This window comes from Leptolyngbya boryana PCC 6306 (assembly GCF_000353285.1).
Lineage (GTDB): Bacteria > Cyanobacteriota > Cyanobacteriia > Leptolyngbyales > Leptolyngbyaceae > Leptolyngbya > Leptolyngbya boryana.
Map to the genome: position 1 here is coordinate 5,274,186 of NZ_KB731324.1, position 115,343 is coordinate 5,389,528.

The 115,343-nt window shown below is 46.7% G+C and carries 97 protein-coding genes and 1 tRNA gene (2 of these 98 cut by a window edge); 49 read left to right on the forward strand and 49 right to left on the reverse strand.

Annotated elements, in window-relative coordinates; translation table 11 throughout:
• The 4 genes from LEPBO_RS0126390 to LEPBO_RS0126405 all read right to left on the reverse strand — a co-directional run.
• Window positions 1-2,377, reverse strand: partial view of a methyl-accepting chemotaxis protein gene (locus LEPBO_RS0126390; RefSeq protein WP_017290596.1) — the 5' portion only. 416 nt of this gene lie to the left of the window's left edge; the window shows 2,377 of its 2,793 coding nt (coding positions 1-2,377); the start codon lies at window positions 2,375-2,377; its stop codon lies off the left edge, out of view.
• Between the two features lie 72 nt (window positions 2,378-2,449).
• Window positions 2,450-2,959 (reverse strand): chemotaxis protein CheW, encoded by a 510-nt coding sequence (locus tag LEPBO_RS0126395; protein ID WP_017290597.1) that lies wholly within the window; start codon window positions 2,957-2,959, stop codon window positions 2,450-2,452.
• A gap of 5 nt (window positions 2,960-2,964) precedes the next feature.
• Window positions 2,965-3,342: a response regulator transcription factor gene (locus tag LEPBO_RS0126400; protein WP_017290598.1), complete on the reverse strand. Its 378-nt coding sequence runs from the start codon at window positions 3,340-3,342 to the stop codon at window positions 2,965-2,967.
• 32 nt (window positions 3,343-3,374) lie between these two features.
• Window positions 3,375-4,445 (reverse strand): response regulator, encoded by a 1,071-nt coding sequence (locus tag LEPBO_RS0126405; protein ID WP_017290599.1) that lies wholly within the window; start codon window positions 4,443-4,445, stop codon window positions 3,375-3,377.
• Between the two features lie 928 nt (window positions 4,446-5,373).
• Between LEPBO_RS0126405 and psaK the strand changes: the two genes are divergently transcribed.
• The 4 genes from psaK (at window position 5,374) to LEPBO_RS43030 (ending at window position 11,149) form a co-directional block, all read left to right on the forward strand.
• The gene (gene psaK / locus LEPBO_RS0126410) at window positions 5,374-5,634 is read left to right on the forward strand and encodes a photosystem I reaction center subunit PsaK (RefSeq protein ID WP_026148946.1); all 261 of its coding nucleotides are present in this window, start codon (window positions 5,374-5,376) and stop codon (window positions 5,632-5,634) included.
• Window positions 5,635-5,902: 268 nt separating this feature from the next.
• Entirely contained in the window at window positions 5,903-8,857 is a 2,955-nt protein-coding gene (locus tag LEPBO_RS0126415) for a peptidase domain-containing ABC transporter (RefSeq protein ID WP_017290601.1), read from the forward strand.
• A 363-nt stretch (window positions 8,858-9,220) separates the two neighbouring features.
• A complete protein-coding gene (locus LEPBO_RS0126420; protein WP_017290602.1) occupies window positions 9,221-10,753 on the forward strand; it encodes an HlyD family efflux transporter periplasmic adaptor subunit in 1,533 nt (510 codons plus the stop codon).
• 39 nt (window positions 10,754-10,792) lie between these two features.
• Complete coding sequence (locus LEPBO_RS43030; RefSeq protein WP_017290603.1) at window positions 10,793-11,149, forward strand: HetP family heterocyst commitment protein; 357 nt, start codon at window positions 10,793-10,795, stop codon at window positions 11,147-11,149.
• A 30-nt stretch (window positions 11,150-11,179) separates the two neighbouring features.
• Here LEPBO_RS43030 and LEPBO_RS0126430 read toward each other — a convergent pair whose 3' ends face one another.
• Window positions 11,180-12,268, reverse strand: coding sequence for a Gfo/Idh/MocA family protein (locus LEPBO_RS0126430; RefSeq protein ID WP_026148947.1), 1,089 nt, complete (start codon window positions 12,266-12,268; stop codon window positions 11,180-11,182).
• A 161-nt stretch (window positions 12,269-12,429) separates the two neighbouring features.
• Here LEPBO_RS0126430 and LEPBO_RS0126435 point away from each other — a divergent pair, with 161 nt between their 5' ends.
• Window positions 12,430-13,836 carry an aromatic ring-hydroxylating dioxygenase subunit alpha gene (locus tag LEPBO_RS0126435; protein WP_017290605.1) on the forward strand — a complete coding sequence of 469 codons (1,407 nt, stop codon included), beginning with the start codon at window positions 12,430-12,432 and terminating at the stop codon, window positions 13,834-13,836.
• A 1-nt stretch (window position 13,837) separates the two neighbouring features.
• Here LEPBO_RS0126435 and LEPBO_RS0126440 read toward each other — a convergent pair whose 3' ends face one another.
• The 11 genes from LEPBO_RS0126440 to LEPBO_RS0126490 all read right to left on the reverse strand — a co-directional run bounded on the left by LEPBO_RS0126440 (window position 13,838) and on the right by LEPBO_RS0126490 (window position 25,475).
• Window positions 13,838-14,383, reverse strand: a complete 546-nt coding sequence (locus LEPBO_RS0126440) for a hypothetical protein (protein WP_144056280.1) — start codon at window positions 14,381-14,383, stop codon at window positions 13,838-13,840.
• 171 nt (window positions 14,384-14,554) lie between these two features.
• Window positions 14,555-15,505 (reverse strand): NAD-dependent epimerase/dehydratase family protein, encoded by a 951-nt coding sequence (locus tag LEPBO_RS0126445; RefSeq protein ID WP_017290607.1) that lies wholly within the window; start codon window positions 15,503-15,505, stop codon window positions 14,555-14,557.
• A 72-nt stretch (window positions 15,506-15,577) separates the two neighbouring features.
• Window positions 15,578-16,609, reverse strand: a complete 1,032-nt coding sequence (locus LEPBO_RS0126450; protein WP_017290608.1) for an Npun_R2821/Npun_R2822 family protein — start codon at window positions 16,607-16,609, stop codon at window positions 15,578-15,580.
• A 76-nt stretch (window positions 16,610-16,685) separates the two neighbouring features.
• Entirely contained in the window at window positions 16,686-17,564 is an 879-nt protein-coding gene (locus LEPBO_RS0126455) for an Npun_R2821/Npun_R2822 family protein (protein WP_017290609.1), read from the reverse strand.
• Entirely contained in the window at window positions 17,561-18,508 is a 948-nt protein-coding gene (locus LEPBO_RS0126460) for an Npun_R2821/Npun_R2822 family protein (protein ID WP_017290610.1), read from the reverse strand. Before LEPBO_RS0126460 ends, LEPBO_RS0126455 begins: the two co-directional genes overlap by 4 nt.
• Before the next feature lie 2 nt (window positions 18,509-18,510).
• Window positions 18,511-19,467 carry a glycosyltransferase family 10 domain-containing protein gene (locus tag LEPBO_RS0126465; RefSeq protein ID WP_026148948.1) on the reverse strand — a complete coding sequence of 319 codons (957 nt, stop codon included), beginning with the start codon at window positions 19,465-19,467 and terminating at the stop codon, window positions 18,511-18,513.
• Between the two features lie 11 nt (window positions 19,468-19,478).
• Window positions 19,479-21,281 carry an ABC transporter ATP-binding protein gene (locus tag LEPBO_RS0126470; protein ID WP_017290612.1) on the reverse strand — a complete coding sequence of 601 codons (1,803 nt, stop codon included), beginning with the start codon at window positions 21,279-21,281 and terminating at the stop codon, window positions 19,479-19,481.
• 97 nt (window positions 21,282-21,378) lie between these two features.
• Window positions 21,379-22,734, reverse strand: a complete 1,356-nt coding sequence (locus LEPBO_RS0126475; protein WP_017290613.1) for a glycosyltransferase — start codon at window positions 22,732-22,734, stop codon at window positions 21,379-21,381.
• Between the two features lie 53 nt (window positions 22,735-22,787).
• Entirely contained in the window at window positions 22,788-23,936 is a 1,149-nt protein-coding gene (locus LEPBO_RS0126480; RefSeq protein WP_017290614.1) for a glycosyltransferase, read from the reverse strand.
• A 28-nt stretch (window positions 23,937-23,964) separates the two neighbouring features.
• Window positions 23,965-25,254, reverse strand: a complete 1,290-nt coding sequence (locus tag LEPBO_RS0126485; protein WP_017290615.1) for a glycosyltransferase — start codon at window positions 25,252-25,254, stop codon at window positions 23,965-23,967.
• Window positions 25,251-25,475, reverse strand: a complete 225-nt coding sequence (locus LEPBO_RS0126490; RefSeq protein ID WP_017290616.1) for a hypothetical protein — start codon at window positions 25,473-25,475, stop codon at window positions 25,251-25,253. Before LEPBO_RS0126490 ends, LEPBO_RS0126485 begins: the two co-directional genes overlap by 4 nt.
• Before the next feature lie 219 nt (window positions 25,476-25,694).
• Between LEPBO_RS0126490 and gloB the strand changes: the two genes are divergently transcribed.
• Together gloB and LEPBO_RS0126500 are read left to right on the forward strand one after the other, a co-directional pair.
• Entirely contained in the window at window positions 25,695-26,459 is a 765-nt protein-coding gene (gene gloB, locus LEPBO_RS0126495; protein WP_017290617.1) for a hydroxyacylglutathione hydrolase, read from the forward strand.
• 1 nt (window position 26,460) lies between these two features.
• Window positions 26,461-26,907, forward strand: coding sequence for a protein tyrosine phosphatase family protein (locus LEPBO_RS0126500; protein ID WP_017290618.1), 447 nt, complete (start codon window positions 26,461-26,463; stop codon window positions 26,905-26,907).
• Here LEPBO_RS0126500 and LEPBO_RS40380 read toward each other — a convergent pair.
• On the reverse strand, window positions 26,873-28,891 hold the full coding sequence (locus LEPBO_RS40380; protein WP_017290619.1) for a sensor histidine kinase: 2,019 nt from the start codon (window positions 28,889-28,891) through the stop codon (window positions 26,873-26,875). The two genes, LEPBO_RS0126500 and LEPBO_RS40380, sit on opposite strands and share 35 nt — an antisense overlap.
• 278 nt (window positions 28,892-29,169) lie before the next feature.
• Between LEPBO_RS40380 and rarD the strand changes: the two genes are divergently transcribed.
• The gene (gene rarD, locus LEPBO_RS0126510) at window positions 29,170-30,060 is read left to right on the forward strand and encodes an EamA family transporter RarD (protein ID WP_017290620.1); all 891 of its coding nucleotides are present in this window, start codon (window positions 29,170-29,172) and stop codon (window positions 30,058-30,060) included.
• Here rarD and guaD read toward each other — a convergent pair.
• The 3 genes from guaD to LEPBO_RS0126525 all read right to left on the reverse strand — a co-directional run bounded on the left by guaD (window position 30,028) and on the right by LEPBO_RS0126525 (window position 33,219).
• Window positions 30,028-31,341 carry a guanine deaminase gene (gene guaD, locus LEPBO_RS0126515; protein WP_017290621.1) on the reverse strand — a complete coding sequence of 438 codons (1,314 nt, stop codon included), beginning with the start codon at window positions 31,339-31,341 and terminating at the stop codon, window positions 30,028-30,030. The genes rarD and guaD overlap by 33 nt on opposite strands.
• Window positions 31,342-31,437: 96 nt before the next feature.
• Window positions 31,438-31,518: transfer RNA gene (locus tag LEPBO_RS0126520), tRNA-Leu, on the reverse strand.
• An 87-nt stretch (window positions 31,519-31,605) separates the two neighbouring features.
• Entirely contained in the window at window positions 31,606-33,219 is a 1,614-nt protein-coding gene (locus LEPBO_RS0126525; RefSeq protein WP_017290622.1) for a glycosyltransferase family 39 protein, read from the reverse strand.
• 75 nt (window positions 33,220-33,294) lie between these two features.
• Between LEPBO_RS0126525 and coaE the strand changes: the two genes are divergently transcribed.
• Both coaE and LEPBO_RS0126535 read left to right on the forward strand, forming a co-directional pair.
• Window positions 33,295-33,876 (forward strand): dephospho-CoA kinase, encoded by a 582-nt coding sequence (gene coaE / locus LEPBO_RS0126530; RefSeq protein ID WP_017290623.1) that lies wholly within the window; start codon window positions 33,295-33,297, stop codon window positions 33,874-33,876.
• 59 nt (window positions 33,877-33,935) lie between these two features.
• A complete protein-coding gene (locus LEPBO_RS0126535; protein ID WP_017290624.1) occupies window positions 33,936-34,523 on the forward strand; it encodes a hypothetical protein in 588 nt (195 codons plus the stop codon).
• A gap of 307 nt (window positions 34,524-34,830) precedes the next feature.
• Here LEPBO_RS0126535 and LEPBO_RS0126540 read toward each other — a convergent pair whose 3' ends face one another.
• Window positions 34,831-35,799 carry a protochlorophyllide reductase gene (locus LEPBO_RS0126540; RefSeq protein WP_017290625.1) on the reverse strand — a complete coding sequence of 323 codons (969 nt, stop codon included), beginning with the start codon at window positions 35,797-35,799 and terminating at the stop codon, window positions 34,831-34,833.
• 179 nt (window positions 35,800-35,978) lie between these two features.
• On the opposite strand from LEPBO_RS0126540, the gene LEPBO_RS0126545 reads away from it, so the two are divergent.
• The 4 genes from LEPBO_RS0126545 (at window position 35,979) to LEPBO_RS0126560 (ending at window position 42,058) form a co-directional block, all read left to right on the forward strand.
• Window positions 35,979-37,862 carry a cation:proton antiporter gene (locus tag LEPBO_RS0126545; protein ID WP_017290626.1) on the forward strand — a complete coding sequence of 628 codons (1,884 nt, stop codon included), beginning with the start codon at window positions 35,979-35,981 and terminating at the stop codon, window positions 37,860-37,862.
• Window positions 37,863-37,891: 29 nt separating this feature from the next.
• Complete coding sequence (locus LEPBO_RS0126550; protein WP_017290627.1) at window positions 37,892-39,190, forward strand: glutamate-5-semialdehyde dehydrogenase; 1,299 nt, start codon at window positions 37,892-37,894, stop codon at window positions 39,188-39,190.
• Window positions 39,191-39,271: 81 nt separating this feature from the next.
• Complete coding sequence (locus LEPBO_RS0126555) at window positions 39,272-40,654, forward strand: hypothetical protein (RefSeq protein ID WP_017290628.1); 1,383 nt, start codon at window positions 39,272-39,274, stop codon at window positions 40,652-40,654.
• Between the two features lie 108 nt (window positions 40,655-40,762).
• Entirely contained in the window at window positions 40,763-42,058 is a 1,296-nt protein-coding gene (locus LEPBO_RS0126560) for a hypothetical protein (protein WP_017290629.1), read from the forward strand.
• Between the two features lie 124 nt (window positions 42,059-42,182).
• On the opposite strand, the gene tpiA is transcribed toward LEPBO_RS0126560, so the two are convergent.
• From tpiA to LEPBO_RS0126580, 4 genes are all read right to left on the reverse strand, one after another.
• Window positions 42,183-42,908 (reverse strand): triose-phosphate isomerase, encoded by a 726-nt coding sequence (tpiA, locus tag LEPBO_RS0126565; protein WP_017290630.1) that lies wholly within the window; start codon window positions 42,906-42,908, stop codon window positions 42,183-42,185.
• 189 nt (window positions 42,909-43,097) lie between these two features.
• A complete protein-coding gene (locus LEPBO_RS40385) occupies window positions 43,098-45,365 on the reverse strand; it encodes an FG-GAP-like repeat-containing protein (RefSeq protein ID WP_017290631.1) in 2,268 nt (755 codons plus the stop codon).
• A 184-nt stretch (window positions 45,366-45,549) separates the two neighbouring features.
• Window positions 45,550-46,350 carry an SWIM zinc finger family protein gene (locus LEPBO_RS0126575; protein WP_017290632.1) on the reverse strand — a complete coding sequence of 267 codons (801 nt, stop codon included), beginning with the start codon at window positions 46,348-46,350 and terminating at the stop codon, window positions 45,550-45,552.
• Window positions 46,351-46,353: 3 nt separating this feature from the next.
• Window positions 46,354-49,401, reverse strand: a complete 3,048-nt coding sequence (locus LEPBO_RS0126580) for a DEAD/DEAH box helicase (protein ID WP_017290633.1) — start codon at window positions 49,399-49,401, stop codon at window positions 46,354-46,356.
• A gap of 479 nt (window positions 49,402-49,880) precedes the next feature.
• Between LEPBO_RS0126580 and LEPBO_RS0126585 the strand changes: the two genes are divergently transcribed.
• Window positions 49,881-52,028 carry a polyribonucleotide nucleotidyltransferase gene (locus LEPBO_RS0126585; protein ID WP_017290634.1) on the forward strand — a complete coding sequence of 716 codons (2,148 nt, stop codon included), beginning with the start codon at window positions 49,881-49,883 and terminating at the stop codon, window positions 52,026-52,028.
• Between the two features lie 94 nt (window positions 52,029-52,122).
• Window positions 52,123-53,808: a cation:proton antiporter gene (locus LEPBO_RS0126590; RefSeq protein ID WP_017290635.1), complete on the forward strand. Its 1,686-nt coding sequence runs from the start codon at window positions 52,123-52,125 to the stop codon at window positions 53,806-53,808.
• A gap of 20 nt (window positions 53,809-53,828) precedes the next feature.
• Here LEPBO_RS0126590 and LEPBO_RS0126595 read toward each other — a convergent pair whose 3' ends face one another.
• From LEPBO_RS0126595 to LEPBO_RS0126605, 3 genes are read right to left on the reverse strand one after another with little or no spacing between them, the layout of a single operon-like run.
• Entirely contained in the window at window positions 53,829-54,311 is a 483-nt protein-coding gene (locus LEPBO_RS0126595) for an adenosine-specific kinase (protein WP_017290636.1), read from the reverse strand.
• 36 nt (window positions 54,312-54,347) lie between these two features.
• Window positions 54,348-55,235 (reverse strand): tetratricopeptide repeat protein, encoded by an 888-nt coding sequence (locus tag LEPBO_RS40390; RefSeq protein WP_017290637.1) that lies wholly within the window; start codon window positions 55,233-55,235, stop codon window positions 54,348-54,350.
• Window positions 55,225-55,533, reverse strand: a complete 309-nt coding sequence (locus LEPBO_RS0126605) for a hypothetical protein (RefSeq protein WP_017290638.1) — start codon at window positions 55,531-55,533, stop codon at window positions 55,225-55,227. Before LEPBO_RS0126605 ends, LEPBO_RS40390 begins: the two co-directional genes overlap by 11 nt.
• Before the next feature lie 165 nt (window positions 55,534-55,698).
• Between LEPBO_RS0126605 and LEPBO_RS38395 the strand changes: the two genes are divergently transcribed.
• From LEPBO_RS38395 to LEPBO_RS0126680, 14 genes are all read left to right on the forward strand, one after another.
• Entirely contained in the window at window positions 55,699-56,379 is a 681-nt protein-coding gene (locus tag LEPBO_RS38395) for a hypothetical protein (protein WP_017290639.1), read from the forward strand.
• 144 nt (window positions 56,380-56,523) lie between these two features.
• The gene (locus LEPBO_RS0126615) at window positions 56,524-57,660 is read left to right on the forward strand and encodes a sulfite reductase subunit A (protein WP_017290640.1); all 1,137 of its coding nucleotides are present in this window, start codon (window positions 56,524-56,526) and stop codon (window positions 57,658-57,660) included.
• Window positions 57,657-58,130, forward strand: coding sequence for a cyclic nucleotide-binding domain-containing protein (locus LEPBO_RS0126620; RefSeq protein WP_017290641.1), 474 nt, complete (start codon window positions 57,657-57,659; stop codon window positions 58,128-58,130). Before LEPBO_RS0126615 ends, LEPBO_RS0126620 begins: the two co-directional genes overlap by 4 nt.
• On the forward strand, window positions 58,130-58,960 hold the full coding sequence (locus LEPBO_RS38400; protein WP_017290642.1) for an FAD/NAD(P)-binding protein: 831 nt from the start codon (window positions 58,130-58,132) through the stop codon (window positions 58,958-58,960). The genes LEPBO_RS0126620 and LEPBO_RS38400 overlap by 1 nt, the downstream gene beginning before the upstream one ends.
• A 4-nt stretch (window positions 58,961-58,964) precedes the next feature.
• Window positions 58,965-59,744, forward strand: a complete 780-nt coding sequence (locus LEPBO_RS0126630; RefSeq protein WP_017290643.1) for an NADH-quinone oxidoreductase subunit B family protein — start codon at window positions 58,965-58,967, stop codon at window positions 59,742-59,744.
• Window positions 59,734-61,023, forward strand: a complete 1,290-nt coding sequence (locus tag LEPBO_RS0126635; RefSeq protein ID WP_017290644.1) for a Ni/Fe hydrogenase subunit alpha — start codon at window positions 59,734-59,736, stop codon at window positions 61,021-61,023. Before LEPBO_RS0126630 ends, LEPBO_RS0126635 begins: the two co-directional genes overlap by 11 nt.
• Window positions 61,007-61,489 (forward strand): hydrogenase maturation protease, encoded by a 483-nt coding sequence (locus tag LEPBO_RS0126640; RefSeq protein WP_017290645.1) that lies wholly within the window; start codon window positions 61,007-61,009, stop codon window positions 61,487-61,489. Before LEPBO_RS0126635 ends, LEPBO_RS0126640 begins: the two co-directional genes overlap by 17 nt.
• 10 nt (window positions 61,490-61,499) lie before the next feature.
• Window positions 61,500-61,763 (forward strand): hydrogenase maturation nickel metallochaperone HypA, encoded by a 264-nt coding sequence (locus tag LEPBO_RS0126645; protein ID WP_263970840.1) that lies wholly within the window; start codon window positions 61,500-61,502, stop codon window positions 61,761-61,763.
• A 21-nt stretch (window positions 61,764-61,784) separates the two neighbouring features.
• Window positions 61,785-64,076 (forward strand): carbamoyltransferase HypF, encoded by a 2,292-nt coding sequence (gene hypF, locus LEPBO_RS0126650; RefSeq protein WP_017290647.1) that lies wholly within the window; start codon window positions 61,785-61,787, stop codon window positions 64,074-64,076.
• A gap of 2 nt (window positions 64,077-64,078) precedes the next feature.
• Complete coding sequence (locus LEPBO_RS0126655; RefSeq protein WP_017290648.1) at window positions 64,079-64,324, forward strand: HypC/HybG/HupF family hydrogenase formation chaperone; 246 nt, start codon at window positions 64,079-64,081, stop codon at window positions 64,322-64,324.
• Window positions 64,321-65,412, forward strand: coding sequence for a hydrogenase formation protein HypD (gene hypD / locus LEPBO_RS0126660; protein WP_017290649.1), 1,092 nt, complete (start codon window positions 64,321-64,323; stop codon window positions 65,410-65,412). Before LEPBO_RS0126655 ends, hypD begins: the two co-directional genes overlap by 4 nt.
• On the forward strand, window positions 65,409-65,591 hold the full coding sequence (locus LEPBO_RS0126665) for a hypothetical protein (protein ID WP_017290650.1): 183 nt from the start codon (window positions 65,409-65,411) through the stop codon (window positions 65,589-65,591). Before hypD ends, LEPBO_RS0126665 begins: the two co-directional genes overlap by 4 nt.
• Window positions 65,584-66,630 (forward strand): hydrogenase expression/formation protein HypE, encoded by a 1,047-nt coding sequence (gene hypE / locus LEPBO_RS0126670; RefSeq protein ID WP_026148951.1) that lies wholly within the window; start codon window positions 65,584-65,586, stop codon window positions 66,628-66,630. The genes LEPBO_RS0126665 and hypE overlap by 8 nt, the downstream gene beginning before the upstream one ends.
• A gap of 371 nt (window positions 66,631-67,001) precedes the next feature.
• Complete coding sequence (locus LEPBO_RS0126680; protein WP_017290653.1) at window positions 67,002-67,610, forward strand: pentapeptide repeat-containing protein; 609 nt, start codon at window positions 67,002-67,004, stop codon at window positions 67,608-67,610.
• A 138-nt stretch (window positions 67,611-67,748) separates the two neighbouring features.
• On the opposite strand, the gene LEPBO_RS0126685 is transcribed toward LEPBO_RS0126680, so the two are convergent.
• The gene (locus LEPBO_RS0126685) at window positions 67,749-68,132 is read right to left on the reverse strand and encodes a carboxymuconolactone decarboxylase family protein (RefSeq protein WP_026148953.1); all 384 of its coding nucleotides are present in this window, start codon (window positions 68,130-68,132) and stop codon (window positions 67,749-67,751) included.
• A 164-nt stretch (window positions 68,133-68,296) separates the two neighbouring features.
• On the opposite strand from LEPBO_RS0126685, the gene acsA reads away from it, so the two are divergent.
• The 5 genes from acsA to LEPBO_RS0126710 are packed head-to-tail and all read left to right on the forward strand — an operon-like array spanning window position 68,297 to window position 73,586.
• Window positions 68,297-70,048 (forward strand): acetate--CoA ligase, encoded by a 1,752-nt coding sequence (gene acsA / locus LEPBO_RS0126690; protein WP_017290655.1) that lies wholly within the window; start codon window positions 68,297-68,299, stop codon window positions 70,046-70,048.
• The gene (gene pdhA, locus LEPBO_RS0126695) at window positions 70,048-71,058 is read left to right on the forward strand and encodes a pyruvate dehydrogenase (acetyl-transferring) E1 component subunit alpha (RefSeq protein WP_017290656.1); all 1,011 of its coding nucleotides are present in this window, start codon (window positions 70,048-70,050) and stop codon (window positions 71,056-71,058) included. The genes acsA and pdhA overlap by 1 nt, the downstream gene beginning before the upstream one ends.
• 9 nt (window positions 71,059-71,067) lie before the next feature.
• On the forward strand, window positions 71,068-72,093 hold the full coding sequence (locus LEPBO_RS0126700; RefSeq protein WP_017290657.1) for an alpha-ketoacid dehydrogenase subunit beta: 1,026 nt from the start codon (window positions 71,068-71,070) through the stop codon (window positions 72,091-72,093).
• The gene (locus tag LEPBO_RS0126705; RefSeq protein WP_017290658.1) at window positions 72,086-73,291 is read left to right on the forward strand and encodes a dihydrolipoamide acetyltransferase family protein; all 1,206 of its coding nucleotides are present in this window, start codon (window positions 72,086-72,088) and stop codon (window positions 73,289-73,291) included. Before LEPBO_RS0126700 ends, LEPBO_RS0126705 begins: the two co-directional genes overlap by 8 nt.
• 40 nt (window positions 73,292-73,331) lie before the next feature.
• Window positions 73,332-73,586 carry an acyl carrier protein gene (locus LEPBO_RS0126710; RefSeq protein ID WP_017290659.1) on the forward strand — a complete coding sequence of 85 codons (255 nt, stop codon included), beginning with the start codon at window positions 73,332-73,334 and terminating at the stop codon, window positions 73,584-73,586.
• A 10-nt stretch (window positions 73,587-73,596) separates the two neighbouring features.
• Here the strand turns inward: LEPBO_RS0126710 and LEPBO_RS40395 are convergent, their stop codons facing one another.
• The 6 genes from LEPBO_RS40395 to LEPBO_RS0126740 all read right to left on the reverse strand — a co-directional run bounded on the left by LEPBO_RS40395 (window position 73,597) and on the right by LEPBO_RS0126740 (window position 82,166).
• The gene (locus tag LEPBO_RS40395; RefSeq protein WP_017290660.1) at window positions 73,597-74,214 is read right to left on the reverse strand and encodes a hypothetical protein; all 618 of its coding nucleotides are present in this window, start codon (window positions 74,212-74,214) and stop codon (window positions 73,597-73,599) included.
• A 79-nt stretch (window positions 74,215-74,293) separates the two neighbouring features.
• Window positions 74,294-75,973 carry a pyridoxal-dependent decarboxylase gene (locus tag LEPBO_RS0126720; RefSeq protein ID WP_017290661.1) on the reverse strand — a complete coding sequence of 560 codons (1,680 nt, stop codon included), beginning with the start codon at window positions 75,971-75,973 and terminating at the stop codon, window positions 74,294-74,296.
• A 202-nt stretch (window positions 75,974-76,175) separates the two neighbouring features.
• Entirely contained in the window at window positions 76,176-77,225 is a 1,050-nt protein-coding gene (locus tag LEPBO_RS0126725) for an AI-2E family transporter (RefSeq protein ID WP_017290662.1), read from the reverse strand.
• Between the two features lie 389 nt (window positions 77,226-77,614).
• Window positions 77,615-80,431 carry a cation-translocating P-type ATPase gene (locus LEPBO_RS0126730; RefSeq protein WP_017290663.1) on the reverse strand — a complete coding sequence of 939 codons (2,817 nt, stop codon included), beginning with the start codon at window positions 80,429-80,431 and terminating at the stop codon, window positions 77,615-77,617.
• Window positions 80,432-80,581: 150 nt separating this feature from the next.
• Entirely contained in the window at window positions 80,582-81,040 is a 459-nt protein-coding gene (locus LEPBO_RS0126735; RefSeq protein WP_017290664.1) for an Hsp20/alpha crystallin family protein, read from the reverse strand.
• Window positions 81,041-81,131: 91 nt separating this feature from the next.
• Complete coding sequence (locus LEPBO_RS0126740) at window positions 81,132-82,166, reverse strand: Acg family FMN-binding oxidoreductase (RefSeq protein WP_017290665.1); 1,035 nt, start codon at window positions 82,164-82,166, stop codon at window positions 81,132-81,134.
• Window positions 82,167-82,454: 288 nt separating this feature from the next.
• On the opposite strand from LEPBO_RS0126740, the gene LEPBO_RS0126745 reads away from it, so the two are divergent.
• Both LEPBO_RS0126745 and LEPBO_RS0126750 read left to right on the forward strand, forming a co-directional pair.
• Complete coding sequence (locus LEPBO_RS0126745; protein WP_017290666.1) at window positions 82,455-82,811, forward strand: hypothetical protein; 357 nt, start codon at window positions 82,455-82,457, stop codon at window positions 82,809-82,811.
• A 94-nt stretch (window positions 82,812-82,905) separates the two neighbouring features.
• The gene (locus LEPBO_RS0126750) at window positions 82,906-83,769 is read left to right on the forward strand and encodes a bactofilin family protein (protein ID WP_017290667.1); all 864 of its coding nucleotides are present in this window, start codon (window positions 82,906-82,908) and stop codon (window positions 83,767-83,769) included.
• Window positions 83,770-83,815: 46 nt separating this feature from the next.
• On the opposite strand, the gene LEPBO_RS38410 is transcribed toward LEPBO_RS0126750, so the two are convergent.
• From LEPBO_RS38410 to LEPBO_RS0126775, 6 genes are all read right to left on the reverse strand, one after another.
• Window positions 83,816-84,733 carry a pentapeptide repeat-containing protein gene (locus LEPBO_RS38410; protein ID WP_017290668.1) on the reverse strand — a complete coding sequence of 306 codons (918 nt, stop codon included), beginning with the start codon at window positions 84,731-84,733 and terminating at the stop codon, window positions 83,816-83,818.
• Window positions 84,734-84,777: 44 nt separating this feature from the next.
• Window positions 84,778-85,395 (reverse strand): CBS domain-containing protein, encoded by a 618-nt coding sequence (locus LEPBO_RS0126760; RefSeq protein ID WP_017290669.1) that lies wholly within the window; start codon window positions 85,393-85,395, stop codon window positions 84,778-84,780.
• Between the two features lie 33 nt (window positions 85,396-85,428).
• Window positions 85,429-85,623, reverse strand: coding sequence for a hypothetical protein (locus LEPBO_RS41215; RefSeq protein ID WP_071596189.1), 195 nt, complete (start codon window positions 85,621-85,623; stop codon window positions 85,429-85,431).
• A 233-nt stretch (window positions 85,624-85,856) separates the two neighbouring features.
• Complete coding sequence (locus LEPBO_RS0126765) at window positions 85,857-88,340, reverse strand: response regulator (protein WP_017290670.1); 2,484 nt, start codon at window positions 88,338-88,340, stop codon at window positions 85,857-85,859.
• A 2-nt stretch (window positions 88,341-88,342) separates the two neighbouring features.
• Window positions 88,343-90,949, reverse strand: a complete 2,607-nt coding sequence (locus LEPBO_RS40400; RefSeq protein ID WP_017290671.1) for an ATP-binding protein — start codon at window positions 90,947-90,949, stop codon at window positions 88,343-88,345.
• Window positions 90,934-91,740, reverse strand: coding sequence for an alpha/beta fold hydrolase (locus LEPBO_RS0126775; protein ID WP_017290672.1), 807 nt, complete (start codon window positions 91,738-91,740; stop codon window positions 90,934-90,936). Before LEPBO_RS0126775 ends, LEPBO_RS40400 begins: the two co-directional genes overlap by 16 nt.
• Window positions 91,741-92,197: 457 nt before the next feature.
• On the opposite strand from LEPBO_RS0126775, the gene LEPBO_RS0126780 reads away from it, so the two are divergent.
• The 6 genes from LEPBO_RS0126780 (at window position 92,198) to arsJ (ending at window position 98,550) form a co-directional block, all read left to right on the forward strand.
• Entirely contained in the window at window positions 92,198-93,103 is a 906-nt protein-coding gene (locus tag LEPBO_RS0126780) for an isoaspartyl peptidase/L-asparaginase family protein (RefSeq protein ID WP_017290673.1), read from the forward strand.
• Window positions 93,104-93,123: 20 nt separating this feature from the next.
• Complete coding sequence (locus LEPBO_RS0126785; protein WP_017290674.1) at window positions 93,124-94,395, forward strand: ATP-grasp domain-containing protein; 1,272 nt, start codon at window positions 93,124-93,126, stop codon at window positions 94,393-94,395.
• Window positions 94,396-94,538: 143 nt separating this feature from the next.
• A complete protein-coding gene (locus LEPBO_RS0126790; protein ID WP_017290675.1) occupies window positions 94,539-94,868 on the forward strand; it encodes an ArsR/SmtB family transcription factor in 330 nt (109 codons plus the stop codon).
• A gap of 113 nt (window positions 94,869-94,981) precedes the next feature.
• Window positions 94,982-96,076 (forward strand): PstS family phosphate ABC transporter substrate-binding protein, encoded by a 1,095-nt coding sequence (locus tag LEPBO_RS0126795; protein ID WP_172410451.1) that lies wholly within the window; start codon window positions 94,982-94,984, stop codon window positions 96,074-96,076.
• 182 nt (window positions 96,077-96,258) lie between these two features.
• Window positions 96,259-97,269 carry an ArsJ-associated glyceraldehyde-3-phosphate dehydrogenase gene (locus tag LEPBO_RS0126800; RefSeq protein WP_017290677.1) on the forward strand — a complete coding sequence of 337 codons (1,011 nt, stop codon included), beginning with the start codon at window positions 96,259-96,261 and terminating at the stop codon, window positions 97,267-97,269.
• Between the two features lie 18 nt (window positions 97,270-97,287).
• A complete protein-coding gene (gene arsJ / locus LEPBO_RS0126805; RefSeq protein WP_017290678.1) occupies window positions 97,288-98,550 on the forward strand; it encodes an organoarsenical effux MFS transporter ArsJ in 1,263 nt (420 codons plus the stop codon).
• A gap of 191 nt (window positions 98,551-98,741) precedes the next feature.
• Here arsJ and LEPBO_RS0126815 read toward each other — a convergent pair whose 3' ends face one another.
• Window positions 98,742-99,254 carry a hypothetical protein gene (locus LEPBO_RS0126815; protein WP_017290679.1) on the reverse strand — a complete coding sequence of 171 codons (513 nt, stop codon included), beginning with the start codon at window positions 99,252-99,254 and terminating at the stop codon, window positions 98,742-98,744.
• Window positions 99,255-99,298: 44 nt separating this feature from the next.
• Entirely contained in the window at window positions 99,299-99,739 is a 441-nt protein-coding gene (locus LEPBO_RS0126820) for a hypothetical protein (protein WP_017290680.1), read from the reverse strand.
• A 350-nt stretch (window positions 99,740-100,089) separates the two neighbouring features.
• Between LEPBO_RS0126820 and LEPBO_RS0126825 the strand changes: the two genes are divergently transcribed.
• Window positions 100,090-100,587 (forward strand): helix-turn-helix domain-containing protein, encoded by a 498-nt coding sequence (locus tag LEPBO_RS0126825; protein WP_017290681.1) that lies wholly within the window; start codon window positions 100,090-100,092, stop codon window positions 100,585-100,587.
• A 7-nt stretch (window positions 100,588-100,594) separates the two neighbouring features.
• Here LEPBO_RS0126825 and fahA read toward each other — a convergent pair whose 3' ends face one another.
• Entirely contained in the window at window positions 100,595-101,902 is a 1,308-nt protein-coding gene (gene fahA, locus LEPBO_RS0126830) for a fumarylacetoacetase (RefSeq protein WP_017290682.1), read from the reverse strand.
• Entirely contained in the window at window positions 101,899-102,780 is an 882-nt protein-coding gene (locus LEPBO_RS0126835; RefSeq protein WP_017290683.1) for a hypothetical protein, read from the reverse strand. The genes fahA and LEPBO_RS0126835 overlap by 4 nt, the downstream gene beginning before the upstream one ends.
• Window positions 102,781-103,248: 468 nt before the next feature.
• Between LEPBO_RS0126835 and hppD the strand changes: the two genes are divergently transcribed.
• The 5 genes from hppD to LEPBO_RS0126860 are packed head-to-tail and all read left to right on the forward strand — an operon-like array spanning window position 103,249 to window position 109,538.
• Window positions 103,249-104,340: a 4-hydroxyphenylpyruvate dioxygenase gene (gene hppD / locus LEPBO_RS0126840; protein WP_017290684.1), complete on the forward strand. Its 1,092-nt coding sequence runs from the start codon at window positions 103,249-103,251 to the stop codon at window positions 104,338-104,340.
• A gap of 29 nt (window positions 104,341-104,369) precedes the next feature.
• The gene (locus LEPBO_RS0126845; RefSeq protein ID WP_017290685.1) at window positions 104,370-105,527 is read left to right on the forward strand and encodes a homogentisate 1,2-dioxygenase; all 1,158 of its coding nucleotides are present in this window, start codon (window positions 104,370-104,372) and stop codon (window positions 105,525-105,527) included.
• Window positions 105,528-105,585: 58 nt separating this feature from the next.
• A complete protein-coding gene (locus LEPBO_RS0126850) occupies window positions 105,586-106,497 on the forward strand; it encodes a DUF3865 domain-containing protein (protein ID WP_017290686.1) in 912 nt (303 codons plus the stop codon).
• 12 nt (window positions 106,498-106,509) lie between these two features.
• Entirely contained in the window at window positions 106,510-108,396 is a 1,887-nt protein-coding gene (locus LEPBO_RS0126855) for an AMP-binding protein (protein ID WP_017290687.1), read from the forward strand.
• On the forward strand, window positions 108,375-109,538 hold the full coding sequence (locus LEPBO_RS0126860; RefSeq protein ID WP_017290688.1) for a pyridoxal phosphate-dependent aminotransferase: 1,164 nt from the start codon (window positions 108,375-108,377) through the stop codon (window positions 109,536-109,538). Before LEPBO_RS0126855 ends, LEPBO_RS0126860 begins: the two co-directional genes overlap by 22 nt.
• A gap of 120 nt (window positions 109,539-109,658) precedes the next feature.
• Here the strand turns inward: LEPBO_RS0126860 and LEPBO_RS0126865 are convergent, their stop codons facing one another.
• From LEPBO_RS0126865 to LEPBO_RS0126880, 4 genes are all read right to left on the reverse strand, one after another.
• On the reverse strand, window positions 109,659-110,918 hold the full coding sequence (locus tag LEPBO_RS0126865) for a cysteine desulfurase-like protein (protein ID WP_017290689.1): 1,260 nt from the start codon (window positions 110,916-110,918) through the stop codon (window positions 109,659-109,661).
• Between the two features lie 14 nt (window positions 110,919-110,932).
• Window positions 110,933-111,631, reverse strand: a complete 699-nt coding sequence (locus LEPBO_RS0126870) for a 2OG-Fe dioxygenase family protein (protein WP_017290690.1) — start codon at window positions 111,629-111,631, stop codon at window positions 110,933-110,935.
• Between the two features lie 345 nt (window positions 111,632-111,976).
• Complete coding sequence (locus LEPBO_RS0126875) at window positions 111,977-114,406, reverse strand: acyl-CoA dehydrogenase (RefSeq protein WP_017290691.1); 2,430 nt, start codon at window positions 114,404-114,406, stop codon at window positions 111,977-111,979.
• A gap of 48 nt (window positions 114,407-114,454) precedes the next feature.
• Window positions 114,455-115,343, reverse strand: the 3' portion of a protein-coding gene (locus tag LEPBO_RS0126880) for an acetyl-CoA C-acyltransferase (RefSeq protein WP_017290692.1). The gene runs 293 nt beyond the window's last position; 889 of the gene's 1,182 nt are visible here — the last part of the coding sequence; its start codon lies off the right edge, out of view; its stop codon occupies window positions 114,455-114,457.

Below are 115,343 nucleotides of genomic sequence, written 5' to 3' on the forward strand. Positions count from 1 at the left end.
CTTGCGATCCTTCATCTGCCCGTGCTGCTTCGATTCCAGCATTAATCGCGAGTAAGTTCGTCTGCATCGCAATCTGGTTAATCAACGAAACGACTTTAGAAATCTGCTGCGTCGATTCACCCAGGCGTTTAACTTTCTTCGCCGTTTCTCCGATCGTATCTCGCAGACCCAGAATGTTCTGTACCGTTAGCTCCATCGCGATCCCGCCTGCTTCTGCGGTCGAAGAGGCTTCACGGGCAACCGATGCGGCTTGTTGGGCACTGTTCGAGACGGTTTGAATCGATCGCAGCATATTCTGAACCGAATCGAGCGTGCGGCTGGTTTCATCGGCTTGGCGAGTTGCTTCATCTGAAAGCTGCCGTACCGCTTGTTCATCCGAACTCAGCGAGGCATTCACTTGACTCGCAGCATCTTTTACCTGGGTAACAATCTGCCGCAAACTTTCCACGATCGAATTAAAGAAGTCGGCGACCGTGCCAATTTCTCCAGCCGTAACATCGGCTCGAACCGTCAAATCTCCTTCAACAGCTCCTTCTACATCTGCTAGCAGATTGATCAACTGCATCTGCAAGGCTTCTTTCTGCTGTTGCCGTTCTTCAGACAGTTGCTCTGCTGATTTTCTCGCGTCTTCTGTCTGTTCTAGCAAGCTTGCTTGATCGAGTGCGTAGCCAATCTGAACGGCTAACTGCCCGAAAAAGTCAATTTCTTCGGGTTTCCACGATCGCGGAGCCGAACACTGATGCGCACATAATAATCCAATCAACTCTTGGTTTTGCACGATCGGAGCAACCATATTCGCTTGGACTTCCAATCGTTCTAAAATCTCACAGTGACAATGACTCAGCTTTGCTTGCTTCAGATCTTCCATCGACCAAACGCGCCCTTCTCGATAGCGATCGACTAAAGACGCTTCCATCGGATCGCTGACGACTTTGCCCAATGCTTTGATCCAATTTGAGCCAACTGATTCTGCGGTGATAGTTCCGCTCAGGTAGTCCGGGGCAAATCGATAAACCACGACTCGGTCGGTTTTAAAAGCGGCTCGGATCTCTTCTACACTGGTGGCAAGAATATCATCTACAGATAGAGAGCGACGAATTTTGACGGTGATCTGGTTCAATAACTGCGATCGTTCAGCATTCTCTGTCTGTTGGCTAACCAAACTTTGTAACTGTCCCGCCATCAAGTTGATGTTGCGACCTAAGATGCTGATTTCATCAACTCCTTTAACCGCGAGACGAGTGTTTAATCTTCCATTCCCCAGTTCTAGAACTGCATTAGTTGCTGCCACAATTGGACGAGTTGCTCGACTTGCTAACCAAGCGGCGAGCAATCCAGTCAGGAAAACCGCTACAGCAGTTCCCAATAAAAAGGTGAGCAGTAACTGTCGCTGTGGCGCAAAAGCGATTTCGGTGGGGATACTCAACACCACATCCCACCCTAGATCAGGGAGTCGATCTCGTCCTGTCCAGGGTATGAAGCTGGCTAAGACAGGTTTAGATTCATTGTTGAGTTTCTGGGTAACAACACTGGAGTTGATCTCTCGACGAGATTGCAGTTGCGAAAAAGAGGAATAAATTGATGAAGCAGCTTGTCCGATCTTGGCATCTTGAGAAGACAAGAAGATTTGATTGCTCGCATCAAGAACACTGAAGGTTGCGCCGACTTTGTTGTAGTTTTGCAGTTCTGATGCCAAACTTTTAATCGGCACAACTGCCCGCAAAATTCCAATGCGCTTTCCACTGCCGCTTTCTTGAACTGGAGCAGTAATGTAAATCGTATAGGCAGTATTCGGACTCAGGCGCATCGGACGACTAATCGAAACCCGACTCGACTGAAGTGCGGCTCGGAAGTAATCTTGGTCGTCTTGCCGTGGGATCGGTTCGCGATCGGTCTGAATTAGCGCATTGCCATCGTTATCGAACAGCGTGATACTTTCGTAGTTTCCATTCTCAATAGCTCGCTCAAACAGGATGCGTTTCTCCTCGGTAGAAGTTCCGTCTTGGAGCCCTGGCGTCGTTAACATCGGCAAGCTTGCTAGAATCTGTAAGTCGGCAGTTCGTTCCGACATATAGCTAGCAATCCGTTGGCTGAGCGTAGTTGCCAGGGTCTCTTCCGTATCCACAATCTGGCGCGTAATTGATTGATTCGCAAACGAATACGCGATCGTGCCAATGACGAGAACGGGGAGAGTTCCGATGGTGATCGCGATCAAGGTCGCTTTGTTTTTCAGGCTCAATCGTCTAAATCGGGCAAGTCCTGGGATGGAGAGCGATCTGCGTTTCACAGGGGTTGGAGGCATATCGATCGAGCTTGGCTTTAGAGTGTTGGACTGAGCAAGCTGATCCCGTTGGGCGGCATTTAATTGGTCAACCATAGATTTAGAAGTTTCAAACGGGTAGTAGCGGTAGATGAGAACATGATGCGATCGCCTGATGAAGAGAGTATGTTAATGACTTTGCAAAAGTGGAGCTTGCAGAATTGCTTCTCCGTCTAAGAGAAAAATCACATCTTGAGACTGTAAGATGCAAGCTTTGGAGTAGGGGATCAAGCCTTTGGTCACGTGACTGGGGACGGGCTGTAAGTCGTCAGGCTTTGCCCAAGCAATTCCATCGACTCGGTTGACTGCTGCTGCTACGGCAGTCGAGCCAGTCCGAAGAATCACGAGATCATATTGTTGGGGACTGTAATCGAGTCTGCCGATATCAAGGAGCATTGCGAGATCGAATACCCACAACGCGCGACTGCGACGGTGCATCAGTCCCAAAATTCCGGGCATCAAGTTAGGGATCGGCGTCAAATAGCGCGGCTGAAGCACGAGTACTTCTTGAACATGCCGCATGGGTAAGCCGACCTGGGTTCCTTGCCCCACTTCAAATTTGAGATAGCTTTCGCCCAAATTTTTCGGAGCGATCGCATTTTTTTGCGTTGTTGCTAATGTCAACACTGAGTCATCCACGCGGTTTATCCTCCGACAGATTGAACAGCCCGGATTAACTCTTCACGAGTAAAAGGTTTCGTGATGTAGACATCTGCACCCTGACGCATTCCCCATAAGCGATCAATATCCTGCCCTTTTGAGGTGCAGATAATAATCGGGACTTTCTGCGTTTCTGGATTTTTTTTCAAACTCCGACATAGCTCGAATCCGCTCATTCCCGGCATCACGACATCGGTGACGATCACATTGGGTTTAAGCTCGATCGCTTTGGTGAGTGCGTCTTTTGCGGTGACTGCTCCGACCACACTGTAGCCACCTTCTCGTAAGTAGTGGCTCAAAAGTTCCATCTCCGAGGGGGTATCTTCAACAACTAGAACAGTTCGCATCAATGTTAAGCTCATAACGGTTCACACCAGGTAAAGTAGCGTTTCGTTCACTCAAGGTATCGAAAAACAGTTTTGACTAATTCGGATTGGGTAAAGGGTTTGGTGAGATAGCCAGATGCACCCGCGATTTTAGCTTTAGCGCGATCGATGAATCCGGTATGACCCGTGACCATGATGATCGGGGTGAGCTTAAAGCTTGGGTGGCGACGTAATAAAGAACAAAGTTCATATCCATCGAGATTGGGCATTCCGACATCCAGCAAGATGATGTCCGGTTTGCTCCGAACGATTTGCATTAATGCTTTGACCGGGTCGTTGATCATAATTACCGAGACGCTGGAATCATTTAAGAAAGTACTAATTGCTTGTAATACCGTTGGGCTGTCATCAATGCAGGCAATTTTGTACTGAACTTGAGCGGTTGCCGCGACTGAGCTAGTCGGTGCTGAGCCAGTGGGTACTGCTGTAACCGGAGTCTGAGTCGGTTGAGAGATTGCGGGTTGAGAGGTTGTAAATGAGAGCGGTCGTGCGCTGGGAGCACTTGAGACTGGGCTAGGGAGTGGGATCGATGCATCTGGGCTAGTCGCTTTTGGAATCGCAGGTGAGTGAGATTTCAATTCGGAATGACAGCGTTCGACGATCGGGCGTAAATCTAGCTGACAGAGATTCGGGTAATGTAGAAAGTTGGGTTTAGCAATGACTTCATAAATTCCTTCTGTCACACTGAGAAAAGGTTTGATGACATCGATGGCAAGCAGTTCAATCAGCGCTGCGGCCTGAGATCGATCGATTAATCTCTGTCCAAGCAGCCATTCGATTGCTTGATAGTCTGCGCTGATTGCCGGATAAGTTCCAGCCACCGTTTCAAATTGCCGGAGCTGTCCGCGATCAAATTGGATCAGCGAGGGTACCCGATCGCTGAGTTGATCGAGAACACGATCCAGCCGCTCAAAGGGCTGGATCGAATTGGTTGCAAAGGCGAGCGTTCCCTCATCTAGGTAGAGTAACCAAGAGACGGAACCACTGACAATTTGTAAGCAACCATCGACGCGACGGCTGATCAATTGTGCCAACAACGAGAGCGGTTGTAGGCGTTGAAACGGTCTGTGACTAACCATAACTAACCATAAACATTAAGCAAAGTTTTCAGGAGATGAAGTATTCCTTGAGACAGAGTCAGAAGAAAAAGATCATCCGTAAAATATCAATCAATCGGCGGAAAACCCAGACGCTATCAGTCTTATAGGAAGATATCAGTACTGAGAACAGTCGCGACATCTTAATAGAAACTTGATACTTGTAGAAGCATTTCCTCATATTTGAAGTTCAGTCCTAAATACGAAAAATTCGGAACTATCTAAGAACTAGACAGCCCGCCGCACCTATAGATGAATTTCAAATATGTCCTCAGCAAATACTGATGTTGAATTTGTCGAAGTTGCGATGAGCATTATTCGCTAATTCAAGTATAAATTTTGAGATCGAACCTCCTGAGCTTCGCGTTAAATTGCATTGAGAGAATGACAATTTCAGGGAATCAACGTTTAATGACCTCAGTATTTAAGATCATCATTAGATTACTCGCTACTTTCCCAAATAACAAGTCAGAATTGCGAACATTTTGACTCAGTTGTAGTTTGTAATACTACCTATCTTGGATTTTCTTATTTAGACATATATCGGAAAAAACCTGCGCTGAAAGGCTTTGGCAAATTCGCATAAAAATTCAATTTCCAAATTTGCTGATTTGTATGTGAATTAAAATACATGCTCAGCCAGATTGAATTCGTCAGTCTTGCCAGGGAAAAACCCACTTTTTCGAGATGATATGTGTAATTAATTACTAAATTTCGATGGGCTAAATGGCTCGCGCAAAGAAGTACAAGGAATCCGATGCTTAGTAATTTTTTATACTCAGCATACCGTTAGATTTTGTTGCAAACTGCATAGAATCATGAACTATTGCTGCGATTTGACTTGTTTCGTGAGGCTTTTTGGTAGAAAACCTCTAGATACAAGTTTTGGATCACGAAAGGAGAAACTCAATTGTTAATCTCTACCTTGCTAGCAGTTGCGCCGAGAGCTGTGGATTGGAGTCCGAGCGTTGGGGCTGTGATGATTATTTGCAATATTTTGGCGATCGCGTTTGCGAAATACACGATGAAGAATCCGAGTGCGCCCCCTGAAATGCCTTCATCCAATATGTTTGGTGGCTTTGGACTACCTGCGGTAATTGGTGCGACCTGCTTTGGTCATGTGCTAGGCGCAGGTGCGATCTTAGGATTGTCCAACATTGGCGTTTTGTAATCTCCAAGTGCCTGATTTGTTACTCAAAGATATTTGGCTAGGGAAGAAATTCTCTAGCTTTTTTGGTGTGGAAAGCGAGACTTTTGTACTTCACTGGCGGCTCCCTGCCTTCTATATAAAGTTTATTTACGTTTGTATGGATTCTCGAAAACCAGACTGCAGAAAGGAATAGGAAAGCTCGAACTTCACAGTAGCTAAAATTTATCGTCTCTTTTGCTAGAACGCTGGATCGCTCTCAACAATCCATCCGATTCTCCTAGCCCCCCTTATGAAGAAAAATTCAGAGATTGGACGCGACGCGCCTCCAGTCAACTTGGATAGTGCTTATGAGCTACTGTCCGAGATTCTTATGACCCGATTTTCGGTCGATCCTGCTTTCTCGCGATCGTTTAATTTTCGAGCCTTTCAACTCGGTGATGTGCTGAACGTCTCTCATGTCATGATTCTTTGCCAAGGACGAGTCCGTTTGATTCGGTCGGGTGTACCTGCGGCAGTGTTAGATGTGGGAGACAGTTGGGGATCAGATGGACAATTCTGTGATCCGGTTCTGTCTTATCAAGCGATCGCGGCAAGTGCTGGATTTGTTGCTGAGATCGACAGTATTCCGTCTGAGCTAGAGTCTGACCTTCAGAAGATGGCTCACGATCGACAACGCTTGTTGTTTTTGAAGAGTGAGACGGATCTGCGATCGCATTCTAGCCATGTTCTGAAAAAGCTCCTCCCGCATTTGTGTGAGATCCGCATTGCTGCTGGATCAAGTGTTGCGGATCAATCTGGTCGGTTTTGGTTACGACAGGGGCAAGTTCAAGGCACTCAGCCTCCAACGATTGGGCAAGGGTGGGGCTATCCTCAACCCGTCCCGTCAGATTGGGTGGCTGCAACTGAACTTCAGCTCTATCAAATGAGTGCAAACCATTGGGATACTGTTTTTCAGAGTGAAGCATCACCCGAGGTCAAACCGATCGTTCAGCCTTTGGCGCGAGTTCAACCTGTTGAAGCTCAGCCTGTTCGACCAATTCCGGCTCCTACAAAGCCTGCTGCGATCGAGTTTGCGAAACCTCGGCGATCGCGCATTAGAATTGGTCGCGCTCCGTTTATTCCTCAGCAAAGCAGTTCGGACTGTGGGGCTGCTTGTTTAGCGATGATTGCTCAGTACTGGGGCAAACGATTGAGCATCAATATGTTGCGCAACTTAGCAGGCGTGGGACGATCTGGAGCTTCGCTCAAGGGACTCGCACTCGCGGCAGAAAGTTTAGGATTTCAGGCGCGACCTGTGCGATCAAGCTTTAATCGCATGACCGAACAGTCATTGCCTTGGATTGCTCACTGGCAGGGTGAACATTATATTGTCGTTTACCGCATGAAGCGGAATCGAGTTCTAGTCGCTGATCCAGCACTCGGTCGGCGATCGATAAGTTATGAAGAATTTCAAGCCAGTTGGACGGGCTATGCCCTGCTCTTAAGTCCGACTCAACTGTTGAAAGCGTTACCAAAATCAAAACCTTCATTGGGAAGATTTTTGGGAGCTTTTACGCCTTATCGATCAATTGTCTGGTCGATTCTGCTCGCGTCGGTCTTGCTGCAAATCTTTGGTGTCGTCACACCTCTCTTTACTCAGATCATTCTGGATCAAGTCGTTGTTCACAAAAGCCTACCCACACTGCAAATTTTCATCTTTGGATTGTTGCTGTTTGGCAGTTGGAAAATTGGGTTAACTTGCACCCGCCAGTATTTACTGGATTTTTTCTCGAATCAAGTCGATCTCACCTTGATTAGTGGCTTTATTGCTCATGCGTTGAATTTACCGCTGCAATTCTTTGCGACTCGGCATGTCGGTGATATTGTGACGCGCGTGCAAGAAAATCATAAAATTCAGCTCTTTCTCACCCGGCAGGCAATCACAGCATGGCTGGATGCAGTCATGGCGATCGTGTATGTCGGATTGATGCTGCATTATAACTGGCAGTTGACCCTATTAGTCCTTGGGCTGATTCCACCGATCATCATTATGACCGTGATTGCGAGTCCCTTTCTCCGGCAAATGTCCCGACAGATCTTTCATGAATCTGCCAAGCAAAACTCGTCGCTTGTGGAAATGCTCACAGGCATCTCAACGGTGAAAGCAACCGCGTCAGAACGAGAATTGCGCTGGCAGTGGGAGGATGAACTGACGAGTATGTTTAATGCTCAGTTTCGGGGGCAGAAGCTGGCGAATGCCTTGCAGGGTGCAAGTACATTAATCAATTTATTTGGTAGTACGTTACTACTTTGGTATGGGGCAAGGCTGGTGATTGCAGATCAATTGACCATTGGGCAATTGGTTGCATTCAACATGATGATTGGTAGTGTGATTACTCCCATTTTGTCGTTAGTCGGTCTTTGGGATGAGTTCCAAGAGGTTTTAGTTTCGATCGAGCGATTAGACGATATCTTCAGTGCCCAGCCCGAAGAAAGTCCGGATCAACCTCTGCTCGTGCTTCCACGTATTCGCGGGGAAGTGACATTTGAGAATGTTACTTTTCGCTATCATGCGGATGATAGTCGCAATATTCTGCAAAACATTTCATTTACGGCTCGTGCAGGGGATACGATCGCTTTAGTCGGTCGCAGCGGGTCTGGAAAAACAACCTTGGCGAACTTGCTTCAAGGGTTATATCAACCTACCTCTGGCAGAATTCTCATCGACAACACCGATCTGCATCATGTTTCGCCGCAATCTCTGCGATCGCAGCTTGGAATTGTTCCACAAGAGTGCTTTCTCTTTTCGGGAACGATCCTGGATAACATTACGCTCTATCGCCCTCAATATCGCCTAGAAGATGTGTTAAAAGCTGCAAAACTCGCAGAAGCCCATGCTTTCATTCAGAGCTTACCTCTGGGTTATCAGACAAAAGTGGGAGAGCGAGGCACCATGCTATCGGGTGGACAACGGCAACGAATCGCGATCGCGCGTGCCCTGCTCAATCTGCCTCGAATTTTGATTTTGGATGAAGCCACAAGCTCACTCGATACGGAATCCGAGCGACGATTTCAGAAAAACTTGCAGCAAATTAGCCGCGATCGCACAACGTTCATCATTGCTCACCGACTCTCTACTGTTCGCAACGCAGATTGTATCTTAGTGCTCGATAAAGGCATCATCGCAGAGCAAGGAACTCATGAACAGTTAATCAAACAAGGAGGACTCTACACTCAGCTTGCTCAACAACAACTGGATCTATAACTGCTGTCGCAAATATTACAGGTACTAAGATCACCCGTGCTAGGGGTTGTCATACCGCGTAGAACGATTATGATAGGTATTAGATATAACAAAATGCTCATCAAGTCTTCTAGCAATACTGACGATATCTCTAGCTACACAGGGATTGCACTACCACGCCACTTAGTTCAGTCTTCAGACATCGCATTGATGGTTAAAATCGCTTCAAATCATCCCGGTAGAAACAACCTTTTTACTGAATGGCTTGCTTGTAGATCTAGATTTGGATCTTCCGCAGCCGAAAACAATTAAAGCCCTCATTGCACTGCACTTCATCTGACGACTGGAAATGTTTCATGCAATTTCTAGTGTTAGGTCATTATTATGTCGATACGGATTGATTCACTCTCTCTTGAAGATGCACCGCCGCCTACTCTGTCTTCTAACTTGGAGACCGATGAACTGTCAGAGTTTGCCTACCTCTATGGGGGTACGCTCGCATCCACTCCAGTCATGCCTTCTGCATTTCCCGACCCTCCCGCAAGTTCGGCGGACTCTTCCGACCCCACTCCGCCGGAGAGATGGTCTACTGCGCTGCAAAATGTTCTCGATCGTCCTCCTGCAACTTTTCCCAGTCGCTTAGTCGCGGGTGGTGTCATCTTTTGTGCGGCATGTGTCGGTTGGGCAACAACGAGCCAGATGGAAGAAATTGGACGCGCGCAAGGGCGTTTAGTGCCTCAAGGGGAAGCTTACAAAGTTCACCCTGTCGTTTCTGGCAAAATTGCTCAAGTGTATGTGCAAGAAGGTCAGACGGTGAAAGCTGGACAAACGATCGCTGAACTCGATCATGAGATTGCACTCAATCGAGTGGGAGCCTTACAGCAAGAAGAGCGCAACTATGAAAAAGAGCTGCTGCAAATTGATGCCTTAATTGATAAAACTCGATTAGAAGCACAAACGCGATCGACCATTGCGACGGCTGAGATTCGTGCTCAAGAAGCCACGATCGCTCAAGCTCAAGCAAAATTGCAAGGGCAAGACACCACGATTTTGCAAACTGAAGAACGAGCAACGACCAGTCAAGCTTTACTGGCCCAACTTCAAGCCGATGCTGACAGTCAAAAAGAACGACTCGAACGGCTGAAATTCCTTGTTGATCAAGGGGCACTGGCGCGGGAGCACCTCTATCAAGCAGAGCAACATTTCGGCGATCGCCAACGCAGCATTACTCAGCAAACCGGAGACATTCAGCAGGCTTTGGCGGAGTCGCAGAAAATGCGATCGGATTTGCAGCAAGTTGTGGCAGAGTCTCGACGCTTACGGGCGCAGCTGACTCAGAAATACGCAGAAGGACAAACAGCCCAGATTCAAGCTCAGCAAACGATTCAAAATTTGTTTGTGCAGCGAACGCAGTTAATGGCGAAGAAACAGCAAACTGAGAAGCTGATTCAGCAAGCGAATGCTGAGATGAAGCAACTTAAATTGCAAGCTCCCGTTGACGGAATTGTTTCCGCCTTGAATGTTAGTAAGCCTGGTGAAGTGGTGCAAGCAGGGCAAACGGTCAGTGAGATTGCACCTCAGACTGCGCCTTTAGTTTTAGTCGCAGCTTTACCGACGCGAGAAGCAGGGTTTGTCAAACCGGGAGACAAAGTACAAGTGAAGTTTGATGCTTATCCTTATCAAGACTATGGAATTGTTGGGGGTAAGGTTGTGAAACTGTCGCCTGATATTAAGCAAGATGAGCGATTGGGGGCTGTGTATCGGGTCGAAATTCAGCTCGATCGACACATGATTCAATCAACCCCGCTCAAAGCAGGTCAGACTGCGTCGGCAGAAATTATCGTGCGTAGGCGCACGATCGCGGAAATGCTGCTTGATCCGATTCGCCAATTACAAAAAGGCGGAATTAGTTTGTAGTGCCCGGATTTTTAAGAATTTCTGAGGAGAGATATTACTATGACGTTTCAGCGGGGAAGCGTAGCTCAGTCGCGCAATAAAGTCATGAGTCCTGAACAGTTTAAGCAAGTCGTCGATGCGATTACGGAAGGTCGGTATTCTTGGGCTTGTGTGCTGATTCTACGGTTTGCGGGCTACAATCCTGTTCACTTTATTCCACACCGTACCTACAGTCGATTGCTCAAAGAAAATCGCGTACAAACTCCGAGCCGATTAACTCAAATCAAGGACTTGGCTTATTCAGAAACGGTCGAGCAGCCCGAAGAAGTTCTACATGGCGGGAAGCTGCCAATTTGGTTTGTAAACTCACCACCATGTGAGCAACTCAAAGCTCAGCCCGTTTACTCGATTTGGTAGAACGCGCAGCGACGGTTCCAGAGGTTATGCTCACTTTGGAACCGTTACCCAAGTTCCAGTCTCATTCGATTCATGTGCTAAATCCATCAACAATTGCGAGTAAACTCCTTCTTTCAAAGAGGGTGGTAGAGATTCTTGTCGATCGATGCCTAACACCCACTGATCGACGACACGAATAAACGGTGCAATCCGCCCATCTGTGAATACTTGTTCAAATGCAAACTGCTTAGGAATCTCCAATTCCACTAATTCTTGTCCAAGCGGTGCGCCCCACAGCTTAAATCCATGCACATAATCTTTCTGATTATCGCTACCGAGTACTAGCGTTCCGCGATCGCCATAAACTTCAATCCAATGCCCGCGTCCTTGAGTCGTGACCGAACTAATACAAATCTGACAAGGCGTACCGTCTGTTAGCTCTAATGTGATGTTGCACGTATCATCCGAATCTACAGGCTTTAGGTCGCCTGTACTTGGATCAGGACGGTTTGGAATTGCAGTACTTAACCTTGCCGTTAAGCGATCGACATCGCCAAAGAGCCAAGCAATGTAATCAAAGGTATGAGACGCTAATGCCCCTAATGCCCCACCCCCTTGCTCTTTACGCGCGTACCAATTCCAAGGACGAGAAGCATCAGCGCGGCTTGAGACGAGCCAATCAATCTTAATTAACCGCTTTTGTCCGACATAATTTGAGGCAAGCAAATCTGCAAAATGTTGCCAAGCCGGAACAAAGCGAAACTCGAAATTCATGCTTGTCACCACTCGACGATCGAGCGATCGCTGATATAAATCGTTTGCTTCTTTGACATTTAAAGCAGTCGGCTTTTCAAGCAGTAAATGTTTTCCAGCGTCTAAAACGGACTTTGCTATCTCATAATGCAGGAAAGGTGGAGTGGAAACACTGACTGCATCGACTGTTGGCAGCGATAAAATCTCAGCGATCGACGAACTTGCCTGAGGAATATTGTGAGCTTGAGCGATCGCCTGTGCTTTTTGCAAGTCACGATGATAGACTGCCACGACTTCAGTGCGTGGATGTGCCTGTAATCCGGGAATATGGACTTTCTGCCCAAAGCCCGTTCCGACAACTGCTACACCAATCTTAGAACTCGTCATAGCTATCTCTTTCACTGCAAAAATCTTATTGTATAAGCAGAACAGTCCGATTGTTCCTGCCCCCAGAGTTGTGCAACTCCCGGCAATGGTGGATTTTTTCACAGCGAAATTGAGAGAGATATAATTAAGATATGTAAAGAAGATCTCCAAAAGGCTGTCTCATGCTGACTGATGCACGTACTTCGATCGCAGAAATTCCAGCAGGTGGAACTGACCCCACTCGATTCGACTGGAAAGAAGCATGGTATCCCGTTTATTACATTCAAGACTTGGACAAAACCAAGCCCGCTAAATTCACACTGCTAGGGCAAGATCTAGTGATTTGGTGGGATGCAAATGCTGAAAGCTGGCAAGCCTTTGAAGATCAATGTCCTCACCGTCTTGCCCCACTTTCAGAAGGCAGAATCGCAGAAGATGGCCTGCTCGAATGTCCCTATCATGGATGGGCATTTCAGGGCGATGGCACCTGCGATCGCATTCCCCAACAACCCGAAGGGTCGCTTGCGCATCAGTCTAAACGTGCCTGCGTCGCCTCCTACGCCACGGCTGAGCGTCAAGGCTTACTTTTTGTCTATCCTGGTCAAAACCCGCCCGAACAGGTCAAAATTCCCATCATCGAACCGATGGAAGAAACGCCGGACGGATGGGTCTGTCTGAACACATTTCGAGATTTACCCTACGATGCTTTGACCTTGCTCGAAAATGTTCTCGATTCGAGCCATCTGCCGTTTACGCATCACAAATCGGTTGGCAATCGATCGAATGCGGCTCCGGTTGAACTCGAAGTTTTAGAATCGAGTAAACAAGGCTTTAAGGGATTTTGGCAAGAAGGGCCGCGCAAAGGCACATTAGGCTCACAGCAGACGACTTTTATCGCACCTGCTCTGATGTGGCATGATCTCACCTCAAAGCAATTTGGTCGAACGCTCACCGTCGTTTATGCTACCCCGACCCGAAAAGGAGAATGTCGGGTCTTTGCTCGCTTCCCGTTCAAGTTTGCCTCTAAACTTCCGAGTACTTTCATTCGATTGACACCCCGCTGGTACTCGCATTTAGGTAACAACACTGTGCTAGAAGATGACCAAATCTTTTTGCACTACCAAGAGCGATACCTCGCTGAGAAAGGCGGAAGTGATAACTTTGCAAAAGCTTTTTACTTACCGACTCGTGCTGATACGTTTGTATCTACTTTGCGTCAGTGGGTGAATGCGTTTGAAGCTGATCCGTTTCCCGGCGAACCTTTACCGCCGTTGCAATCGATCGACGAATTGCTCGATCGCTATCATTCTCATACGATTCATTGTTCAAGCTGTCGCACTGCGCTTGCCCGAATTCAGACCATAAAAATTGGAACCACAATCATTGGAGGGTTAGCTTGGGCACTGCTGCAACTGCTCTCAATCGCACTTTCCCCCTCGTCGATCACGATCGCGACACTGGCTGCGATCGTGCCACTGATTGCTGGTTCCATTTGGCTTGTACTGAATCGCTTAGAGCAGAAGTTTTACAAAGGGCAACGCACTCCAGCAAGAAACTTGCCGGAGAAAAAGCGTAAGTCAGCCCTCTGATTTAGACTGCTTGGAAGCGAGAAGGATTGTCTTGAACTTTCTTTAATAGTCCACGACGCTCGGCATGTTTGGTTGTAATTGCAACACTCATCCGAGCTTTTGACATTTCTGCGGGATCGAACGGATCGTAGATTTGATCGATTAAGTCATCGATCGACAATGGTTCTTTCGCAGAACCCAACACTTCCACGATCGCTTGCATGGCCTTCAAGGATTTGAACTCAGATTTTAGAACTGAGGCATCGAAGGATTTGGAGGATTTCCGTCCTTTTGCTTTCTTCGGCTCAGCCGCAACGGGGGCTGCTGCTTTTGCCTTGGATTTTGCGGGAGCTTTCGTCGCTTTAGGACTTGCTGTACTAGCTGCTGGTGCGCTAGGTGCGCTATCACCACTTGCACCCAACAGTTGCTCAATGTATTGCAACGTTTTGTCGAGTTCTGCTTCTGCTTCGGATTGTGCTGCCTGAATGAGAGCCTGGCGTTCGCTTAGTAAACGAGAGCGAGTTTCTTCCAAATTGGATTTCAGGTCTTTAGTTAGAATGGATGACACGATATTTTCCTGAAATAAAGTGATGTAAGTAGATTGTAGTTCCCTCTGCCACTTTTAGATCAACTTAGCTCGAAAATGTTGAAAGAAGCTACTGGGGAGTTCTAGGGAATCTCATTAATTTGAGTGCTAGGAATAGCTAAATAGCTACTAAAACCCTTACAGTGAAAGCATTTATTGATAGAGCGATCGAATCCATTCCCATTCCTGAGTCAGCCCTTCTTGTAAAGAAACTTGCGGTTGATAATTCAAGATTTTTTTTGCTTTTGTCACATCTGCAGAAGTATGTCTGGCATCTCCGATCGCATTTTCGATAAACTCTTTCCGAATTGAGCGACCTAAAATCGTCTCCATTGTTGCAATGACATCCGTTAAAACGACGCGACTGCCTCCTCCAATGTTAAAGACTTCTCCAACTGCTTCTGGGGTTTCTGCCGCCGCTAAATTTGCCGCGATCGCATCATTCACGTTTGTGAAATCTCGGGTTTGCTGACCATCTCCATAAATGACGATCGCTTGATCTTGAAGTGCTGCTTTGAGAAACTTGTGAAATCCCATGTCCGGACGTTGTCTTGCTCCATACACAGTGAAGTAACGAAGCGAGCAAGTAGGAACTCCAAAGTTTCGATAATAAAGTCCACAAAGCTGCTCGGCTGCTAGTTTTGTGATGCCGTAAGGTGAAACAGGCTGGGGGCAAATTGTCTCAGAAGTTGGCAGTGCTTCTGCATTGCCATAGATGGATGAACTCGAAGCATAGATAAATCGCTGAAGGCGCTTTGCAGTTTTAGCTGCTTCAAGTAGAATCTGAGTCGCATTAATATTTTGCTCAGTGTAAGTGCGAAATCCTGATCCCCAGCTTGCTCGCACTCCGGCTTGTGCTGCTTGATGGTAAATCACTTCCACATCTTTCAAGAGGTGATGCCAATCTAGGGACTGAATATCTGCTTCAATCAGCTTAAAATTCGGATGCTGCAAGCTGATGGCGAGATTTTTCCACTTCAGTTCCGGATCGTAGTAGTCATTGAACTGATCGACACCAATGACGCGATCGCCTCGTTCGAGCAAGGCTTCGACAAGATGCGAACCAATAAATCCTGCTGCTCCGGTCACTAAACTTAGGGTCATATCTCCAACCGTTGCCTCACACTGTAAAGGGTTGATCTTACTCGATCGTGGGGATCAGTTGGAATTGACGCTTTAAAGTTGTGTTTTGTTCAACTGCTGCTTGAGTTTACGGAATCGGTAGCTTAGATTCCCCATTTTCTGCTGATAGAAGCGGGTGATATGCGATCGAGCCTGAGTGAATGGATCTGGAGATTTGAAGTGCTGTGGGCGGCTTTCAGGCGCGTTGAGGTAGCGATAATACAAGAAGAGGTCACGGTAAGGAATTTGCGCTTCTTCGCCCTGGCAGAGGCGATTGAAGTGAGCGGTGGCAACGCTCATATAGTGCAAGTACATTAGTCTCTGTCCTTTGTCATAGAGGACGTGATCTTGTTGTTCAAATGAGCTTGACCAGTGAGAACCGGGTGCAGTCCCCGTGGACGCAAAGTTGTAGTAGGAAATTTGACTACGGAGCACCATGTAGTTCATCAAAGATTGATCCGGTCCCCAAAGCGCCATCAAATCTGCTTCTCCAGATTTGAGAGAGTCTAGCAGCGATCGCAGGATTTCATCGGTAAATACGCCTTTCTTAGAGGCGAACCAACCCGCACAGAAAATATTCTTGAGTGTCTCAGGTGTAAATACGTTCAGTAGGTCTGCTTGGGAGCCGTCAAAGATGTATTTCAAATCAGAAGAATACTGATAGTCGTTCGTGACCCAATCATAGTCATCCAGCTTTTGAAAAATAGGAGCGACCGAACCAAGAGCAAGGGTATCCGCATCAAAATAAATAAATTGATCAAATTCACCATCAAAACAGCAGAGTTTGCGGTGCATGGCAAGGCGATAGACGGTCGGTAGTTCGCGTTCGCGCCAGGTTTTCTGTGCCCGATCGTGAGACTGCCAAGCTTCAGTTGCGAACTGTTCCCAACGTTGAATCGAGTCGTGATTTTCAAACAGAGAAACTTGCGGACGGGCTGCAATCAGCGATCGCACTTTGTCTAAGCGATCGTCATACGGCAGAATACAAACTGGCATCGTTGGACTGATATTCGTTTCAATGCTATTGAGCAGTGCAACGAGCTGATCGTAAACGTAGTCATTTGCCAGGATGTAGATTCCGTCCATAAGTCATGCCAGTTTGAGTTGAGATATTGACTCACAAATTGTCAGGAGAGGTATTTTGCCGATCTCGCATCCATGCCTAGCGATTTGCAAAGGGAATGAAACGCGAGAATTTGCGCCAGAGAGCTGTCTCCGGTTCATGTAAATAGCGGTAATGTTCCCACACGTCCCAGTAAGGCGCGCCGGGTCGAATCGAAATTCCTGCCCAATGCAAATACTTCAGCTTTTGAGCGCGATCGTACAAAACGTACTGCCGATTTTCAAAATGCTTTGATCCTGCCCAACTTCCAGGAGCATTCTCTGGTGGTTTAACCAAATTCATTCGTCGATCAAAACACTTCAGTATCAGATAGTTCAGAATCGGCTGATCCGTCACGCCTTGGGAAAAGTCAAAATACTCCCGATGTTGCGCGCAATCTTTCAGAACGTCGTAAAGTTGTTCTTCGCTGATCACTCCCCGGCGCGATCCCCAAAATCCGCTATTAAAGACATCTTGCAGTGCTTCCGGGGTAAAAATTGTGTCTTTGACGATTTCAGAGAAAATATTTCTCAACCCTTCGCTCGAATAGTGATAGTCACAGCAGAAGAAATCGCACTCAGACAAATGATTGAGCGTATCTGCAATCTTGTCGAACACAACAATATCAGTGTCAATATAGAGAAACTCATCTAAGACCCCAAACCAAGTCGCGAGCTTTCTCATTTTGTTGGGCAGTTTGAGAAAATCTCGATCGAAGATCTCACCCACTCGGTTGGTGATTCGTTCTAGCAATGCTAAATCGGGGAATAGCTCGACTTGATGCAATCGATGCAGCGTTTCGAGGACTTGATGATACTCGTCATTAAACGGAATCAAGTACACAGGTACTTCTTGATCAAACAATCGAATACTGTTGAGAAGCGCGATCGCATTCTCGATCACCTTGTCGTTGGCGACAATATAAATTCCTCGTTTCATGCGATCCTCAGCTTTTGTAGAACTTTCTGAACGAATGTTGGACTTTGAACCTGAGTCAAAACCGGACGCTTTTCTGGCTCATGCAAAAAGCGATAGTAGAGAAACAGATCTCGATACGGGAAAGTAACAGCTTCACCCTTCGCAACTTGCTCCATCCGTTGCGGCTTCACTCCGATATAGTGCAAATAGGTCAGTTGTCTACCTCGGTCATATAGAATGTGCTCTCTCTCCTCGAAATGGTTGGAAGTGACAGAACAGCCAGTCGATTCTCCATAAGGTAAAAGTTGAGCTAGATTGCAGGTTTTAATGCCCGATTTCATCACCATGTAATTGATCACAGGTTGCTCACCTGCTCCACCGTAGAGAATTTCTCGATCGCCTGATTGCAATGCCTGGATAAAATCTTCACGCTGTTCTAAGTTAAAAAGTCCTCGCTTACTGGCATAGAAGCCTGAACAGAAGATCTCTTTGTTAATTCGATCGGTTGAAAAGACTTCATGCAGCTTTGGTGACTCAGTGTTGTAAATCTTGCTCGGATCAAGAAATTGGAAGTCATACACCACCCAATCGTGATTCTCTAACAAGGCAAAGATGTGAGCCATTGAACTCATTGCCAAGGTATCTGCATCCATATAAATAAAGCGATCGAATGGAGCATCAAACGCACAAAATCGCCGATGTGCTCCATACAGACGCTCTTTCTGATTGAGCTTGGTGGGATCAATCTGCCGCATAAATTCATCCCACTGCCGAATCGATTTCTGATCGTCATACAGCATGACATTGGGACGATTCTGAATCTCTGTGCGAATGCGATCTAATTGATCATCAAAGGGATAGATACAAACCGGAATATCTCGACCCACATTTACTTCAATACTATTGAGCAAGGCGACTAATTGATCAAAAACGCGATCGTTTGCCAGCGTACAAATTCCATTCATGACTAAGACACCCGCTCCACATACTCAGATAGCCAATTCATCAGATTCAACTTGTGCAAGATGACTTGCCGTGCTTCTGCGATCGCGTCTCTTGCTTCAAACCAGGCATCCGGCGTTGCCGTTACTTCTTGAATGTATTTCATGCCTTTCTCGTCCATGCTGGGTAGACGCAGAAAACTACCTGGAGGCAGTAATTTATCGGCTGCTGAGCCGCCATAGTAAATCGGTAAACACCAAGATAGCAAAGCATCCCATAGCTTCTCAGTGACATACCAATCATTCTCGGCATAATTCTCGATCGACAAATTGTAGTAATACGGAGCCATGCCATACCACTTTCCGCCAATTCTCCCGGTTGTGGTTGCCCACTCGGGTAAATCGCGACCATAGAGATCAAAATCAACCTTGTTCTCTTGCAGCATTTTGAGAAATGCGAGCCGTTTGCGGTGATTCTCAGTTCGACTGATGCCTGAAGTAATCCAGCTACAAGTCCGAATTTTTTCAGGGGGTGGCATCTCATTGAGTTCGCGAAAAGTATTGCCTAAATACCAAATTGCGGGCATGTAATCGGGTATCGGTGCAAAATCGTCTGGGCCTGAAACATAAGCACAATACTGGCTTGCCTTTTCGTAGTTCTCTTTTGTGATGTGAACAATTTCTTCTAACGGCGGTTCACGCAAGAGATAAATCATGCGTTCTTTTGCAACGCCTTTGAATTGAGGGGTAACATCGGGTAAGGGCTGAGGCTTGCGGAACCGAGCGCGCCATGAGGTATCGACTTTACGCCGGGGAAAATCGAACTGATATAACAGTAAAAAATCTGGCGTTTCGGCAGAAGCATCAAGTTGAATGTTGCCCCAATGTCCGAATGGATAAGGAGACTGCTGCCACAACCAATCTGTCGGGCTAGGCTTCAACCCGACATAGCTACTTGCCATTCCTACAATTGTTTTTCCCATCGTCTTATGTCCTAAACGGTCTGAGGTTCTTCTGAAAATTGCATCGAATGAAGCTGAGCATAGAGTCCGCCTTGCTTCAATAGGTCTGCATGAGTGCCGATTTCGACCACATGCCCTTTGTCTAGCACGGCAATCTGATCTGCGGTCTGGATAGTAGACAAGCGATGAGCAATGACTAACGTCGTCCGATCGCGCCTCAATTCATCGATCGCGCCCTGAACTAATCGCTCAGAAACGGTATCCAAGGCAGAAGTCGCTTCATCGAGAATGAGGATTTCGGGATCGCGCAGTAAGGCTCGGGCGATCGCGAGTCTTTGTCGTTGCCCGCCAGATAGCATCACTCCGCGATCGCCGATCAACGTATCAAAGCCCTGGGGCAGTTTCACGATAAATTCGTAAGCATTCGCTCGCTTCGCTGCTGCAATAATTTGCTCATCGCTTGCATCTCGACGGGCATAAGCAAGGTTATTGCGAACTGAATCGTTGAATAAGAACGTATCTTGGCTGACGATGCCCATCGATTGCCGAAGCGTGCAAAGTTCAAAGTCTTTGAGATCGCGATCGTCGAGTAAAATTCTGCCTGCGGTCGGGTCATAAAACCTTGGCAGTAGATCTGCTAGCGTTGACTTACCTGCACCGGATGATCCGACTAATGCGAGGGTCGTGCCTTTTGGGAGCCAGAGATTGACCTGATTTAAAACTTGTCGATCGTGTCCTGGGTAGGTAAACGATAAATTCTCGAAGCGAATCCCTTCTGTCATTGCGGTGTAAGGAATATGACCTTTCGACATGAAGGGCTTGTTATCACGTCGGAGAAATTCATTCACGACCGAGACGCTCGGGGCTAGATTCGCAAAAGCGCCTCGCGCGTTGTTTAACTGCCCGACAAATGGCAACATTCGGAACAAAATTAAGAGATAGGTCAGCAGGATTGCAGAAAGTGCTTCAATCTGACCGCGAAAGAAGAGACGACCTAATAACAAAATCGCAACAATCACCAAGATTCCAATCATTTCATTGACGGGTGGAATCAGGGAAGCGTTCGCTTGAGATCGAAAATCAGCATCTTCGCGGGCGTGGATGAGTTGTTCTAGCTTTTGATACTCTCGGCTTTCGCTGGCGGTTGATTTGACGAGGCGAATTCCAGACAGCATTTCGAGGACTGCAACTGAATAGTCGCGTGATTGGTCAGATAACTGCTGTCCAAACTTCTCAGCACGTTTGACGAAGAAGCTGTTAGACAGTGACGCGATCGCGAGCAAAACGGTCGAAATGATCGTCAGTTGCCAAGAGATCGACAGCAGAATGATCAGAAAAACAAAGATAGTAATTACAGTGGACAGCATTTGTACTGCTGTCCGAATTGCGGTTGCGGTTGCGCCCACTTCGCCGCCTAAGCGATTAATCAAGTCGCCGACTTTCGTTTTGACATAGAATTCTAGATCAACATCTAACAGCAGTCTTAATCCTTCTTTGCGAATGTCGCTTACCAATGCCCTTGATAAATGCCCAGAAGTCAAAGTACTGGCATAACTTGTCACATTTTTGAGCAAGATTGCGACCAGGACACATGCCATCATAGTGAGAAATCTTGCATCTCCGACCAAATGCTCAAAGCTTGCAAAGGCTTGCTGTAACAGGGGAGGTGCGCCTTTGAGATTAATCTCTTGACCCAACAATCCCAAGACCACTGGGATCATCAGCATGGTGCTCACACCATTGAATAAGGCTCCCGAAAATCCCAAGACGATTGTTCCAATTAATGGAAGGGGATGACGCAGGGCAAACTTAAGCAGCAATTGGTTGGGCAACATGGATCGGATTGGGCAAACAACAAATTGAAAGCGTCGATCATCAAGCACGGATGAAGAACTGCTTTTAGTTATCCCGCCAGATCAAGACAGACAACAGCTAAACGAGGGCTTCTTGAGAAACGAGGCTTTGATACATCGTTTGCATTTCGTCGGCAACCTCTTCAAAGGTGCGAACAGGTGCGATTCCCTGGCAAAGTTTTGCAACGATTTCGGGGTGAGTTGCTAGCTCAGAGATCGCATCTCTCCAAGCATTGACATCATTTGCTTTCACAAGCCAGCCATCAACGCCATGTTTGATGAGTTCAGCGATTCCACCCAGATCCGATCCAATGACGGGTGTGCCGACGGCATGAGCTTCTCGAACGACTAAAGGTCCGGTTTCAAACCATTGCGATGGCACTGCCAGTAAATCGAAGTTTGCGATCGCAGGGATGACTTCTTCCCGCTGTAAGAGGGGTTTAATCTGAATGCGATCGTCTTGTTCGGCAATTTCTTTGACGCGATCTAAGATTTTGCTACCCGAGTGAAACTTGCCGTGAAGTGAGCCATGTAACGTCAGGGTCACTGGAATGTCTCGCGGTAGCTTTTGCATAGCTTCTACTAAAATGTGAATGCCTTTTGTTTCATGCCAGCGTCCCAGGAATCCAAGCTTTAAGGGCTGACTCAGAGATTTAGGGGCAAAGTGTTGGTGCGGAATCGGCGAACCTTGAGGACAAAGCACAATCTTCTCAGCCGGAATGCCATTTCTCAGAAGCACATCGTACATCCAGTGACAAACTGCAACGATGCGATCGCACAGGTCTGCCATTTCCAAAACTCTGCGGCGATTTTGAGCGACTAAAGTTGGGGTTGCAAACGTTGTCCCAAGTTGACGAACGCGTGGAGAGGGAAATTGATGCAGAGATTTTTTCATCTGCTGAGCGAGATGCGGGGGCAGATGTCCGAGGGTTTTCGCGATCGTCGCAGGAACTTTGTCAGACATGCCTAAGCAGACTCCGCATTGAGCTTCATCAATTCTGCCGTCGCAAGGTTCGGTTCCGTTTCGCATCATGGTCTGACGTAAGCAAATTGGCTCTGGAATGTGGAGCGTCATCACTGTTTTCATGCCGAGTTGCTTGGCTAAACGCAGATGATGCGAGCCACAGTCGAAACGGTAGGAATGTTGATGAAAAATCGGGGCGGATTGCTGTTTGAGCCAGGTTGCAAAGGCTTCAAAGTGGTCGTGGGGGACAAGTTCTTGCCATTGGTCGAGGGGCGGATTGGTGGGAACAGGATAGCGATGGACTTCAGTTGTATTGTGATGGTAGAAGTGTGATTCATTGCCTTCGCGGGGAGCAGCCACGATCGAGTCAACACCTCGGCTGTGTAAGCAATCGGTGAGCTTAGCAACATAGACTTCGGTTCCGCCATAAGCATCGGGAGGGAAACCACTAACTGCGTGAATAATGTTCATTGTTTGGATTGTGGACGGCGAGTAATCCCCGATGTTGGGGTAAAACGAAGTGATTAAACAATCTGTGACAGTAAATTTTCTACAATCGGAGCCATTGCTTCGACACTGTAATGGGCTAAACACCGCTCTCTGGCTTGATTGCCTCGAACCTGTGCCGCGTCCCAATCTTGGAAAATCTCATTTAACCGCTCAGCAATTTGATCCGGCGATTGGGGATCAACAAGAAAGCCAGTTCCCGCTAAAATTTCTGGGATATCTCCTACCCGAGTTGCCAAAATGGGTTTTGCCATTGACATTCCCTCAGTTAGCTTGATCGGAAATTGAGCTTGCGCGGTCACTGTGTCACGCTGCGGAACGACGACAACATGCGCTGCTGCAACAATCTCAGGCATTTGCCAGAACGGAGCGGGTGGAATTTTAATCACCCAGTTGCCCCAGGTGTCGAGCAGATGCCGATCGTAGTCATCATAAGGACTTCCTCCAACAATGACTAAGCGCAAATCTGGTTGGTTCAATTTTTCTAACGCAACGAGGACATCTTCTAATCCTTTATGCGGACGCGATGCTCCAGGAAACATCAAGACTCGGTACTCTGATAAGCCATATTTCTGCCGACTGGCTTCAGCATCGAAACGGCTTGGATCAAACATGTCAGTATCTTTGCCGTTTGGGAGGTAAGTTCCACCAAAGCGTTTTTGTAGAAAGGTTGTATCGACTGTAATGCTATCAGCCTGCTGAATCATCTGCTCCATCCATTGCAAGTAGAGGAAATGATCTGGCGATCGCAGTGCGCCATCTTTTTTCAGTAAGTCTCGTCCGAATTGTTTGAGTCCAGGTCGATACTGCTTTTCACCAATCCAGCTCAGTTCCCAATCATCGATATCGAGCATGACTGGAATCTGCGATCGCATTTTTTTCAGTAAGCCAACGCCAAAGCTCGTCGGCTTCGGTTTGACGGCATAGATCAGATCGCCATCAATGCGATTTATCAGTTGCGCCGCAGTCTTAAAAAATTGCGGATATTGACCGCCCGGTAAACAGACGATCGGTAAATCAGTCGGCGGTTCGGGATAGATTTTTTCACCAAACAGAAATCCGAGAATTTCAACCTGATGATTGAGCTTTTTGAGAACTTGGGCGAGCAGATACGCACGATCGACCCCCCCTTTTGCAAAATTAGGCGTAAGAATAGAAACTTTCATCGTTAAGACGGAGGCAGCCCAACGAAAGCTAGTGTTCCCGCATCAAGCTTTGATAAAGCTGCATCATCTCTTGGGCGACTGCTTGCCGTGTTTTTACGGGTGAAATGTTTTGTTTGAACTGAGTAATCTTCTCTGGTTGTTCGGCAAAATCCGCGATCGCGCTTGCCCAAGCTTGAGAATCTGTGGCAGGCACAAGCCAACCATCGACTCCATGTTTGACTAACTCTTGAATGCCTCCTAAATCTGATCCGATCACAGGCGTGCCAGCAGCAAATGATTCCAGTACAACCAAAGGTCCGGTTTCTAACCATTGCGAAGGGACAGCCAGCAAATCAAAATTCGCGATCGCTGAACTAATTTCGGTTCGAGCGAGTGGTGGTCTGATTTGAATCCGGGCATCGTGTTGAGCGATCGCCATCACTTTTTCACGATTTGCTGCACCATGCTGATCGGCGTGAGTTGCATGAATGATCAACTCGACGGGAACATTCGGGATCGATTGCAGGGCTTCGACGAGAATTTGCACGCCCTTCGTTTCTTGCCAGCGCCCGAGAAATCCAATCCGAATGGGACGTGTCACCCATGATTTTTGAGGGATCGCATCGACTGAAACTCCGTGGCGACTCAGCACCAATTGAGATGCAGGAACGCCATTGAGGACAAAGGCATCGTAGAGCCATTGGCAAACGACGACAATGCGATCGCTCAATTTCACGACTTGATCAAACTGCTGACGCTGCACTCGCACTTGCGCTGGAGTCGCGATCGTCGTTCCTAATTGGCGCAACCGTATATCCGAAGATTGGCGTAAGCGATCGCGCGCTTGAGTTGCGATCGCACTCGGTAAATAACTCAATCCCTGGGCTGCCCAAGTCGGAACTCGCTTGGAAACTCCTAAACAAGCACTACATTTCGCCGGATCAATTTTGCCATTGCAAGCAGAATTGCCACCTTGCATCATCGTTCCACGTAAGCAGGCTAAATCGGGCATGTGAATCGTAACGACTGTTTTCATTCCCAACTGTTTCGCACTGCGTAAATGGGGAATGCCACAGCCTGCGGTTAGCGTGTGTTGGTGGTAAATTTCACCTTTGTGCTGACTCAGCCAGGTTTGGAAGGCTTTGAGGTCTTGAGCCGGGTAGCGATAGACCTCAGTTTCGTGATATTGCTCGATCGTGGGATCTGAAATGGATCTTGCTGCTGCAACTGAAGAATTCAAACCGAGTGCTCTGAGATCTTGAACAAGACCATCGAGATAGACTTCAACCCCGCCAAACGAATCCGGCGGAAACCAAGCACTGGCTTGAATTACGTTCATGTGGGCGAGAATCCTTCGTCTACAAGTTTGATTTGACCCGTTTGGATGTAATCAAAAATTTGATTAATCTGTCGCCGTTCTTCGGGTGTGAGACGTTGATTGGCAAGGAGGGCAGATGCGAGGTGGAGATGCTCGTATCGGTTGATCGTTTGAAGTTGAAGAATGCGATCGAGGATGCGCTGAATTGGAAGATTAGATCGATTTTGAGTTGCTCTTACCATAGAATCGTCGCTTTGCTGTCTAACTGGGGCACGTCAAACACAAGTCAAAATAAGACAAAAGTACGATGACTTTTATCCTTTTCTACTGTTACGCGTTTTTGCGGGGGACACACAAAGGTCGGATGAGAATTCCATCAAGACTTTGTAAAATCTTGAGAGGCTCTCGTTAGTATTGACGATTTCAGGCTCGGAACAAACACTGTCATTTTCTTTAGCTATATGCAAATTTATCGGATTTCGGCACTTTCTACTAACTATATTTTTCTACTTTACGATGCGATTCAGCAAATCGCGGCGATCGTCGATCCGGGTGAGGCAAAACAGGTTTTGCAAAAGGTTGAAGAATTAGGCGCAGAAGTGGTTGCCATTTTCAATACGCATCATCACTGGGATCATGTGGATGGCAATTTAGAGGTGTTAGCGCGATTTCCAAATGCGGTCGTTTATGGGGGTCGGCACGATCGTGGTCGAATTCCAGGACAGCAGGTGGAATTAGATGCAGGGGATCGGGTGAAGTTTGGCGATCGTGAGGCGGAAGTGCTGTTTCTCCCTGGACATACGCATGGGCATATTGCCTATTATTTTGCGCCAGTTGCCGATGAAGGGGGAGAGCTATTTTGTGGGGATGTGCTCTTTTCGGCGGGCTGTGGACGGCTGAAAGAGGGCACGCCTGCTCAGATGCTAGCGTCGTTGAAGCAAATTCGAGTGTTGCCGGATCGGACGCGGGTTTGGTGCGCGCATGAGTATACGTTGAGTAATTTGGAATTTGCGATGACAGTCGATCGAGAAAATTCGGAGTTGCAAGCGCGATTTGCGGAAGTGCGATCGGCTCAAAATCAGGCAACGATTCCGGCAGATTTGGGTTTAGAGAAGCGGATTAATCCATTTTTGAGATGGGATACGCCTGAACTTCAAAAAGCGATGGGACGAAGCGGAGACGTTGAAACCTTCGCGGCACTGCGTCAGAAAAAAGATCATTTTTAATATGGAAGCCATTCAAAATTTCGTACAGATTCGAGAGGGTCTTGCAACGGCTGGACAACCGACGATCGCACAATTTCAAGTCATCAAAGAGGCAGGCTATACCGTTGTGATCAATCTCGCTGTTCCCACTTCAGAAGGTGCGATCGCGCAGGAATGCGAAATTGTTGAAGCTCTGGGAATGCAGTATTTTCACATTCCGGTGATTTGGGATCAGCCGACGATCGCAGATTTTGAGCAATTCTCGAACATAATGCAGCACTCTCAACATGAATCCGTCTTTGTGCATTGTGCAAAAAATATGCGAGTCTCAGCTTTTGTGTATCTATACCGAAAATTGCACGAACACCTGAGTGAAGAGCAGGCAAAAGCGGATTTGCTAAAGATCTGGCACCCGAATGAAACCTGGCAGAAATTTATAGAAGCTGTTCAGAAAGCAGCGGTAACTTAATCGTAAAAGTTGCACCTTTGCCCTCCCCTAAACTGTTCGCTTGAATCACTCCACCATGCAGTTCGATCAAATGTTTCGCGATCGCAAGTCCCAAGCCTAAGCCCCCAAAACTGCGAGTCGAACTGCCGTCTTCTTGTCGGAAATTATCAAATACATAGGGCAGAAAACTGGCAGAAATGCCCCGCCCAGTATCGCTGATGGTCAGTTTCGCCTCGGTTGGAGATGTAGAAAGATGAATTGTCACGTTTCCAGAAGCAGGCGTGAATTTCACTGCATTGGATAACACGTTCCATACGACTTGTTGCAGTCGATCGCTATCGCCACGCACCATCACTGGCTGGGGATCGTGCAAAAAATCTATCGAAATGGCTTTCGACTCTGCTGCTAGATAAACTGTGCTGATTGCTCCTTCCACGACTGCCGCTAAATCGACAGGTGCAGCGCGCAGATTGAGCTTACCTTGCAGAATTCGAGAGACATCGAGTAGCTCGTCAATTAACGTGAGTTGGAGCTTGGCATTGCGCTCGATCGTCTCTAGGGCTTGTGCTGCTTTTGTGGTATCCAATCGCTGTGTTTTGAGCATCTGCGCCCAGCCCAGAATGGGATTCAACGGAGTTCTCAATTCGTGAGAAAGTACGGCTAAGAATTCATCTTTGAGCCGATTGACTCGTTCTAACTCTTCTGTTCGTTGGCGCAGTGAATCTTCTAAGCGTCTGCGCTCTCTTAAGTCCACAATAAATGCGATCGAATCGCGGCGTTTCTCTCCGACCAACACATAGCCAATCAATACAGGAACTCGCTGCCCATCTCGCCGGATGTATTCCTTCTCATAAGGTGTACAAGCTCCTCGCGCCTGTGCCTCCGCGACATGCATTTCATCCAAGGGCAAAAATTCTGGGGGGGTAATGTCGATCCAGTTGATTTGTCCTGCTTCAAGCTCTTGCTGAGTGTAGCCAATAATCCGTAGCAGTTCATCGTTGGCGCGATGAATTCCACCTTCCACATCTCCAAATAAAATGCCAATAATATTGGCATCTGCGAGGCGACTAATGCGGTCTTCTCGATCTTGTAAAGTTTCTAATGCTGTTTTTAACTGTCCTTCTGCATCCCGCCGTTGTCGGTCTTCACGATTGAGAATCTTCGCGGTTTTCCAGATAAATACCGACGAAATCAGAATCAGAATCAACACTAAGCCAGAAATCGCAAACGCTACATCATACCAGCCAAGCTTCCAGCCTTGTAATACGAGCCAACCTAACAATAATGGGAAAATCAGAATGACCAGCAAAATTCTTCGTGCAACGATTCCTCCGACTAGAGGACTGCTAATCGATTTCATCAGTCCTTGATCTGGCGCAATACAAAGCAGCGCGATCGCGACTCCAATAAATGCGATCGCAGTTGGAAACGCCATCGAGGGGGCAGACAGATCAATTTGATATAACAGTCGTACTCCGTAGACATATCCGATTAAGGCTTGGAGTGCAATCGTGCCAATTGCGCAAGCTAACCCTTGAAACCATCTTGCTCGCGATCGTCGAAACTTTAGCGCCAATAACGCGAGTCCAGTTAAAACAAAATTCACTGCAGCATTGATGCCAATTCGCTCCTCTTCCTCGGATGGAGCAAAAAACTGTCCTAGAGCTAAACTTTCATCAAAGGTAGATTGAAGCAGCGCGATTGCACCAATCAGTAGAGGCACGACTGCGGCAATGAATTTGAAATGATCTAAGGCTTTCGATCGCCGCTCGACAGGGGAGATTGTGAGAAGTAAAAATAATCCAGCTGCAACGAAACTGGCAGCAGCACCCGTCCGCATGCTCGTGGTTCCAACTAGCAGAATGTTTCGCAACCAGGAAAGATTGAAAAACCACCCAGCTAGAACGAGACTCCCAATCAACGTGATGACTGTACTCGCATAAATAGATATCGCTCTCCATTTACTAAGCTGAGAATCTGGGACATAAGACAGCAGAGGCGGCATAGGTGAACGCTATAACATAAACGAGCCGACAACTCAGATAGTTTGGGCTGTCAGGTTGGTTAATGAATTGGTAGGACTAAGTTTAGGACTTTTTTGAACTAAATCATGCCTAAAAATTGGTGCGGGTACGGGTGCTTACCTAGAATATAGTAAGCGTGATAAATTGTTCGTCTACCGTAGGGCAGAGTTGCGGGGTCGCTGTCATCCTTCCTGTTGGTGAAGTTGTGTTTAGTTGGGGCTGAAATCTGATCGCTATAATAGCCCTGCTGTTATAGGTTGTGATTTTGCATCAGCCTGCTGAATCGTCAAAGACTGGAATTCTTTATGCAGTTTTAGCGTACTCTGCGTGGGGACTGTTTCCGGTGTATTGGAAGTTTTTGGCGCAAGTGCCTGCGGTGGAATTAGTCTGTCATCGGATTATCTGGTCAGCTTTACTGTTGCTCGGACTGCTTCGGATACAGAAACAACACGCGAATTTTTGGGAACTTTGGCGATCTCCAAAACTTGTGGGGGCATTGTTCGCCACGACTGCCATCATTGCCTGTAACTGGGGTGTCTATATTTATGGGGTCAATACAGGTCGGATTGTGGAAACCAGCTTAGGGTACTACATCAATCCTTTAGTCAGCGTGCTGTTAGGATCTGTGATTTTGAAAGAAAGACTAAATCGAGGGCAGAAACTCGCTGTGTTGATGGCAGCGATCGCGGTTGGAAATTTTGTTTGGCATTTTGGACAAGTACCTTGGATTGCTGTCTTTCTAGCATTGTCATTTGCCACCTATGGCTTGTTTCGCAAACTGATCACTGTATCGCCGATTGTTGGGCTGACGGTCGAAACCTTGCTGGCGATGCCGATCGCTTTAGGGTGGGTTGGATATAGAGCGGTGACGGGGACAGGGTTTTTCGGGATGGATGGGCAGGTGACACTCTTATTAATCGGATGTGGAGTTGTGACTGCATTGCCGTTACTGTGGTTCAACAATGCAGCCAAACGGCTGAGGCTTTCGACGATGGGATTTTTTCAATACCTAGCTCCGAGCCTTCAGCTTGCATTAGGCGTGTTGTTTTATCATGAGCCGTTTACTACGATTCATGGTCTAACTTTTACGCTGATCTGGAGCGCGATCGCGCTTTATTCAGTCTCGTCGGTGAGCAAGCTCGCCGAGTAGATAAGTTGAATGAATGGTGCGATCGTCGCCCATGATGATTAAACTGAACAGTAAATCTGCGAGTTCTTCTAAAGTAGTCGGCATGGTTTCGGGATTGCGAAGGCTCATGATCGGGGTCGATCGCGGATCCATCACGATGAAGTCGGCTTCTTTACCAAGGGCAAAGTTGCCGATTTTGTCATCTAAACTGAGCGCTTTTGCACCTCCCAAGGTTGCTGAGAATAGGGCTTGGAACGGCGAAAGTGTTTGATGGTTGAGTTGAGCAATTTTGTACGCCTCGCACGCCGTTTTCAGCATCGAAAAGCTGGTGCCGCCGCCAACATCAGTTGCTAATCCAAGTTTCACCTGTTGAACGATCGAGCGTTCAATGTCGAACAAGCCACTGCCTAAGAAAGTATTTGATGTCGGACAAAATGCGATCGCAGAGTTTGCCTCTGCTAATCGTTCAAGTTCTAGATCGCTGAGATGAATACAGTGCGCGAATATCGATCGTTCTCGGACTAAACCGAACTGATCATATACATCCAAATAGTTTTGACAGTCTGGAAACAGTTCTTTCACCCAGGCGATCTCAGCCAAGTTCTCAGAAAGATGGGTGTGCAAATAAACATCAGGAAACTCTGCTAAGAGTTTGCCCGCATAGGTCAGTTGCTCAGGGGTGGAAGTGGGAGCAAAGCGAGGTGTGACTGCATAGAGGACGCGATTGTGGTGATGCCAGCGCTCAATCAGTCTTTTACTGTCTTCGTACGAGGATTGGGCGGTATCTTTGAGAAAATCCGGCACATTGCGATCCATCATGACTTTGCCGATGATCATCCGCATATTTCGGCGATCGCATTCTTCAAACAATGCTTCAGCCGATTCTGGAAATACTGCGGCGAGTACTAAAGCCGTAGTTGTCCCATTGCGGAGCAGTTCATTCACAAACACGGGGGCAATGGAGTCGGCATGGGTTTTCTGCTTGAATCGCCGTTCTGTGGGGAAAGTATATTTCTCTAGCCATTCCAACAGTTGTTTTCCGTAAGCTGCAATCATTTCCGTCTGCGGGAAATGGATATGAATATCAATGAAGCCAGGTAGGATGAGATGATTGGGATGCGATTGGATAGCAATGTCTGCATATTGGGCTTTTAATTGAGCATAGTCTCCCAGGTCTTTGATTTTGCCGTTTTCTACAACCAACAAGGCATCTCGAATATAGCGAACAGATTCGGATTCAGACGTATAGAAAGGGTCGGCAACGAAATCTAAGCAGGCACTACGAAAAGCTTTGACAGTCATTTAGAAAGGACTCTTAACATGCACCCTCTATTCTAGTGACTGATCAATTTTAAAAAGCAAAAAGGGAGACATCATGTCTCCCTTTTTCTTTAGGCATGCGGATGGCGAGACTCGAACTCGCAAGGCAATGCCACACGCACCTCAAGCGTGCGCGTATACCAATTCCGCCACATCCGCCTAAGCCTTATTTAGAATAGCAGAGAAGTGGGAATTTCGTAACAAGAATTTCGGAAAAAATTTTGAGCGGAGTCGAAAATCAAACGCTCAATTCCGGCATTCATATCCCGAATACGGTAGTCCGATGCGATATTGCCAGTCCGAATTTAACGCGCAAGTTCGATTCTGAAGCGCTAATGTTGTCGGAAAATCCCGTTTTCTCAATCCAGGCACGATCGCCCAAATCTCTTTGACATCCGCCGACAAACTTGCCAATCTGCTCCAAACTGCGCTGTCTCCTTGAGTTTTCGATAAAAACGCAAATTGAGAAGGCTGACAATTTTTGGGAGATTGTTGCTCAGTTGATTGAACCGCCAGAGCAAATCCTAAGCCGACCGCAATATCCTGAAAATCGTTATAAGCCATGACGATCGCTCGACAGTCTGGATCCGTCACGATATTTTGCGCTACTCGATCGGGAGTATAGGGCTTGAGAAAAACTAAGTTCGAGATTACGAATATACAACTGAGTGCGCCAACTCCATAGAGCATCCATTGCGAGCCTGCGCGCTGTTTCCAAAAACTCGCCCCAATTAATGCACAGACTGCCGGATAGTAAATAAAGTTGTATCGCGGCACTTGTGTAATATCTTTGCCGAGCACATAGACGATCGCTAAAAATTCCAGCAGCACTCCCCCGACAAAACTGATCAAGACCAGCGTTTCCCCATGTGTATCCGGATCTTTCCAGAGACACTTCAATCCGCGAATCATCCACCAAATGAGCCATCCTGCGAACAGCAGCATCGATACACTCGACAGCACAATGATCCAAGTCGGTTGAAACTCGACCGGAAATGCGACTACCATCACCAACCAGCCTGCCGCAAACTGATACAAAGGTGCTAAAAAACTCCACCAAGCAGTCTGAGACGTGGCTAACCAATCTGTTTCAGGACGAGTCATATGACTGATAAAAGTAGGCAGCCACGGCAACCCAATGGCAAAAATGCCAAATCCGGCGGCAACAATCGCGCCCCAACTCCGCCACCAAAACTTGGTCGCAGGTCTTAAGCGCATTTGCAGCACGATTAAGGCAAAAAACTGAGCGGCGATCGCGAGCACTAAAAAATAATGCACATAGAATCCAATGCCATTTACGAGAATCCACCCGATCCAAATCTTCGGATCGTGTCGCTGCTGGACTAAATTTTGTTGAATCCGAATCAAGCCCATCAATCCCGCGATTACAAACAGCATCGGAACTGTATAGTGGCGAGCTTCCTGGGAGAGATAGACCGCAAAAGGCGAAACTGCCATTGTCATGGCGGCGGCAATGCCTGCTGAAGTCGAGAAGGCGAAGCGATTGAGCCAATACACCCCGAAGAGGGCTGCAACGCCTGCAACAGCGCTCAGCGATCGCAATTTCCAGATCCAATTGCCGGGAGCAAATTGCACCCACTGATGCATCCAGCAAAAAAATAGCGGCGGGTGTACTGATTGTGTCGAAACGGTTTGAGCAATATTCGCGCAAGTGGTTGGCTTCAGTTGAAACAACTGATCTAAAACAGATAGATTAAAAAACTGCTCTAAAGGAACTTCACCATAATTCCGTCCAAAGCTGAAAATTGCGGTAATGACTTCATCCATCCACAACGGTTTGAGGTCGAGGTTCCAAAATCGCAAAACCCCACCGATCAGCAGAACCGCAATCAAACTCATCCAGTGCTTCAAGAGAAAAAGATCGAAACTCCAGCCTGAAGATTACACTAAAACCGGGACTCTGGAGAAAGGCAGATGCGGGTGATTGGAATTACAGGCGGAATCGCCATGGGCAAGACAACCGTTTCAAACTATCTTGCAACGACCTATCATTTTCCGATCGTCGATGCTGATCTAGTTGCACGCGAGGCAGTTGCAGTCGGCTCGCCGATTTTGTCACAAATTGTCGATCGCTATGGATCAAAGCTGATTCGACTCGATGGCACGCTCGATCGATCTCGCTTAGGAGCAATTATTTTTGCAGATCCAATCGAACGAGCGTGGCTAGAGCAGCAAATTCATCCCTATGTTCGTAAAGTTTTTGAAACAGAACGTGACCGTGCGACTGTGCCAACTGTGTTTGTGATTCCGCTGTTATTTGAAGCGCAAATGACAGATTTAGTCACGGAGATTTGGGTGATTACTTGTTCTGAGCAGCAGCAAATTCAGCGATTAATGCAGCGAGAGAAATTAAGTTTAGAGCAAGCCAAGGCGCGAATTCAGAGCCAAATGCCGATTCAAGAAAAGTGCGATCGTGCCACGGTGGTTTTAGAGAATTCCACTAGCTTAGAGGCATTATTAAAACAAGTGGATCAAGCCGTCGATCGACTCAGTTGACAAGGGGCTATCGTTGCCAGATAGACTGATCAAGGCACAATCCTCAGACAAAATTTATTATGGCAGCTACATTAAAACAAATAGCAGGTTATCTCGATGCTAAAGGCTGGAAATACCGAATTGATGAAGAGGGCAGTCGAATTTTGACTGGGGTATTCGGCTCAAATTTAGAAGATTTTTTAATTGTGATTCAACTCGATGAAGATGGCGAATTCTTTGAAATGTTTGCGCCACGAGTTTTAGCAGGCGTTCAGAATCATCCGCATAAGACTGCGATTTTACAAACCATGTTAGCGATTTCTTGGGAAACGAAGATGTTGCAGTGGGAGTATGATCCATCCGATGGTGAAATCCGCGCGATCATTGAGTTTCCGTTAGAAGATGCTCTGCTGACAGAACGACAGTTCAACCGCTGTTTGCTGAGCTTAGTCGAATTGGTTGATGAGTTAGCACTGCCACGCTTGAAAACAGTCATGGAAACGGGTGAAGATCCAGGCGATCTCGAAGAAGGGGAACGCCTCTTGCTGGCATTGCAAGAAGAGTCGCCAGGATTGCTGACGGTGCTAGAACGAGCAATGGAAGCGAGAAAGCGTCGAGGACGGAGATTGCCTTCTGAGGAGAAGGATGATGATGAATCGTTGGCTTAATTGTTGAGGGGGCTGAGTTGTAGTGCTGCTAGTGAATTCCCACTCTGATTACTCAGTAGATCGGCGCAATTCGCTTGAAGATAGTTGCTTCGTTGCTCACCCGCCCTGAACTGGAAGTTCGGGCTAACCGTGCCAAGTGGGTTGAAACCCACTGAAGAAGCCGTTTTCATTGGCTGTTAGTCCCAGAGCGGACTTCGCACAGTTAGCCCCGAATTCATTCCGGGGCGGGTGAGCAACGAAGCGAACGGACTCATCTACTGATTCGCGGGGACGAGTGCGAATCGATATCACCATTCAGCACCTTCATTTAAGCGAGTCCAACGAGCTTCTCGCTCAACTCCCACATGCGTTTTGCTTTTGCGTCATCAGTTACTTTTTCAGACAACTCTTGCACGAAAGATTCGCGTCCTTCTTTCTGCCGATTTCCCCAACTCCAATGCACGCCTGACTGCTTGAACTCAGGATCAGCGACCACTTGAGCAGTTCGCTCCCCTGCTAGCTCTTGCGACACATAGCCTCCCGTAATGTTCTTTTGGAACCAGGGGAAGACTTTTTGGAAGACGGGTAAACTATTGCGGAACAAGGGTGTATCTGCGACGCAGCCTGGATAGAGTGTGTTGAAAACAATGCCAGTCGAATCGTGATAGCGACGATGTAGCTCTCGGCTAGTAATCATGTTGCACAGCTTACTATCCTTGTAAGCTTTTCCTGCCTTAAAGGGTTTGCCATCAATCATCGCGATCGGGGCTTTGAATCCAGCTTCTAATCCTGACAAATCGCCCAAATCTGCTGGAGCCGGAATTGGAATCTTGCCGCCTAATTCTTTCGAGTTCGCCGTCACTGTTCCTAAGATGATCAACCGGGGATCATTATGAGTTGAATGCTTCAGATCTTCGAGAAGCAAATTGCACAAGAGAAAATGCCCGAAGTGATTGGTCGCAACGCTCAGTTCATAACCTTCAGGGCTGCGCATCGGCTCTTTGAGTAACGGCATGTAGACGGCTGCGTTACACACGAGAGCATCCAGAGATTTGCCGCTTTCTCGAAACTGGGTGACAAATTTGCGAACGCTGTCTAATGACCCCAGATCAATATGCATCAGAGTATAGCTATCAGGCGACATGCCGAGAGACTTGGCAGCGCTGTCTGCCTTCTCTAAATTTCGACAAGCCATCACCACATGCCAACCTCTTTTCACCAAAGCTTTTGCTGCGTACAAGCCGACACCAGAGGACGCGCCAGTAATTACAACCGTGGGTTTTTGATCCTGTGCCATTTTCTTAAATCTTCGTGAATCGTTGACTGTCTTCATGTTCCCACATGAGCGATCGCAGATTTCCCTTTCAGCTATTACAGAATGTTGAGTAACAAAATATTGCGAATAATCACGGTCTTGGCTGCATTATTAAAGAGTGAAGCCTGTTATTCTGTCTTCTTGCCCCTTGTTCTGCGTTTATGGATGCCACGCTCGCAACAACCTTACAAATTGTCATCACAGTGATGGCAGGAATTGGAGCGCAGGTCGTTGCGGAATGGGTGCAGATTCCGGCGATCGTCTTTTTGCTCTTGTTTGGGGTGATTTTAGGATCGAGCGTGCTGAATTGGTTGCATCCGGATCAGTTGGGGACTGGGCTAGAAGTTCTGATTGCGCTTTTGGTGGCAGTGATCTTGTTTGAAGGCGGATTTAATCTGCAATTGAGAGAACTGGGTCGAGTGTCCGGCAGTTTGCGGAATTTGGTGACGATCGGGACGCTGATCACAATATTGGGCGGAGGATTAGCCGCGCATTGGTTGAGTGAATTTCCTTGGTCGATCGCGTTTCTATATGCTGCGTTAGTCGTGGTCACAGGCCCCGTTGTGATTAACTCGCTGCTGCGGCATGTAAAAGTCGATCGACAAGTTGCGACGATTTTAGAAGGGGAAGGGGTGCTGATTGACCCCATCGGTGCAATTTTGGCAGTGGTTGTGTTGAATGTGGTTTTGAATGGTCAGTCGAATCCGTTCAACATTGCCGGAGATTTGATCCTCCGCTTAGGCATTGGGGGTGGAATTGGAGCCATTGGAGCTTGGCTCATGGGCGTTTTGCTCCGGCGGGCGACGTTTCTCTCTGAAGACTTGAAAACCTTAGTGGTTCTGGCTGGATTGTGGGGCTTGTTTGGGCTAGCACAGACGATTCGCAGTGAAGCAGGATTGATGGCAACGGTGGTTGCGGGCATCGTGCTGAGAGCGTTTGCGCTGCCAGAGGAACGATTGTTGAAACGGTTTAAAGGACAGCTAACGACTTTAGCGGTTTCGGTACTGTTTATTTTATTGTCGGCAGATTTGTCGATCGCTGGAATTCTGGCTCTGGGTTGGGGTGGATTATTCACAGTGTTCGCTTTAATGTTCGTAGTTCGTCCGATTAGTGTTTTCGCTTGTACTTGGAAAAGTGATCTCAATTGGCGACAAAAAATCTTTCTCAGTTGGATTGCTCCCCGGGGAATTATTGCGGCTTCTGTTGCGTCGATTTTTGCGATTCTTCTGACGCAACGAGGTATTAACGGGGGTGATTCGATTAAGGCACTCGTCTTTTTGACGATTATATTAACAGTCGTATTGCAATCCGTGAGTGCTCAGATGCTTGCGAATCTGTTGAAGATTACCGCAGAAGATACGACTGGCGCGGTGATTGTGGGATGTAGTCCTTTGAGTTTGTTGATTGCAAGATTGTTTCGCGATCGCGGAGAATCGATCGCGCTGATCGACACTGATCCAGACTCTTATCCTACCGATGCGAATTTGACAGTTTTTATTCGCAGTGCTTTAGATACGGATGTTTTAGAAGAAGCGGGCTTAGCTTCAGTGGGAACTTTTCTGGCAATGACAAATAATAGTGAGGTGAATCTGGTCTTAGCTCAAAGAGCGATCGAGGAATTTGCACCGCCGCGTGTGTTGTCGGTATTTCCGGCGGATGCGACGGCTTCGATCAAGATTCAGGGAGCATTTACGGCACAGTTTAATTTGAAAACTTGGAATCAGTTTCTCGCGGATAATGCCGTGAAGTTAGGAGAGACGGAGTTTGGCGAGAATTTTGAAGCACAACAGGCATATCTGCGATCGCTGATCGACTCTGAAACGGTGCTGCCAGTTTTACTCGAACGGGACAATAGTTTACAAGTTTGTCCTGCCGAGATGACTTGGCAAGTGGGCGATCGATTAATTTATCTCTTGCATGATCCCAAACCGAAGTTACTCAAAGTTCTCGGTGGTTCAAATCAAACGAAATTGACGTTAGAAAAACTATCAGAGATCGAGGAGATTCCGGTGCTTGAAGCCAGCGTTGACGAATCTTCGGTATGATTGATGGGTTGCATTCGTCTTGTTGAACTATGACTGCCTCGACTGGAATTTCGCTTACAACTTTGGCGCAGCAAACTCAAGCCGCAGCCCGTCAGCTTGCGGTGCAACCGACCGAACGGCGCAATGATGCGATCGCCAAAATTGCTGATGCGTTAGAAAGTCATGCTGCTGAAATTCTCGCAGCGAATGCAGCAGATTGCGAAGCGGCAAAATCAGATGGAATTGCATCAGCTTTGTATGCCCGATTGAAGTTAGACGAAGCGAAACTGAAAGCTGCGATCGTAGGCGTTCGAGATGTCGGAAAGCTTGCCGATCCGATTGGAGCGGTTCAGATTCATCGCGAATTAGATGAAGGCTTGATTCTGAAGCGAATTAGTTGCCCCTTGGGTGTTTTAGGCGTGATTTTTGAAGCCCGACCCGATGCGGTGATGCAGATTTCTAGCCTTGCGATTAAGTCGGGCAATGGTGTGATTCTTAAAGGTGGGAAAGAGGCAATTCGATCGTGTGAAGCATTAGTCAAAGCAATTCAAGAAGGACTATCACAAGCAGGAATCGATCCATCTGTGGTACAACTTTTGACTACACGAGAAGAAACGCTGGAGCTATTAAAGCTTGATCAGTATGTGGATTTGATCATTCCTCGCGGCTCGAATTCGTTTGTGAAGTTTGTTCAAGACAATACGCGAATTCCAGTGCTCGGTCATGCTGATGGAATTTGCCATTTGTACGTCGATCGAGCAGCGGATATTCCCAAAGCGATTCAAATTGCAGTTGATTCTAAAACGCAATATCCGGCAGCTTGTAATGCGATCGAGACGTTACTGGTGGATCAAGCGATTGCTTCAGAATTTCTCCTTGAAGCGGCTCCGGCATTTCAAGCTAAGAATGTTGAACTGCGGGGAGATGAACGCACGCGCGACATTCTCAACATTGCAGCAGCAACCGAAGCAGATTGGTCAACCGAGTACAGTGATTTGATTCTGGCGATCAAAATTGTGGATTCGACAGAAGATGCGATCGCTCATATCAACACTTACGGCTCGAAACATACCGAAGCGATCGCAACCGAAGATGCAAAAACGGCGCAGTATTTTCTCGATCGGGTCGATGCAGCAGGTGTATATCACAACTGTTCGACTCGATTTGCCGATGGGTTCCGCTATGGATTTGGTGCAGAGGTTGGGATTAGTACCCAGAAGATGCCGCCGCGAGGTCCAGTTGGGTTAGAAGGGCTAGTGACTTACAAGTATCAGCTAGTTGGAAATGGTCAAATCGCAGCAACTTACTCAGGCGCAAACGCGAAACCCTTTACACATCGAGACTTGTAGGAAGTACCCAGACGGGCACTGTCGATCGCTTGGCTCCTGGAAGACGATAGATTCGTTCCCTAAACAACAGGAGTTCCAAAGATGGCGATTGACGAAACCAAAATGGTGCAGTCGATTTATGACACGCTGTTTAATGCCTATACTAAAACCCCTCCAGGTGGACTACCCGCTGGCAGTCAGGCGGATAAAGTTTTTATCACGATGGTTCCGGGTGGAGAGCCGATCAATGTTGCTCAGTATGCAAATCCGGTTAGTCCGCTGAATCCACAAGGCATTCCTGCCGCTGCTGAAAACTTTTCTCGATTGGTCGATCGTGTGCCGCTAGTCAATGGCACGTTTGTAGACACAGGCAAGAAAGTTTCTGAAGTCTACAAACAAGTGGTTGAAGGTGCAAGTGTGACTCCGCAACCTGTCGATCCAGCACTCAAAGCAGCTTACGATGCAGCATTTGATCTGCTCAATGACAAAGGACAAGACTTCAACGATTTGGGACAACCGATCGAAGTCGATGTTGATTCGATGCTTTATGTAAACTACAAGCGCAAGCAAAATGCTTACATTGATGCAGTCGCTTCTTTTGTCGCAGAGTCTTCTAAGTATGACATGACGAAACCTGCGGATCAGCGAGCTTGGGCAATGTTGGGACCGTCGTTGCAACGTCGCTTGGTCACAGCTTGGAATGATTTCCAAACGGCTCAGGCGAAACGCGTAGAAGACGCGCTTGCAACAATGGCACAGTCTGCCACAAATCAGGTCGGTCGTGTGTTCAAAGATGCTCAAGAAAAACTGGTACTGCTCGAAAAAGGCAGCGCTCGTGATCAAGCTGAAAAGTACTTTGCAAGCTATGCTTTCCCGGCAAATTGGTACTCGTCGAGTGCTGCTCAAGGCTGGTCTTCTCTGAGTTTTACCTCTTCGCGCTATCAGTTAAATGAAAGCTCTAGCTTCAAGAAATTTGGCGGTGGAGCGAAGTTCAATTTGGGCTTGTGGAGTGTGGGCGGCGGAGCTTCGCATAGTGAAACTCGTCGGCATATGGATAGTCAAACTGATGATCTGTCGGTGAGCTTCCGGTATGCGCGGATTAATATCGATCGTCCTTGGATGAATCCGATGATCTTCGATCTGCCCGGTTGGAAGTATGGGGTCATGGGTAAAGGAAGCATTGCTTCGGGTAATCCGGCGACCGCAGATGGCAGAATTATGCCGTTGTTGCCGACGGGTTTTATTGTCGTGCGCGATTTGAAGATTAGCGCGACTTGGAGTAGTGCTGAGAAAGACTACATTAGTAAATCGACCAAAGGTGGCGGTAGCTTTGGTTGGGGTCCATTCTCGGTGGGTGGATCATATGAATCGAATTCGACGAATTTCCGCTTCCAGTCTGAATTTGATGGACGGACTTTATCGGCTCCCGGACTGCAATTGATGGCATTCATTAACGCAGTACTCCCGATGTCTCCGAAGGAATAGGTTACGCATCGAGTCGGGCAGTACTTGGAAAACCTCCTCTTTGATCAGAGGAATCGTTGAAAGTGCTGCCTGATGATCTGTTGATTCATCGACTGTGGAGAGATTGTGATGCCGATCGATCAAATTGCCCTCATTCAAACTGTTTACGATACGATTTTTTCAACTTTAGTTCAGCCTCCGCGACCCGGCGCACCCAATGCGCGATCGCAAGAAATGCTCTTAACTTTGGAATGGCCCGGTCAACAACTCGATGCCAGCCAGTACCAAAATCCCTGGACTCCTCAAAATCCCAATGGTTCGACTTTAGCGACTGAGATGTTCTCAGCGTTGATTGATGCGATTCCGCTGGTCGATGCAACTTATGTCGATTCGGGCGTAACCGTTGAGGAAATGTACGAGTTTGCTTTAGCCGCGAATGCGATTCCATTGCCGCCGGATGCCAGTGGTCAAGTGCCCCCCAATCCGGTGAATGTTACGTTGCAAAATGCTCGACAATTGTTTGAGCATACCAAGATGGCAAGTGTAATTCAGCCTGTTTTGTCATATCGTCCGTCCTATGCGACTCCTGGGAATTGGTGTGATGAAGCAGCCATGCAAACTTGGACGCAGATCAATGTCAACTCAAATCAGACGAAAAAGATCGCAGATTCGCCTTTTGTGCGCGTCGGAGGCGCAAAACGGATCAAAGACGGGATTTGGAAATTACCTAAAGGTGGCATAAAGCCAGGTGGAACGATTGAAACTCCGCCGATTAAAACATTACCAATCGATCCGGAAATTCTCCGTCGTACTCGAATCAATCCTCGTCTCGATCGTGTAGTTGCTCGTCCATTGAATACGGCGACGCTTGCAACGCCAGCAGTGACGGCAAAACAAGCGCTGCAAATGCAACATATCTCACCGAATCCAATGTTAGTCAGTCGGATTCGACCTGATATTTTAGAGAAAATCAAGCTGCGTCCGTTAGAAGATCGAGCGATCGATACCGAAACGAAAGACTTGAATATCTCATTCCGATGCTGTCGCGTCAATTTCTCGCGTCCCTGGTTGCTGAAATCGTTACTCGAAATCACAGGCTGGACGTTGCCAGGACAAGCGCCCGGAAGCTTATCTTCTGGAAAGTTAGAAGAAAATTTTGGCTCGTTTCCGCTGTTGCCGATCGGGTTTATTGCAGTGCGTGATCTAAAGATCAGTGCGAATTGGAGCAAAGTCGATCGAGAATTTGCAACGCAGGTCGCTTCTGGAAAACAAGCGATCGGGTTTGGCCCATTCTCGCTGAGTGGTAACTATGCCGAATCTGGCAGAACTTACACTTCAAGCTTTGATGGCGTCACGATTTCTTCGCCGGGTCTACAAATTCTGGGCTGGATCAATCTGGTGATTCCGTTCGCGCCGCCAGCATAGGGAAATTGGTTGACTGTGCTGTTTTTATAGCGAATCAAGAGTGGGGAGTAGGGAACTACAAAAGGCATCACACCCTACTCCCCACTCCCCACTTTACAAATGATTTAGGACTGTTACATCTAAATTAGACGTAATTCACAATCCGTGCAAACCCTTTCGGATCAAGACTTGCACCACCGACTAAAGCCCCATCAATCTCAGGCTGTGCCATGATTTCATCAACATTCTCAGGCTTCACTGAACCGCCGTATTGAATCGTGACATTTGGATTGGTCAACTTACTGCGGATTAATCCAATGACGCGATTGGCTTCGATCGCGTCACAAGTATCTCCAGTCCCAATCGCCCAAATTGGCTCATAGGCAATCACCAGATTCTCCTGGTCAACGCCGACTAAGCCGAGTTCTAATTGTTTGAAAATGACGGCTTCGGTTTCGCCTGCATCCCGTTGCTGCTTACTTTCGCCCACGCAGAGAATCGGTTTTAATCCGGCTTTCTGTGCGGCTTTCAGTCGTAGGTTCACGGTTTCATCGGTTTCGCCAAAAAATTGCCGTCTTTCGCTGTGCCCGATCACGACATAGCGCACACTCAATTCTTGCAACATCGCAGCCGAAATCTCGCCTGTAAAAGCCCCAGACTCTGCCCAATGAACGTTTTGCGCCCCAACTTGAATCCGACCGCCGTGCAAGTTTTTCGACAACACTGCTAAATCAGTAAACGGCACACACAGTAAAACTTCTCGATCGTCTGGTGTCTCGTCTAGCTGAGGCTTAAACTCCTGCAAAAACTCCAAGGTTTCTGCTTGAGTCTTAAACATTTTCCAGTTGCCAGCAATGATAACTTTTCGCACGGTTTTTCAGAAATAAACAGATTAAATTGCACTCTCCAGTCTACGGCTTTGGGGGGACAGTTCGATTTCGGATTTTAGATTTTGGGGAGAGAGTGGGGAATGGGGAGAGAGTGGGGAGTAAGAATTATCGCTGGTTTTCCTCTATCTCTCTATTCCCCTACTTCCTACTCCCCACTCCCCACCTCTTATTTAGAGCGCGATCGCATTCGGACGAATCTGCGCCCGCCAGTCTAGAGGCTCCGTAGTGAAGAGGAACTGCTGGCTCGTCGGAGTCTTGCCATCCATCAGCCAGATTGCCGTTTCACCTGTGATATTGTTGCGCCAGATCAGATCCGCTTTTCCGTCGCCGCTGGTATCTCTGGCTCCATTCACTGCCCAGGCCTGATTCGCGATTTGAGTGATAAAGCCTGCATCAGCGAGGGATGTTCCATTGAGGAGCCAGATCGCATTCTCGCCTGTTTGGATATTGCGCCAGACTAAATCTGCTTTGCCATCGCCGCTGGTGTCACAGACATCTGCAATTCGCCAGCCTGGAGTCGTGGTTTGCAGAATGAATTGCTGGCTGGTTGGGGTAATGCCATTCATCAGCCAAATCGCATTTTCTCCGGTGACATCATTGCGCCAGATCAAATCTGCTTTGCCATCGCCGCTGGTATCTCGGGCTGCGACAATTCGCCAGTCTTGGTTCGGGATTAGCGTAATAAAGCCTGCAGACGCGATCGCATTACCATTCATCAGCCAGATGGCATTCTCTCCGGTGCGGGTATTTCGCCAGACGAGATCGGCTTTGCCGTCATAGTTAAAGTCTGCGACATCGGCGACTTGCCACCCTGCTTCAACGGTTATCAGTGAAGTCGCGCTTATCCGATTGAAGCCATCCATCAGCCAGACTTCGGTTTCTCCGGTTGCCGAATTCACCCAGAAAATGTCTGCTGTGCCGTCATTGTTGAAATCGCGCGAAGCGGCGACTTGCCAGTTTTGACTCGCTAGGGTCGGGATCAAGCTGGTTGACTCGATACTTGTTCCATCCATCAGCCAGATCGCATTTTCTCCGGTTGAGGTGTTGCGCCAGAGAAGATCTGTTTTCCCGTCTGCGTCAAAGTCACGCGTTGAGACAATGCGCCAGTTTGCTCCGGTGATCGCTGTAAAGGCTGCCTCGGTGACTTGTGTACCGTTCAGGAGCCAGATTGCGGTTTGATTAGTATTAGAATTTTGCCATGCTAAATCGACGCTGTTATCGCCGTTGAAGTCGGGCAAGGCACAGTCGTTGTCGCTCATGCGGGTCAGTTTCACATTCAGCGGCAAATTCTGTGGGCTGAGCGCTGCATTTACGGGTGGATTCAAATTGATCTGGAGATTCTTATCCAAAACTGTTGGAGAATTGCTCAGTCCGGTGAGAGTGACGCTCCCGGTCGTTTGCCCCGCCGCGATCGTAATGAAGTTATTTGACAGTTGATAGTCAATTCCTTGGATGGCATCGCCTGAGATGAGTAAGGGAATCGTCACAGTTTGAGTCGAAGCAACATCTAAGGTCGCCGTAATATTAAAGCTGCCACTTGGCTTGATCACCCGCGTCCCGCCATCAAAATCGACGAGTGGAATGTACGGCCCATCAAATGTATTAATTGCCAGATTGTTGACTTCGTGGAAATTGAATTGATTGCCTGTGGACGCTGCAAAACCAAATTTAAACGTGCTAGGTAAAGCCCCATTGCGATCGCTTTGGGTAATGTTGAAGTCACTGATTAGTTTTTCATCGACTTCTAAGGTGCCATTGCCATTGACATCGAAGGAGACAGAGAGGTTGCCGTTGGGGTTGAGATCGATGCCGACTCGGCGACGGGCGGTACTGCGAACAGACGTGTTGACATCGATTCTGTTTCCTCCCGGCAGTTTTGCGTTGGTGAGGAATTGATAGTTGAGGGATTCTTTGCCGCGAACAGCGATCGTTTGTGAAGAGAATCCTGTACCGCCTGCTCCATAGCCAGTGTTGGAGAAGTTACCGAATTCATCAAAGCCAATCCCCAAATAGCCGCCTTCGAGTCCTGCTACGGTTGGAGATTGGGTTGAATCAGAGGAGTATCCTAAGCTACCTCCGACTGCTCCACCCCTCGTTGGGTTCGCCGCTCCATCAATGAGAAAAAAGCTAATGCCGTCTGCACCATTTCCGCCATAGGCGTAGAGATCAAATTGTACAGACAGTCCGCTGGCTGAGTTAATCGGTTGGTCGTAGATGACGAATGAGCCTTGATTTTGTGTGTTATTGGTCAGCCGCAGTACGCCATTTCCAGGGGTGTCTGTTCCTCCTCCGGGTAAGCCGCCTGCTGAGGCAGAAGCGTTACTACGAGCGGTCAAGATAGGCGGAAGTGCCCCGTCTCGACTGGTTCCAAAGAGCCAGTTCAATTGGCTGACATCTGCGTTTGCGAAAGATTCGGTTAAGATGCTTTGTCCCGGCATGATTCACCCAACAATTTTTGTGTCCATTGATTTGATTACTTAACCATTCTTGGGCACTGTTCTCTAGCGGGTTCGTGAGCTTATGAGTAATTTTTTATACCGAAATGCTCAGTACAGAGTTTCCTGTACCGCTTCTCTACGCTCGTGAACACAGTCTAAAACTGATTTTGATTTCTAAAAGAATTTACGGAGAACCTGCGGTCATCGCAGTCTGCACGGCTGCAATGCTGACGGTTTGATAGATCGATTTCAGGGTTTCCATTGCGGCTTGATTTGCGGGTGGCTCGATGGGGAGAAGTCCGAGTACATCCAGCACAGTTTCGCTGCTAGGAGGCGGGGTAATGACGATGAGAGATGATTCCAGTTGTTCGTCGTAGTTCCAAAGTCGATCGCGATCGAGCGGGGTTGTAGGACGGACTGCCGCAATTTCAGTCTGAGGTTCGTCACTGCCAGAACTGCGAATTTTTCGCAAGGCACTGATGATTTCTTCTTTGCTGCGTCCGCGCAGTTGGAAGAGAACGAATGGATCTTCGCTAAAGCGATCGCCAAGTAAATAGTAAACGGCTCCGATATGTTTACAAGGATTTGCAGGATCGGGGCACGAACAACGGCTGTGAATATCGAATTTATTGAATGGAAAAAGGCTTAAGCCATTCGCAGTAAAGACATCTTGAATGTTTTGGGGCATTTCGCCAGCAAGCAGTTTTGCCGAGAAGATGGCGCGTTCTGCCATCGATTCGATGATGTAGCTCCATTGTTCGTCGGTAAAGCGATCGAGCGAAAACGAGACTTCATACGGTTCGGGTGCAGTTCCTTGAACCATCGCTTTTACTTTCGCGCCAACGAAGTCAAGGCTTAACACATTGCCTTGTCGGGCATAGTTGCGGGCGCGAGCTAATCGCTGAGTGAATCCGATACGCTCTAGAACTTCGATCCACTGTTCTGTCCACCATTCTCGATTGGGAGGTGAATAACTATCTGTCATGGTTTATTCCTCAATTACCGCAGTTCGATCGAGTAAGAGTAAGTCTCTGAGTTGATCGGTGTTTAACTCAGTCAGCCAGTTTTCACCTGTGCCGACAACTTGTTCGGCTAAGGCTTTTTTGGATTCGATCATGTCGTGAATTCGTTCTTCTAAGGTTCCGGTACAAACGAATTTGTGAACCTGAACATTGCGAGTCTGACCAATGCGGAAGACACGATCGGTCGCTTGATTTTCAACGGCGGGATTCCACCAGCGATCGTAGTGAAACACATGATTCGCTCGCGTCAAATTCAAGCCAACGCCGCCTGCTTTGAGCGACAGAATGAAGATTCTTGGTGCTTGGGGATCGTTTTGAAAGCGATCAATCATCGCTTCGCGCTGTTTCTTGGGTGTACTGCCGTATAGGAAGAGTGTTTCTCGTCCCAATTGTTTTTCGAGATGCGGTTTGAGCAGTTTGCCCCATTCGGCGAATTGCGTGAAAATTAATGCGCGATCGCCTTCTGAAACTGCTTCTTCGAGCATTTCTTCGAGACGTTGTAGCTTTGCGGATCGATTAGATTCAGCTTGCTCTTCTTTGTTGAACAAAGCGGGATGATTGCAAATTTGTTTGAGCTTCGTGAGCAGTGCAAGAATAATTCCTTTGCGTTGAATTCCGTCTGCCGCTTCAATTTCCGCGAGTGATTGATCAACGGTTGCTTGGTATAAGGCAGCTTGTTCGGCAGAAAGTCCGCAGTAGACAGCCATTTCCTGCTTTTCAGGGAGGTCTTGAATGATAGTTTTATCGGTTTTGAGGCGGCGCAAAATGAAAGGTTGAGTCAGAGATCGCAAAGTTTGCATCGAAGTTGTGTCGCCATACCGCTCGATCGGAATCGCAAACCGTCTTTGGAAGAAGTTTTTTTGTCCCAAATAGCCAGGATTGAGAAAGTCAAGAATTGACCAGAGTTCAGTTAAGCGATTCTCAACAGGGGTTCCAGTAAGCGCAATGCGGAATTCTGCTTCGAGTTCTCGAACGGCTTGAGATTGTTTAGCTTCTGCGTTTTTAATGTTCTGTGCTTCGTCGAGAACAATTCCTTGCCACTCAACAAGCTGAAGGGTTTTGAGATCGCGTTGAACAAGTGTGTAGCTTGTAATGATTAAATTCGCACTTTTAGTAGCTTTGGCAAAAGCTTGATTCTGCGATCGCTTGTCCCCGTGATGCACGATTACTTTTAAGGTCGGGGCAAATTTTTTCACTTCTCGTTCCCAGTTTCCGAGAACAGACGTAGGACAAATCAGCAGGATCGGTTGCTCTAATAGTCTGTTCTGTTTGAGCGTCAGAATGAAGGCAATGAGCTGAATCGTTTTTCCAAGACCCATATCATCTGCCAAACACGCGCCCAGTCCCCATTTTTCTAGAAATTGCAACCAAGCGACACCGCGAGCTTGATAAGGTCGCAACTCGCCTCGGAATTCTTTGGGGGTTTCGATTTCTTCTAGCGTTCCGGTTCCCGTTAAGGTTGTGACTAGCTCTTGCAATGCACCCGATGCTTCAAAACTGACGACTGGCAGTTTCTCGATCGTTTGAGTATCGCCTGTACTAATTCGCAAAGCATCTTCGAGCGAGAGCGTGGTTTGATCTTTTCGAGCCGCAAAGAAAGACTGAGCAGATTTGATATCTGACGATCGCAGTTCGACCCACTCGCCGTTAATCTCGACTAAAGGTGAATTCTGAGCGACTAAGCGATCGAATTCTTTTTTGCTTAGGCTCTGCCCCCCGATCGACAATTCCCACTGAAAATTCAGCAAGCCTTGTAAGCCGAGTTTTCCTTTTTTCTGCTTGGTTGGTGTTGACGCTTTGATGCGTAGACCCAAGCGATTTGCCAGTCCGCCGCGATTCGCCAAGCTCTCCGGGAGAATCACTCCAATCCCACTATCCTGCAAGCGCCAGACCGTATTCATGATGAATTCGTACGCCTGTTTTGGGTCGAGTTGCAGGGCTTGGGGTCGAGCGTCTTGCAGGCTTGGTTCAATCAGCGGATACAGCCGAGAAGCGAGTCCTAACCCCATGAGTAAAGTCTCTTGCGGTCGCTCGATGATGCGTCCTTCATGCTGCAACCGTTCGACAGGATTTCGCCAAATGATCGGAGCACTGACTGTGAACTCCGGATCATCGATCGCTTGGAGCAAGTATTCAATTACCCAACTCTGATACGCTTCAACAGGTGGAATCAGCTTGAGACAAACGCGAAACTGTTCTTGATCTTTTTGTAATGGCGCTTTCCAAATCTCTAGTGCATTCGATAGCGTTGTTGCATCTGTTTCACTGAGCGTTGCAGCTTTTGTTCCTAATCCTTGTATCCAAGTTTGTAAAAGCGATGAGGGTTTGGCGATGCTCACCGATTGACGCACTTGAGCATCGACCATGTGATTCAGAAAATCTCGCAGCAGATCTTGAGGTTCGATCGGCAAATCAATCGCGAGTTCTTCCCCAGACTGATAGAGGCGACACACGGAAGGCATCTGTCGGATAAAATGCCGCGATCGCATCTGATCGGTGGAGCTATCAAGCAGAACTTCCCAATGATGCAAGCCGGGGAGAAACTTCGATCGAGCTAGCAAATCTAAAGCCCATCTCGCGACATGCGACCAAAATCGTAAATCTCCGCCGACAAAAGATTCTTCGCCGAGCGTTCCGAGCGGCACAGAATTGAGCAATTCAAATGCTTGAGCAGGTTCAAGCCACAGTCCTGCGACCTGCCACGGATACAGCACCCACTCAGACACCGGAGCTGCTGAAAGTTGAGGAGCATCTCCTTCAGTCGGCAGTGCTAAACCGCGAACTTGCCAATTTTTTAGGGTCGTTGCTGACTTTCGCCCCCGTTTTGTATCCTCTTCTAAGCTCGGCACTTTTAACGGCAAAGCTTCTAAAAACGTCAGCAACTCAGACTGATTCATCGCATAGGGATGGAGCGGAACGCCTGGAGCATCTTGTTTTGCTTCTAAGCGCCGCCAAGTCTCACCCCATAGAAAAAAACCGCCCTGAGAAACCCAACTACCGTGTAAAACTGCCATGCTGATCTATATGGATAAAAGCAAATAATCCTGAATTGGTGATTTAATCTTCCAAGACATCTCACGTTTGACTTAGAATCCGCTGCAAAATTTAATTTTAGCGATCGCGATTTCTCAATACAGAAAATCAATAAGCTTGATATTTTATTAAGTAGTTTAACAAGCCGTTAACATTGTTGAACTGTTGCGTTTACGCGATTATTCTAGCGCGATCGCACAAGGCAGGTTGCCCTTGATTTCGCTTGACCCTTCTGGCTTTAGATCCGGAGTAAAAGAACAAGAACGCTCATTTTCTCCAAGCTCTAACTTAAAAAAACCTTCACTATAGATCAAATAGCAAATCCTGCCACATTTCTTATTGAGTCGAGCAGAAACCTCCCGAAAATCTCCCGGTATTTGCAAATAAAAAAAGCAGCAAAAGTATATCAGTGTTACGATTGCAAGAACACTAAAAAAGAGAAGAAAGGACAATACACTTCATGCAAGAGTTCGAGAAGTCAATATCCTTTGATGGTAGGGATATTCGACTCAAAGTAGGCTTGTTAGCACCCCAAGCTGGAGGTTCAGTTTTAATCGAATCTGGAGACACGGCAGTCCTCGTTACCGCGACCCGTGCGAATGCCAGAGAAGGAATCGATTTTCTACCTCTGTTGGTTGATTACGAGGAGCGCTTATATGCAGCCGGACGAATTCCCGGTGGCTTCCTCCGACGTGAAGGACGACCCGCTGAAAAAGCAGTTTTGACGAGTCGTTTAATCGATCGCCCCTTGCGCCCCCTATTTCCCTCCTGGTTACGAGACGATATTCAGGTCGTCGCTACCACAATGTCGATGGATGAGCGAGTTCCTCCGGATGTTTTAGCGGTCACAGGTGCGTCGATCGCTGTACTCCTCGCGAAAATTCCATTTAATGGTCCGATGGCTGCGGTGCGAGTTGGATTAGTCGGCGATGATTTCGTGATCAACCCCACTTATAAAGAAGTGGAAACGGGTGATTTGGATCTCGTCGTGGCTGGTTCTCCCGATGGCGTGATCATGGTTGAAGCTGGCGCGAATCAACTGCCAGAAGCCGACATGATCGAAGCGATCGATTTCGGTTACGAAGCGGTGCGCGATCTGATTCAGGCACAGCGCGATTTGCTTAAAGAATTGGGAATTGAACTGGTGCAAGAAGATGCGCCTGTGATTGACCAAACTCTAGAGAATTTTATTCGAGAGCGAGTGACCGCTCCTGTGAAAGAAATTCTCGGGCGGTTCGAGAAAGATAAACCGACTCGCGATGCAGCATTAGATGAAGTGAAGGCTTCGGTGGTGACGGCGATCGCAGAATTAGCCGAAGACGATCCGGTGAAAGTTGCCGCAGCCGCAGATTCTAAAGCGCTGAGCAATACTTTCAAAGATGTGACGAAAACGCTGATGCGTCGTCAAGTCGTCGAAGATAATGTGCGCGTAGACGGTCGGAAATTAGATGAAATTCGTCCGATCTCTTGCCGAGTTGGGGTGTTGCCTCAGCGGGTGCATGGCAGCGGCGTGTTTAATCGTGGATTGACTCAAGTTTTGTCGATCGCGACGTTAGGTAGCCCAGGCGACGAGCAAGAAATGGATGATTTGCATCCAGACAGCGAAAAACGCTACTTGCATCACTATAATTTCCCGCCTTTCTCAGTCGGCGAAACCCGACCGATGCGATCTCCCGGTCGGCGTGAAATTGGTCACGGGGCATTAGCCGAGCGTGCTCTGGTTCCCGTCTTACCTCCGAAAGAGCAATTCCCGTATGTGATTCGGGTCGTCTCAGAAGTGCTGTCTTCTAACGGTTCGACCTCAATGGGTTCGGTTTCGGGTTCAACATTGGCGTTGATGCATGCAGGCGTTCCGATTTCTAAGCCTGTGAGTGGTGCAGCGATGGGCTTGATCAAAGAAGGTGAAGAAATTCGCATTCTGACCGACATCCAGGGAATTGAAGATTTCTTGGGCGATATGGACTTCAAAGTGGCGGGAACCGATACCGGAATCACGGCATTGCAGCTCGACATGAAGATCTCAGGTCTACCGATGGATGTGATTGCTTCAGCCATTCATCAAGCGAAACCCGCTCGATTGCACATTCTCGGCAAAATGCTAGAAGCGATCGACCAACCGCGTCCGGAGTTGTCTCCTTATGCACCTCGCTTGCTGACGATCAAGATTGATTCTGATCAAATCGGCATGATCATTGGACCAGGAGGCAAGACGATTAAAGGCATCACCGAAGAAACGGGAGCCAAAATCGATATTGCTGAAGATGGAACTGTGACGATTAGCGCGATCGAAGGCGAGAAGGCGAAACGGGCGAAAGCGATCATTCAAGGCATGACTCGCAAGCTGAGTGCTGGAGATGTTTACGCTGGAAAAGTCACACGAATTATTCCGATTGGGGCTTTTGTGGAATTCCTGCCGGGTAAGGAAGGAATGATTCACATTTCGCAACTGGCTGATCATCGAGTTGGCAAGGTTGAGGATGAAGTCACGATCGGAGATGAAGTGGTTGTGAAAATTCGGGAGATTGATAACCGAGGACGAGTGAATTTGACTCGCCTAGGAATTCATCCGGATGAAGCAACTGCGGCTCGAGAAGCTGCAGCGAAGTAGAACGCTTTAGTTTAAGCTTCAATCTTTCCTGAAAAGGGAAGCTAGACCTCACATCTAGCTTCCCTTTTGTCATATTGAGGCATCGCATAACTCGATGGGCAGACAACCTGGCGAATTTGGAATTGGTATGATGAGTGCGATTTCATGGATAGGAGGCTCATCAGTGATAGAGTGGTCGATCGCTCAACAAACTTCTTTGGACAGCAATTCAGCTGTTGATACACAGACAGCCGCTACTATCCCCGAAGTAGTCATCATTTTAATTATTCTGCTGCTGATTGCGACCATTGTTGCTTTAGTCACTCAAAGTCTGAGAATCCCTTATGTAACTGGATTAGTTTTAGCAGGGTTGCCAATTACGGAGCTTTGGTCGCGACGGATTGGATTAGATCCTGTCTTGGTTTTAAATCTTTTCCTTCCGATTCTGATTTTTGAAGCGGCAATTAATACCGATATTCGTCGTCTCCGCAGCACTTTTAAACCGATCGCGCTATTAGCAGGACCAGGTTCGATCTTTTCCTCAGCAGTTATTGCAACTCTACTAAAGTTTGGACTGGGACTCGATTGGATTTCTGCCTGTCTGGTTGGCGTGATTTTGGCAAACACGGATACCGTCTCCATGATTGCTGTATTCAAGGAGATCCGCGTTCCTTCTCGATTAACAACAATTGTGGAGGGAGAAACACTCTTCAATGATGCGGCTGCGCTAGTCTCGTTTAATTTACTTCTAGTTGTCTACGCCACAGGCTCGCTTACCGCTGTTCAAGGAATACGAGAAGTGCTCTTAGTTGCAATCGGCGGGGCAATGGTTGGAGCCGTTTTAGGGTATTTATGCCTTCCCATCTTTGTGCGATTGCAAGATCCGTTAAGTAGCCTTTTATTAACAGTTGCGCTGGCATTAGGAACGTTTCAGATTGGGCAATCTCTGGGTGTTTCGGGTGCAGTATCAGTTGTGGTTGCGGGGCTAATTTTTGGCAATTTGGGGCTGTCTCGAAGTTCTTCTGCGTCAGAACGAATTGCGCTCTTGAGCTTTTGGAACTATGCCAGCTTTGGTGTGAATACTTTTATCTTTTTGCTGATTGGGATTGAAATTAATATCGAAACGCTGTGGAAAATTGCGCCTGCGATTCTGTTTGTGATTTTGGCATATCAATTAGGTCGGATTCTCTCTGTCTACTTACTCCTTGCAGGACTGCGTTGGTTCGATCGACCGATTCCACTCGTCTGGCAGCATGTTTTATTTCTGGGCAACATTAAAGGCTCACTCTCGATGGCATTAGCCTTGAGCATTCCGCTGACCGTGACGTATCGAAGTGACATTATTGCTCTGGTATTTGGTGCGGTCTTATTCTCTCTCGTTGGGCAAGGATTAAGCTTGCCCTGGATGGTCAAACGGCTCAAAATTGCCCGTATTTCAGATACATTGCAGCAGGCAAAGCAATTGCAGATGCAGTTAATTGCGTCGAAAGCGGCTCAGGAAGAACTCAGTAGTTTGCTGAGATCGGGGGTACTCCCGAAGGCGATTTATGAAGAGTTATGGGCATCCTACCAAGTCCGGGTCGTGCAATCTGAGCACGTGCTCCGCGACCTGTACAATCAACGTCAATCAACTCGTCGCGAGCCTGAGCACAGTGAGCTAGATGCAATTCGACGACGATTGCTGCTGGCAGAAAAAGGGGCCGTGGCGAATGCACTCCGCAAACAGATTTTGCCTGAAGATCTGGTGCAGACATACATCAAAGAGTTAGATGAGAAACTTCTAACGTTAGAAGATGACTAGCATGGGCGATCGTTGAAGAATTAGCACTTGTATCCAATTTGGCGTAAGAATGCTTGTCGAGTTTGAATGTCTTCATTTGTTTCCACACCTTTCGGTGAGAATCCATCAATGACACCTAAAATTCCGCGACCTTGTTCACTTTCTGCCACAATGACTTCAACAGGATTCGCAGTCGCGCAGTAGATGCTGCACACTTCAGGACATTGTTTGATTGCGTTGAGAAAGTTAATTGGATAAGCATTTTTCATCAGTATGACAAAGCTGTGTCCTGCTGCGATCGCTTGAGCATTTTTCACAGCGACTGCTTCTAAGGTTGGATCATTGCTGGCTTTCCGAATCAAACAGGGTCCTGATGCTTCACAGAAAGCAAGTCCAAACTTGACTTGAGATGAAATCCCGACCAATATTTCATACAAATCTTCAACGGTTTTAATGAAATGAGTTTGACCCAAAATTAAATTGCTGTCTTCAGGAATGTCTAATTGCACTGTTTTCAGTTCCATGTTGAGTTCTCCTGAGCACACTTCTAGCCGATAGATCTAGAACATAACCTTGAGAATCTTGTGAAGAGGCGCTTTAATCGATCGCGATTTGGTGTCATGCCGACTCATTTGAAGTTTTTGTACTCGAGCTAACGCTGCTCGGTAATTTGCTTGATCTCCTCGTGCGTTAAAGAGTTCGGCTGCTTTTTGGAAATCTGCGATCGCATGTTCAGTATCACCTTGGTCAAGGTAAGCTAAGCCTCGATTATCATAAGCCTCGCCAGAAGTTGGATCGATCTGAATTGCCGTTGTATTGTCTGCGATTGAACCTGTCAAATCCCGAATCATTCGACGTGCTTCACCTCGACTAAAGTAAAGTACAGCAAGAGTGTCTCCAGGAACTCCGAGATTCAGGGCTTGAGTGTAGTCTTCGATGGCTGGTTGGTACTTTTTGAGATAATGACGAGCCGCTGCTCGATTAAAGAAGGCTAAAGCTTGATATGGAGATAATGCGATCGCTCGAGTTGCATCTGCTTCTGCACGCTCGAACTCATCGACCATCAAATACAATCCTGCCCGATTGGCATAAAGTCTTGCATTGTTGGGATGAAGCTCGATCGCACGGTCTAAGTCTGAAATCGCGCCTCTAAAATCGCCTCGATTTGCCTTTTCAACCGCTTGCCAGAGCCAATCTTCAACCGTAATTTGAGCAATAGAGATGGCTTGATTTTGCAAGTTTGAAGAGGATGAGTATTGCACTGCTTGAACATCATTTCTGATCGAAAATCCCTCGATCAGAAGTGCGATTGCAACACTAAAGCTCAGCATAACTTTTGAGATGCTGCTCATAACAAAACTTCCTTCAGCATTCGATTGCTGAGTTTTGATGACGTTTGGAAAAAATGTCGTCGATTGCTTTCGACCGCTTACAGGCTCATTTGTCACAGATTAAATCTGCCCAATACAACTGAGCTAAGAGATCTTGAATTTTACTAAACAATGGCAGATTCCCTTGGCGATTGAGTTTGAGTTCATCTTGTACCAGCACGGTTGCAGCATTGACTTTAGGAGCGGCAGGCAATCGAGGTAGATGGGTTTCGGCAATTAAGGCTGTCGATTGTGGTACGACGATCGCTGGATTTTCTTGCGGCTCAGTTGGTTCATCCCACGGATCAGGGATGGAATAGCGATCGATATCTAACAAGCCGAGAGAGGGTCTGTCTGAAGCAATGTTTAATAACATAATTGCCTCCTCTAAATTGTGATTTCTCCTCATTGCAATCGTAAGCAACAAAGTTGAGGAACTTGTGAGATTTGATCAAATTGGCAATCCTCACAAGTTTCTCAAACTCTTCTCTTACTGTGAACGCAGAGGAAATATCCTGCAATTCCTCAGAGGAGGTATGCTATGACATCGCTGAAATCCTCAAGATTGATTGGCGCGAGTCTACTCGGTCTGGTCTCGTTGGGTGGAATAGGTTATGTGATTTGGCATCTTGTCCAACCTCGTCTCTATCCAACCGATGCCAGCCAACTTTTTCCTACAGCTCAATCGACTGTGGAAGCCACGAGAGAGGTTCTAAGCTGTACCATCACAATGGCAGAAATTGATACACCTCACCCGCCGCTTCCCGTCTATTTTGCTGCCAATAATCCGACAAGTCGGATCGTGGGTCACTTAGACAATCATGCGTTTGTCACGGTGGCAACAGAGCAAAATGGATGGTTCTTGATTCAGAATCCTATGCAAGGCTGGATTCCAAAAACACAGACCCAAAATAGCTGTAATGAAAAAGTCGAATTGGTCAAGTTTAGTCCGAAAGGAGGTCGAAGTGCGATCGCCGATCGATTTGTGGGATCAGGAAGCCACCTTTATCGTGTCCCGCTTACTCAAGGATCAACGCTAACGGTCTCGAATACGCGCGGTGTGTTGCCTTTTGTCCTTGATCCAGACGGAGAAATGTTTGGAAATCCGAAAGAGAGTCAGATCAACTGGACAGGTCAAATTCCACGCACTGGAGTTTACACCTTAGAAATGCTCTCGCAGCATAAAGGCTATCGATATGCTTTTACCGTTTCTGTAAACTAAGGCGAAGTTGCTATGCAGTGGAGAGAGTTGGAAACAGTAGATTCTAGGATGAGTTTCGACAATATTGCTGATCTGTACTGGCGATGTACTAGCGTGAACGTTGCCGTAACTGTTCGTCAACTTGCAGTGAGGGGATAACGTATCATGAATGAAATCAATCTTGGCGATCGCGTTGTTATCCAACGACAGAATTTACAAAGCCTCTTTGCTGCGCTTCAGCAATTGGGATATGAGCTAATTGCGCCTACCATTCGGGAAGCAGCAATTGTTTACGATGCAGTGTCTTCTGTTGAGGATTTGCCGATTGGATGGACTGATGAACAATCCGGAGGAACCTATCGCCTCAAGCGACGCGAGGATCAGGCGTTGTTTGGCTATGCCGTGGGCGCGCATTCGTGGAAAAAATATTTGTTTGCACCCCAGGTTCGACTTTGGCAAGCAGAGCGTAAAGGGCAAGAGATAACGATCCGTGCAGACCCGCCAGACACAACAAAGCGCGCTTTTATTGGTGTGCGATCGTGTGATCTTCATGCGATCGCGATTCAGGATCAAGTCTTTCTGCATGGAGAAGCAGTTGATCCGCACTATCAATCCCGTCGCCACGATAATTTTGTGATTGCGGTGAACTGTGGACAGGCAGGGAGAACCTGTTTCTGTGTGTCCATGCAAACGGGACCCGAAGCTACGAGCGGATTTGATTTGGCATTAACGGAGGTACTCAATCCGACGCATTACTTTGTTGTCGAGATTGGTAGTGAAGCGGGGCGAGACATGCTTCAAGCTGTGCCTCATACGATCGCAACGCCAAATGATCAGGAGATTGCTCAACAGATTGTTGCAGAAACGGCGCAACACATGGGACGCACGATGCCAACTGAGGGCATTAAAGAATTGCTCTACGACAATCTAGAACATCCCCGATGGAATGACGTTGCTTCGCGATGTCTCACCTGTGCGAACTGTACGATGGTCTGTCCGACTTGCTTTTGCTCGACAGTCGAAGATACGACTGATTTAACAGGCGATCATGCTGAGCGCTGGCGACAGTGGGATTCCTGTTTCACAATGGATTTTTCTTACCTGCATGGTGGCAGTGTGCGCGTCAGTACAAAATCTCGCTATCGCCAATGGATGACCCACAAATTAGCTTCGTGGATTGATCAATTTGGCACGTCGGGTTGTGTGGGGTGTGGACGATGTATTACTTGGTGCCCCGTTGGGATTGACATTACGGAAGAAGTCAAAGCGATTCGAGACAGTCAGGAGGTCAAACACGAATGATGACGAACTTGGCACCGTTGTTAAAAGAACATGCTTTTTTTGAGGGGTTGAAGCCTGAGTATATTGAACTCTTGGTTGAGTGTGCGTCTAATGTTCGGTTTGAGGCAAATCAACTGATTTTCCGACAAGGGGAAAATGCCGATCGCTTTTATCTGATTCGACAAGGCAAGGTCGCAGTCGAGATTAGCACCCCTGGACAATCTGCGATCGTGATTAAAACCTTGATGGAACATGATGTTATGGGTTGGTCTTGGCTATTTCCGCCTTACCGCTGGCAATTTGATGCTCGGGCGATGGAGCTAACTCGGGCGATCGCACTTGATGGTCGATGCCTGCGAGGGAAATGTGAGTCTGATCCGGTACTCGGTTACGAACTGATGAAACGCTTCTCAGCGATTATGCTCGAAACATTACAAGCGACTCGCCTCCAATTGCTCGATCTCTACAATGTGCCGAGTCGGAGGGCGTAATGATCCTAGAACCGATGCAGCCTCACATCTACCGAGTACGGCAAACGCGGAAAGAAACCCATGACACCTTCACAATGGAGCTAGAACCTGCGCAAGGGAATCAACCGTTTTACTTTGCGCCAGGTCAATTCAACATGCTCTATGCTTTTGGGACTGGAGAATGTGCAATCTCTATTAGTGGGAATCCTACTGAGCCAAACAAACTCTTACACACGACTCGGATCGTGGGTAATGTGACGACTGCATTGAGTAAATTGCGGCCGGGTGATTCGATGGGCATTCGAGGTCCATTTGGCAAGGGATGGGATTTGCAAGCCGCAGAAGGCAATGATGTGGTGTTTGTTGCTGGAGGGATTGGATTAGCTCCCTTACGTCCTGCGATCGCTTACGTGTTGGCGAATCGAGCTAAGTATGGCAAAGTCGTGATTTTGATTGGAACACGCACGCCCCAAGATATTCTATTTCGGCATGATTTGAAGCAGTGGCGATCGCGTCTTGATTTAGAAGTTTTTGTCACGGTCGATCGGGCTGAACCGGGTTGGCAAGGCAATGTAGGAGTCGTAACTGCTTTGATTCGACGTGCGCCTTTTGATCGACTGAACACAGTTGCAATGATTTGCGGCCCCGAAATTATGATGCAGTTTACCGTGATGGAATTGCTCAAACGAGGGGTGAGTCCAGAGAGCATCTACATCACGATGGAACGCAATATGAAATGCGCGATCGGGTTCTGCGGACATTGCCAGCTAGGGCCGACCTTCATCTGTAAAAATGGCCCCGTATTTCGCTATGACCACATCAAATTCTGGTTTGACCAGCGGGAGTTTTAGAGTAATGAAACAGCTACATAAGCCGAAACTTGCTGTTTGGAAATTTGCGTCCTGTGATGGGTGTCAATTGAGCTTGCTCGATTGCGAAGATGAATTGCTAACTGTGGCAGGAGAGATTGAGATTGCCAATTTTATGGAAGCTTCTAGTGCAGTTGTCAAAGGTCCTTATGATTTGTCGCTAGTTGAAGGTTCGATCACCACTCCTCACGATGCAGAGCGAATTCATCAAGTCAGGCGGGCTTCAAAACGACTTGTGACAATTGGTGCTTGTGCAACTTCTGGGGGCATTCAAGCGCTCCGAAATTTCAAAGATGTCAAAGCCTTTACTTCGATTGTTTACGCTAAGCCAGAGTACATTGAAACTCTGAATAAATCGACTGCGATCGCAGATCATGTGTTCGTTGATTTTGAACTTCGAGGCTGTCCGATTAACAAGCATCAATTGCTAGAAGTGATAAGTGCTTTTTTGAGCGATCGTAAACCTGTCATTCCTACTTACAGCGTGTGTATCGAATGCAAGCGTCGCGGAAATGTCTGTGTGATGGTTGCCCACGGAACGCCTTGTATGGGGCCTGTGACGCAGGCGGGATGTAATGCGCTTTGTCCGGCGTACAATCGAGGGTGCTATGGCTGTTACGGTCCGATGGAAAGCCCGAATACGGCTGCATTGAGCCAATGGTGGAAGCAGTTAGGAGTGGACGAAACAGATCTGGTTCGGGCATATCGCACGTTTAATGCCTATGCAGAAGCCTTTCGCAAAGAGAGTGAGCGTCATGAGCAGTAAAACGATCAAAGTCGATTATCTCGCTCGCGTAGAAGGTGAGGGTGCGATGTATGTGAAGATCCGCGATCGTAAAGTGCAAGATGTGCAGCTTAAAATCTTTGAACCTCCTCGATTTTTTGAAGCATTTTTACGCGGACGGCAATACAGCGAAGCTCCTGATATCACGGCTCGAATTTGTGGCATTTGTCCGATCGCGTACATGATGAGTTCGATTCATGCAATGGAAAATATCTTGGGCATTGACGTCGAAGGTGGATTGCGCGCACTCCGGCGATTGATTTACTGCGGCGAATGGATCGAAAGTCATAGTTTGCATATTTTCATGCTGCACGCGCCGGATTTTCTGGGTTACGAGAGTGCCATTCACATGGCAAAGGACTATCCGGAGCTTGTGCAGCGGGGCTTAAGACTGAAGAAAATTGGCAATCGAATTCTAGCTTTGATTGGTGGGCGAGAAATTCATCCGATTAACATTCGAGTAGGTGGATTTTATAAGCTACCGACTCGGCAGGAACTACGATCGCTGATTGATGATTTGCAATGGGCGTGTGATACAGCAGAAGAAACTGCACGATGGGCAGCAACCTTATCCTTTCCTGAGTTTGAGCAAGACTATGAATTCGTTGCGCTTCATCATCCGAATGAATATCCAATGAATCAAGGACGAATCATTTCTAACAAAGGATTAGATATTTCAAATGATCAGTTTTATGAATACATTGAAGAACAGCATAAGCCTCATTCCACTGCTTTACATGCCATCATCAAAGAGCGTGGAGATTATCTCGTAGGTCCGATCGCACGATTTAATCTCAATTGTGACCAACTCACCCCCCGCGCTCAAGCGATCGCGCGTGAAGTCGGGCTGCTTCCTATCTGTCGCAATCCATTTCAAAGTATTGTGGTTCGCAGTATTGAAGTACTATTTGCTGTGGAAGAAGCCTTGCGGTTAATTGAAACGTATGAAATGCCCGATCGAGCAGTAGTTGATTACAAGATTCAAGCAGGAGTTGGGCATGGCTGTACAGAAGCGCCCCGCGGAATTCTCTATCATCGCTACAAGATTGATGAAAAAGGCGATATTCTTGATGCCAAGATTGCACCACCGACTTCGCAAAATCAAGGCAGGATTGAACATGATCTGTGGCAATTTGTAGAGCAACAGATCGATTTAGCAGATGATCAATTACGATCGCAGTGTGAACAGCTGATCCGAAACTACGATCCTTGTATTTCCTGTTCAACGCATTTCTTGAAGTTAGATGTCGATCGAGCCTAACCCAATGCAAAATACGATGCTGATTGGTGTGGGAAATGAATTTCGACACGATGATGCGGTCGGATTAATGATTCTAAGAAAACTTCGCAATCAGCTTCCAGAAACGATTTCAACGATTGAAGCATCGGGCGAGGGAACAACATTAATCGAGTTGTGGCAAACCAGCGATACCGTTTATCTATTTGATGCTGTGTCTTCGGGTTCTGAAATTGCTACGATTCATCGCATTGATGTTCATACTCAATCGATTCCATCGCAATTTTTCCACTATTCCTCTCATGCGTTTGGAGTAGCAGAAGCGGTTGAACTTGCTCGATCGTTGAATCAACTTCCAAACAAACTCATTCTCTATGGGGTAGAAGGAAGTAACTTTGCAATTGGGATCGGACTGTCAGAAGCAGTCGAGCAAGCTATAGAAACTGCGATTCAACAAGTGTTATCAGAATTGGAGATCAACCATGCATGAGGCAAGTTTGATGAGCCATTTAATTCAAACGATTGAAGCGATCGCTCAAGAACAAAACGCGACGAAAATACTTGCTGTTAAAGTTCGATTGGGTGCTTTGTCTCATTTCTCACCTGAACATTTCACCTATCATTTTGTGATTGCCTCGCGACATACACTGATGGAAGGCGCACGATTGGAAATCGAAACCTCAGATGATTTGACTGATCCGATCGCACAAGACGTTGTTTTAGAAAGCTTAGATATGGAAATCAACGAAGCATTGCAAAGCTAATTCCTCATAGTTTTCTCAAAAATGAACGATAAAAATGATTTAGAACGATTGCGAATTCAGATTCGAGGTGCAGTTCAAGGGGTTGGATTTCGCCCATTTGTCTATCGTCTTGCTACAAATTTAGGCATGGTTGGATGGATTAAAAACTCAGCAGAGGGAGTCTGGATCGAAATAGAAGGAACGCGATCGCAGCTTGACCTTTTTCTGCTCAAACTAGAACAAGAAAAGCCTGTCCATAGCCTGATTCAACAATTACAAGCCTCTTCGCTCGTTCCACTGGATGAATCTGATTTTGAAATCTATCCGAGTGTGAGTGGAGAAAAAACGACGATTGTTCTTCCTGACCTTGCTACTTGCTCAGACTGTATCCGAGAACTCTTTGATCCGAACAATCCTCGCTATCGCTACCCATTCATTAACTGCACTCATTGTGGTCCGCGCTTTAGTATTATCAATGCTTTGCCCTACGATCGACCCAACACCAGCATGAATGCGTTTCAGATGTGCGATCGCTGTCGAACCGAATACGAAAATCCGCTCGATCGTCGATTTCATGCTCAACCCATTGCTTGTCCAGAATGTGGTCCTCGGTTGGAATGGTGGGATCATCACGGCAAACGACTAGCATCCGATGAAGCGGCGCTACAAGCAGCAATCCAAGCGATTCAGAACGGACAAATCATTGCAGTCAAAGGGTTAGGTGGATTTCATTTCATGGTGGATGCTCGGAATTCAGATGCGATCTCGACTCTACGACAGCGAAAACATCGACCTGATAAACCCTGTGCAGTCATGTATCCTTCGCTAGCAGCAGTTCAAAAAGACTGTGAGCTTTCTGACTTAGAAGCTCAACTACTCACTGCTTCAGAAGCCCCAATCGTTCTACTTCGTCGTAAAGCAAATATTAGCGTTCTTGAAAGGGTTGCACCGAATAATGCTTACCTTGGTGTTTTACTTCCATACACGCCGCTGCATCATTTGTTACTATCCGCGTTAAATTTTCCAATTGTTGCAACGAGTGGCAACTTATCGAATGAGCCGATTTGTATAGATGAGCGGGAAGCGATTCAGCGTTTATCAGGAATTGCAGATGCGTTTCTAGTTCACAATCGTCCCATTGTTCGTGCTGTTGATGATTCGATTGTGCGAGTGATTGCCGATCGCGAAATGATTCTGCGTCGATCGCGGGGGTATGCTCCGTTACCTATTGCGCTCTCCAAGCCTGTGCCAACCTGTTTAGCGGTTGGAGGACATCTTAAAAATACGATCGCACTGACAATTGATTCCAATCTCTTTGTCAGTCAACATATCGGAGATTTGGAAAATCAAGCTACCCTAAAAGCCTTCAAGCAAGCGATCGACACCTTTGAGCAACTTTATGAGGTTCATCCTGATCTCATTGCTTGTGATGACCATCCTGACTATCTTTCAACTCAGTACGCTCAGCACCGAAGCTCGAAATTTCCATCCAGTCAAATCTTTCCGGTTCAACATCATCATGCTCACATTGCTGCCTGTATGGCTGAGAACGGACTAGAGGAAACGGTGTTGGGCGTGGCGTGGGATGGCACAGGCTATGGACTCGATGGGACAATCTGGGGTGGAGAATTTTTCTTAGCGAATCTGACCGATTTTCAACGGGTAGGACACTTCAAACCTTTTAGACTACCGGGAGGTGAGAAAGCAATTCGAGAACCTCGCAGAGCCGCGATCGCAGTACTTTACGAACTGTGGGGAGAAGCCGCATTCGATCGAACAGATTTAACCCCTGTTCAAGCATTCAATGCCCAGGAGCGCGACATTCTACAAGCCATGCTCCAGAAGGAACTCAACACACCTTGGACTTCGAGCGCAGGACGGCTCTTTGATGCAATCTCAGCTTTACTTAACTTAGTGCAAATTTCAACGTTTGAAGGACAAGCAGCAATGGCGTTGGAATTCGCGTTAGAGCATATCTCAACGGATGAATTTTATCCGTCTGTCATTCATCAGGGCATTTTCGATTGGTCTACGATGGTTGAGGAAATCATTGCAGACATCGAACAAAAAACATCAGGTGCAATGGTTTCTGCAAAGTTTCATAACACAATGGTCGAAGTCATTCTTCAGTTTGCGCGACAATGGAAGCAAAAGCGCGTTGTCTTGTCTGGAGGATGTTTTCAAAATCGGTACTTCAGCGATCGCACGATTGCCCGTCTCCAAGCAGAAGGCTTCCAACCTTACTGGCATCGGCATATTCCACCCAACGATGGCGGCATTGCTGTTGGACAAGCAATCATTGCTGCATCCCAACTATTAAAGCGTGGCGGTTAAGTATGTGTTTAGCGATTCCAGGAAAAATTCTCAGCATTGAGGGTGATGATCCATTGTTGCGAACGGGTCGAGTTAGCTTTGGTGGAATTGTGAAAGAAGTAAACTTAGCCTTTGTGCCAGATGTCCAGATTGGAGACTATGTGATTGTTCATGCGGGTATTGCGATTAATCAACTCGATACTGCGGTTGCAACCCAATTTTTTGAACACTTAAATCAACTGCGTGACACTCCAGCAGAATTGCCATGAAATATATTGACGAATATCGAACCGCTGAGCTTGCTCAACGCTACACTCAAGCTATAGATCGCATCACGACGCGACCGTGGACAATCATGGAAATCTGCGGCGGACAAACTCACACCATTGTTAAATTTGGCATTGATCAACTGCTACCTCGATCGATCACGCTGATTCATGGTCCAGGATGTCCCGTTTGTGTCACATCTGCTGAATTAATTGATCAAGCTTGTGCGATCGCGGCACTTTCTGATGTCATTTTCTGCTCGTTTGGTGACATGCTCCGAGTTCCAGGGAGTCAATACGATTTACTCACGGTGAAAGCTTTGGGAGGAGATGTGCGAATGGTTTATTCGCCGCTGGATGCACTCAACCTTGCTCAAGCGAATCCCGATCGACAAGTTGTATTTTTTGCGGTTGGCTTTGAAACGACGGCTCCAGCAACCGCGATCGCAGTTCATCAAGCTAAGCAACAAAACATTCAGAATTTTTCACTGCTAGTCGCTCATGTCTTAGTTCCTCCCGCGCTCGAATTACTGCTCTCCTCGCCAGAACACAATATTGATGGACTGTTAGCCGCAGGGCATGTTTGTACAGTGATGGGGTACAAAGACTATGAGCCGATCGCTCAAAAGTATCATATTCCGATTGTCGTGACTGGATTCGAGCCTGCTGACATTTTGCAGGGTGTTTATCTCTGTGTTCAGCAATTAGAGGCAGGACAAACAAGGGTCGAAAATCAGTATGCTCGTGCAGTTCAGCGATCAGGTAATCAAATTGCACAACAACTGATGCGAGACGTGTTTACTGTCGTTCCTCGTGACTGGAGAGGAATTGGTACGATCGCTCAAAGCGGCTTAGGACTCCGAAATCAATATGCCGAATTTGATGCAAGTCTTCGATTTCAAGTCTCAGCACAGACATCTCAGTCAGAACAATCTGACTGTATCAGTGGTCTGATTTTGCAAGGAATTCGGAAACCGCAGGAATGTGCTGCCTTTGGAACACGCTGTACACCTGAACATCCTTTGGGCGCACCTATGGTTTCTTCCGAAGGAGCGTGTGCAGCTTACTATTACGCAAGGAGAATGCTATGAAAAATCACACTGAACTGAAGCAAATTGCCAGTCAAATTCTGTCTGGAATGCTGGCAAATCCGCATATTTATGCCACGGTTAGCGATGAAGAAGGGCGCGGACAACAAGAGCAAATTTTGATTCTTACTGCGATCGAGATGGCAGAAAAATTAATCGAAAAGGTAGAAGATCGTGAGTAGTCCTAATTCTCGATCGTGTCCTATGCCGATGCAAAAGTTTTCTCAAATTCTGCTCGCGCATGGCGGAGGAGGACAACTTACGCATCAATTAATTGAGCAATTGTTTATTCCGACCTTTGAAAATACTGCACTGTCTTGTCGCCATGATGGTGCAGTCTTAGATGTCCATCATGCTCAAATCGCATTTACAACAGATTCTTATGTCGTTCAGCCGCTCTGTTTTCCGGGTGGCAATATCGGGACATTAGCAGTCAATGGAACCGTCAATGACGTAGCAATGTGTGGCGCACGTCCGCTTTATCTGAGTGCTGGATTTATCTTAGAAGAAGGCTTCTCCATGCCTCTATTGCAAGACATCGTAGACTCAATGCAGCAAGCTGCTCAGACTGCCAAGGTTCAAATCGTGACCGGAGACACAAAAGTTGTCGATCGAGGTCGCGGGGATGGATTATTCATCAATACAGCCGGAATTGGAATCATTGAACATGCTTGCAAGATTGCGCCACAACAAATTCAAGTAGGGGATGTGGTCATCATCAATGGCGATATCGGTCGGCATGGCATAGCGATTATGGCAATGCGAGAAGGATTGAGATTCGAGAGTGCGATCGAGAGTGACTGTGCCGCTTTAATCGATCCAGTGTTCGCTTTACTTGATGCAGAAATTTCTGTGCATTGTTTGCGAGATTTAACCCGAGGAGGATTAGCTAGTGCCTTAATTGAGCTTTCTGAAGGAGCAGCCATGCAGATTCAACTCGATGAAGCTGCAATTCCTATCCGCGACGAAGTGCAAGGCGCATGTGAAATTTTAGGCTTAGATCCGCTATATGTGGCAAACGAAGGACGCTTTGTCGCTTTTGTTGCGCCCCAAGATGCTGAGCGCGCGATCGCGCTGCTAGAACAACATTCTCCTCATAATCCTCGGATTGTGGGGCATGTTATTCAATCAAATTCTTCCGCTGTGATTTTGAAAAACAAACTCGGAGTAGAACGCATGATCACACGACTGAGTGGAGAGCAGTTACCTAGAATTTGCTAAGTAGGGAGGTGAAATGAATTGGAAGATTGTCGCTCTAGTTGGCGTCCCGCCCTGAACTGGAAGTTCGGGCTAACTGTGCGAAGTGGGTTGAAACCCACTGAAGAGGGCGTTTTCATAGGCTGTTAGTCCCAGAGCGGACTTCGCACTGTTAGCCCCGAATTCATTCCGGGGCGGGTGAGTAACGTAGCGAGAGAACTTGCTGAGCTGATATTGAATTACGCCCATTTACTTAATGGATTTCAAAGAGAGAATTCAGCAGTCTGTCTTTGTCCCTTCACAACTTTCTCAAACTTATCCTCTACTCTCAAATCAGAACGGTCTTCTCTCTTTAGAACATTGTGAAGCCATTTATAAACTGTAGGAACAATATCATGACCCTTGGTGAATCTTCTTACATGATTTCACGCTCGATCACAGTTCAGGAACTCCTCGATCGCTATGCGGCAGGAGAACGTAATTTCAGTGATGTTGTTCTAGAACAGGCTGATCTCAGTGGTTTGTCTTTGGGTGGCATCAATTTGGGACGATCGCACCTGAAAGGCGCAAAATTAACTGATACCTCTTTGAGTGGAGCTAATTTGAATGAAGTCGATTTGAGTGGAGCCAATCTCGATCGTGCTAATTTATTTGGCGCATTTCTGAGTGGTGCTAATTTGAATAACGCAACGCTCAAAGCGACCAACTTGACCGATGCGGATTTAAGTGGAGCATCCTTAGTGGAAGCTGATTTGAGTGATGCGCTGTTACATGGAATTTGCCTTGCTGAGGCAAATTTACAGAGTGCCAAATTGACGGGAAGTAAAATGTGTGGGGCAAGGCTCTGGAAAGCAGATTTGCGAGGTGCAAATTTGTATGGTGCAGATTTGTGTGATGCGAATTTGTGTGAAGCAAATCTACAGGACGCAAACTTGAATGCAACTGATACGAGTGAAGCTTCACTGACCAGAACAGTCATGCCCCAGGGCGAAATTCATGAATAGCTATGTTGAAGAGTCCATCTGAAGCGGAGATTTTTAGGGAGCGTTCCACGACAAATTTGATGGGGAGATAGGGGGATAGAGTGAAGGGCTGAAATCGTAAATCATAGTTACCGCTCCCTGTCTCCCCACTCCGTGAAATTAATGGGTTTGACTACTAGGCTCTTTTTGTAATTCTTCAACAGCTTCCATCACATGAGTTGCATACATCAATGAGGGACCTCCACCCATAAAGACTGCAACTCCTAACATTTCCAGAATTTCTTCTTTTGTCGCTCCTGCTTGAAGCGTCGAATGAGTATGAAAAGCAATACAGTCATCGCAGTGAATTGCTACGGAAATGGCTAAGGCAATCAATTCTTTGGTTTTAGAATCCAGAGCACCAGCAGTGGAGGAAGCTTTACTGAGCGCATAGAAATTCTTCATCACATCCGGGATAGCTGTGGATAGTTTGCCTGTATAGCTCCGGATGTGTTTCATCTGGTCGGTGCAAGAATGCTTGGCGTTCGGGTTGTTTGTGTTCATGACAATTTTCCTAACGATCCAGTCTTTCTCCTTTCATCGTAAGAAGGAACCGAAGATAAAATCTAATCTCCTCAAAGAATTTAACGATCTCATCCTCACAAGTTCCTCATCATTGCCCAGTAACCTGACACTATCGTTCCTCATCATGCACGTGAGGTGAAACAATGGGCTGGAGTCCAATCGAGAAATCATTCAAAAATTGGCGAGTCAAACCTAATTTACAAAACTATGAAGAAACGCGCCGTATATTTTCTTGGGCAGAAATCGACGCTGAACTCAAAGCAACCATTGAGGGATTGAATATTGCCGATATTGCAGTCGATCGTCATGCCAAAAGCGATCGAGCCGATCACATTGCCCTGCGCTTTCTAAGAAAGAACTGGGATGTTCAAGATTTTACTTATCGCGATCTCGCTCTACAAACCAATCAATTCGCGAATGTTCTCAAAACTCTAGGAGTTGGGAAAGGCGATCGCGTCTTTGCTCTCACAGGACGGATTCCATCTCTCTATATTGCTGCTCTTGGTACATTGAAAAATGGCAGTGTGATTTGTCCACTTTTCTCTGCTTTTGGTCCAGAACCGATTTATCAACGCATGAACCGAGGAGATGCCAAAGTCTTAGTGACAACTACCGCACTCTACCAACAGAAAGTCGTGGCATTGCGCGATCGATTGCCGAAATTACAGCACATTCTTTTAGCAGATAGTGCAGATCATTTAGAAGACGGAATTTGGTCGCTGCCCAAACTGATGCAAGCGGCTACTTCTGAGTTTGAGATCGTAAGCACTCAACCAGAAGATATGGCATTGCTGCACTTCACGAGTGGCACAACTGGAATGCCCAAGGGGGCGATTCATGTTCACAAAGCCGTTTATGCTCATTACATGACGGCAAAATATGTGCTCGATTTGCATCCTGATGATATTTTTTGGTGTACGGCTGATCCAGGTTGGGTGACTGGAACGTCCTACGGGATCATTGCACCGCTGACTCATGGCGTGACGAGTATCATTGATGAAGCAGAGTTTGATGCCGATCGCTGGTATCGCATTCTCGAAACTCAAAAAGTAACCGTCTGGTACACCGCTCCGACGGCGATTCGGCGATTGATGCGCCTCGATATTGACCCGAAAGCCGAATATGATTTGAGCCATCTGCGACTCGTGCATAGTGTGGGAGAACCGCTGAATCCCGAAGCAGTCGTTTGGGGTCAGGAGAAGCTAGGCTTACCGATTCACGATAACTGGTGGCAAACCGAAACAGGTGGCATCATGATTGCTAACTATGCCACGATGCAGATTCGTCCAGGTTCGATGGGTCGTCCTATTCCTGGGGTAGAAGCCGCGATCGTTCGACGGCATGAAGACGGCACGATCGAACAAATTGACCAACCGGGCATTGATGGAGACTTAGCTCTAAAACCCGATTTTCCTTCGATCTTTCGCGGCTATCTGCATGATGAAGAACGCTACCGCAAATGTTTTGTTGGAGATTGGTACATCACAGGCGACTTAGCCATGCGCGATCGCGATGGCTACTTCTGGTTTATGGGACGCGAAGACGACATCATCAAAACTTCGGGACACATGGTTAGTCCCTTTGAGGTCGAAAGTGCATTGATGGAGCATCCAGCGGTAGCGGAAGCGGGCGTGATTGGTAAACCTAATCCGATGATTGGTGAGCTAGTCAAAGCCTTTGTTGCCCTCAAACCAGGGCGAGAACCTAGTGAAGCGCTCAAACTAGAACTTTTGGGATTTGCTCGACAAAAACTAGGAGCCGCTGTAGCTCCAAAAGAATTGGAATTTCAAGAATCATTGCCCAAAACTCGAAGCGGTAAGATTATGCGGCGATTGCTGAAAGCGCGTGAATTAGGGTTACCCGAAGGCGATCTATCGACATTGGAGACGAACTGATGAAGAAGAAACATGCAACGATACAATCTCCTACTGCTGTTGATTCCAATCAAGCACATTTGCACGATCTTCTTTATCAAATGCTGCGGATTCGTCGCTTTGAAGATAAGTGTGCAGAACTCTACAGCGCCATGAAAATTCGCGGTTTTTTGCATCTGTACAACGGCGAAGAAGCCGTTGCGGTGGGAGTTATGCAAGTCTTAAAACCTGATGATGCGATCGTGGCAACCTATCGCGAACATGGTCAAGCCCTAGCACGCGGAATTCCCATGAATACAGTGATGGCAGAGATGTTTGGTAAGCAAGAGGGCTGTTGTCGGGGGCGTGGAGGATCGATGCATTTATTTGATAAAGAGCATGGCTTCTATGGAGGTAACGCGATCGTAGGTGGTGGTTTACCCTTAGCGGTTGGGCTGGCTTTAGCCGATAAGAAATTGGGCAGAAAACGGCTCACCTGCTGTTTTTTTGGCGACGGTGCTGTTGCTGAAGGAGAGTTTCACGAATCTATGAATTTAGCGTCTCTCTGGCAAGTCCCGATATTGTTCGTTTGTGAGAATAATCAGTATGCAATGGGAACGGCTCTGAAGTATTCTCACTCAGTCACAAATCTGGTTCAGAAAGCAGAAAGCTATGGCATCGGTCATGCAGTTGTGGATGGCATGGATGTTCTAGCAGTAGAGCAAGCTGCTCAAAAAGCAGTGGTTGAAGTCCGGGAAAACGGAAAGCCCTTCTTTCTAGAATGTGTCACCTATCGTTTCCGAGCGCACTCGATGTTTGACCCAGAACTCTACCGAGATAAAGCCGAAGTCGAAGAATGGAAACAACGCTGTCCCATCTCAACACTCACGCAACAGTTAAAAGCACAAGGACAGATCACAGATGCTGATGTGGAAAGGATAGAACAATCGATCCGTCAAGAGATCAAAGATGCGATCGCATTTGCGGAAGCGGGAACTTGGGAACCTGTGGAAGAATTAAATCGCTTTGTCTACTCAGAGCCAAACGCCTAGGGGGACACTATGAACTATGGAATTGACACCCATACAGACAATCCACCGCTGATGATTCAGACAACCTATCGAGAAGCACTGCGAGACGCAATCCGAGAGGCAATTCTGAAAGACGATCGCGTGTTCCTGATGGGCGAAGATGTCGGACAGTATGGCGGTGCTTTTGGGGTGACGAAAGGACTGTTGAAAGAATTGGGTGCCGACAAGATCATGGACACGCCGCTGTGTGAGTCTGGGTTTACCGGAGCCGGAATTGGCGCAGCACTGAACGGAATGCGCCCGATCGTAGAAGTGATGACGGTTAACTTTAGCTTGTTGGCTGCCGATCAAATTCTCAATACAGCAGCAACCTATCTGCATATGTCCGGCGGTTTGTTCAATGTTCCGCTCGTGATTCGCATGGGAACCGGAGGAGGCAAACAACTAGCAGCACAACACTCTCATAGTTTAGAAGGATGGTATGCTCACATTCCTGGAATTAAAGTTCTGACTCCAGCAGTGCTTGAAGATGCCCGTGGAATGCTTTGGACAGCACTGGAAGATCCCGATCCCGTCCTGATTTTTGAGAATACGTTGCTCTACAACATGGAAGGGGAACTTCCAGCAAATGCGGGAGCAGTAGATATCGATCGTGCCTGTATTCGTCGAATTGGGCATGACGTAACGCTCATTAGCTACAGTGCCAGTTTATTCAAAGCACTCGAAGCCGCAGAAACCCTAGCTCAAGAAGGAATCGAAGCAGAAGTGATTGATTTACGGGTTCTGCGTCTACTTGATGAGGCTACGTTTCTCACCTCGATCGCGAAAACGCATCGAGCCGTGATTATTGATGAAGGTTGGCGCAGTGGCAGCATTTCTGCGGAGATTAGCGCTCGCATTATGGAAAAAGCATTCTATGACTTAGATGCCCCTGTAGAACGGATTTGCTCAGCCGAAGTTCCCGTGCCCTATGCCAATCATTTAGAACAAGCTGCTTTGCCTCAATCTGCCACGATCGTCAATACAGTCCGGAGGATGGTGACTCGACATGGCTGAATTTCGTATGCCCAGTTTAGGGGCGGATATGAGAACCGGAACCTTAGTCGCCTGGAGAGCCAAACCCGGCGATCATCTCAAGTACGGTGACATTATTGCAGATGTGGAAACCGATAAAGGCATCATGGAAATTGAGGTCTTTGAAAACTGTACTGTTGAGGAACTACTGCTGGAACCGGATACTAAAGTGCCCGTGGGAACGCCAATGGCGAGATTGAAATTAGAAAACGGTGCGGAAAAAGAAGCGATCGCGGTCACCGATCGTGAACAACCTAGCCCACCTCCTACAATCGAAGCTCCGACGATTCCAGTACCCACTCTTGCTAAAGAGGAACGATTGCGCGTTTCGCCGCTAGCTCGCAAGGTAGCGACTGAACTGGGTGTGGACTTAACTCAGGTGAAAGGAACTGGAGCCGATGGTGCGATTCATCAAATTGATGTAGAAGAAGCTGCAAAAGCTCTGAAACCAACACCGAAGCCAGAAGAAAAAGTTATCCCTCCATCGCCTGAAGCGAAACCGACTACAACTGATTTTCAGGCAGGAATGCGACGTGCGATCGCGGCTGCCATGTCCCGCTCTAATCGCGAGATTCCTCACTACTATCTCGAAACTCGGATCGATATGAGCCATGCACTGAAATGGCTTGAAGCAGAGAATCAGAAGCGATCGATAAAAGAGCGTATCTTACCTGTCGTTCTGCTGATCAAAGCAGTCGCTAAAGCATTAACTGACGTTCCAGAATTGAATGGATATTGGATTGAAGATCAGCTTAAAGTCCAAGAAGCAATTCATATCGGCTTTGCGATTTCCCTACGGCAAGGAGGGCTAGTTACGCCTGCGATTCATCATGCGGATCTGAAAAGCCTCGATGAATTGATGGCGACCATGCGCGACTTGATTGAGCGTACGCGAGGAGGACATCTCCGTAGCTCAGAACTGTCTGATGCAACGATGACACTAACAAGCTTGGGAGATATCGGTGTCGAAAAAGTCTACGGGGTGATCTATCCACCCCAAGTTGCTTTGGTCGGTTTCGGCAAAATCTCTGAACAGCCTTGGGCAGAACAAGGAATGCTCGATGTTCGTCCGGTACTAGTTGCAACGCTAGCAGGGGATCATCGCGCAACGGATGGCATGATTGGTGCAAGATTCTTGCAAGCGGTCAACACACATCTTCAATCAGTAGAGAAATGGTAAAGAATACAGATTCATCAATGATTTTATAAAGGGTGAAACAATGGCAATCACTGAAACTCAAATTCAAGAAACAATGTTCAAACTCTTGCAAAAGATTGCTCCTGGGTCTTCTCCAGAAACTCTAGGCAAGGATGATGATGTTCGAGAAACGCTCGGAATTGATTCTTATGATTTTCTCAATTTCATGATTGGGCTAAATGAGGAATTTGGTGTGGAGACTCCAGAAACCGACTATGGAAAACTCATCACGCTTAACGATATCGTTCAGTATATTTCTACTCACGCTCAACAGTAAATCGTCTTCATTAGATGAGTCCTGACTTAAAGAGTTGAAATGATTCAAACCAAGAAAAATGAAGATGACCGATACTGAGAAAATCAACCACAATGTGCATGGCAATAATGGAAATTACTGCACGATAGCGCCATAGCAACCATACCCAAATTGCTGACATCAACGCCGAAATAAAAACTGGTGCAATGAAAAGATCATGCTTGGGTAGTACCTGAATCCAAAATAGAGAATGAATCAAGCCAGAATATAAAACATTGCTGGCATAGCCACACATAAAGATGCAAATCGGTGCATTTTGAAACTTCTGGCGTCCAATGTAGCAGCCAACCAAGAACCAAAAGATAAACATGAATTGCTCAAGAATACCGTTCAACACGGAAAATACAGCGAGGTCTACGAAATGATAATGACCTGTGTCCCGCTTTACGGTGAATAAAACATAAGTTCCCGATGCTAAGAGCGTCACAATCCACCCCAAAAGCAAGGTGAGGTGATACCCTTTTTTCTCCTGCCCAGAAGCTGAATGCGGACTCAGTAACCCATTTGCACGATCTCGTCTAGCAATCACTAAAGCGGTCGCGATCGCACAAAATAGCCAGTAAATCCAGATACCAGTTTTAATTGCCAAAAAGGTTTCCTCTCACTGTTTTACGCTCTTTTCAAAGTACTGTCTGAAGCATAAAGGCGAACGTTTCCCATTAGCTCTGTTAATGGAAACCGCGTCCCAAATGCGGGAAGTGGGCGAGGTGCTTTGGATGACGAGTGGGAGCAATTTCTGGCGGCTTTGCTACAGTGGGTTGAGATGGAAAAGCACCCGGTTGCCTGAGATCTGTAATCAGTTGGTCAATGAGCTGAGTCGTGACATGCGCCATGATGAAAATGTGATTGTAGGCTCGCTTTTGCCCATTCACAAATAGCGTTTCACTAGATAGCGAGTACTTGAAAATAATATTGGGATTCGCTTGCTTAAACCGAATCGTCAGCGAGAGTGGTGTCCGTTCCACCCACAAAGATTCACCCAAGTGCTGCTCTAGCTCCTTGAGCTTTTGAACAGCATATTCCGCCATCTTTTCGGTATACAGGGCTTTTTCTATCTCGCCTTCATAGGAGGTTTTCGCCAAGTAGTCCCATAAAATCATCGCCGATAAACCATTGCGTGACCCGGCAAAGGTGGTATCAGGAGAACCGATATACTCTGGATTATCCGGTGGACGCAACTGATATTTTGTTTTCGTCATATAGATGCCGCAGGGACAAGGTGCCCCGATCCACTTATGTCCACTCATTGCGATCGAATGCACAAATGGTAATCGGAAATCAAAATTCGGTCCGCGTTGAGCAATTTTTTCAGCATTGTATGCCATCTCCACAAAGGGCATATATGCTGCTCCTAAAGCACCATCTACATGAAACCAGTATCCAGTGCGAAGATCAAATTGATTCGGATCGCTCGGGTCGTAGTAAACTTTGCGTTCATGCAGTCCATAGCGCTGAAAGATCGGCATCAGTGCTTTTCCTGCTGCTTCTACATCGTCATAAGCGCCTTTGAAAGTGGTGCCATAGTTGAAACAGATTAAGATGGGATACCCCTTGGCTGCAAAAAACTCGACGAGCTTTACTAGCGAGGGAATATCGATCGAGCCTGGTCCTGTACTGCCTTGCGTGGATGGTACTTCTTTCGACCACGGCTGACCCGGTGCTAGAGGGTTCTCGTTGGGATAGTAGTGCTGCCCTATTTGATAAAATGTATGAAGTCCGAGGACAATGCCCGCTTTGATAATCGAGTAGTGAGTATCTTCGGAGTAAAACACAACAGGGGTATAAGCATGAGGCTGTCCATCTAGCGGCAATGCCTGTTTGTAAATGAGGCGGCGAAGTAGAGATCGAGGATGTCCCCCAAAACTGGCGACCCTCGCTTCTTCTTCAGCCGTGTGTTCTTCTAGGAGGAGCTTGCCTGCTAAATAATCGCGTGCATTCCATAACCCATAGAGATTGCCTTCAGTGCATCCCATGCTGACTACATATCCCCAGTAAGACTCTCCATCGGCGGGATTATGAGGTAAGCGAGCATTCCACACCCGAGCATAGTAATCGAGTACAGCCCGCTCCATCCATTTACTATGAATCGTAAGATTCCCATCGATAAAGGGATCGCCCACGTTATTGACGTGATAGTTTAGATAGGGCTTGAGATCATCTTCGTAATCCAACTGCTGATTGACTTGGTATCCGAGGAAATTCGCCTTCTGGATAGATAAGTATTCGTGTAATTGAGCGAGTGCTTGAGCACGTTGTTCCTCGGTTAAACCTGTTGAGGATAGTTGAAAATCTTCGATCGTAATATTCCTAAGCGATGGATAGGCTGAAGATGAGTGATGGATAGGCATCGACGCGTTTGAGTGACTATCCTGATTCCTAAAATGATTCGCATCACGATTCATAACGCTTCCTCCTGACCATCACTCTTTCAATTATCGATCTATAGGCGTTGTGATGGTATTGAATTTATCTTTATTTACTTTTTGATCTATTTTGGTGCAACTGGTACAGAGTTTTTTGAGCCTTTTCGGACAATAAAAGAATGCGTGTCTACTCTCCTTGTGCTTCTTCAAGATTGAATAGACTAACAATCACACCCGCGATCGGGACTGCTAAAAAGAGACCTAGTAGTCCTGAAATCTTCGTTCCAACCAAGAGCGCAAAAAATACAACCACTGGACTGAGATGAATGGTGCTTTGCATGACACGCGGAGAAAGAAGATTATCTTGTAACTGTTGTAAAACCAAACAAATGAGTAGTACCTTGAACGCGATGAGCCAGTTACTTTGTACAAAAATAATTAAACAGACAAGAGACACGCCGAGCGTTGCACCAATGCCAGGAATTAAGTCAAACACCCCGATCGTGACCGCAAGCAAAAACGGAAATGGAATTTGAAACAGCGCAAAAACGAGAAACGTAGCAATGCTCAGCAAAAATGAGATGAGCAACTGCCCGCGAAGAAATCCGAAAAAGTTTGTTTGGACTGCGATCGACACACGGTTGCGGTGTTGGGCAGGGACTAACTTGAGTACGAGTCGCCATAGCTTTGCACCATCGATCAGCATGAAAAATGCAACAACTAAGATAATGATAAACGTGACATAATTCTGGAAGAGAACGGGCAGAGAACTAACGATCCAGTTCAAGCTCACGACAAACACATCGCGAATTTGGGCTTCGATCACGTCAAGGTTGAACGGAATGTTGCGCGCTGCCAATGTACTTTGCAACTGGTCAAATGGATTGTTTGAAGTATTTAAAGTCTGAAGAAGTAGCGTTGCTAATTGCTGGACTTGATTGGTCAAGGTTAGCCCGATCGTAACGACTGCAGCAATAATCGTGATCAGGCTTAGTGCAATGACTAACCCTAATGCAAGTCTGCGTCCGACAAAGCGCTGTAAAAATTGCAGTGGATAGTTGAGCAAGAGCGCTAGAATCCCTGAAAGCGCGAACACAAAGATCACGTACTCAAAATATTGAAAGATAGCAACTAATGCCCAACCGGAGGCAAAGAAGAGCAGAAAACGCACTAATGTATTCGTACTGATCTGGCTCCAACGCGATCGATGTTTTTTGGGATCTGGCGCTTGATTCATGATGACTACTCTCTAAGCTAAATGTGCTATTGCATAGCAGCATGTGCGACTGTCAGTAGACTGGCAATCCACCTCATCATCCTGATTACAATTTCCCAGTTCCTCGTTAGAATTTGCATTGCTGTTTCAGAGCTTCTAACTGGCATATTCGTCTTTTTTCCTGCGAAATGAAACTCCGTTTTTTGAGTGAATCTGTCTAAAGAGACATTCGCATTTTGCAAGCAAAATCGCTTCCGCCAAAAGGTAAGTCTTTCTGCCGCAGATTAGGATAGAAGAGTCCAAAGATTGCAAGCGTTTCTCACGCTTGAGTCAACGATTTTAGAGCGGTCTGATTTGATCTTTCTGAAAAAACCAATTTTTTATACAGTGTCAAAAGATTAGACATTAACTCATTCGCGAGTCACCTGTTTGCGGCATTCATCTGCAAGCAGAACAATCGGAGGACAGACCAGTAGTGCTAGCCATTGCATCGGTTGTAACGAGATCGTGGAAAAGATTGATTGCAGTGGGGCGAGATAGATAATCGACAGAATTAACATCCATTCAGTTGCAATTCCCAACCAGATCAAGCGATTGCTAAAAAAGCCTAAGCGAAAAATTGAAACTCGTTCGGATCGACAAGCAAACACGTTTCCGACTTGAGCAGCAACGATCGCAGCTAAAGTCATCGTCATCGCTTGGTTATAGACGGTCATGGTTCTTGCATCCGCAGAATGAGACAAGATACTCGGAGTCAAGGCTTGTAAGTCGCTAAAGTTATAACCCTGGCTAAACCAAACGAAAAAGAACCCTGCCATACCGAGAATTCCCTCAATTGGACCCAAAAAGCAATATGCTCGCATCAGCAATTTTTTATCAAGCAGGCGCTTTGATTTGCGACGGGGGCGTTGCTGCATTGTGCCGACTTCTGGTGCTTCTGCTCCTAACGCCAGCGCCGGAACCATATCAGTTCCTAGATCAATTGCAAGAATTTGCAGAATCACTAGCGCGGGCGGAATCTTAAACAACACCATGAACAGAAATGGGAAAAACTCAGGCACGTTGGAGACCAAGATATACGTCATGAACTTGCGAATATTCTGATAAACCGCGCGACCTTGTTCGATCGCGCTGACGATCGTGGCAAAGTTATCATCGATCAGCACAATATCTGCGGCTTCGCGTGCTACATCTGTTCCACTCATTCCCATTGCGATGCCAATATTGGCAGCCCGTAAAGCAGGCGCGTCATTCACACCATCTCCTGTGACTGCCACAATATGACCCAGAGCTTTATACGCTTCTACTAAGCGCAATTTCTGTTCCGGCATGACTCTTGCAAAGATTAAGCCGTTTTGACGTGCCAGAATTTGCCGCAGTTGCGTATTGGATAAATGACTGAGTTGCTCTCCTGTAACCACTCGTGCCTGCTGCTTGACGAGTCCGATATGTTTCGCGATCGCTTCTGCGGTCAATCCATAATCCCCGGTAATCATCGTGACGTGAATGCCTGCCTCATGACATTGTGCAATTGCTTTTGCCACTTCAGGACGTGGTGGATCTATCATTGCAACTAATCCGAGAAACGTTAAATTCTGCTCCAACACTTCATCAGATTGCTGAATGAGATCCGAATCAACCGATTTTGTGGCAATTCCTAAAACGCGGTAGCCTTGTTTTGCGAACTCATCATTTGCTTTTGTAATCTCAAGACGATCTGCTTCAGTCATCGATTTTGTCTGTCCCTGCTGAAGGATCAATCGACTATGAGCTAAAACATCGAGGGGTGCACCTTTTGTAAATACCAGGAATGTAGTTTGAGAGAATGTAGTTTGAGAGTGTGCATCCGGCATGAATAATGAATGCGCGGATGAGTTGCCTGAAACGACAACACTCATCATACGTCGATGTGAATCAAAGGGGACTTCTCGAACTCGGGGAGCGAGGTGCTGGAGTTCATCGATCGACAATTTATTTTTAAGTGCGGCAACCAGTAAAGCAACTTCTGTGGGATCACCGATTGCTTGCCATAGACTTGACCCTGCTTGATGATTAAGTCGTGCGTTGCAACATAGAGCACTTGCGGTGAGCAGTCGATTCACGTGTGGAATTTGAGTATCATCGGTGATTTGAACTTGACCCGTCGGATCATATCCGGTTCCCGTGACTTCTAATGCGACTCCCGGAATCCAGAGTTGGCGTACCGTCATTTCATTTTTTGTCAGAGTGCCTGTTTTATCGGTGCAAATGGTTGTCGTGGCACTTAAGGTTTCTACTGCCGAGAGTCGTCGCACGAGAGCATTCTGTCTTGCCATGCGTCGAACCCCGATCGCGAGTGCTAAACTCACGGTTGGCAACAATCCTTCTGGGATAAATGCAACAATAATCCCGATCGCAAAGATGAAACTCTCTTTCACATCCATACCCACAAGCAAGGTTGTCAAAGCAAAGAGTAAAACTCCCATGCCAACTGCAATTGCAGTAATCACATGCACGACTCGGGTAATTTCAACTTCGAGCGTACTGGCATCACGTTGGATATTTGCAGTTAAGTGTGCGACTTGTCCAAATTCTGTATGTGTGGCAGTTGCATAGACGACAGCTTTAGCACGTCCAGAGGCAACGGTCGATCCTGCAAAGACGAGATTCGGCGCATCTGAGGGATGTAGTTTCTCATTCATGACTGCATCGCTCGATCGCGGAACAGGCATCGATTCTCCAGTCAGGACTGAAACATCCACAGAAAGAGACTGGCTCGAAACCAGTCTTGCATCCGCAGAAATGCGATCGCCTTCTTCGAGTTCGATCACATCGCCTGGAACTAATTCTTGAGCGGGAAGGGTTTGTAAGCGGCCGTTACGATAGGCTTTGACCTGCATGGGCAGCACATTCTTGAGCGCAGATAAAGCTTGCTCCGCTTGAAACTCCTGCCAGAAGCTAAAGATCGCATTAATCCAAATGACTGCCCAGATTGCCCAACCGAGTTGGGGTGTGCCTGAAACAAAAGCGAGAGTGCCTGCCGCCCACAACAGTAACGCCATGAAGTGAGTCAGTTGGTCGGCAAAGCGTAACCACAGCGATCGTTGAGCAGGCTCAGGTAATTCGTTGTAACCATAGTGCACTAATCGCTCGGCAGCTTCTTGATCGGAAAGCCCTTCTGCGGTTGTGTTGGCATGTTCATAAACTGTCTCAGGAGCTAATGTCCAAATTGGTAGGTGTAAGTTCATGGCTCACAATTCTTCAGAAGCACTACAAAAGAAAACGCTGAAATGATAGAGAGAGACAACCATTTCAGCGCGATTATAATGTGAGAAAACAGCTTCCTACAGTTTTGCAATCAAACGAGTCAAACTGTTTCAAATGACTACGGTTTGGTTTCATGCTTGTTGGGTCAAATCTACTTTCATCACTTTAGGTTTTGCTGCTTCTGCTTTCGGAAGCGTTAAGGTTAGAACACCATCTTTGAAGTTTGATTTGACTTGATCATGCTTCACCGTTGATGGAAGAGGCACGGTGCGAGCAAATTGCCCATAGTTGAATTCAGAACGGTAGTAACCTTTTTCTTCAGTTTTCGTTTCTTGTTGATGCTCGCCTTTGAGCATGACTGCTTCTGGACTAACTTGCACATCGAGATCTTTCGCTTCAATTCCAGGAATTGCGGCTTTGAGAACAATCTCGGTATCCGTTTCTTGAAGTTCGATCGCGGGCATCCACTTCATTTCACCATTCACCGCCGGGATCGGAAAATCGCGGTCTGCTAACCCTTCAAACAACCGATCCATTTGCCGATGAAGAAGATCCAATTCTCGCATTGGTTGCCAACGAATAAGCGGCATAATCTTCCCTCCTTTGTAGATTTAGATTGGAGAGAGCCTTTTGTTAGCTCTAGACTGAAAGTAGAACAAGAATTTGAGGATCTTGTGAAGATCAAAATTGAACTTCGTGACTACTGCGACGTGGGGTTGGCTGAGTGCTGGTACAATAGCCTAGCCATAGTAGAACTTGAGGGTATCCCTCACGGTTCAGGCTACTTTGAAGTTGAGACCGCACTTCTGGCATCTGAATCGGGGCATTGAAAAATGAGGCAACAATGCCCAAACTTTGGGCACGCAGTAGAATTTTCTGAAGGGCTTGTCCTACATTTAGCCAATCGATTGGTGTGTCGCCATGGGTTCCTAAGACTGCGATCGCAGAGGCACTCTGTAAAAGTTGCTCATTCTGTTTAGCAATCTGATTGCCTAAATTAAAATAGCGAGTCAGCCAAGAAAGCACAACTGTTAAGAAATCAAATCTTGGCGGCACACCTAAAGCATAAGCAGGAAGACCATCATGTCGTGGATTAGATCCAGAGTGCATCCAAGCTGAGAGTTCTTTGCGAATTTCTGGATCTGCCATCTGTAAGCGATCAGCAAGATTGACTAAATTCAGAAGATGGGATTTTGCTTTCTGCCCTTGAACAAGATGCAACCATGCGCCTTCTTCAACTGCGATCACTTGCAACCATTGCAAAACGGTTGTAGGAATGTCCCAGGCCTCAAAGGGTCGTCGGGTCGTATGGCGTTGGGAAATTGCTTCAAACAAAGACTTCTCTTCAGCCGTTTCCTGGTTCCAACTTCCTAAACGAATCTGCGCGAGTAGATTGGGTTGATCTGAATTGGGTAACATCTGAATGTCGCCTTGATAACCAAAATGATGTAATGCTAGTCGCAAATTTAACAATGCTGCACCACAACTAATGATCAGTTCTCGATGCTCCGGATCAACATAAGACAGAGCACGATCGAGATCTGCCCATAACTCGATTGTCTCCTGCTGAATCGTGAATTTCCAAGGTTGAGTATTGTGCCCAGAGGGTGCTAGCACAGCATAATTGAGTATGAATTGAAGTTGCTGGGTTGGACTGCCTTGCAGTGGAAAGTCTTGGTCTGAAACCTGCCACGGTTGGAGAGAGAGATGAGACATAGAATTTCACTCCAATAAATCCTGCATTCAACAAGAAGAACAGTTCAAAGTTTCTAAGGCTGTCCTTATATGAATGGTTATAGAGAAAAATCGTGAGGAAGTTGTGAGGATGATTCAGACTAATCAGATTCAGATGATGTTCCTCACAACTTCCTCATCATTGTTCCGTATTCTGAAAGGTGCGAAAAGCTAAAGGTGCGATCCTGTTAACCTGATCGCACCAGGCGTGTTTGCATCATTTCGCAAAAACATCGCAAAAACATCCTGACTCTAGGCGAGGGATTTCCTATGTCGAAAACTATCCTCAACGTCGCGCAATACCCGATTCTGCAAGAAATCGAAAGGATCTTAGAATCGTATCCTCATCATCCTTATCAGCAGGCATTCGCTCATCCCGATCTGCAACAGCAATTAGTAGCTTGGGTTTTGAATCGAGTTCCTAATGTGTTTATTGTAACAGAGGAAACTGAAGAAGCGATCGTTCATCCAACTTATGCACCGCACTGTAGCGATCAGAAATCTTGTCTAGAATTTGTGATTCGAGAAGGGATTCAAGAGGTTCTAGCTCAGAATCAGAAAGAAATTGAGCATGATATTCCACAAGAAGAAATGCCTGGACAAGCTGCTTCGCATTGGTTTGGTTAAGTTCAAGTGTGTCTGATGTTGGCAGATTTAGAAGCCATTCAAATCTGCCAATTCTAGGGCTTCTACTGTTCTTGTACCTTGAGAGAAAATTACGATGAATTGGAAGCAGTGGATTCTGGTGTTTATCTCTACGATTGTGTTGCTCTTTGCGGGTCAAGCACTCGCACAAACAGACATCAATGTGAACAACACAAATCTGATTCGATTCGGTGGAGATGTCACGGTTCAAGAAAAGCAAGTCGTCGAAAATGCTCATGCGATCGGAGGTTCTGTGATCGTGCAACCGAATGGGCGCGTCACACAAACCGCGATCTCAATTGGTGGCAATGTCACACTCAAGAAAGGGGCACGAGTCGATGGAGATGCTTATGCGATCGGCGGTAAAGTTGTGCAAGAAGAAGGGGCAACGATTGGAGGCGCAAAAGGCACATTGGGTGACGATGGCAGCATGGGAATGCATCGCGATCGTAATTCTTTCTGGGTAAGGTATGCAGCACAAAGTGCTTTTCGGATCATGAGTGCGATAATTGCTGCGATTGTTGGCGTGATTTTACTTCGCGCTGCCCCTGCATTTATGCCAAACTTAGCAGCAACGATACGGCAATATCCAAGTCAAAGTACTTTATGGGGGATTGGGTCGATTGTTGCTGTGATTGCGCTGAATATTTTCCTTGCCATTACGCTCATCGGCATTCCTTTAATTCCGTTAGTAATTTTAATCGCGAGTCTTGCCTCTTTTGTTGGCTCATTAGGACTCTCGCTCTTGGTCGGGCAAATCGTCGTAAAGAGTGGTCAGCCCCCTCAAGTGCAACAATTTTTGATTGGATTATTGATTGTTACAGTTCTTGCCCTGATTCCCGGTCTAGGCGGGCTTGTTCTGTTTGTTGTGAGTGTATTTGGGCTAGGAGCATTGCTAGCTTGGAAAATAGGGAAGATACAACCCCACGCGATGGGATAGTTTATATCGAGATTGCACTGATTCGACCTGAATCAGTGCAATCTCATCAGTTTTCACTACTGAAATCGTCAGCTTTTAATCGTTGCACATCATAATTGCGCCTTAATTCTAAAGGTTTGCGTTCGAGATTTTCATCGATCGCAATTGCACCTTGAAGCACTGCTCCGCTAAAGTTTGCATCAAGATCAGTTCCCGTCAAATCTACATCCGTTAAAATTGCATCACTGAAGTTTGCATGACTCAATTTTACATGAGCTAAATTTGCCCCGGTCAGATTTGCGTGTTGCAAATTTGCTCGACTTAAATCTGCATGAATCAGATAAGCTCGACTGAGATTTGCTCCGCTCAGATTTGCCCCGATTAGATTCGTGTGGCTTAGATCTGCACCTGTTAAGTCCGTTCTCCGTAAATCGCTCCCTGACAAATTTGCTTCGCCTAGATTTGCCCCTTGTAAGTTTGTCTCTGCTAAATTTACATGCTTCATGTTCGCTTGGCTGAGGTTCCCTCCGGCAAGTGATGCACCCTTAAACGTTGTGCCTTGCAACTCGGCTTGACTCAAATTTGCTTCTGCTAAGTTTGCTTGGCTGAAATCTGCGCCACTTAGATCTGCGTGACTGAGATTCGCCCCTGCAAGGTTCGCACTGTTAAAATTGGTCGCACTGAGGTCTGCATTGAGCAGATTCGCGCCTTGTAATTCGCTGTCGGCAAAGTCTGCTCCATAAAGATGAGCATCGCTAAGATTTGCATTTGTGAGTGTTGCCTGACGAAGATCAGCGTTGATTAAGTCAGCTTCGCAGAGTTGAGCCTGATCGAGGTGAACGCCCTGTAGATTTCCACCTCTCAAGATCAAAGAATGCAGTGAAGCTTGAGAAAGATCGGGCACATAATCAGGATAAGCTTGTCTCCAAGCGTTCCAAGACTTAGCGCCTTGTTTGATCAGAATGAGTAATTGTTCGGCTACCATGATGATGCGTCCTGATTGGGGTTGAGCTAGAGAATCGCAATGAGCTATCCTCCGCACAAGTTGGTGTAGAAATCTGATGTTGGGCTTTTTGGAAACTCCTCACAATACTCTTCAAAGGTGTGTTTGAGCAGTTGATCAATGCGCTGTTCGCTCAATTCAGATTGCAAAGCGTCGACAGTCTTCCAAGCAGCGATACAGGCAGGCGATCGCGCTCCTTGCTCTGTACAAAGCTGATTTGCCTGCTGACGAGCTTGCTGCAATTCTGCTTCTAGATGCGGCTGTGAGATTGCAGGATGATGTCTCAAAAGCTCAGACACAGAAATCATGCCTACTTGCTGATCTTGGATCACAGGCGCTCTCAGCAATCGATGTTTCGCAAAGAGTTGGGCAACTTCTTCAACTGTTGCGGCTGGATCAATGACAATACAAGGTTTGGTCATGAGTTCAGCAACGAAGGTCGTCTCTAAATTTTTGCCGAGCGCGACTCCCTTATACAAGATGTCTGTTTCTGTGAGGATACCGTAACTGTCTTGCTCATTTTGTCGATCGACAATCAGCGATCGACAAGCTTGCTCTTTCATCAGTTGAACTGCTTCTGCTACAGTTGCAGTTGCTTGAATTTTGGCAGCATTCAAACTCATCAGATCAATTGCATGTAACATAGAGTTCTCCTTACCGCTTTTTCAAGTCACAAGCTAGGCTGCGAGGTCTTGAAAATGGTCGGTTGAATTCATTTTTAACTGCTTGTTTAAAGTCGAGTGAGATGTACCTGTCAATTGACCCTCTTCAAAGTTTGGCATTTCTGCCCAGCAGGAACGACAGAGCCAGTACAGCGTACCTTGACGAATGTGACGGAGTAACAGATTAGAGCAGCAGGGACAAATAGACATCACTCTGGATTCCTAAAATTTAATGCTATCGATCTCATTTTTTTTCAGGATCTCGATGAGATAGAAGCCTGAGGGAGAACATGATAGAGATTAGTTCTAAAATTTGAGGAAGTTGTGAGGATCTCTATCTCTCAAGAGATTTTGTAATATTTCGACATGTCACACAGCGATGCTCGAGAGCGATGAAGTCGTCTAAATTGCACCATAGAGCATGGATAGTTTCGCAAGCAAGATTATCTCTTCGGAGTTGCACAAGTCGGTGTATCTAGAATCCTGCGCAGCTCCTTTAACAATGCTTCAGCCGTATAAGGTTTGGGTAGAAGCACATCAACACCCACACTGGAAACATCAGCTAATGTATTGTCCAGCACTAAACCGCTTGTCGCAATGACTTTGACCTCAGCATTCATTTTTTTTAAGGTGCGGATTGCCGTAAGTCCATCCATTTCCGGCATCATCAAATCCATCAAAACGACCGCAATCTCTTGATTGTGCTTGACGTAAAGTGAGATTGCTTCAAAGCCATCACTCGCCGTAAGCACTCGATAATTCTGGTCTTCTAGCATTGTTTTGGTGATATCTTGAATCGATGTTTCGTCATCGACCACTAAAATGAGTTCACCGTGTCCAGGCAGTAACTCTAGCGTCGCTGTTGAAGATGTACTCTGGTTCTTAGACGTGGGCAAATAGACCTTGAAGCAGGTTCCTTGACCGATTCGGCTATCGACCTCAATAAAGCCCGCATGGCTTTTAATGATGCCTAGCACGGTCGAAAGCCCTAAACCTGTGCCTTTACCGACTTCTTTCGTGGTGAAGAATGGATCAAAAATGCGATCGACGACTTCAGGCGGAATGCCCGTGCCCGTATCAGAGATAGCAATCATGACATAGTCTCCTGCTTTCGCATCAAGCTGCGTCCGGGCATAGGATTCATCAATGACAACATTGCTGGCAGAAAGGGTCAAAATTCCGCCGTCAGGCATAGCATCGCGAGCATTCACGCAGAGATTCATCAGAATCTGATGCAGTTGAGTGGGGTCGGCATAGACCAGATTGAGGCTAGAAGGGGGGAGTTCTGTGCGAATGGAGATCGATTTCGGGAAGGTGCGATTTGTAATTTCTTTAATTTCTCCAAGTAAATGAGAAATCTGGACTGCTGTGCGTCTGCCTTCAGTCCCACGCGCAAACGATAGCACTTGCTTGACTAATTCGGCTCCACGCTTCGCGTTGGATTCAGCAATTTTCAGGAGTTGCTGAGTGCGATCGTCTTCCTGGGGAAACTTCAACAACAACAGTTGAGAGGTCGCTAAAATAGGGGTCAGAATATTGTTGAGATCATGGGCAACACCGCTTGCTAGAGTTCCAATACTCTCTAATCGTTGGGCGCGGAGGAATTGAGCTTCAAGCTGTTTTTTCTCGGTGATATCGGTATCCACGGTCAGAATCGATTTTGGCATCCCCACTTTGTCTCGCACCAGCGTCATGCGGCTCATCACCGTGATCGCCTTGCCTGACTTGGTGAATTTTTGCAGTTCTCCTTGCCATGCGCCTTGATCAAACACAACTTTCAGCGCTGTTTCAAACTCTTGAGGCTGAAGATTGTGGAGCAGTTCAGTTGCATCCTTTTCCTGGATTTCGGCTTGTGACCAGCCATAGAGCTGTTCTGCTGCATGATTCCAAAACAGAATGTGATTGGCAAAGTCACGAGCGTAGATAGCGTCTGATGCTTCGTTTAATAACGCAGCCTGCTCTCGAACCATTTGCTCTGCTCGCTGACGCTCGATCAGTTCATTTTGTGTTCGCTCATAGAGTTCCGACTGTTGGATTGCAATTCCCAGTTGGGTTGCTAATTGCTGGAGGAGCGTTGTTTCGATCATTTGCCATTCATGTGTTCCTGAGCAATGATGCGCGATCAGCAGTCCCCAGATATGATTGTTTTGGAGAATTGGGACGACTAAGTTGGCTCGAACTTGGGCTTGCTCTAATAGCTCAATATGACAAGGACTTAAGCCTGCATTGTAGATATCAGACTTAGCACTGGTTTGACCTTGCTGATAGCGCTGAAGATAGTGCTCTTTAAAGCACGGATCATAAAACTCAACTGCAAGTACCGATTTCCAGGCAGGATCAACGGATTCATTGACAATTTTTCCACTGAAATCTGAATTAAAGCGAAAAATCACAACGCGATCGGTGTGCAAAAATCGCCGTACTTGATCGACCGTGGATTGTAAAATCTCATCGAGCTTGAGCGATCGCCGAATGCCTTGAGCGATTTCTCCGATTAAATGTTCTTGTTCGATTTGGTGCTGAAGTTGTTTCGTTAAGTTTTGTAGCCGCAGTTGCAGTTTGACGCGAGCAATCACTTCCTCACACTGCAAAGGTTTGGTGATGAAATCAACCGCGCCCAGGTCAAACCCGTGCACCTTGTCTACGACATCCGTGAGAGCTGTGAGAAAAATAATCGGAATCTCGCGTGTTGCTTCGTTAGCTTTGAGACGGCGGCAGGTTTCAAAGCCATCGATTCCCGGCATGAGCACATCCAGCAAAATCAAATCCGGATGGGCATAGTTAGCTTTGTCGATCGCGCTTTCGCCGTCTTCTGCGACTAAAACCCGAAAGCCGGAATTTCCCAGCAAATCAAACAGCACTTCCAGGTTCGTGGGCGTGTCATCCACCACTAATATGATTCCTTGCTCAGATGTTTTAGGCTCCATAGCTACCCCTGATAGCGTTTGATTAATTCCAAAATTTGCCGTTCCTTAAATCCCTGCGCCAAGCGTCGAAGCTGAACGACGAACGGTTCCCATTCAGGGTTTTGTTGCTCTAGATGAGTAGCTTGCTCAAGAATTCCTTTGAGATCGCCCATGCGGGCAAGATCGAAGAGTGTATTGAGTTCGGCATGAGGTGGAGCAACAATTGGGTCTAAAGCATTTTCAGAGACAGTATGCTCTCTAGAAGTCTCAATTTCAGCTTCATAGTGCCACTCTAAATCGAGATGGGTTTGGAGTTGTGCGAGCAGTTCGGTTTCTCGAATTGGCTTGGCAATAAAGCCATTGCACCCTGAATCATGACTGGCTTGCTGATCGTATCCAAAAACACTAGCAGATGTCGCAATGACGATCGTATCTCGTAAATCTGGAGATTGCCGAATTTGGCGCACTGCCTCGAATCCGTCCATCACGGGCATCACCAGATCGAGCAAGATCGCATCGGGTTTGTTCTGATGGGCTTCACGAAGTGCGACTTGACCGTTTTCGGCTTCGATGACGTTAAATCCTAGCGGTTCTAGCAGATGAACGAGAACTGATCGGTTCGCCGCTTGATCATCGACGACAAGAACGCTGCGAGGTCTGCCTGCATAGCCAACTACGGCACATGGAGAAGCAGTGCTCGGATCGGCACTCCGCGATCGTGCTTCTACTTCTGGCAAAACTAAGTCAAACCAGAATGTGCTACCTTTTCCGAGCGTACTGTTCACATGAATCTCCGAACCCATGATTTTCAGGAGTTGACTGCTAATCGAAAGCCCTAATCCGGTGCCTTCCGTTTTACGATCGGATTCTCCCACCTGTTGAAATGGCGAAAAAATCGCTTCTAACTGCTCTGGCGCAATGCCAATCCCGGTATCTTGTATCTCAAAGCGAACTTTTGTATTTTCAATGCACCCTACTTGAAATAAAACGCTGCCAACTTCGGTGAATTTGACCGCATTTCCTAAAATATTAAGTAAAATTTGCCGCAAGCGTTTTTCATCTGCATAAACATATTGAGGCAAGGGCAATCGCGGTTGATAAATCAAGGTGATCTGTCTTTGTTCGGCGCGAATTTGGCAGATATCCGCGATCGCTTCGAGAAAGGATGGAAAATGAAACTTCTGAGGGACAAGCTCCATTTTCTCAGCTTCAATTTTAGATAAATCGAGTAAATCGTTGATCAGCGTCAGCAGATGCTCTCCACATTGATGAATGATGCCGACTCCTTTTTTCTGAAATTCGTTGAGACTTCGATCTTTTTCTAAAATCTGCGCGTAGCCGAGAATGCCATTGAGCGGGGTGCGGATCTCATGGCTCATATTCGCTAAAAATTCGCTTTTCGCACGGGTTGCTGATTCTGCAAGTTCGCGCGCGGTTTGCATCGCGAGTTCTGCCTGCTTGCGCTCGGTAATGTTGTCGAGTACCCAGAGGCGACCAGGCACATCTCGCCCATCGGTTGGTGTACTTGAAAGGCTTAATACGATTGGCTGCGGATCACTCAAAAACCAGTGCCAGTCTCGAATTTTTGCGCCAGGTTGTGTGAATAGCTCGGCTGCTTGGGCGGCAATTTCAGCTTGATTGTCTGCTTTCAGGCGCAGAGCAACCATTGCTTGCGCGATCGCGCTCGGCTCAACTGCACCATGCGCTAGATTCAGATACTTCGCTGCGGTGTGATTGATCCACCCTTGTTCGCCGCTTTCATCGATAAAGACAATGCCTTGAGGAATTGTTTCTAACATGGCTTCAAATCGCGCTTGGAGTTGATCAAAGCGCAGTGTTAGATCTTGAAACCTAAGCAGATTGCCTAGTCCGCCCCGCAAAGAGTCGAGAAATTGTTGCAGCGATCGAGAGGGATTTATCCGCTGATGCCACAGGAGCACAATTGCTCCCTGTACGTTCTCAACCTGCTGTAACGGTAAGACAGCGATTGATCGAACGCCTTGCGCTAGGAGAGCAGGTGAGGCTTGCGGGGTCGAAGCATAGTCTGAGTAGTGCAGACATTGATTTTGGCTGAGTGCTTCTGCAAACAACATTGGCGTTGTCAGTCGATCCGGTAGGATATTATGCGGTAATGCAGCTAGTGCTTCAGCGGTGACTTCATCTAACTGGCGGAGCGCGATCGCGCCTGTTGCACCCGTAATTTTTTTGAGCGCAGTTAATGCCTGCTGAATCGCGTGTTCTGGTGTGAGGGCAGTTTCATCTTGAATGAGCGATGCCAGCATGGCTTGAGATGCCTGCTGCCATTCTTGTCGTAACAGATAGACTCTCACTCCAGATCCCAAGAGACCTACAATTCCTAATGCGATCGCAGATCGGATGGGAATGTCGCGGTTTAACAAAGCGACAAAACCGAGTCCGCTCATCCACTGCGATCGCGGACATACAACGCAAAGTGCAAACAAAACCGGAGCGACCAGCCACACTAGAGGCGCTTGTATCAGCGCTCCTAACCCTAACTCTGCCAACATCAGCATGAAAATCAACGGCGCAAACGTGGGTAGCCAATCAGGATGTTGATTAGCGCAAAACGCAACTGGATCAGAATCGAAGCGATTTAAACGATAAAACATTCTGCAAGTGTTCGAGTTACCACGGCAGGTGCACTCAGATGAGGAAGATGCCCCTCAGCATCAATATTGATTAGCGTAGCCTGAGAAATTTTATCTGCCATGTATCGCCCAACTTGTGGCGGTACCGCGATATCATTGTTTGACTGAAGAATAGTTGTGGGGACTGTGAGCTTAGGAAGATCGGCGCGGTGATCCGATTGAAAAATCACTCGCGCAACCGCTTGTGCTACATCAGGACGAATCGCAGAGAGGGTTTTTGCAAACTCGCCTGCTAACTCCGGGCGCTCTGGGTTTCTCATGGCTAAGGGTGCAAAACCTCCAGCCCAGGCATAGTAGTTGGCTGACATCGACGCATACAAGGCATCGAGATCTGACTGCTCAAATCCGCCAATGTAATTCGTTGCCGGATCGTTAAGATACCGAGGAGAGGCACTGATAAACAATAACTGCCGAAACCGAGCCGGATCAAGCAGCGCAGCCAGCAATCCCACCATGCCACTCACAGAATGTCCGACAAAAATGACATCTGTTAACTGAAGTTCTGCTAACAGTTCAAGCACATCTTCGGCATAACTGTACAAAGACCGATAGCGACGCGGACTATACGCATTCATATCGGATTGACCTGCACCAATGTGATCAAACAACAGAATGCGGTAAAACGGTGTAAACGCTTCAACTTGGTGCCGCCATGCGGTTTGATCGCTGCCAAACCCATGTGCAAGCACTAGGATTTGCTCGCCCTGACCGACCACTTGAGCATGATGGCGATTGAGAACTCGACTCAGCATCTGCAAGCCCCTCTACCGGGATCTTTCTATACCCATCATGACATTGCTCATCAACTCTGTTTACCAAGCTTAGTATTACTCAATATTCGGGAGGAAAGACGGAGCCACAGCCCGTCCGCTGCTAATTCTTCTGATTGGGCTAAAATTATTAGTAATCAGTCCGTAGAATAAACCTCGACATATCTTTAGCGATCGTCATTTTGAACCAGCAATTGCCCTGGGTGAATGCCGAACTCGTTATCGCGTTTACAGGTCTAGGGTTGAATCCCAAAGGTATAGAGTGTAAATCTGCTTTGTTGCTGTAGATAGAGATATCGCTTTCAGATCGTTATTATGCTAATTGGTGTTCAATGAAACTGAACAAATTCAGTTTCATTGAACTAGGCGCTTTACTAAGGGGTGAGTGAGCTTGCTAGCTCAGTCGTTCTCATAGCGGGCATTAGGGCTAGGGGGAAGTATGACGATCGTGAAACCTGTGATCATCGTGCATGGGGGAGCCAAAACGATTTCAGAGAATGATGTGGCAGCGAATCAAGCGGGATGTCGAGCAGCAATTGAAGCGGGTTGGGCAGTCCTCATTCAAGGGGGAAGTGCAGCAGGAGCAGTTGAGGCAGCAATCCGGGTCTTAGAATCTGACCAAACGTTTAATGCAGGGTTTGGCGCAACTTTAAACAGTGAAGGCGAGGTTGAAGTTGATGCGGCGATGATGGAAGGAGCAACGTTAGGTTGGGGAGCAGTTGCCGCAGTGCAAGGAGTTCGTCATCCCATTGTAGTAGCTCGCAAAATTATGGAGGAGAAACCGCGATTGCTAGTTGCCCGCAGTGGAGAACGTTTTGCCCGCAATCATGCTGTTGAGATTTGTGCGAAAGAAGCCCTGGTGAGTGAGGAACAGTACCAGGAGTGGAAAGAAGAGATCGAAGTTTTGGATCGTCCGAATACGGTCGGTTGTGTTGCACTCGATGCAGATGGAAATCTAGTGGCGGGGACTTCCACGGGTGGAACAACAGGGCAACCTCAAGGGCGTGTTGGGGATACTGCATTGGTTGGCTGTGGCTTGTATGCAGACAATCAACTGGGAGCCTGCTCGACAACGGGTGATGGTGAGTCGATTATTCCAGTAGTACTCGCCAAAACAGCGATCGATGCGTTAAAAGACAAACATCCTGATGCAGCTGCACAATGGGCGATCGACACGCTAATCAGTCGAGTCGAGGGAGAAGCTGGATGTATTTTAATCGATCGCCAAGGGCGCATCGGTTGGGCACACAATTCTCCTGACATGGCAGTTGCTTATATGAGCGAGGATTTAGTACAACCTGCCATTTTTACCCGTAAGGATCAAACTCTCGTTCAATCGTTGTAAAACCTGTCTAATGTTTTGTGATGTCTTCTCCAAGTCCCTTTCCATTTTTTCAAGGCAATTCGCTGTCTGACTTATTTGCTCAGGATATTCAAGTCGATCGCGATGCCCTCATTTTGAACTATCCTGCTACGGCAAGTTGGGCAGCTTATCCAAATACGCAGCAATACTTTTTGCAAGATGGGAGTAGTGAAGCAACCAAAACTTCGTTTGATAAAATCTGTCAGAAGGAACCTTGGAAAAATCTAGCAGTTCTAGGGGATACGCTACCTGGGATTGTGATTGTTCCGCCTCCATCTCTGCTTGTTCAGTACTGGCGCGATCAGTTTGATTTTCAGGATCAGCAGTTAAAGATGATGGATTGTTCGACGTACTTGGATGATCTCAATGAGAGTGATCGGTACGATCGCATAATCACTTTATTTCCGTTTGACCGATTACGACCCGAAAAGCACGCGATTCACCCAGACACCCATTACTACTTGCTGAGTAAAGTAACCCTTGCCGAGTTGGGAGTGCCTTGCCCGAACTATCAAACCTATCATTTAGCTCAAACGAGCCTTGATCAAATTAGCCTGCCAGCCCAATTTCCTTATTTGATTAAAACCTCACATGGTCTTTCAGGTGAGGGAACTTATATCATTCGTAATGATAGTGATCTGAACTATTGCTTACACGAACTGAAGAAGTATCTCAAGATCAATCTACTCCAAACGATTGTGGTCTCAGAGTTCATTCAGCATGAGGTGCATAATTACTGCGTTCAATTTTATGTCAATCAACAAGGCAACATTTCCCTGATTGGTGTAACTCAGCAATTGGTTAGCTCTACAGGGGACTATCTGGGTGGTTTGATTAACTATCACAATGATTTGAGCCAGTTCTTTGAAATCATTGAGGCAGTAGGGAACTATGCTCACAAACAAGGATATTTTGGGGTGATTGGTGTAGATATCTTGGAAGATAGAGACGGACAACTCTATGCGATCGATGCTAATTTTCGGATTAACGGGTCTACTCCTTTGTGTCTTCAGCGCCATGAACTCTTGAAGTTAGATAAAGCGATCGCGAAATACGCTAGCAGTTACCGCATGGAAGGAACGCTCGATTCTATCTTGACGGAGTTGAAACGAGAGCTAGAGCGGAAAGATTTTTTGATCCTCTCAGCACTAGAAAAAGTGAAGTACGGCAAAATTTATACTGAGATTTATGGCATTGTGACAGGAGCAACGCGAGAAGAGATGCAGCAAATTGAACAACACCTGCATGATAAAGGATTGACATTAGCAGGTTAAGGTATAGATTCTGCATGAATTTGTTCAGTGAAGTAGGTCGCTCTTTGAATTCCAGAGACAATGCGTATTACATGCGCGCTTTTTCTTTAATTTACAGGCTAAACTGAGAGAGACTACTCTAATCGTCATTTTGAGAAAAATTGATGGCTAAAGCGACCGAGGTTTCATCAAATTTAGTGATTGTGGGCTTTCATGCACTCTCTGAGCCATTGCGTGTTCAAGTGCTAGATTTGCTGCGCGATCGCGAACTTTGCGTTTGTGATCTGTGTGAAGCTTTAAGCGTCACCCAATCAAAGCTTTCTTTTCATCTTAAAACATTGAAAGAAGCTCAGTTGGTCAAGTCTCGGCAAGAAGGACGCTGGATTTATTACAGTTTGAATTTGCCACAGTTCGTTGTCCTCGAACAGTACCTCGCTGAATTTCGCCGTTTCAGCCCAATCTTACCCGCTCGAAGCTGTCGCGACTCGGAATAATCCATCAAGTTTTTTACAATTCTTAAGCAGAATGTTTTGTAGCACACTTGAGCAAATCAAATTTATTTGAAATGATTGAGCTGTTAATTATTGAAGCATCAATAAGCTTCATTATGAAAATGCAGACCTCAACTCTCTTCAAGTTTTTGCTAGGGACTGGATTTGTCATGACGGTTGGATTAGTTGGGTGTACCTCCTCGAATCAGGCAACTGACTCTAATCCATCCCAGTCTTCTACTCCTGTAAGAGCAGATGTGCCAAACCCAGTTGTGCCGACTTACTCTGGGATTAAAATCGATGGATCGAGCACAGTTTACCCAGTTTCGGAGGTCGCTGCGAAAGAGTATCGCAAAGAAAAAGGGGACAAAGCGGGTGCGATCGACGTTAAGTTCTCTGGCACAAGCAGCGGCTTCAAAAAATTCTGTGCTGGTGAAATCGATATCAACAATGCTTCTCGCCCGATTCTTAAAGAAGAAATCGAGGCTTGTGGAAAAACAGGAGTGCGTTTCTATGAGCTACCGATCGCGTTTGATGCCCTTACTCTGGTGGTTAATCCGCAAAATACTTGGGCAAAAGATATTACGGTTGCTGAACTGAAGAAGATTTGGGAACCTGCTGCTCAAGGCAAAATTACGAACTGGAACCAGGTTCGCGCCTCTTATCCAAACCAACCACTCAAACTATATGGTGCAGGCAAAGAGTCTGGAACATTCAACTATTTCAATGAAGTCACGACTGGAAAGCCAAATGAGAGCCGGACAGATTACACCGCCAGCGAGAATGACAATGAGTTAGTCGCGGGAGTCCTAAAAGATCCCAATGCTCTAGGCTACTTTGGGCTTTCGTACTATGAAGCCAAGCAAAATGAACTTAAAGCCCTTGCTGTTGATTATGAAGGTCGTGGTGCAGTTTTACCCTCACGCGAAACGGTTGAGAAAGCGCAGTATCGCCCGTTCTCTCGTCCCTTATTTATCTACGTCAACATTACTGCTGCACAGCGTAAACCGGAACTGCAAGCGTTTGTAACCTACTACCTCGACAATGCTAAACGGTTTGTCACCCAGGTCGGATACATTCCACTACCGGATGAAGGCTACCGATTGACGAACCTGCACTTCTATCAAGGCAAGGTAGGAACAGTATTTGATGGGGTTCCTCAGCCTGATTTGACGATTAGTGAACTCCTTCGTAAACAAGCTGTATTTTAGGAATCGCGTTGAGCAAGATTGCGATCGATACGTCGCGAAGTCGTCACAACTCTGGAAAGTCAAAACAAGTTTTTTAGATTTGATTTATCTAAAACAGCTCTGAATTGAAGTATTGCATTAGAATAACTCTAACGTTATTCTAATTTAAGTTGAAATGAAGCAGTAGCTTTAAGGTGAGGCACATGGTTGTACGAGTTGGAATCAATGGTTTTGGTCGGATTGGACGGCTCGATTTCCGTGCTGCTTGGGGTTGGTCGGAATTTGAATTTGTTCACATCAACGAAGTCAAAGGCGGAGCGGAAACTGCCGCTCATTTACTCAAATTTGATTCAGTGCATGGGCGATGGGCACCCGATGTCGAAGCTGGAAGCGATCGCATTCTCATTGATGGACAACCTGTGACCTTCAGCGAATATGCGAAACCCGGTGAAGTCCCTTGGGAAGATTACGGCGTTGATATCGTGCTGGAATGTTCAGGTAAGTTTCGCACTCCTGAAACACTTGATCCCTACTTCAAGCGCGGAGTGAAAAAGGTGATTGTCGCGGCTCCCGTCAAACAAGGAGCGCTCAATATTGTCATGGGAATCAATGACCATCTTTATCAGTCGGATGAGCATCACCTCCTAACTGCCGCATCTTGTACGACCAATTGCCTTGCGCCTGTAGTGAAAGTGATTCATGAGGGGCTAGGCATCAAGCATGGAATCATTACAACGATTCACGACAATACCAACACTCAAACGATCGTTGATGCTCCCCATAAAGATTTGCGTCGTGCGAGAGCCACAAGCTTATCGCTCATTCCAACAACTACAGGATCAGCAACCGCGATCGGGCTAATCTATCCGGAACTCAATGGTAAGTTGAATGGTTTAGCAGTGCGAGTTCCCTTGCTCAATGCCTCGCTGACAGATTGCGTGTTTGAAGTCGCGCGATCGACCAGTGTTGAAGAAGTCAACCAATTGCTCAAAACAGCCTCGGAAACTTCGTTAAACGGCATTTTGGGATACGAAGAACGTCCGTTGGTGTCGATCGACTATAAAGATGATCCGCGATCGTCGATTATTGATGCCCTCTCCACAATGGTTGTCGATGAAACCCAGGTAAAAATTTTGGCTTGGTATGACAACGAATGGGGCTACTCGAATCGTATGGTCGAACTGGCTCGAAAAGTTGCATTGAGTTTGAATTAACCCTTTTATCATTGCCCTATGTCATCTACAACGGCTCATAATGCCAACCTAAAAAACTACATCCTCGTGACGCTTGCTTATTGGGGATTTACAATCACTGATGGCGCATTGAGATTGTTAGTTCTGCTCTATTTTTACGAGATTGGTTACTCGCCGTTGCAAGTTGCATTTCTCTTTCTGTTTTATGAAGTGTTTGGAGTTGTGACTAATTTCTTCGGAGGTTGGATCGGCTCTCAACTTGGGTTAAAAGTGACGCTCTATGCAGGAATCGGGTTGCAGATCTTTGCATTGGTGATGTTGTCATTTCTCGATCGTAACTGGGCGCAATGGTTTGCAGTTGGATATGTGATGGTCTCTCAAGCCTTTTCTGGCATTGCAAAAGATCTGACGAAAATGAGTTCTAAGAGTGCGATCCGATTGGTTGTGCCTCAAGATGCACAGTCTTCATTGTTCAAATGGGTTGCAATTCTCACTGGATCAAAGAATGCGCTCAAAGGATTCGGATTCTTTCTAGGCGCTGCGTTACTTGCATCGATCGGCTTTGTCAATTCGCTGTGGTGGATGGCAGGTGGATTGTTTGTCTTGATGTTCACTGGATTGATGTTGCCGAAAGGTATGGGCAAAATCAAAGCCAAGGTGAAATTTACACAACTGTTTTCTAAGAGTCGCGAAATCAATATCTTGTCAGCCGCAAGATTTTTTCTCTTTGGTTCTCGGGATGTTTGGTTTGTTGTTGGCTTACCTGTGTTCTTACGTGGAGTACTCGGCTGGTCATTCTACCAAGTCGGTAGCTTCATGGCGCTCTGGGTCATTGGCTACGGAATTGTTCAATCCTCTGCCCCTGCGTTAATTCAGCGATTTGGGTCGGGTCGTCCGCCCTCGACGAGTACGATTCGATTTTGGACGGTTACTTTGACGATCGTACCTGCCTTAATCGCGATCGCGCTTGCTGTTGGGGTCGATCCAAACTCTGCGATCGTCGGTGGCTTAATGATCTTTGGTGTCGTCTTTGCTTTCAATTCAGCCGTACATTCTTACTTGGTTCTAGCGTATACGGATGATGATAAAGTCGCCCTGAATGTCGGGTTTTACTATATGGCAAACTCTGGAGGACGATTGGCAGGAACCGTTTTATCAGGGCTGATCTATCAAAGCTTTGGCTTGATCGGCTGCTTGTGGACTTCAGCCGCGTTTGTTGTTGCTGCTGCACTGATTTCTCTCAAATTGCCAACCCCAAAGCCGAGTAAAGCGATCGCTTGGAAGGCGAAAGACGGAGATTAATGCGATGAGCTTGATGCTTGATCGACTGAAAAATGCCGTTCTGCATAAGCGAGCTACAGTCGAACCAGAAGTGCTAGCGCATTCCGACTAATGACACAATCACAGATATCCCCTGAGTCAAAAGAATCGAAGCACTAGCAACTTACTAGCTCACTGGACAGAACTCGAACAGAACGGATTCAGTTCTGAATTTACCGATGACCTAACCATTTTGCTGCGATCGCACCAAAGGCAGCACCGACAACCGGATTACTCAGGAATTTCACCAATGCAGGTTGATCGGCTAACACGTCATGAAAAATATCCGGGTAATTGTGATACACAAAGGCAGCCAGTTTACTGACATCATCTGCACTCATGCGACTTGGGTGATGGGTCGATAGTCCAAGTTGCTTTTCTAAATCGCGATCGTGAATGCCGCGTTTCTTAAGATGGCTGAAAAATTCTCGCGCCACATCATCTCGCTCATTGGGTTTGATTTGCGCGATCGCTTTTTGCAGTTCGGGTTCCATCTGGCTTGAGGGCACCTGATTTGGATTGAAAGAACGGCTAAAGATCTGATGACGTTCATCTCTTGTCGATCGTTGAGCAAAATCATCAAAATTTTGATAGTTCTGTGAAGTGCTTTCTTCGTCAATGCTCTCGGTATTTCCACCCGCCAAATCTTGCATGACTTGGCGCTTATAAGCGTCACTACTCGACATGATCATTTCTCCTGGTCAAATCACTAAATACTGTAGATACGTTACTAACTTGCAGACTGATATTGAATCTTGTTGGACTGTTGATCATACTGAGCCGTCAGAATCAACTGCTTGTCCGGGGCATAAACTAAGACCGTGAGATCTTGATTGGGAAAGTTTTTATGAAATCCTTGCGTCAGCGATCGAGTCAGATCTTTGACTTCGGTCGGACGCACCTGTGAAGAAATCACAACCCCTAATTTATTGTTGTCGCGCACGTAGGCATCTTTGATCAAGCCTTTGCTGGTCGTCACAACCCAGTTGCCAAAATCTTGTCCTACTCCTGAATTGCCGCGTTCAAGCTGGCTATAACTGCGGGTAATGGGTGCAGAAACATTGGTTGGAGGTGCTTTAGCAGTTGCAGCACTACATGCAGTGGTAAATAGCACAACGAAAACGAGCGCAATGGTTGCGAGAACCTTGCGACTGTGTTGAAAAACGTTCACGGTATCCTCCTGAGTAATAAGTGGATATCGAAGTCATGCGGACAAAACTCTGGGTGAAGAATCTGTCTGCAAAATCTTTCCGAATGGTGGAGATCTGGACAACTTTCCTAATGAAGTGCCATAGGGCATGTCCTAACTTCTAAAGTAAATGCTCTACTTTTGCTTAAGAGTAAAGATGTTGCTCAGCTGATTTCACCCGTCTGAGGTTGCAAGTCAGTCTACCTCTTGGGGTTTTTCTACGAGGCAATTAATGATTCAGTTTATGTCTAACAATCGATAGATGAGTATGAAAAATCTTCGACCTACTGTATGAAGTAAATCCCCTGCGCTTAAAGCGATATGGTTTAGTCATGAACCCATTAAAGCTTCGTTTGGAAGAATGTTCAGCATTCGGAATTTTAGTTTTAAATTATCTCGAAAAAAATCCGCAGACTAACATGAGCCAACTTGCGAGAGATGTGAACATTTCAAGAGCAGGACTTGGCTGGATTTGTCGCAAAGAAAGCAATCCTGATGAACGCACAGCAAATCGCATTGCTCGGATTATTGGAGTGGATCTGACTGAAGTTGCACGGCTGGTTCACGAAAATAAAATCGAGAAACTTGCGAGGCGCAGTGCTCTTGAGTATGCCACGAAATTTAGTAAAGATTCAGTTCACATCGTGATTCCTCAAGAAGATGCGATCGCTGGATTGAATGCGATCGTCCAAGCATTTCATACCGTGACTCGAAGTGTGCCAGAGATCGAAAAACCGACAGACTTCCAGATTTACAAACAAGCTTATGAAATTGTGAAGCGGCAGTTTTTAGCTCGAAATATTCCTAGAAAGCAGAAGACAACGATTTAATTTACTATTAAGTTTGCGCAATCCTGCCCTGACATTGACCCATCCCAATCTTGACGTACCCCTTTTCTTCACAATAGCCCTGAAGCGTAACTTCATCTCCTTCGACTAGAAACGATCGCACTTCTCCCGTTGGAAGCGTGATCGGCTGTGTTCCTCGTTGCGTGAGTTCTAACAAGCAGCCTTGAGTCCCTGTTTCATTGCCTGAAATTGTTCCGCTAGAAAATAAATCTCCAGGGCGAAGATTGCAGCCATTACTCGCATGATGGGTGAGCATTTGTGCCACTGTCCAATACATATGTTGGAAGTTGCTCTGACTTAGACGCAAGGGGGCGATGTTCTCTTGACGCATTTTTGCAGAAGACAACATGACTTCTAGTTTTATGGAAATCCCACCTGTACTTTGATTAGAAGATGACATGAGATAAGGCAGAATTGGCGGATCATCGACTGACCTTGTAAATGCAGTGCCTCGAAATGGAGCAAGAGCTTCCATCGTCACAACCCAGGGAGAGAGTGTAGTGGCAAAGCTTTTAGACAGAAAAGGACCAAGGGGCTGGTATTCCCAAGCTTGAATGTCTCGCGCCGACCAATCATTTACGAGGCATAAGCCGAATAAGTGGTCTTCTGCTTGATCGATCGAGATGGTGTCTCCTAAGTCATTTCCTTTTCCCACAAAGCAACCGACTTCAAGCTCGTAGTCCAACATTTGAGTCGGGGCAAATGTCGGAGTTGAGCGATTTGCTGGTTTCTGCTGACCGTGGGGACGTTTGATTGAAGTGCCAGTTGGAACAATGGATGATGCTCGTCCGTGATACGCGATCGGGACATATTTATAGTTCGGCAGTAGGGGATTGTCGGGGCGAAATAGCTTACCCACATTGGTTGCGTGAAAAATAGAAGCGTAGAAATCTGTGTAATCGCCGATCGTGGCAGGCAAAAGCAATTGTGCGTCTGACATCGAAACAAGGATTCTGCTATCGGGAGCTTGTCCGACACGAAGTAATTGGCTGAGATGATGGCGCAGGCGTAACGAGGCTGGCTTCCCCATCGCCATCAATGAGTTTAAGGTCGAAGCACAGCAGGCAGCTTGCAGAGCTTCTGGTAGTTCCTCAAGTCGCCCAAGTTTCTGGCAAGCCATGAGATCGAGAATTTGATCGCCGATCGCAACACCAATATGCGGTGTTTCAGAACGATTTTGGGCTTGAAATATTCCAAAAGGAAGATTCTGAATTGGGAAATCAGTGTCGGCTTGATTTGCAGAGTGAACCCAACTCCGCAAATTTGGATCGTGAGTAAAATCAATCGCGCAGGTCATAAAAGTTTCAAGTTATAAAGGTCATGAATTGGTTCTTCAAAAGAACAAGAACCGACCGATCGAAAGAATTGCTGTCGAGAATACTCGATCGCTGATCTTGGAAGCGAGAACTCATGCCAGCCAATTTCGATATCGCTCAGTTGGAATGCATCGATCGACGACTCCTCAAGGATTGCCACAACTTCATTCAGTGGGATAGCTTGTTGATAGGCAAAAGCTGAAGCGATCGCAACATTCAAAAAGCCGTGCATTGTTGTAGAAGTTCTGTTCAAAGCATCAGTGAAGCAATGACCTCGTATGGCATGATGTAATCCAGCCGTTACCTTGAAGGGAATTCTAGCATTTGCTAAGGATAAGATGCGTTGTCCCAGTTGCGTACTATTAGGAAATGCATCGCTCGTGATACCGCCTGTTCGCAACTTTGCGCCTGCTCCGATTTGGTGCAGAATATCCAGATAGGGTTCTAAATCAACATTAAACGGAATTTCAAAAAAAGTATCTACTTCAGTCGGTATTTCTAGCCTGATCGACTGCATCTCAATAGGTGAGAGTGGGGCAAATTCTAAGGCACTAATACGAATAGAAGGCTCTGTTTTAGTGAGTTGATATGTCTGCTCCAAGTCTGATCGCCAGTTTCTAGACACAATCACGCTTAATGAGTAGGGCTGAGATGAAGCGGCATTCTCAGAAGGTAAAAGCTTGATGAACTCTAGAAGGCGAGCAGCAGGCAAGACGAAGCGATCGAGCATCCAGCAATGTGGAGAAGCGTGAGCACGATCGTAAATATTTATTGCTTCAGGTAAGCTTAGCTGTGCAGGGGGAAAGAGTCCGGCATAGTCTACAATCCGTGTGAGAAGTTGTTTGAGCGACGTTAACACTCGGTGATACCTCCTTTAATCAGCAACTTGAAGATTTGATGTATGTCTTCAGCATTCTCTTAAATCTATCCTTGTGATTAGCAATTCTGAAAAGTTAAATCTATAATCTAATTATGGCTTCTCAGATTGGTTCTAGTAACTGATTTTGAGAAGCCTCAGGAACTCTATCCTAAACAGCGCTTCAAACCCGTTGGGTAGCTATCTATCAGATTCACAAATTTTCACAACTTCTTCTTGATTCTTTCTAGCTACTTTAGGCGTCACTGGTTCTTGACCTCATTGACTGTTAAAGTTCTTTGCATTGTTCCGCCTGTCACTTCCAATCACAGGCAAGTGAAGCGAAGGGGCTTTCAGGCGTTTTGTCTGCTTCTCTACAGGGCTTGTATGTAAGAGTAAGGCTCTTGATGCATTCTTCTCGGCTGAGAGGGGCTAATTTTATTTACCTTTCCTCTACTAAGGAGGAACCTAATGGCTGAGTTATTTTCTATTTTATGTTTTGATCACCTTGAGTTTTATGTTGGCAACGCAAGGCAGGCAGCAAGTTTTTATGAAACGTTCTTTCAATTCACAAACATAGCGTATCGGGGCTTAGAAACAGGGAGTCGCAAAGTTGCTTCGTATGTCATGCAGCAAGGCGCAATTCGATTAGTTCTCAGTACAGCGCTGAATTCTGATCATCCGATTGCTCAGAGTGTGTTGAAGCACGGCGATCATGTCGCTGTGATTGCTGTGCAAGTGCCGAATGTTGTGGATGCTTATCAACATGTAACTACGCGAGGAGCGATCGCTGCAATACCGCCAACTCTTGCAGAAGACGAAACAGGAATTCTGCACTATGCAGCGATTCACATCTATGGAGATGTACTTCTCAAGTTTGTCGATCGACAGAACTATCGAGGCATTTTTGCACCCCAGTTTCAAGCTCGACATTCAGCGCTACCAAATCATGACGCAGGGCTTCAAACCATTGATCATATTGTTGGCAATGTTGAACAAGGTGAAATGGAACATTGGGTGAAGTTTTTTGCTGACACAATGGGCTTTCAGTTGTTGGTTGGCTTTGATGATGCGGCGATTTCGACTGAGTATTCAGCATTGATGTCGAAAGTGGTGCAAGATGGCTCTGGTAAGATTAAACTCCCGATTAATGAACCTGCTTTAAGAAAAGGAAAATCGCAGATTCAGGAGTATTTGGAATTTCATCAAGGGGCGGGAGTGCAGCATATTGCTTACTCAACTCACAACATTGTAGAGACGGTTACAAAACTCAAACAGTCAGGCGTTGAGTTTCTGAATGTCCCACGCTCCTACTACGAAGATTTAGAAACACGAGTTGGCAAGATTAATGAATCGATTGATCGGCTAGCAGAACTCGGAATTTTAGTCGATCGCGATCAGGAGGGTTATTTACTCCAAATATTTACACAGCCTGTTGAAGACCGTCCGACTTTGTTCTTTGAAATCATTGAGCGTCATGGTGCTCAAAGCTTTGGTGAAGGCAATTTCAAAGCTTTATTTGAGGCGATCGAACGTGAACAAGCCCTGCGAGGAAATCTCTAGGCAGAAGTTAGAACTCACGGTATCCAGCAATGACGTACTATTATCGGCTCGGTACAATTCCCCACAAGCGACATACCCAATTTCGTGCGTCAAATGGTTCACTCTATCACGAAGAATTGATGGGGATTCGCGGCTTTACGGGTATTCAATCGCTGCTCTATCATTTGTACCCGCCAACGCAAGTTTATAAGGTGTTTCTGGAGCAAACGATCGCGCTTGAGTTTGAAGAGGTTGGGGCACTGCGTCATCGTCATTTTCGGACTCAGAAAGCATTGAGTGAAGGAGATGCGATCTCATCTCGCATTCCTCTGATGGCAAATGGAGAGGTCTGTATTTCAGTCGCACAACCGACAGAGCCAATGTCGTATTGGTATCGATTTGCTCATGGGGATGAAGTCATCTTTATTCATGAAGGGAGTGGTTTACTAGAAAGCCAGTACGGTGAACTGCACTATCATCCGGGCGATTATTTGGTGATTCCAACTGGAGTGATGTGGCGAATTCTGCCGGATAGTAGTACGGCTCAGCGCATGTTAGTCATCGAAGCTCAAGGACATATTGAGCCGCCTGCTCGGTATCTGAATCGATATGGGCAATTCCTAGAACATGCACCTTACAGTGAACGAGATTTGCGCCCACCCGAAACTTTAGCTCCTCACGATGAGATGGGTGAGTTTGAAGTGCGAGTTAAGGCGCGCGATCGCATTACGACCTATCTTTATCATCATCATCCGCTCGATGTGACAGGTTGGGATGGCTATCTTTATCCTTATGCTTTTAACATTGCTGATTTTGAACCCGTGACTGGGCGAATTCATCAACCACCGCCTGTACATCAGACCTTTGAAGCGCCGGGGTTTGTCATTTGTTCGTTTGTTCCTCGGTTGTTTGACTACCATCCGCTCGCCATTCCTGCGCCCTACAATCATTCCAATGTCGATTCGGATGAAGTGCTCTACTACGTTGAGGGCAATTTTATGTCTCGTAAGGGGATTGAGCGATCGTCGATGACAGTACATCCGAACGGCATTCCGCATGGGCCACATCCCGGCATGTACGAAGGCTCGATCGGTAAAGAGCGCACGGATGAACTTGCTGTCATGATCGATACGTTTCGTCCGCTAAAACTGACTCGACAAGCAGTGGAGCTAGAAGATATGCAATATCCCTACAGTTGGGCTGCTTGAGGGCAATCTCAGGTTCGTTTCATAGCCAGGTTTGTTTCACAAGAAGGACACTCTCTCTATGTCTCCGGTTCTCACTACTCTCTCGACACATTTATCGATCTCCGATCGAATTCAGGAGCGCTTGCATCAGGGGAAATTAACTCAACAACAAGTTGATGACTTTCAGGACTTTCTTCAACAAGTTGAGTGCGACTTTTTGCGGCATCCGATTATCACAGATAACGCTTATACACGCTGGTTTCAAGCAGGCAAAGCTACAGATGAGCAATTACGGTATTTTATTCGTCAGTTCTCTGTGTTCTCGAATCAATTTCTGATTGCAGCATTGTTGAAAGTCATTAACTCTCCAACGCTTCAACAATCACGAGCAAGCCGCGAGGTTTTACTAAATGAGCTAGGTGTGATTTATCGCAAGTTGCAAGGGACAGACAATGCTCAAACCGTTAAAACAGAGGAGGAAAAAGATCGAGAAGGTGATCCTGAAGTGGTCAGCACAGAAGGAACGGTTGATGGTGGAATCTGTCGCTTTCGGGCTGCTCATTTTGAATGGTTAGCAACGGTTGCAGAAGGAATTGGCTTGCACTATGAGGAGATTGGGCAACGTAAGCACGGTAGTCCTGCCACACTACATTTCTGTGATGAATTGCAACGGCTCTATGGCAGTGATGATCCGAATGTAGCGGAAGGTGCTAGCTTTGCAGTTGAAAATTGGGCAGCAGCAGGGTTCTGGCAAGAGCTAGAAGATGGGTTGACGCGCATCAAGCAAACTCGGCATCCCTCTCTGCATTTAGCATTCTTTACTTGGCATAATCGTGTGGAAGCTCAACATGCAGAACATACGTTAGAGGAACTCGAAGCCGTGTACTTCAAGCCAGAGTTCGATCGCACTAAATTCATTCAGGGAGGACAACAAATTCTAGATGCGATCGCTGTTTTTTGGAATGGGTTAGAGCACGATCGCACTCATTGAGAGGAAGCAACCATGCACCAAGAACTCTCTCCTGTCTGGGTTCCATCAATCGAACAAATTCAGGCAACGAATATTGCAGCACTGATGCAGGATTTGAAGATTCACACCTATGCAGATCTGCATTCTTGGTCAATTCGCGATCGTGCAGCTTTCTGGGATGTGATGATTCAACGGCTTGGAATTCGTTTTCAGGAGCCGTATACGCAGATTGTTGATTTATCACAGGGTGTAGAGTTTTCGCAATGGCTTGTGAATGCTCGATTAAATATTGTTGAAAGCTGTTTTCAAGCTAGTGAAGATAAAACCGCGATCGTGTTTCAATCAGAAGGCGGTTCGCTGCACACTTGGACTTACAAGCAATTACAGTCACTTACGAATCGGGTTGCAAATAGCTTAGTCGAATTAGGATTTCAGCCTGGTGATGCAATTGCGATCGCGATGCCGATGACGGCTGAATCTGTCGCAATTTACTTAGGAATTATCAAAGCGGGTTGTGTTGTTGTGTCGATCGCGGATAGTTTTGCAGCAGTTGAAATTGCGACTCGATTACATATCGCGAACACTAAAGCAATTTTTACTCAGGACTTCATTTGTCGGGGTGGAAAGCAGTTACCGCTTTATAGCAAGGTTATTGAAGCGAATGCTCCAAAAGCGATCGTACTTTCTCAACACTCAGCTTCAACGGTTGAATTGCGATCTTGCGACTTAACTTGGAGTGATTTTCTCAGTCCGAATGAGATCTTTGATGCGGTTCCTATGTCTCCCACAGCCCATATTAATATCCTGTTTTCTTCTGGCACAACCGGAGAGCCTAAAGCCATTCCCTGGACACAAACAACACCGATCAAATGTACAGTTGATGGGCATTTGCACCAAGATATCCATCCGAGCGATGTCGTTGCTTGGTCAACCAATGTAGGCTGGATGATGGGACCTTGGCTGATCTTTGCAAGCTTGATGAACCGAGCTACGATCGCGCTTTATGATGGCGCACCGACGACGCGAGAATATGGTCAATTTATCCAAGCTGCTCAGGTTACTATCTTGGGTGTTGTACCGAGTTTAGTCCGAGTTTGGAAAACGACGAATTGTATGCAGGAATTGAATTGGAGCGCGATTAAAGCTTTTAGTTCGACAGGCGAATGCTCGAATTCTCAAGATATGCAGTATTTAATGTCTCTTGCGAGCAACAAGCCAGTGATTGAATACTGTGGTGGGACAGAAATTGGCGGAGCTTACATCACGGGCACTCTTGTTCAGCCTTGTATTCCAGCAACTTTTACAACACCTGCGCTAGGCTTAGATTTTACAATTCTAGATGCTGATGGTCATTCCGCAGATGAAGGAGAAGCTTTTATCATTCCACCTTCGATCGGGCTGTCTACAGAGTTGTTGAATAAAGACCATCATCAGATCTATTTTGCTGACGGACTTGATCAATCGTCTTTGCGTCGGCATGGGGATTATCTGAAGCGATTGCCGAATGGTTACTATCAGATGGGCGGTCGGGCGGACGACACCATGAATTTGGGTGGAATTAAAATCAGTTCAGCAGAGATTGAACAAGTGCTAAACACGGTTGTAGGCATTCGTGAAACCGCAGCGATTAGCACTCCGTACCATAGCCAAGGCATCGTCTCTTCTGAAGGTGGACCGAGCCAGCTTGTTGTGTATGCCGTTGTTGAGCCGAACCTACAGAAAACACAAGCAGAACTCAAAGCAGTGTTACAAATCGCGATCGCTCAACGCCTCAATCCGTTATTCAAAATTTGTGACTTGGTGATTGTAGAAGCTTTGCCTCGCACTTCATCGAATAAAGTCATGCGGCGAGTTCTGCGCGATCAATTCAACACAATTCATTCAAAGAGGTGTACCGCATGGAACTTGCAGAACGCATGAGTCGATTAGGAACAGAATCTGCTTTTGATGTTTTTGCCAAAGCACAACGGCTAGAAGCTCAAGGACGATCGATTATTCATCTAGAAATTGGGCAACCCGACTTCCCTACGCCATTTCCGATTTGTGAAGCAGCATTCCGGGCGATGAAAGATGGCTATACGGGCTATACTCCGGCAGCGGGATTGCTCGCATTGCGAGAAGCGATCGCTGAACATATTTCAACCACCAGAAATGTTGAAATTCATCCAGACGAAGTTGTGGTTACGCCTGGAGCTAAGCCGATTATCTTCTTTACGCTCATGGCGTTAGTCAATGAAGGCGATGAGGTAATTTACCCAGATCCAGGCTTTCCGATTTACCAATCGGTGATCAATTTTGTGGGTGCTCAAGGCATTCCTTTACCACTTCGCGAAGAAGTCGGATTTCGCTTTCATTTAGATGATTTGATCAATGCAATCTCTGCTCGAACTCGCTTACTCATTCTCAATTCTCCTCAAAATCCTACAGGAGGATTATTGCAAGCTGAAGATTTAGCAGCGATCGCAGAACTTGCCGATCGACATAATTTTTATGTTCTCTCTGATGAAATCTATTCTCGAATTCTTTATGAAGGTAAACATATTAGCCTGATTCAATTTCCTGGGATGAAAGCTCGTACTATTCTACTCGATGGTTATTCTAAAACTTATGCAATGACAGGATGGCGGCTTGGCTATGGTGTGATTCCTAAACATCTTGTTGAGGGAATCGTTCGTCTGATGATTAATTGCAACTCTTGTACTTGCGCCTTTACTCAGATGGCTGGCATCGAAGCGCTGCGAGGCTCACAAGATTTTGTCAATCAAATGGTCGCTGAGTTCAAGCACCGACGAGATACGATCGTTGATGGTTTAAACGCGATCGAAGGAATTCATTGCCTCAAGCCTGCGGGTGCATTCTATGTCTTTCCAAATGTGAAAGATTTACCTTTGTCGTGCAATGAACTAGCAGATTACTTTCTCAATGAAGCAGGCGTTTCACTCCTAGCAGGCACAGCCTTTGGCAAATTTGGCGATGGCTATCTCAGAATTTCTTATGCGAATTCGTTAGAAAATCTTCAAGTCGCGATCGACCGAATGCGCGCAGCAGTCATGAAATTGTAACTCTCTGCATTCAAGGCTTTTAGCGTCTCTAGTCATCCTAAATGTTCGTAAAAGGGGGAGTAAAGGATATGTCCCCTATTCCCCCAACTTGCAAGACCTTACAAATCAAGCTGTATCTGCTCACGCTACGACACTCGGCTGAGCGACATCATGCAGCGTATGCAGCAAGCGCTGAATTTCTTCTATCGTGTTGTAGTGAGTGCAGCCAATTCGCACCAGTCCTCCGCTTTTCTCAATTCCGAGCCGTTGAGTGAGATTCAGAGCATAGAAGTTTCCATTCCAGGCAAAAATACCGCGATCGCCTAATATTTTTGCAATTTCAGCAGGAGAATAGCCAGCAATACGAAGTCCGAATGTCGGCGTACGCCAGTTCAATTGCGATCGCTCCGTGATGCCGTAGAGCGTCACTCCAGGAATTTCGAGCAAATGAGGAATCAAATATTCAGACAGCGATCGCTCATGGTTCTGAATTGCTTGCATTGCAGCAGCAAGGGCACTCCGCCGATTGGTAACGATCGGTGAAACGTGTCTCCCTAACTCAGCTAAATACTCGATCGTGGCTACAACTCCTGCCAGTCCCTCAAAGTTTTGTGTTCCGGTTTCCCATCGAAATGGAACTTCTTCAGGAGCAGGGCGAGGCTTGTAAGGCTGTAGACGAGCTAAATGCTCTCGTTTGCCGTAGAAAATGCCAACATGCGGTCCAAAAAATTTGTAGGCAGAGCAAACGAGGAAATCACAGTCTAGCGATCGAACATCAATCAACCCATGAGGTGCATAGTGAACTGCATCAACAAATACCCATGCTCCTACAGCATGAGCGAGTTGAACTGCTCTTTTAACATCGTTGATCGTACCAACTGCGTTTGAGGCATAGCTGATCGCGACTAGCTTTGTGCGTTCCGTGATCTGATGTTCTAAATCCAGCATATCCAGAGTGCAGTCGCTCTCATGAATATCAACTATGCGAACAATGACACCTCGTTCTTGAAGTGCTAACCAAGGCGCGACATTGGCATCGTGATCAAGCGTTGTCACAACAATCTCATCCCCAGGCTGCAATTCTCGACCAATTGATCGACTAATTGCAAACGTCAGCGTCGTCATGTTGGCTCCAAACACAACTTCATCACGATCGCAGCCTAGAAAATCCGAAACTGCTAGTCGTGCTTGTTCGACTAGAGCCTCAGTTCGTACGCTGGTCGCAAAAGCTCCGTGCAAATTAGAATTCGACGTAGTGAAGTAGTTCGCGATCGCATCAATTACTCCCTGCGAAACTTGAGTCCCGCCGGGTCCATCCAAAAATGCGACTGGATGCCCATTCATTTCTTGACGCAGAGCGGGGAATTGGGCGCGAATCCAGTCTAGATCAAAAATAGTCATAGGACGCTCCAAACTCAATTCTCATTAGGCGGGAATAGCCCTGGGCAGGTTAAAACAAACACATCTCTAGTTCCTTGTTCATTTGTAAGCACATTGACTGGTGATGTGTAGTGAAAGTATTGAGCATCCCTAAAGACGAGAAGTTCTCCTGGATTTAAGACTTTGGTAAATGCTGGAAGCTTGTCGTCTTTTGATTGATAAAGATGAGTTTCACCCCCCTCGATTTTGTTGCGATCGACTGAGAAAATGCCAACCACATCGACCCCATCTCGATGGATTCCCTCTGGTGCAGGATTACCAGATTGGTGAGGAGATGCAGTGGTGCGAATCTGATGCACTCCAATCTCTTGGGAAGTCGAACACAGTTGGCAAAACTGGAAAAACTCCCAAACCAATCGTTGAAACTCTTCTAGCTGAATTAACTCATCATCTAGCTCAGAATACTCTCGAACTACGTCGCCTAATAATGGATTGTATTGCCTGCTCTGGAATAACCGACGGTGAGGTAACTTGATTAATCGATCTCCTACAATCTTGAAGTGAGAGAGCCGCCTAAATCGATAGTTACCTTCTAAGTAGGGATCTTTTGGAAGATGAGCGAACGATGGTCGGAACTTATCAACCTCGATCGCGGTTAACATCTCTAAAACATAACTAGCCAGACAATCCGCCTCTGGCTTAATGAATTCTTGTAGTTTAGATAGATTTAGCATTTGATTTTCTCATTTCAGTCAAACGAGTAGCTCCATCAATTGACTGGTTGTCAGCAAATCGCTGAATTAGAAATACTATGAGAGCACCATACTCCAGTTACTTCTCATCTAAAAACATGAGGGTGTTTGATAGCGATCGCTGACAACAGCTAAGTTGACAGATTAAACAATGCAGCGTTAGTTACAAAACATCATACAGAAACCATGTTGAGTTAGAGGTTTGATGATGTCTGTCTACGTACTATTGTAATGATGTTTTGATAGGATTGTCGATCCCTAGCGAATATCTCTCATTGGTCAGAGTAATTTGGGATAGTTCCTCTTCAACCGTCTATGATTTGGAACTCAGGTGACATTTTTCTGAGCAAGGATTGTTGAGAACTGCGGCACCTGTAACCCATTGCCTTGATACTCCTGGAGCGTGAAGGCATCGACCTGAATTGCATCGAATCGTGCAGATTCTGCTGCTCGAAGTAAGTCTGCTTCTGCTTTCGTGATCACTTCAGTCTTCAATGCTGCCTCAATCGATGTTTCTACCTTTCCTTGAGGTAACTGTCCGGCTCGGATTGCTTGCTTAACCTTGCTCATGACCGCTTCAGCCTGTTCACAGAGCTTGAGCGCTTGCTCTAAGCGTCCCAAGGCTTCATCGGGATGCTTCGGAAGGTAGATGCCAGACGTTAAGTGCTCTCGTTCTTCTCCTGTCGTCTGTAAGGCTTGTGCTACGCGACTTCCCTGTGTATCAGTTGGGAGCGTGCCGAGTGGATTGATTCTCACAAGGCTTAGGAGAATGGATTTAGCAATGCTAGGAATCGGCAGATTGACGAGAATTCCTTCTAACGCTTGTTGCATTTGAGCAAAGCTATAGTTCATCGCCCATTGGACAAAGATTAAATCCTCTGCCTTGTATCCTTCTGCCCCAAATCGTCTTAATGTTGCAATACTTAGATACATCCATGACAACCAATCTGCAAGTCTTCCTGTTAGTTTTTCCTGTCGTTTCAGCGCTCCGCCAAACCGAATCAATAGGAAATCGGTGAGGAATGCGAACATTGCAGAAGACCAAGCGAGCTTTTGATAGTAGCGCTTCGTGGACTTGTTCCCTGGGACAGATGCAAGATAGCCGCGTGATAGGCTCAGTAATAGTGTTCTAAACGTATTTCGGAATATTGATCCAATGTGCTTCCACAAAGCCTGATCGAATGCGATCGCATCTCCAGTTTCAATCGCCATTACTTCTGCATAGAGATAAGGATGGCAGCGCATCACACCTTGCCCAAAGATCATCAGCGTGCGGGTGAGAATGTTCGAGCCTTCAACTGTAATCGGAATCGGCATTGCAGTGTAGAAGTTTGCGAGTAGATTTCTCGGTCCGCGACAAATACCTGAACCGCCCAAAATGTCCATGCCATCATTCACAAGTTTTCGAGTCGTTTCTGTGAATTGATATTTTGCGATCGCAGAAACGACCGCAGGTTTTTCACCCGCATCGACTGCACCAACAGTATAGATTCGAGCCGCATCGAGCACATAAGTGAGTCCGCCAATTCGAGCCAGGGGTTCTTCAATACCTTCAAATCGACCGATCGAACTGCCAAATTGCTGTCTGACTTTGGCATAAGCTCCTGTAACGCGAGCAACTAACTTCGCAACACCTGTACAACTTGCCGGAAAACTAATGCCTCGTCCAGCCGCTAACGCTTGCATCAGCATCTTCCAGCCTTGTCCTGCTTGCTCTACTCCTCCAATGATTTGATCGACGGAAACAACTACGTCTTGCCCTTCCACAGGAGAATTGTAGAAGGGAACTCCCATCGGATCATGCCGTTTTCCGAGAATCATGCCCTCTGTATTCGCGGGAATCAGAATACAGGTAATGCCAACATCTTCACCTTTGCCGAGTAAATTGTCGGGGTCGTATAGCTTAAAGGCAAGCCCGATTAAAGTTGCGATCGCGCCCAAAGTAATATAGCGTTTGCGGAAATTCAACCGCACCATGAGTTTGCCATCGTCGTCTCGAAATACGATTCCTTTAGCTGTGATACTTGCGGCATCTGATCCAGCAGTTGGCTCTGTTAAGGCAAAGCAAGGAATCTCCTCACCGCTTGCGAGTCGAGGTAGGTAGTATTCTTTTTGTTCTGAAGTTCCATAATTGAGCAAAAGCTTAGCGGGGCCAAGAGAGTTTGTAACTCCAACAGTTGCAGTATGAATAAACGATCGTGAAGCAAGCTTTGCCATAACAGTGCTATAGGCAAAGTTCGAGAAGCCCAAGCCGCCATACTCGACAGGAATCATCATGCCAAAGAATCGTTCTTGCTTGAGATATTGCCATACTTCGATCGGCAAATCTTTATGACGCTGAATTTCCCAGTCTGTTGCCATTCGACAGACCTGTTCGACCTGCTCATCTAGAAAGGTCTGCAATTCAGGTGTGACTTCTGGATAAGCTGCCTGATTCATTCGCTCAAAATCTGGAACACCCGAGAAGAATTCCCCTTCGACCCACACTGTTCCAGCATTAATGGCTGCTCGCTCAGTCTCCGAAATTTTTGGCACCCGAATGACCTTCATAATGGGCTTTGTAAGCACTTGTCGCCGGATTTGAGGGATTGCTAGAACTAGCCCGATCGCAGCGTATAGGCTCCAGAGCCAGATGGGTGATTGCAACGTGAAGAGTACGATCGCGCCGTAGATGAGCCAAATCCAGAGCGACACACCGATAAATCCTAACGTCAGCAGTACGAGACTCAAAATCGTCAATTGTAAGAGAAGCAACATCGCTCATTCTCCTAAAAACTCATTGAACACAGAACTCGAAGTCTGCTTTTAACGCATCAAATTCTCAAACACTGCCGCCGCTCCCATTCCTCCACCCACACACATCGTTGCCAATCCATACCGAATCCCGCGACGTTTCATCTCATGCAGCAGCGTTGCTGTCACCCTCGCTCCTGTACATCCCAAAGGATGTCCTAACGCGATCGCACCACCATTCACATTCACAATTTCCTCATTCAGCCCAAGCTTCCGAATGACAGCTAACGATTGCGCGGCGAATGCTTCATTCAGTTCAATTAAGCCAATCTCTTCTAAACGCAGTCCCACTTGCTGTAGAACTTTCGGAACTGCAACGACGGGTCCAATGCCCATAATTTCAGGAGGAACGCCTGCTACTGCGAATCCTAGCATTCGCGCCAAGGGCTGTAGATTGAACTCTTTTAGCTTTGTCTCACTGACTAAAATTGTTGCTGCTGCACCATCTGACATTTGAGAAGAGTTTCCTGCTGTGACTGATCCGCCGACTCGGAACACCGCAGGTAACTTCGAGAGCGCTTCTAAATTGGTATCTGATCTGGGGCCTTCATCGGTTTTGACAATACTTTCCACGACCTGAGGTTTACCATCAGCGTAGAGGGTTTCGCGAATGGGAACGGGAACTAGCTCATCGTTAAATCGCCCCGATTGGATGGCTTGAATCGCTCGTTGATGCGATCGCAAAGCGAAGGCATCTTGATCCGCACGGGAAATGTCATACTGTTGCGTCACTGTTTCCGCTGTTGCTCCCATCGTGCAATAGAGCTGCGGCATTTCCGCGACCAGCGTTGGGTTGGGTAACATATCATGTCCGCCCATCGGAATCAAACTCATCGATTCCGCACCCCCCGCAACCATCACATCCGCCTGTCCAGTAATGATGGCTTGATGCGCCATTGCG

Bases quoted from the DNA above. Each gene is read 5' to 3' on its own strand.
- LEPBO_RS0126790 (WP_017290675.1), top strand. From the start codon at position 94,539: ATGGCTAAAGCGACCGAGGTTTCATCAAATTTAGTGATTGTGGGCTTT.
- LEPBO_RS0126655 (WP_017290648.1), top strand. From the start codon at position 64,079: ATGTGTTTAGCGATTCCAGGAAAAATTCTCAGCATTGAGGGTGATGAT.
- hppD (WP_017290684.1), top strand. From the start codon at position 103,249: ATGGCTGAGTTATTTTCTATTTTATGTTTTGATCACCTTGAGTTTTAT.
- LEPBO_RS0126855 (WP_017290687.1), top strand. From the start codon at position 106,510: ATGCACCAAGAACTCTCTCCTGTCTGGGTTCCATCAATCGAACAAATT.
- LEPBO_RS0126470 (WP_017290612.1), bottom strand. From the start codon at position 21,281: ATGTTGCCCAACCAATTGCTGCTTAAGTTTGCCCTGCGTCATCCCCTT.
- LEPBO_RS0126540 (WP_017290625.1), bottom strand. From the start codon at position 35,799: ATGGCACAGGATCAAAAACCCACGGTTGTAATTACTGGCGCGTCCTCT.
- LEPBO_RS0126585 (WP_017290634.1), top strand. From the start codon at position 49,881: ATGCAAGAGTTCGAGAAGTCAATATCCTTTGATGGTAGGGATATTCGA.
- LEPBO_RS0126645 (WP_263970840.1), top strand. From the start codon at position 61,500: ATGAGCCATTTAATTCAAACGATTGAAGCGATCGCTCAAGAACAAAAC.
- LEPBO_RS0126775 (WP_017290672.1), bottom strand. From the start codon at position 91,740: ATGCTGAGTCGAGTTCTCAATCGCCATCATGCTCAAGTGGTCGGTCAG.
- LEPBO_RS0126550 (WP_017290627.1), top strand. From the start codon at position 37,892: ATGACTGCCTCGACTGGAATTTCGCTTACAACTTTGGCGCAGCAAACT.
- arsJ (WP_017290678.1), top strand. From the start codon at position 97,288: ATGTCATCTACAACGGCTCATAATGCCAACCTAAAAAACTACATCCTC.
- LEPBO_RS0126710 (WP_017290659.1), top strand. From the start codon at position 73,332: ATGGCAATCACTGAAACTCAAATTCAAGAAACAATGTTCAAACTCTTG.
- LEPBO_RS0126860 (WP_017290688.1), top strand. From the start codon at position 108,375: ATGGAACTTGCAGAACGCATGAGTCGATTAGGAACAGAATCTGCTTTT.
- LEPBO_RS0126415 (WP_017290601.1), top strand. From the start codon at position 5,903: ATGAAGAAAAATTCAGAGATTGGACGCGACGCGCCTCCAGTCAACTTG.
- LEPBO_RS0126850 (WP_017290686.1), top strand. From the start codon at position 105,586: ATGTCTCCGGTTCTCACTACTCTCTCGACACATTTATCGATCTCCGAT.
- acsA (WP_017290655.1), top strand. From the start codon at position 68,297: ATGGGCTGGAGTCCAATCGAGAAATCATTCAAAAATTGGCGAGTCAAA.
- LEPBO_RS0126445 (WP_017290607.1), bottom strand. From the start codon at position 15,505: ATGACCCTAAGTTTAGTGACCGGAGCAGCAGGATTTATTGGTTCGCAT.
- LEPBO_RS0126420 (WP_017290602.1), top strand. From the start codon at position 9,221: ATGTCGATACGGATTGATTCACTCTCTCTTGAAGATGCACCGCCGCCT.
- LEPBO_RS0126490 (WP_017290616.1), bottom strand. From the start codon at position 25,475: ATGGTAAGAGCAACTCAAAATCGATCTAATCTTCCAATTCAGCGCATC.
- LEPBO_RS0126705 (WP_017290658.1), top strand. From the start codon at position 72,086: ATGGCTGAATTTCGTATGCCCAGTTTAGGGGCGGATATGAGAACCGGA.
- LEPBO_RS0126485 (WP_017290615.1), bottom strand. From the start codon at position 25,254: ATGAACGTAATTCAAGCCAGTGCTTGGTTTCCGCCGGATTCGTTTGGC.
- LEPBO_RS0126430 (WP_026148947.1), bottom strand. From the start codon at position 12,268: ATGACGAGTTCTAAGATTGGTGTAGCAGTTGTCGGAACGGGCTTTGGG.
- LEPBO_RS0126465 (WP_026148948.1), bottom strand. From the start codon at position 19,467: ATGGGAAAAACAATTGTAGGAATGGCAAGTAGCTATGTCGGGTTGAAG.
- LEPBO_RS0126640 (WP_017290645.1), top strand. From the start codon at position 61,007: ATGTCGATCGAGCCTAACCCAATGCAAAATACGATGCTGATTGGTGTG.
- LEPBO_RS0126825 (WP_017290681.1), top strand. From the start codon at position 100,090: ATGAACCCATTAAAGCTTCGTTTGGAAGAATGTTCAGCATTCGGAATT.
- LEPBO_RS0126875 (WP_017290691.1), bottom strand. From the start codon at position 114,406: ATGTTGCTTCTCTTACAATTGACGATTTTGAGTCTCGTACTGCTGACG.
- coaE (WP_017290623.1), top strand. From the start codon at position 33,295: ATGCGGGTGATTGGAATTACAGGCGGAATCGCCATGGGCAAGACAACC.
- LEPBO_RS0126635 (WP_017290644.1), top strand. From the start codon at position 59,734: ATGAGCAGTAAAACGATCAAAGTCGATTATCTCGCTCGCGTAGAAGGT.
- LEPBO_RS0126475 (WP_017290613.1), bottom strand. From the start codon at position 22,734: ATGAACATTATTCACGCAGTTAGTGGTTTCCCTCCCGATGCTTATGGC.
- LEPBO_RS0126800 (WP_017290677.1), top strand. From the start codon at position 96,259: ATGGTTGTACGAGTTGGAATCAATGGTTTTGGTCGGATTGGACGGCTC.
- LEPBO_RS0126785 (WP_017290674.1), top strand. From the start codon at position 93,124: ATGTCTTCTCCAAGTCCCTTTCCATTTTTTCAAGGCAATTCGCTGTCT.
- LEPBO_RS0126615 (WP_017290640.1), top strand. From the start codon at position 56,524: ATGAATGAAATCAATCTTGGCGATCGCGTTGTTATCCAACGACAGAAT.
- LEPBO_RS0126865 (WP_017290689.1), bottom strand. From the start codon at position 110,918: ATGACTATTTTTGATCTAGACTGGATTCGCGCCCAATTCCCCGCTCTG.
- hypD (WP_017290649.1), top strand. From the start codon at position 64,321: ATGAAATATATTGACGAATATCGAACCGCTGAGCTTGCTCAACGCTAC.
- LEPBO_RS0126435 (WP_017290605.1), top strand. From the start codon at position 12,430: ATGCTGACTGATGCACGTACTTCGATCGCAGAAATTCCAGCAGGTGGA.
- LEPBO_RS38395 (WP_017290639.1), top strand. From the start codon at position 55,699: ATGACATCGCTGAAATCCTCAAGATTGATTGGCGCGAGTCTACTCGGT.
- LEPBO_RS0126630 (WP_017290643.1), top strand. From the start codon at position 58,965: ATGAAACAGCTACATAAGCCGAAACTTGCTGTTTGGAAATTTGCGTCC.
- LEPBO_RS0126780 (WP_017290673.1), top strand. From the start codon at position 92,198: ATGACGATCGTGAAACCTGTGATCATCGTGCATGGGGGAGCCAAAACG.
- LEPBO_RS0126870 (WP_017290690.1), bottom strand. From the start codon at position 111,631: ATGCTAAATCTATCTAAACTACAAGAATTCATTAAGCCAGAGGCGGAT.
- LEPBO_RS40380 (WP_017290619.1), bottom strand. From the start codon at position 28,891: ATGCCGCCTCTGCTGTCTTATGTCCCAGATTCTCAGCTTAGTAAATGG.
- LEPBO_RS0126500 (WP_017290618.1), top strand. From the start codon at position 26,461: ATGGAAGCCATTCAAAATTTCGTACAGATTCGAGAGGGTCTTGCAACG.
- LEPBO_RS0126455 (WP_017290609.1), bottom strand. From the start codon at position 17,564: ATGAAACGAGGAATTTATATTGTCGCCAACGACAAGGTGATCGAGAAT.
- LEPBO_RS0126560 (WP_017290629.1), top strand. From the start codon at position 40,763: ATGCCGATCGATCAAATTGCCCTCATTCAAACTGTTTACGATACGATT.
- LEPBO_RS0126845 (WP_017290685.1), top strand. From the start codon at position 104,370: ATGACGTACTATTATCGGCTCGGTACAATTCCCCACAAGCGACATACC.
- LEPBO_RS0126555 (WP_017290628.1), top strand. From the start codon at position 39,272: ATGGCGATTGACGAAACCAAAATGGTGCAGTCGATTTATGACACGCTG.
- LEPBO_RS0126450 (WP_017290608.1), bottom strand. From the start codon at position 16,609: ATGGACGGAATCTACATCCTGGCAAATGACTACGTTTACGATCAGCTC.
- LEPBO_RS0126760 (WP_017290669.1), bottom strand. From the start codon at position 85,395: ATGTTACATGCAATTGATCTGATGAGTTTGAATGCTGCCAAAATTCAA.
- LEPBO_RS0126665 (WP_017290650.1), top strand. From the start codon at position 65,409: ATGAAAAATCACACTGAACTGAAGCAAATTGCCAGTCAAATTCTGTCT.
- hypF (WP_017290647.1), top strand. From the start codon at position 61,785: ATGAACGATAAAAATGATTTAGAACGATTGCGAATTCAGATTCGAGGT.
- LEPBO_RS40385 (WP_017290631.1), bottom strand. From the start codon at position 45,365: ATGCCGGGACAAAGCATCTTAACCGAATCTTTCGCAAACGCAGATGTC.
- LEPBO_RS0126575 (WP_017290632.1), bottom strand. From the start codon at position 46,350: ATGACAGATAGTTATTCACCTCCCAATCGAGAATGGTGGACAGAACAG.
- LEPBO_RS0126535 (WP_017290624.1), top strand. From the start codon at position 33,936: ATGGCAGCTACATTAAAACAAATAGCAGGTTATCTCGATGCTAAAGGC.
- LEPBO_RS0126680 (WP_017290653.1), top strand. From the start codon at position 67,002: ATGACCCTTGGTGAATCTTCTTACATGATTTCACGCTCGATCACAGTT.
- LEPBO_RS0126400 (WP_017290598.1), bottom strand. From the start codon at position 3,342: ATGAGCTTAACATTGATGCGAACTGTTCTAGTTGTTGAAGATACCCCC.
- LEPBO_RS0126725 (WP_017290662.1), bottom strand. From the start codon at position 77,225: ATGAATCAAGCGCCAGATCCCAAAAAACATCGATCGCGTTGGAGCCAG.
- LEPBO_RS0126720 (WP_017290661.1), bottom strand. From the start codon at position 75,973: ATGCCTATCCATCACTCATCTTCAGCCTATCCATCGCTTAGGAATATT.
- LEPBO_RS40400 (WP_017290671.1), bottom strand. From the start codon at position 90,949: ATGTTTTATCGTTTAAATCGCTTCGATTCTGATCCAGTTGCGTTTTGC.
- LEPBO_RS0126740 (WP_017290665.1), bottom strand. From the start codon at position 82,166: ATGTCTCATCTCTCTCTCCAACCGTGGCAGGTTTCAGACCAAGACTTT.
- LEPBO_RS0126735 (WP_017290664.1), bottom strand. From the start codon at position 81,040: ATGCCGCTTATTCGTTGGCAACCAATGCGAGAATTGGATCTTCTTCAT.
- LEPBO_RS0126620 (WP_017290641.1), top strand. From the start codon at position 57,657: ATGATGACGAACTTGGCACCGTTGTTAAAAGAACATGCTTTTTTTGAG.
- LEPBO_RS38410 (WP_017290668.1), bottom strand. From the start codon at position 84,733: ATGGTAGCCGAACAATTACTCATTCTGATCAAACAAGGCGCTAAGTCT.
- LEPBO_RS0126765 (WP_017290670.1), bottom strand. From the start codon at position 88,340: ATGGAGCCTAAAACATCTGAGCAAGGAATCATATTAGTGGTGGATGAC.
- LEPBO_RS0126595 (WP_017290636.1), bottom strand. From the start codon at position 54,311: ATGGAACTGAAAACAGTGCAATTAGACATTCCTGAAGACAGCAATTTA.
- LEPBO_RS43030 (WP_017290603.1), top strand. From the start codon at position 10,793: ATGACGTTTCAGCGGGGAAGCGTAGCTCAGTCGCGCAATAAAGTCATG.
- LEPBO_RS0126525 (WP_017290622.1), bottom strand. From the start codon at position 33,219: ATGAGTTTGATTGCGGTTCTGCTGATCGGTGGGGTTTTGCGATTTTGG.
- LEPBO_RS0126730 (WP_017290663.1), bottom strand. From the start codon at position 80,431: ATGAACTTACACCTACCAATTTGGACATTAGCTCCTGAGACAGTTTAT.
- LEPBO_RS0126605 (WP_017290638.1), bottom strand. From the start codon at position 55,533: ATGTTATTAAACATTGCTTCAGACAGACCCTCTCTCGGCTTGTTAGAT.
- LEPBO_RS0126480 (WP_017290614.1), bottom strand. From the start codon at position 23,936: ATGAAAGTTTCTATTCTTACGCCTAATTTTGCAAAAGGGGGGGTCGAT.
- LEPBO_RS41215 (WP_071596189.1), bottom strand. From the start codon at position 85,623: ATGTCTATTTGTCCCTGCTGCTCTAATCTGTTACTCCGTCACATTCGT.
- pdhA (WP_017290656.1), top strand. From the start codon at position 70,048: ATGAAGAAGAAACATGCAACGATACAATCTCCTACTGCTGTTGATTCC.
- LEPBO_RS0126745 (WP_017290666.1), top strand. From the start codon at position 82,455: ATGTCGAAAACTATCCTCAACGTCGCGCAATACCCGATTCTGCAAGAA.
- fahA (WP_017290682.1), bottom strand. From the start codon at position 101,902: ATGACCTGCGCGATTGATTTTACTCACGATCCAAATTTGCGGAGTTGG.
- LEPBO_RS0126580 (WP_017290633.1), bottom strand. From the start codon at position 49,401: ATGGCAGTTTTACACGGTAGTTGGGTTTCTCAGGGCGGTTTTTTTCTA.
- LEPBO_RS0126750 (WP_017290667.1), top strand. From the start codon at position 82,906: ATGAATTGGAAGCAGTGGATTCTGGTGTTTATCTCTACGATTGTGTTG.
- LEPBO_RS0126545 (WP_017290626.1), top strand. From the start codon at position 35,979: ATGGATGCCACGCTCGCAACAACCTTACAAATTGTCATCACAGTGATG.
- LEPBO_RS38400 (WP_017290642.1), top strand. From the start codon at position 58,130: ATGATCCTAGAACCGATGCAGCCTCACATCTACCGAGTACGGCAAACG.
- LEPBO_RS0126405 (WP_017290599.1), bottom strand. From the start codon at position 4,445: ATGGTTAGTCACAGACCGTTTCAACGCCTACAACCGCTCTCGTTGTTG.
- LEPBO_RS0126685 (WP_026148953.1), bottom strand. From the start codon at position 68,132: ATGAACACAAACAACCCGAACGCCAAGCATTCTTGCACCGACCAGATG.
- guaD (WP_017290621.1), bottom strand. From the start codon at position 31,341: ATGACTGTCAAAGCTTTTCGTAGTGCCTGCTTAGATTTCGTTGCCGAC.
- LEPBO_RS0126460 (WP_017290610.1), bottom strand. From the start codon at position 18,508: ATGAATGGAATTTGTACGCTGGCAAACGATCGCGTTTTTGATCAATTA.
- LEPBO_RS0126795 (WP_172410451.1), top strand. From the start codon at position 94,982: ATGAAAATGCAGACCTCAACTCTCTTCAAGTTTTTGCTAGGGACTGGA.
- LEPBO_RS0126700 (WP_017290657.1), top strand. From the start codon at position 71,068: ATGAACTATGGAATTGACACCCATACAGACAATCCACCGCTGATGATT.
- LEPBO_RS0126590 (WP_017290635.1), top strand. From the start codon at position 52,123: ATGGGCAGACAACCTGGCGAATTTGGAATTGGTATGATGAGTGCGATT.
- gloB (WP_017290617.1), top strand. From the start codon at position 25,695: ATGCAAATTTATCGGATTTCGGCACTTTCTACTAACTATATTTTTCTA.
- LEPBO_RS0126815 (WP_017290679.1), bottom strand. From the start codon at position 99,254: ATGTCGAGTAGTGACGCTTATAAGCGCCAAGTCATGCAAGATTTGGCG.